At 41.5% G+C, this 106,685-nt stretch carries 89 protein-coding genes, 4 tRNA genes, 1 other RNA gene and 1 pseudogene (1 of these 95 running past the window's edge); 37 read left to right on the plus strand and 58 right to left on the minus strand.

What is annotated here, in order from left to right; translation table 11 throughout:
• Positions 1–54 (plus strand) — tRNA-OTHER (locus AN395_RS19485); it begins 76 nt to the left of the window's first position.
• Between the two features lie 536 nt (positions 55–590).
• A complete protein-coding gene (locus tag AN395_RS14710) occupies positions 591–2,231 on the plus strand; it encodes a response regulator (protein ID WP_054983431.1) in 1,641 nt (546 codons plus the stop codon).
• Between the two features lie 56 nt (positions 2,232–2,287).
• Here the strand turns inward: AN395_RS14710 and msrB are convergent, their stop codons facing one another.
• The 7 genes from msrB to AN395_RS14745 form a co-directional block, all read right to left on the minus strand.
• On the minus strand, positions 2,288–2,728 hold the full coding sequence (msrB, locus tag AN395_RS14715; protein ID WP_004588868.1) for a peptide-methionine (R)-S-oxide reductase MsrB: 441 nt from the start codon (positions 2,726–2,728) through the stop codon (positions 2,288–2,290).
• Positions 2,729–3,043: 315 nt separating this feature from the next.
• Positions 3,044–3,484, minus strand: a complete 441-nt coding sequence (locus tag AN395_RS14720) for a hypothetical protein (RefSeq protein WP_054983432.1) — start codon at positions 3,482–3,484, stop codon at positions 3,044–3,046.
• Positions 3,485–3,495: 11 nt separating this feature from the next.
• A complete protein-coding gene (locus AN395_RS14725; RefSeq protein ID WP_054983433.1) occupies positions 3,496–4,002 on the minus strand; it encodes a DUF2919 domain-containing protein in 507 nt (168 codons plus the stop codon).
• A gap of 9 nt (positions 4,003–4,011) precedes the next feature.
• Positions 4,012–6,030 (minus strand): NAD-dependent DNA ligase LigA, encoded by a 2,019-nt coding sequence (gene ligA, locus AN395_RS14730; RefSeq protein WP_054983434.1) that lies wholly within the window; start codon positions 6,028–6,030, stop codon positions 4,012–4,014.
• Positions 6,031–6,102: 72 nt separating this feature from the next.
• Positions 6,103–6,858: a cell division protein ZipA gene (gene zipA, locus AN395_RS14735; RefSeq protein WP_004588864.1), complete on the minus strand. Its 756-nt coding sequence runs from the start codon at positions 6,856–6,858 to the stop codon at positions 6,103–6,105.
• Positions 6,859–6,930: 72 nt separating this feature from the next.
• Positions 6,931–10,326: a chromosome segregation SMC family protein gene (locus AN395_RS14740; protein ID WP_054983435.1), complete on the minus strand. Its 3,396-nt coding sequence runs from the start codon at positions 10,324–10,326 to the stop codon at positions 6,931–6,933.
• Between the two features lie 67 nt (positions 10,327–10,393).
• Positions 10,394–11,125, minus strand: a complete 732-nt coding sequence (locus AN395_RS14745; RefSeq protein WP_054983436.1) for an RNA methyltransferase — start codon at positions 11,123–11,125, stop codon at positions 10,394–10,396.
• 162 nt (positions 11,126–11,287) lie between these two features.
• On the opposite strand from AN395_RS14745, the gene AN395_RS14750 reads away from it, so the two are divergent.
• The 3 genes from AN395_RS14750 to AN395_RS14760 all read left to right on the plus strand — a co-directional run bounded on the left by AN395_RS14750 (position 11,288) and on the right by AN395_RS14760 (position 13,976).
• Positions 11,288–12,397, plus strand: coding sequence for a YjgN family protein (locus AN395_RS14750; RefSeq protein WP_054983478.1), 1,110 nt, complete (start codon positions 11,288–11,290; stop codon positions 12,395–12,397).
• 9 nt (positions 12,398–12,406) lie between these two features.
• Positions 12,407–13,429: a M48 family metallopeptidase gene (locus AN395_RS14755; RefSeq protein ID WP_054983437.1), complete on the plus strand. Its 1,023-nt coding sequence runs from the start codon at positions 12,407–12,409 to the stop codon at positions 13,427–13,429.
• A 181-nt stretch (positions 13,430–13,610) separates the two neighbouring features.
• Positions 13,611–13,976: a DoxX-like family protein gene (locus AN395_RS14760; protein WP_054983438.1), complete on the plus strand. Its 366-nt coding sequence runs from the start codon at positions 13,611–13,613 to the stop codon at positions 13,974–13,976.
• A 52-nt stretch (positions 13,977–14,028) separates the two neighbouring features.
• Here AN395_RS14760 and speB read toward each other — a convergent pair whose 3' ends face one another.
• Entirely contained in the window at positions 14,029–14,952 is a 924-nt protein-coding gene (speB, locus tag AN395_RS14765; protein ID WP_029772730.1) for an agmatinase, read from the minus strand.
• Between the two features lie 3 nt (positions 14,953–14,955).
• Positions 14,956–16,869 (minus strand): biosynthetic arginine decarboxylase, encoded by a 1,914-nt coding sequence (gene speA / locus AN395_RS14770; RefSeq protein ID WP_054983439.1) that lies wholly within the window; start codon positions 16,867–16,869, stop codon positions 14,956–14,958.
• Between the two features lie 253 nt (positions 16,870–17,122).
• Here speA and AN395_RS14775 point away from each other — a divergent pair, with 253 nt between their 5' ends.
• Together AN395_RS14775 and AN395_RS14780 are read left to right on the plus strand one after the other, a co-directional pair.
• Positions 17,123–17,986: an alpha/beta hydrolase gene (locus AN395_RS14775; protein WP_004588856.1), complete on the plus strand. Its 864-nt coding sequence runs from the start codon at positions 17,123–17,125 to the stop codon at positions 17,984–17,986.
• A 2-nt stretch (positions 17,987–17,988) separates the two neighbouring features.
• On the plus strand, positions 17,989–18,594 hold the full coding sequence (locus AN395_RS14780) for a TetR/AcrR family transcriptional regulator (protein WP_029772734.1): 606 nt from the start codon (positions 17,989–17,991) through the stop codon (positions 18,592–18,594).
• Between the two features lie 44 nt (positions 18,595–18,638).
• On the opposite strand, the gene AN395_RS14785 is transcribed toward AN395_RS14780, so the two are convergent.
• The 4 genes from AN395_RS14785 to AN395_RS14805 form a co-directional block, all read right to left on the minus strand.
• A complete protein-coding gene (locus tag AN395_RS14785) occupies positions 18,639–18,971 on the minus strand; it encodes a YnfA family protein (protein WP_029772735.1) in 333 nt (110 codons plus the stop codon).
• A gap of 122 nt (positions 18,972–19,093) precedes the next feature.
• On the minus strand, positions 19,094–19,963 hold the full coding sequence (locus AN395_RS14790) for an MYG1 family protein (protein WP_054983440.1): 870 nt from the start codon (positions 19,961–19,963) through the stop codon (positions 19,094–19,096).
• A gap of 268 nt (positions 19,964–20,231) precedes the next feature.
• Positions 20,232–20,702, minus strand: coding sequence for a GNAT family N-acetyltransferase (locus tag AN395_RS14800; RefSeq protein WP_004588851.1), 471 nt, complete (start codon positions 20,700–20,702; stop codon positions 20,232–20,234).
• Between the two features lie 158 nt (positions 20,703–20,860).
• A complete protein-coding gene (locus AN395_RS14805; protein ID WP_054983442.1) occupies positions 20,861–23,125 on the minus strand; it encodes an EAL domain-containing protein in 2,265 nt (754 codons plus the stop codon).
• Positions 23,126–23,511: 386 nt separating this feature from the next.
• On the opposite strand from AN395_RS14805, the gene cysZ reads away from it, so the two are divergent.
• Positions 23,512–24,225, plus strand: coding sequence for a sulfate transporter CysZ (gene cysZ / locus AN395_RS14810; RefSeq protein WP_200910452.1), 714 nt, complete (start codon positions 23,512–23,514; stop codon positions 24,223–24,225).
• 49 nt (positions 24,226–24,274) lie between these two features.
• On the opposite strand, the gene AN395_RS14815 is transcribed toward cysZ, so the two are convergent.
• From AN395_RS14815 to hemA, 14 genes and pseudogenes are all read right to left on the minus strand, one after another.
• Positions 24,275–24,814: a hypothetical protein gene (locus AN395_RS14815; RefSeq protein WP_024034180.1), complete on the minus strand. Its 540-nt coding sequence runs from the start codon at positions 24,812–24,814 to the stop codon at positions 24,275–24,277.
• A complete protein-coding gene (locus tag AN395_RS14820) occupies positions 24,815–28,129 on the minus strand; it encodes a PKD domain-containing protein (RefSeq protein WP_054983444.1) in 3,315 nt (1,104 codons plus the stop codon).
• Positions 28,130–28,146: 17 nt separating this feature from the next.
• Entirely contained in the window at positions 28,147–29,232 is a 1,086-nt protein-coding gene (gene rlmM, locus AN395_RS14825; RefSeq protein ID WP_004588846.1) for a 23S rRNA (cytidine(2498)-2'-O)-methyltransferase RlmM, read from the minus strand.
• 17 nt (positions 29,233–29,249) lie between these two features.
• Positions 29,250–29,618, minus strand: coding sequence for a DUF423 domain-containing protein (locus AN395_RS14830; RefSeq protein WP_024034182.1), 369 nt, complete (start codon positions 29,616–29,618; stop codon positions 29,250–29,252).
• A complete protein-coding gene (locus tag AN395_RS14835; RefSeq protein ID WP_054983445.1) occupies positions 29,615–30,250 on the minus strand; it encodes an alpha/beta family hydrolase in 636 nt (211 codons plus the stop codon). Before AN395_RS14835 ends, AN395_RS14830 begins: the two co-directional genes overlap by 4 nt.
• Before the next feature lie 2 nt (positions 30,251–30,252).
• Positions 30,253–31,149, minus strand: a complete 897-nt coding sequence (locus tag AN395_RS14840) for a transcriptional regulator GcvA (RefSeq protein ID WP_004588843.1) — start codon at positions 31,147–31,149, stop codon at positions 30,253–30,255.
• A gap of 128 nt (positions 31,150–31,277) precedes the next feature.
• Positions 31,278–32,132 (minus strand): 3-deoxy-8-phosphooctulonate synthase, encoded by an 855-nt coding sequence (kdsA, locus tag AN395_RS14845; protein ID WP_054983446.1) that lies wholly within the window; start codon positions 32,130–32,132, stop codon positions 31,278–31,280.
• A gap of 9 nt (positions 32,133–32,141) precedes the next feature.
• Complete coding sequence (locus tag AN395_RS14850) at positions 32,142–33,395, minus strand: DUF819 domain-containing protein (protein WP_054983447.1); 1,254 nt, start codon at positions 33,393–33,395, stop codon at positions 32,142–32,144.
• 14 nt (positions 33,396–33,409) lie between these two features.
• Positions 33,410–34,237: a tetratricopeptide repeat protein gene (locus AN395_RS14855; protein WP_004588840.1), complete on the minus strand. Its 828-nt coding sequence runs from the start codon at positions 34,235–34,237 to the stop codon at positions 33,410–33,412.
• Between the two features lie 341 nt (positions 34,238–34,578).
• The gene (locus AN395_RS14860) at positions 34,579–34,953 is read right to left on the minus strand and encodes a SirB2 family protein (protein WP_024034187.1); all 375 of its coding nucleotides are present in this window, start codon (positions 34,951–34,953) and stop codon (positions 34,579–34,581) included.
• A 297-nt stretch (positions 34,954–35,250) separates the two neighbouring features.
• Positions 35,251–36,192: pseudogene (locus tag AN395_RS14865) on the minus strand (DUF3369 domain-containing protein); the annotation flags it as partial.
• Between the two features lie 57 nt (positions 36,193–36,249).
• Positions 36,250–37,089, minus strand: coding sequence for a peptide chain release factor N(5)-glutamine methyltransferase (prmC, locus tag AN395_RS14870; protein WP_004588837.1), 840 nt, complete (start codon positions 37,087–37,089; stop codon positions 36,250–36,252).
• A 2-nt stretch (positions 37,090–37,091) separates the two neighbouring features.
• Positions 37,092–38,177, minus strand: a complete 1,086-nt coding sequence (gene prfA / locus AN395_RS14875; RefSeq protein ID WP_004588836.1) for a peptide chain release factor 1 — start codon at positions 38,175–38,177, stop codon at positions 37,092–37,094.
• A 7-nt stretch (positions 38,178–38,184) separates the two neighbouring features.
• Entirely contained in the window at positions 38,185–39,441 is a 1,257-nt protein-coding gene (gene hemA, locus AN395_RS14880; protein WP_054983448.1) for a glutamyl-tRNA reductase, read from the minus strand.
• Positions 39,442–39,524: 83 nt separating this feature from the next.
• On the opposite strand from hemA, the gene lolB reads away from it, so the two are divergent.
• From lolB to AN395_RS14925, 9 genes are all read left to right on the plus strand, one after another.
• Positions 39,525–40,112, plus strand: coding sequence for a lipoprotein insertase outer membrane protein LolB (gene lolB / locus AN395_RS14885; RefSeq protein WP_004588834.1), 588 nt, complete (start codon positions 39,525–39,527; stop codon positions 40,110–40,112).
• Positions 40,113–40,114: 2 nt separating this feature from the next.
• Positions 40,115–40,972, plus strand: a complete 858-nt coding sequence (gene ispE / locus AN395_RS14890; protein ID WP_054983449.1) for a 4-(cytidine 5'-diphospho)-2-C-methyl-D-erythritol kinase — start codon at positions 40,115–40,117, stop codon at positions 40,970–40,972.
• A gap of 90 nt (positions 40,973–41,062) precedes the next feature.
• On the plus strand, positions 41,063–42,010 hold the full coding sequence (locus AN395_RS14895) for a ribose-phosphate pyrophosphokinase (protein WP_004588832.1): 948 nt from the start codon (positions 41,063–41,065) through the stop codon (positions 42,008–42,010).
• Between the two features lie 151 nt (positions 42,011–42,161).
• Positions 42,162–42,776 (plus strand): 50S ribosomal protein L25/general stress protein Ctc, encoded by a 615-nt coding sequence (locus AN395_RS14900; RefSeq protein ID WP_004588831.1) that lies wholly within the window; start codon positions 42,162–42,164, stop codon positions 42,774–42,776.
• 18 nt (positions 42,777–42,794) lie between these two features.
• A complete protein-coding gene (gene pth, locus AN395_RS14905) occupies positions 42,795–43,379 on the plus strand; it encodes an aminoacyl-tRNA hydrolase (RefSeq protein WP_024033868.1) in 585 nt (194 codons plus the stop codon).
• A gap of 33 nt (positions 43,380–43,412) precedes the next feature.
• Positions 43,413–44,504, plus strand: a complete 1,092-nt coding sequence (gene ychF / locus AN395_RS14910) for a redox-regulated ATPase YchF (RefSeq protein WP_004588829.1) — start codon at positions 43,413–43,415, stop codon at positions 44,502–44,504.
• Between the two features lie 763 nt (positions 44,505–45,267).
• Positions 45,268–45,344, plus strand: a tRNA-Met gene (locus AN395_RS14915).
• 67 nt (positions 45,345–45,411) lie between these two features.
• Positions 45,412–45,496 (plus strand) — tRNA-Leu (locus tag AN395_RS14920).
• A gap of 39 nt (positions 45,497–45,535) precedes the next feature.
• Positions 45,536–45,610: transfer RNA gene (locus tag AN395_RS14925), tRNA-Gln, on the plus strand.
• A 4-nt stretch (positions 45,611–45,614) separates the two neighbouring features.
• Here the strand turns inward: AN395_RS14925 and AN395_RS14930 are convergent.
• Both AN395_RS14930 and AN395_RS14935 read right to left on the minus strand, forming a co-directional pair.
• A complete protein-coding gene (locus tag AN395_RS14930) occupies positions 45,615–47,204 on the minus strand; it encodes a bifunctional diguanylate cyclase/phosphodiesterase (protein WP_054983450.1) in 1,590 nt (529 codons plus the stop codon).
• Positions 47,205–47,360: 156 nt separating this feature from the next.
• Entirely contained in the window at positions 47,361–48,530 is a 1,170-nt protein-coding gene (locus AN395_RS14935; RefSeq protein WP_235576584.1) for an FAD-dependent monooxygenase, read from the minus strand.
• Positions 48,531–48,786: 256 nt separating this feature from the next.
• Here AN395_RS14935 and miaB point away from each other — a divergent pair, with 256 nt between their 5' ends.
• The 7 genes from miaB to AN395_RS14970 all read left to right on the plus strand — a co-directional run bounded on the left by miaB (position 48,787) and on the right by AN395_RS14970 (position 55,197).
• Entirely contained in the window at positions 48,787–50,235 is a 1,449-nt protein-coding gene (gene miaB / locus AN395_RS14940) for a tRNA (N6-isopentenyl adenosine(37)-C2)-methylthiotransferase MiaB (RefSeq protein ID WP_029774570.1), read from the plus strand.
• Positions 50,236–50,292: 57 nt separating this feature from the next.
• On the plus strand, positions 50,293–51,351 hold the full coding sequence (locus tag AN395_RS14945) for a PhoH family protein (protein ID WP_004589461.1): 1,059 nt from the start codon (positions 50,293–50,295) through the stop codon (positions 51,349–51,351).
• Positions 51,352–51,355: 4 nt separating this feature from the next.
• On the plus strand, positions 51,356–51,814 hold the full coding sequence (gene ybeY / locus AN395_RS14950; RefSeq protein ID WP_024033864.1) for an rRNA maturation RNase YbeY: 459 nt from the start codon (positions 51,356–51,358) through the stop codon (positions 51,812–51,814).
• A 22-nt stretch (positions 51,815–51,836) separates the two neighbouring features.
• On the plus strand, positions 51,837–52,721 hold the full coding sequence (gene corC, locus AN395_RS14955; protein WP_004589463.1) for a CNNM family magnesium/cobalt transport protein CorC: 885 nt from the start codon (positions 51,837–51,839) through the stop codon (positions 52,719–52,721).
• Positions 52,702–54,252: an apolipoprotein N-acyltransferase gene (gene lnt / locus AN395_RS14960; protein ID WP_095206669.1), complete on the plus strand. Its 1,551-nt coding sequence runs from the start codon at positions 52,702–52,704 to the stop codon at positions 54,250–54,252. Before corC ends, lnt begins: the two co-directional genes overlap by 20 nt.
• Positions 54,253–54,358: 106 nt before the next feature.
• A complete protein-coding gene (locus AN395_RS14965; protein WP_054983453.1) occupies positions 54,359–54,706 on the plus strand; it encodes a hypothetical protein in 348 nt (115 codons plus the stop codon).
• Complete coding sequence (locus AN395_RS14970) at positions 54,703–55,197, plus strand: hypothetical protein (protein WP_054983454.1); 495 nt, start codon at positions 54,703–54,705, stop codon at positions 55,195–55,197. Before AN395_RS14965 ends, AN395_RS14970 begins: the two co-directional genes overlap by 4 nt.
• Before the next feature lie 49 nt (positions 55,198–55,246).
• Here the strand turns inward: AN395_RS14970 and AN395_RS14975 are convergent, their stop codons facing one another.
• The 4 genes from AN395_RS14975 to AN395_RS14990 form a co-directional block, all read right to left on the minus strand.
• Entirely contained in the window at positions 55,247–55,534 is a 288-nt protein-coding gene (locus AN395_RS14975) for a type II toxin-antitoxin system RelE/ParE family toxin (protein ID WP_054983455.1), read from the minus strand.
• Positions 55,524–55,775 carry a type II toxin-antitoxin system Phd/YefM family antitoxin gene (locus tag AN395_RS14980; protein WP_054983456.1) on the minus strand — a complete coding sequence of 84 codons (252 nt, stop codon included), beginning with the start codon at positions 55,773–55,775 and terminating at the stop codon, positions 55,524–55,526. The genes AN395_RS14975 and AN395_RS14980 overlap by 11 nt, the downstream gene beginning before the upstream one ends.
• A gap of 83 nt (positions 55,776–55,858) precedes the next feature.
• A complete protein-coding gene (locus AN395_RS14985) occupies positions 55,859–56,941 on the minus strand; it encodes an RDD family protein (RefSeq protein WP_054983457.1) in 1,083 nt (360 codons plus the stop codon).
• A 185-nt stretch (positions 56,942–57,126) separates the two neighbouring features.
• Positions 57,127–58,212 carry an alkene reductase gene (locus AN395_RS14990; protein ID WP_054983458.1) on the minus strand — a complete coding sequence of 362 codons (1,086 nt, stop codon included), beginning with the start codon at positions 58,210–58,212 and terminating at the stop codon, positions 57,127–57,129.
• Between the two features lie 216 nt (positions 58,213–58,428).
• On the opposite strand from AN395_RS14990, the gene zigA reads away from it, so the two are divergent.
• Both zigA and AN395_RS15000 read left to right on the plus strand, forming a co-directional pair.
• Positions 58,429–59,628, plus strand: coding sequence for a zinc metallochaperone GTPase ZigA (zigA, locus tag AN395_RS14995; protein WP_054983459.1), 1,200 nt, complete (start codon positions 58,429–58,431; stop codon positions 59,626–59,628).
• Positions 59,628–60,317, plus strand: a complete 690-nt coding sequence (locus AN395_RS15000; protein ID WP_054983460.1) for a DUF1826 domain-containing protein — start codon at positions 59,628–59,630, stop codon at positions 60,315–60,317. Before zigA ends, AN395_RS15000 begins: the two co-directional genes overlap by 1 nt.
• 26 nt (positions 60,318–60,343) lie before the next feature.
• Here the strand turns inward: AN395_RS15000 and AN395_RS15005 are convergent, their stop codons facing one another.
• The 3 genes from AN395_RS15005 to AN395_RS15020 form a co-directional block, all read right to left on the minus strand.
• Positions 60,344–63,103, minus strand: coding sequence for a response regulator (locus AN395_RS15005; protein ID WP_054983461.1), 2,760 nt, complete (start codon positions 63,101–63,103; stop codon positions 60,344–60,346).
• Positions 63,104–63,664: 561 nt separating this feature from the next.
• Positions 63,665–63,761: signal recognition particle sRNA small type (gene ffs, locus AN395_RS19425), an RNA gene on the minus strand.
• A gap of 138 nt (positions 63,762–63,899) precedes the next feature.
• Positions 63,900–64,775, minus strand: coding sequence for a DUF3014 domain-containing protein (locus AN395_RS15020; RefSeq protein ID WP_004586946.1), 876 nt, complete (start codon positions 64,773–64,775; stop codon positions 63,900–63,902).
• Positions 64,776–64,997: 222 nt separating this feature from the next.
• Here AN395_RS15020 and AN395_RS15025 point away from each other — a divergent pair, with 222 nt between their 5' ends.
• On the plus strand, positions 64,998–66,143 hold the full coding sequence (locus AN395_RS15025) for a patatin-like phospholipase family protein (RefSeq protein WP_004586945.1): 1,146 nt from the start codon (positions 64,998–65,000) through the stop codon (positions 66,141–66,143).
• A 128-nt stretch (positions 66,144–66,271) separates the two neighbouring features.
• On the opposite strand, the gene AN395_RS15030 is transcribed toward AN395_RS15025, so the two are convergent.
• Positions 66,272–68,245, minus strand: a complete 1,974-nt coding sequence (locus tag AN395_RS15030; RefSeq protein WP_054983463.1) for a monovalent cation:proton antiporter-2 (CPA2) family protein — start codon at positions 68,243–68,245, stop codon at positions 66,272–66,274.
• A gap of 133 nt (positions 68,246–68,378) precedes the next feature.
• On the opposite strand from AN395_RS15030, the gene AN395_RS15035 reads away from it, so the two are divergent.
• A complete protein-coding gene (locus AN395_RS15035) occupies positions 68,379–69,275 on the plus strand; it encodes a GGDEF domain-containing protein (protein ID WP_054983464.1) in 897 nt (298 codons plus the stop codon).
• Between the two features lie 67 nt (positions 69,276–69,342).
• Here AN395_RS15035 and AN395_RS15040 read toward each other — a convergent pair whose 3' ends face one another.
• The 6 genes from AN395_RS15040 to lpxB form a co-directional block, all read right to left on the minus strand.
• The gene (locus tag AN395_RS15040; RefSeq protein ID WP_004586942.1) at positions 69,343–69,681 is read right to left on the minus strand and encodes a hypothetical protein; all 339 of its coding nucleotides are present in this window, start codon (positions 69,679–69,681) and stop codon (positions 69,343–69,345) included.
• Entirely contained in the window at positions 69,682–70,986 is a 1,305-nt protein-coding gene (tilS, locus tag AN395_RS15045) for a tRNA lysidine(34) synthetase TilS (protein ID WP_054983465.1), read from the minus strand.
• Between the two features lie 91 nt (positions 70,987–71,077).
• Positions 71,078–72,034 (minus strand): acetyl-CoA carboxylase carboxyl transferase subunit alpha, encoded by a 957-nt coding sequence (gene accA, locus AN395_RS15050; RefSeq protein ID WP_004586940.1) that lies wholly within the window; start codon positions 72,032–72,034, stop codon positions 71,078–71,080.
• Between the two features lie 16 nt (positions 72,035–72,050).
• Complete coding sequence (gene dnaE / locus AN395_RS15055; RefSeq protein ID WP_054983466.1) at positions 72,051–75,542, minus strand: DNA polymerase III subunit alpha; 3,492 nt, start codon at positions 75,540–75,542, stop codon at positions 72,051–72,053.
• A 3-nt stretch (positions 75,543–75,545) separates the two neighbouring features.
• Positions 75,546–76,148 (minus strand): ribonuclease HII, encoded by a 603-nt coding sequence (gene rnhB, locus AN395_RS15060; protein ID WP_054983467.1) that lies wholly within the window; start codon positions 76,146–76,148, stop codon positions 75,546–75,548.
• Positions 76,138–77,295 (minus strand): lipid-A-disaccharide synthase, encoded by a 1,158-nt coding sequence (gene lpxB / locus AN395_RS15065; protein ID WP_054983468.1) that lies wholly within the window; start codon positions 77,293–77,295, stop codon positions 76,138–76,140. The genes rnhB and lpxB overlap by 11 nt, the downstream gene beginning before the upstream one ends.
• Before the next feature lie 291 nt (positions 77,296–77,586).
• Between lpxB and AN395_RS15070 the strand changes: the two genes are divergently transcribed.
• Genes AN395_RS15070 through cydC form a run of 5 tightly spaced genes read left to right on the plus strand, consistent with a single transcriptional unit; the run spans position 77,587 to position 83,980 of the window.
• Positions 77,587–79,170 carry a cytochrome ubiquinol oxidase subunit I gene (locus AN395_RS15070; protein ID WP_054983469.1) on the plus strand — a complete coding sequence of 528 codons (1,584 nt, stop codon included), beginning with the start codon at positions 77,587–77,589 and terminating at the stop codon, positions 79,168–79,170.
• Positions 79,167–80,306 (plus strand): cytochrome d ubiquinol oxidase subunit II, encoded by a 1,140-nt coding sequence (gene cydB / locus AN395_RS15075; RefSeq protein ID WP_024033821.1) that lies wholly within the window; start codon positions 79,167–79,169, stop codon positions 80,304–80,306. Before AN395_RS15070 ends, cydB begins: the two co-directional genes overlap by 4 nt.
• Positions 80,307–80,318: 12 nt before the next feature.
• Entirely contained in the window at positions 80,319–80,483 is a 165-nt protein-coding gene (gene cydX / locus AN395_RS15080) for a cytochrome bd-I oxidase subunit CydX (protein ID WP_004586934.1), read from the plus strand.
• A complete protein-coding gene (gene cydD / locus AN395_RS15085) occupies positions 80,473–82,245 on the plus strand; it encodes a thiol reductant ABC exporter subunit CydD (RefSeq protein WP_054983470.1) in 1,773 nt (590 codons plus the stop codon). Before cydX ends, cydD begins: the two co-directional genes overlap by 11 nt.
• The gene (cydC, locus tag AN395_RS15090) at positions 82,238–83,980 is read left to right on the plus strand and encodes a thiol reductant ABC exporter subunit CydC (RefSeq protein ID WP_054983471.1); all 1,743 of its coding nucleotides are present in this window, start codon (positions 82,238–82,240) and stop codon (positions 83,978–83,980) included. Before cydD ends, cydC begins: the two co-directional genes overlap by 8 nt.
• Here the strand turns inward: cydC and AN395_RS15095 are convergent.
• The 14 genes from AN395_RS15095 to rpsB form a co-directional block, all read right to left on the minus strand.
• Positions 83,963–84,355, minus strand: coding sequence for a septal ring lytic transglycosylase RlpA family protein (locus tag AN395_RS15095; RefSeq protein WP_054983472.1), 393 nt, complete (start codon positions 84,353–84,355; stop codon positions 83,963–83,965). The genes cydC and AN395_RS15095 overlap by 18 nt on opposite strands.
• Positions 84,356–84,493: 138 nt before the next feature.
• The gene (gene lpxA / locus AN395_RS15100) at positions 84,494–85,264 is read right to left on the minus strand and encodes an acyl-ACP--UDP-N-acetylglucosamine O-acyltransferase (RefSeq protein ID WP_024033817.1); all 771 of its coding nucleotides are present in this window, start codon (positions 85,262–85,264) and stop codon (positions 84,494–84,496) included.
• Positions 85,265–85,266: 2 nt separating this feature from the next.
• A complete protein-coding gene (fabZ, locus tag AN395_RS15105) occupies positions 85,267–85,719 on the minus strand; it encodes a 3-hydroxyacyl-ACP dehydratase FabZ (RefSeq protein WP_004586929.1) in 453 nt (150 codons plus the stop codon).
• 26 nt (positions 85,720–85,745) lie between these two features.
• The gene (gene lpxD, locus AN395_RS15110; RefSeq protein ID WP_054983473.1) at positions 85,746–86,768 is read right to left on the minus strand and encodes a UDP-3-O-(3-hydroxymyristoyl)glucosamine N-acyltransferase; all 1,023 of its coding nucleotides are present in this window, start codon (positions 86,766–86,768) and stop codon (positions 85,746–85,748) included.
• A gap of 7 nt (positions 86,769–86,775) precedes the next feature.
• Positions 86,776–87,294, minus strand: a complete 519-nt coding sequence (locus AN395_RS15115; RefSeq protein WP_004586927.1) for an OmpH family outer membrane protein — start codon at positions 87,292–87,294, stop codon at positions 86,776–86,778.
• 11 nt (positions 87,295–87,305) lie between these two features.
• Positions 87,306–89,777, minus strand: coding sequence for an outer membrane protein assembly factor BamA (bamA, locus tag AN395_RS15120; RefSeq protein ID WP_054983479.1), 2,472 nt, complete (start codon positions 89,775–89,777; stop codon positions 87,306–87,308).
• Between the two features lie 102 nt (positions 89,778–89,879).
• Positions 89,880–91,232 carry a sigma E protease regulator RseP gene (rseP, locus tag AN395_RS15125; protein WP_004586925.1) on the minus strand — a complete coding sequence of 451 codons (1,353 nt, stop codon included), beginning with the start codon at positions 91,230–91,232 and terminating at the stop codon, positions 89,880–89,882.
• Between the two features lies 1 nt (position 91,233).
• Positions 91,234–92,439 carry a 1-deoxy-D-xylulose-5-phosphate reductoisomerase gene (gene ispC / locus AN395_RS15130; RefSeq protein ID WP_029773686.1) on the minus strand — a complete coding sequence of 402 codons (1,206 nt, stop codon included), beginning with the start codon at positions 92,437–92,439 and terminating at the stop codon, positions 91,234–91,236.
• Positions 92,436–93,302 (minus strand): phosphatidate cytidylyltransferase, encoded by an 867-nt coding sequence (locus AN395_RS15135; protein ID WP_004586923.1) that lies wholly within the window; start codon positions 93,300–93,302, stop codon positions 92,436–92,438. Before AN395_RS15135 ends, ispC begins: the two co-directional genes overlap by 4 nt.
• A 21-nt stretch (positions 93,303–93,323) precedes the next feature.
• On the minus strand, positions 93,324–94,103 hold the full coding sequence (locus AN395_RS15140; RefSeq protein WP_004586922.1) for an isoprenyl transferase: 780 nt from the start codon (positions 94,101–94,103) through the stop codon (positions 93,324–93,326).
• 81 nt (positions 94,104–94,184) lie between these two features.
• Entirely contained in the window at positions 94,185–94,742 is a 558-nt protein-coding gene (gene frr, locus AN395_RS15145; RefSeq protein ID WP_004586921.1) for a ribosome recycling factor, read from the minus strand.
• 13 nt (positions 94,743–94,755) lie between these two features.
• Positions 94,756–95,505: a UMP kinase gene (gene pyrH, locus AN395_RS15150; RefSeq protein ID WP_039972186.1), complete on the minus strand. Its 750-nt coding sequence runs from the start codon at positions 95,503–95,505 to the stop codon at positions 94,756–94,758.
• Between the two features lie 159 nt (positions 95,506–95,664).
• Positions 95,665–96,516 (minus strand): translation elongation factor Ts, encoded by an 852-nt coding sequence (tsf, locus tag AN395_RS15155; protein WP_004586919.1) that lies wholly within the window; start codon positions 96,514–96,516, stop codon positions 95,665–95,667.
• Positions 96,517–96,621: 105 nt separating this feature from the next.
• Complete coding sequence (gene rpsB, locus AN395_RS15160) at positions 96,622–97,350, minus strand: 30S ribosomal protein S2 (RefSeq protein WP_004586918.1); 729 nt, start codon at positions 97,348–97,350, stop codon at positions 96,622–96,624.
• A gap of 238 nt (positions 97,351–97,588) precedes the next feature.
• Here rpsB and map point away from each other — a divergent pair, with 238 nt between their 5' ends.
• The 3 genes from map (at position 97,589) to dapD (ending at position 102,130) form a co-directional block, all read left to right on the plus strand.
• Positions 97,589–98,407 (plus strand): type I methionyl aminopeptidase, encoded by an 819-nt coding sequence (gene map, locus AN395_RS15165; RefSeq protein ID WP_223230592.1) that lies wholly within the window; start codon positions 97,589–97,591, stop codon positions 98,405–98,407.
• Positions 98,408–98,674: 267 nt separating this feature from the next.
• Positions 98,675–101,293 (plus strand): [protein-PII] uridylyltransferase, encoded by a 2,619-nt coding sequence (glnD, locus tag AN395_RS15170; RefSeq protein WP_024033810.1) that lies wholly within the window; start codon positions 98,675–98,677, stop codon positions 101,291–101,293.
• Positions 101,294–101,302: 9 nt separating this feature from the next.
• Positions 101,303–102,130, plus strand: a complete 828-nt coding sequence (gene dapD, locus AN395_RS15175; protein ID WP_024033809.1) for a 2,3,4,5-tetrahydropyridine-2,6-dicarboxylate N-succinyltransferase — start codon at positions 101,303–101,305, stop codon at positions 102,128–102,130.
• A 168-nt stretch (positions 102,131–102,298) separates the two neighbouring features.
• Here dapD and AN395_RS15180 read toward each other — a convergent pair whose 3' ends face one another.
• Positions 102,299–103,939, minus strand: coding sequence for a methyl-accepting chemotaxis protein (locus AN395_RS15180; protein ID WP_054983474.1), 1,641 nt, complete (start codon positions 103,937–103,939; stop codon positions 102,299–102,301).
• A 640-nt stretch (positions 103,940–104,579) separates the two neighbouring features.
• Between AN395_RS15180 and AN395_RS15185 the strand changes: the two genes are divergently transcribed.
• Positions 104,580–106,610: a BCCT family transporter gene (locus AN395_RS15185; RefSeq protein ID WP_054983475.1), complete on the plus strand. Its 2,031-nt coding sequence runs from the start codon at positions 104,580–104,582 to the stop codon at positions 106,608–106,610.
• Positions 106,611–106,685 lie beyond the last annotated feature (75 nt).

Here is a 106,685-nt window from a genome sequence, read left to right on the forward strand (position 1 = left end):
AGCATCGCCCTTACAAGGCGAGGGTCACTGGTTCAAGTCCAGTATCACCCACCACATATAAACACTTATAAAGCATCTAAACTCTTCTTAATAATTATTATAAAATCCTATTTGGGTAATTAATCCAGTTGTAACAAAAAAGAAAGCATCGCCGCCTTTTACAAATAATGGCGAGGGTCACTGGTTTAAGCCAAGTAATCACCTACCACATATAAACACTTCTAAAGCATCAAAACTCTTCTGAATAATTATTATAAAAATCCTATTTGGGTAATTAATCCAGTTGTAAGAAAAAGAGAGCATCGCCGTCCTTTACAAATAAAGGCGAGTGCCACTGGTTCAAGTCCAATATCACCCACCACGTATAAACACTCCACAAAAACCTAGATTATTTTAACTATTATTTAGAGCTGCTTTTTACCTATTAATTAAGCAATGGTTTTAAATCGCTAAGGCTAAGACAAAATGAAGCCATCTAAACGTATGAAAATAATTTAATCTTCTAATAACCTCGGCTAATAGTTAAATTCCCTTGTAAGCAGCTAAACTGTTGATTATAGTCTGTGATAAATCAAACAACATGTAAGCCAATGCCAACTAAGATCTACGCCAAAGCCAAAATACTGATAGTGGAAGAGCAGCCCCTCGCTCAAAGCTATATGAAACAGTCGCTAGAAAGGCTTGGCTTTCGGCAGTTGCACTTTGCCGATCATGCAATTGCAGCAAAAGAACAATGTTTGGCTGAGCAATTTGATTTAATTGTATGTTCGTTTAATTTAAGCAAACACCAAGACGGCTACCAACTCTACGAAGAACTCCGTGTTAAGCAACTGATAAAAAACTCCACCGCGTTTATTTTTATTTCTGCAGAAACCAGTGGTGCGCTAGTGCATAGCGTTTTAGAGCTTCAGCCCGACGACTTTTTGGTAAAGCCGTTTACGGTACAAGAGTTAAAAACGCGGATTGAGCGTATTCTAAAACGTAAAAATGAGCTTCAGAGCATTTATACCTTAGTAGATGATGGCAACGACTCTAAAGCAATAAAAGTAATCGATGCCGCTTTAAATAAAAAAAACAATTTATACAGCCCTATCCTCCTTCGCTTAAAAGGAGATGCATTGCTTAGGCTAAACCGCAGTGAAGAAGCTAAAGACTTTTTTACCTCGGTGCTAGACATACAAAAATTTGCCTGGGCCAAAGTTGGTTTAGTAGAAGCGCTGATCGCTAATAATGAGCATATTCTTGCTCAACGCATGTTAAAAACCATGCTTGAACGCCATGAAACACGTTTAGTTGCACTGGATTTACTCGGCCGATTAGAAATAAAACTAAACCAATTTGAATTGGCACAAGATTTTTTAAGCCAAGCAGTCGATATCGCGCCACGTAATATCCAAAGACAAAAATCGTTAAGCAATGTTTCGTTAATAAACCACGATTACGAAAAAAGCTACTTAACCCAAAAAGACATAGCCAGCTATGCGCGTCATTCTATTCATGACAGCCCCGACATCTATCTCAATGCAGCCCGTGCCGGTATAGACTTTGCTCTAACCACAGATCAAACAGACCAAATACAACGTATTTCGCGTCAAACTAATAAATACATAAATGATTTAAAAAAGCAGTTTCCTAACAACGCAAACCAATCTCAAATTGATGTACTTAATGCGCGTTTGCACTATTTAAAAGACGAGCACCAAAAAGCCAAGCGCTTGATAGAGCAACTTGATGACGACGATACGTTAATACGCTCTGTAGATGGGGCGCTTGATAAAGCAAAAGCGTTTCACGAGCTGGGTTTTCATCAAAAAGCACAAACATTATTTAGCCAAATAATTAGCCATTGTGAGCGCCACCCCAATATGAGTGATACAACTTACCTGCGTTACATTCAACAGCAGCAAAGTGAGCGCCGCGACATTAAAATGGGCCCTAAAGAGCTTAACAATCATGCAGTAACTCAATTTAATAGAGGGCAATTAAATACGGCGTTAGAGGCGTTTACACAAGCATTTAGAGTTATGCCGCGTAACCCAAGCATTGCGCTTAATTTATTACAGTGTTTGTTTGATTCGACAAAACAAAAAGGCGGCACTTTTAACTTGGTTATTGCTAAAAAGTGTTACGCCCTTTTGAGTAATTCTACACTGCAGCCAGATCAGTCGCAGCGATTAGATAAAATTTTGCATATGGCAAAAGAAATGAAACTCGATATTCAATCCCCCTAGCGCTAACTAGCGGCTAAAAATAGCTGTTTTATCTAGATTGGAAGCTAACTATATAATTAAAGCTTTTTCATTGCAGCGGCATTTACACAATAGCGCAAACCCGACGGTGCTGGCCCATCAGGAAAAATATGCCCTAAGTGTGCATCACACACATTACACACCACTTCAACGCGCTGCATACCATGGCTTAAATCGTTCACATAACCAATTGCATCGACAGTTGCAGGCTGCGTGAATGATGGCCAGCCTGTGCCGCTATCAAACTTTTCATCGGCATCAAAAAGTAAATTATCGCAGCATACACACGCGTATTTACCCGGTTCTAGTAATGTGCAACTTTGTGAGCTGTGAGGGCGTTCTGTGCCCTTTTTACGTGTCACATAGTATTGCTCATCACTTAGCATTGCCTGCCATTGCGCGTCTGTTTTTACAACCTTTTCGCGTGGCGTAGGGTTGCCATTATTGGCAAAATTTATAACATCATTCCAAGTAAGCATAATAGCCTCCTTCGGTATTAATAAGTGATTAGGGTCTGTTGATCTTTTAAGGTTAAATTTGCAGCAGTCTGTTTGGTATTTAGGCAAGGCAGAGCCTATGCAGTGTGGTTATTCCCCATAATTGGGCGATAACGTAGCATTAATGCCAAACAGGCGCTGCCCAACGGGTTCTTCCTAGGGGCTATTTACTCTTTGTTGCCTACATGGATGTAGGCTTTGCTCAGCTTTTACTTAGCCCACTAGGTTACAAACTTCGCGCCGCGATTAAATAGCCCCTAGTTTGAACAAACTTTAATCCGCAAAGTTCAACAGCCCCTAACTAAAGCGAATAGTTTGCTTTTCGTGATCTGAAAGTATGCGCTTCATGTAGGCGTCTATGTCATTTTTTTGTGCGGGTAAACTTACACTAAATTGTCGCTCGTTATTGCTATGAATAATAAGCTCATCGTTCTTACTTTCTATATGTTCAATGTTGCCAATAACAAGCCATTGCGGGCCAAATTTTTTATCAAAAAAACCTGCCAAGCTAAATAACATTAAGTGCTGTGCATCGCGCTGAATAAAATTATCAAGCGTATTGCGCTTTTTAAAGGCGGGTGTCAGCCTGTAACAACACGAACAAAACACAAATAACCATAATCCTATTACGGCAGAAAACCAAATATGATCAGTTAACGATGTAAACAACATCAAAGCGCCTAAAATAATGCCAATACCAAGCACTACAATGGCAATTTTTTTATTAATGTTATCCATTTAGCTCCCTTTTATTTAGCGTTTTTATCATCTGCTTTTTCGGTAGGCTCTGGCCAATCGTTAAAAAACACCTGCAAATAACGACTCTTTGCCAAGTACCATATTACCCAAAACACAATCACCATTTGCACAGCTAAAAAAAGTGAAAACCTGTAATGACTATGTGCAGCTTGTATTGTTAACCAGCTTAAGTCGGTTATTGCGCATACCAGTAACGGCCAGCGCATGTAGCGCCACACCATCGCTAAACGCGCACTTTGTTGATGAGAGTCGCGCGGGCGTCTTAAGCAAAATAAAAAAGTGGGCACTATCGCAATAGCGCCAATCGAAATTGCGATAAAAAAATCGTTTTTAGATTTAAAAAATAACGACATTAAATCAAGCTCAGGGCGACGACTCAGCGCCGCTATAACCCAAATAAAATACGCACGTAGTAACACCAATAAACTTAGATGAAATGCAATTGGCGTACGGTAGCTTCCGTATTTATCCCAGTACTCGGGTCCATATCGGCTCATTTTATTACCCTAAGCATTGTACTTATCAAACAGTGCAATTAAGTCATCTTCGCTAAGTATGTCTATGCCTAAATCTTGTGCTTTAGTTAATTTAGAGCCGGCTTTTTCGCCCGCCACCAATGCATCTGTTTTAGCCGACACACTACCGGCTACTTTTGCACCTAACTGTTGTAAGCGTGCTTTAGCATCGTTTCGGTTTAAAGTATTAAGAGTGCCAGTTAATACATAGGTTAGCCCAGCTAAGGGTTGCTCATCCTCTGAAGGCGGCGTTAGCGCTGGCCAATTAATGCCTTGTTCAATTAAAGAATTAACCACATCTACATTATGTTGCTCATCAAAAAAGCCACGAACATGAGTTGCTACAATAACCCCTACATCACTCACTTGTGTAAGGCTTTCAATACTGGCTTGGGTTACCTTTTCAAGTGTTAAAAAATGATTTGCTAAGTTTTGCGCTGTGGCCTCGCCAACCTCACGAATACCCAGCGAATATAAAAACTTTGCAAGCGTAGTTGTTTTGGCAACTTCAAGCGCATCCACTAAGTTTTTAGCCGACTTAGGGCCCATACGCTCAAGTGACTCAAAGTGACCTTGTTTTAATATAAATAAATCTGCGGGGGTTTTTACCAGCTCTCTATCAACCAGTTGATCAACTATTTTGTCGCCTAAGCCATCTATATCAAGCGCTTTGCGTGATGCAAAATGCTTAATCGCTTGTTTACGCTGAGCTTGGCACACTAAGCCACCGGTACAACGAGCCACGGCCTCGCCTTCTACTTTTTCAACGTGTGAGTCACAAATGGGGCAACTGGCAGGAAATACAATGTCGCGAGCATCATCTGGGCGACGCTCAAGTACTACTTGTGTAATTTGCGGAATAACATCGCCGGCGCGGCGTATAATTACTGTATCGCCTACCTTTACGCCTAAACGGGCTATTTCATCGCCATTGTGCAGCGTTGCGTTTGATACCGTAACACCGCCTACAAACACAGGCTCTAAACGCGCTACCGGCGTTATAGCGCCTGTGCGGCCAACCTGAAATTCTACATCAAGTAACTGGGTTATTTCTTCTTGCGCAGGAAACTTATAAGCAATTGCCCAGCGCGGTGCACGTGCAACAAACCCTAAACGCTCTTGTAAGGCTTTTTGGTTTATTTTAATTACTACGCCATCAATTTCATATTTAAGCTCGCTTCTGCGCGTTAAAATATCACTGTAGTAATCTAAAGCCGCTTGCGTACCTTCAACTAACTTTGTTTCTGGGCACAGCGGTAAACCCCAATCGGTTAATTTTGCCAATTGTTGGTAGTGATCCTCAGGGATTGTGCCATCGGCCACCAGCCCTGTGCTATACGCATAAAACATTAGCGGGCGCTTAGCGGTAATTTTTGAATCAAGCTGGCGTAGACTACCTGCGGCTGCATTTCGAGGATTTACAAATACTTTTTCGCCACGTTTTTCGGCTTCGCTGTTTAGTTTTTCGAACCCAGCGCTATCCATAAATACTTCGCCACGTACTTCAAGTTCTGCGGGGTAATCGCCACGCAGCTTAAGGGGCACGTTGCGGATTGTTTTTACATTTTGTGTAATATTCTCGCCAGTAAAACCATCGCCGCGAGTTGCGGCCTGCACAAGCACGCCGTCACGGTAAATAATCGACACAGCCAAGCCATCTAACTTAGGCTCACAACAAAAAGTAAGCTCATCTTGGCTCATTAAACGCTCTTTAATACGGCGGTTAAAGGCGCTAAATTCTTCTTCACTAAAGGCGTTATCAAGCGATAACATAGGCACTTGGTGAGCAACTTGTTCAAATTTACTCAGCGCAGCGCCTCCGACCTTTTGAGTGGGTGAGTCAGGCGTTAAAAATTCTGGGTTTTCTCTTTCAAGGGCGCTTAACTCGCGCAATAGTCTGTCGTATTCTGCATCAGGAATACTGGGTGTATCAAGGACATAATAATTGTAGTTGTGTTGCTCTAACGTACTACGAAGATGATTAATTTGCTCACTAATGCTGCTAGACATTTAAACCTCAAAAAACATAAAAAAAGCCACTTTTAGGTAAGTGGCTTAATAAAAATAATGTGTGCGTATAAATTACGCAGAAAATGCACGAACCTGCTCAACATATTGACGAACGCGCTCAACGGTCATTTCTTCACGCTCGGCATCTAAAATTTGTGCACCAAATTCATCGGCAATTTTCTTAGCTGCGCTATGTAACATATTAAAAGCAGCTAGCCCGTCGCCTTCACAAGGTAAAGTCATAAATAAGCTAACCCCTGCGGTGCTAAACTGTTCCATATTATCAATATCAAACGTACCTGGGTTATACATATTTACTAATCTAAATAACACTGGACCTTGCCCTGCAGGGTCTATGTGGCGATTAAAAAAGCCTTCTTCTGAATATTTAAATCCTAAGGTATTTACTGCAGGCAATAACTTACTGCCTTGCATGCTTAGCCCCTCAGGCATTTGAATATGCACAATAACAAAGTCAGACACATCTGCTGGCGCTTCTTTTTCGCTCTCTGGCTCTGGTTCTAGCTCTGGCTCTTGAACTACTTGCAGGTCGTCTTCAATGGGTGTTTGCGCCACGCTAGTATCTATTTGCGGCTCGTTTGCATCAAAGTTTAGCTCACCAAATTGCGGCTCATCTCGCTGGGCAACAACCGGCTCTTTAGGTTCAACTGGTGTATGCGAAGGTGTATCTTGCATTGGTTCAACCCGCTCTGAAGGCGCTACCTCTGGGCTGTCTTTTTTTCTAACTGACCATAAACCATGCACTAATAAGCCACCTATGACAAGTACACTGATCACAATTAAAACCAATCTTAGTTCTTCGGCCATCCCCTCACCTTTTATTATTTGTTATGCCTAAACCCGTGTATTAATTAACACTAATACGCTTAAAATAAACTGTTATGTGTGTGCAAGTTGCACTGCTTGTTCTATATCTACTGCTACCATGCGTGATACGCCTGGCTCTGCCATAGTAACGCCAGTTAAACGCCCTGCCATTTCCATTGCAATTTTATTATGACTAATATAAATAAACTGCACCGATTGTGACATTTCTTCAACCAAACGGCAAAAGCGTACCACGTTAGCATCATCAAGCGGCGCATCTACTTCATCCAGCATACAGAATGGAGCTGGATTGAGCCTGAATATAGAAAACACCAATGATAATGCGCTCAGCGCTTTTTCTCCACCACTTAACAGGTGAATTGTCGAATTTTTCTTGCCTGGCGGCTGTGCCATTATACTAACACCACTTTCGAGTAAATCGTCACTGGTTAATTCTAAATACGCGCTACCACCGCCAAATACTTTTGGAAATAGCTCGGCAAAGTCGTTGTTCACTTGATCGAAGGTAGCTTTAAAGCGTGTTTTGGTTTCGCTGTCAATTTTACGAATCGCCCCTTCAAGCGTATTTAGCGCTTTGGTTAAATCTTCAAGTTGATTATTCAGATAATCACTGCGCTCTTTAGCTTGTTCAAACTCATCTATTGCGGCTAAATTAACTGGACCTAGCTTATCTAATTGATGCACAAGCCCACTGATCTGATTTTGCGCTGCATTTAAACTCAGTGAATCAGGTAGTGTATCTAAAACACTTTTTAAACTTTGCTTTAATTCTTCAAGCGGCTCAAGTGCTGCCTGCGCTTTTATAATTAGGCTTTGCTCTTCAATGCTTAGCTTTTGATGTTGTTCTTGCAAACCTGTCAGCTCACCTTGAGAGTGCTTAAGGCTGGCTTGTTTACTTATAAGTGTTTGCTTTGCCTCGTTAAGCTTTTTTTGTAACGCGACCAAGCTAGCTTCGCCCTGCTGATGTTTTATTAAAAGCTGTGCTATTTGCTCAGTGAGCTCTTGCTCGGGTATTAGCAACGCTTCCATTTGCGATTGCAGCTCTTGCGCTTCTTCTTGCGCACTCATGAGTTCTTGCTCAGCATGATTAAGCTTTGTTTGACTAAGCTGCCACTCACTGTGTGCTTTTTGCTCTTTTAACGTGGCTTGATGCGCTTGTGTTTTATATTGCTCAAGTGTAGCTGCAGCTTGGCTGTATGCAGTATTACTGCGTGTGCAAGCAGCGTCGGCGCTTGCCAGTTCGTCAGCTAAATTACGTTGCTGTTGCTGTAACACTTCAAGCGCACTGTTGTGCTCATCGCGCGTTTTTAATAATTGTGATTGCTCAGTGGTTAATGCACGCTTTTGTTGCTGGTACTTTTCTAGTTGCTGTAAAAATTGTGCTACTTGCTCTTTTAACATGTCGCTGCGCGTAGTGGCCACGGCAATGTTTTGTGCTAATTGATGAATTGCATTTTTAAGTACTGCTAATTCATCACTCAGCTTTTGCTGCTGTGTTTTTAGCGCATTAAGATTCTCAAAATTCCTTGCAAGGGTACTTTCGGCCTCTACTAAGCTCGCTGTTTTTTGCTTTAACTGTGTGTGTTTTAAAAGTTGTGAGTTTTCGGCGTTTTTGTCTGCGCTACGGTGCCAGTTTCGAGCATGTAAAGCACCGCTTTTATCCATAACCGCAATATAAAACGTATCATTTAACGCAGCGAGTTCAGCGTTTTCGCTGTACGCAATACGGGTCAGTAAATCGGGATAAACACCCTCAGTAATCAACGCCGCAACGCTATTTACTGGTATTTCACTTTTGTGAGGCCACACACTATTGTTGCTTTGCACATCAGCTACGTTTAGGTGCTCAAGCGTTTGCAGTGCCTGTTCAACTATATGTTCAAACCCTGGCTTTACTTGTAATTGATTAAATAAAGTGTGCTGCTTATTGTCATCTTCAATCCCTAAACTGCTTTTAAGCCCAGCAATGCGAGCTTTTAGCTCATTAACGTGCTGTAAGCTATGCTGATGTTGCTGCTCAGCGTTATTTACTAAATCGGTTTGCTCTTTAAGCGCTGCGGTGCATTGTGTTTGCGCCGTTTGCTTACTGGCAAGCTCTTGAGTTAGGGTTTGTTTGTATTTTTGTTGCTCGGCTAGTTGCTGTTCTAATTGGCTACTTTTAATATCGTCAATTTGGCTATTTAGTTGGCTAAGCTGTGCGTTTACATGGGCTAAGGCTTGCTCTGTTTGCTTAACACTACTTTGCTGGGCCTGTACTTTATTATTAAGCGCGTGCTGTTGTTGATTAAGACTTTGCCACACGGCTGTGTGCTTATTTTTTTCATCAGCTAAATCTGCAAGTTTAAGGGTAAGCTCTTCAACTTGTTCGCTGCACTCTAAACTGTACTCGCTTATCTCTTGGTGGCTCACAGATAACTGCTCACACACATTTTGTTGCTGTGTTTTTAGCGCTTCACTTTGCAGCTTTCGCTGCTCAAGCTTAACCACACTTTGTTTAAGGGTTTGCGTTTGCTGTTTAATATTAATGTGTTGTTGTTCGGCGCGGGTCAACTCTGTGTGGGTAACGTGTTGCTGATGCTGCGCATCGTTAAGCGCATCTTGCTCTGCATTTACTTGAGCCTCTAGGCTTGCAAGCACATCGTCGTGGCCTGAGTGAGCCGTTTTAAAAAAGGCGATTTGCTCATTAAGCTTTTTGATTTGCTCACTTTTTTCAAGCTGTTGTTGATGCAGCTTTTGCCATCTTAATACAGCTACTTGGCCTTTTAAGGTACGCTCTTGCGCTTTTAAATCGCGGTATTTTTTCGCATCAACCGACTGCACAGCCAGTTTATCTAGTTGCGCTTGTAACTCTTTACGCACATCAAGTAAACGCTCAAGGTTTTCGCGGGTACTTTTAATTCGGGTTTGCGTTTCGCGGCGGCGTTCTTTGTATTTAGACACACCCGCGGCTTCTTCTAAAAATACTCGCAGCTCTTGAGGTTTGCTCTCGATTAAACGCGAGATCATCCCTTGCTCTATAATTGCGTAACTACGCGGGCCAAGCCCGGTGCCTAAAAATATATCGGTAATATCGCGCTTACGACATTTGCTCCCATTTAAAAAGTACAACGATTGGCCATCGCGTGTAACTAAACGCTTAATCGCTATTTGGTTTCTGTCGGCAAATGTATTAGGTAAATCACCTTGGGTATTATCAAAAATAAGCTCTACTGAAGCTTGCGAGATGGGTTTACGATTAGTTGAGCCATTAAAAATAACATCGGTCATGGCATCGCCACGTAAGTTTTTAGCTGAGCTTTCACCAAGCACCCATCGCACAGCGTCAATCACGTTTGATTTGCCACAGCCGTTAGGCCCAACAACACACGTCATTTGATCAGGAAATGGAATTTTAGTGGGCTCTACAAACGATTTAAAGCCCGCTAATTTAATAGTGCTTAAGCGCATCTTATTGTTATTACCGATTATTATTGTTATTACTTACAAACAATTTAACTCATAAACAGTTAAAAAGTTAAGCTTGGCGTTTAAAGTTATCTAAAATAATACCTGTGGCCATTGCCACATTAAGTGACTCTGCCTCACCAAAAGCCGGTATGGTTATTTTGTCGCTTACTAATTTTGCACACTGCTCGCGTATGCCATGCGACTCACTGCCCATAAGCAATACACCCTTTGCGCTAAAATCAGTTGTATGTACGCTTTGCCCATCTAAAAATGCCCCATAAATAGGCATATTTAATGTTTGTAAGTATTCAGGTAGCTCTACTTGGCTTACCGACACTCTGACAAACGAACCCATGGTAGCGCTAATTGTTTTAGGGTTGTAAGCATCGGCGCTGTCGGTACTTGTTACTATATGTTTAATGCCATACCAGTCGGCAACTCTGATAATAGTGCCTAAATTGCCCGGATCAGAAACTCCATCAAGCGCCAATATTAAGCCGGTATTATTAGGTAAATCAGCCTTTGGCATATCAACCACTGCAATGGCCGCGTTATTACTCACTAAGGTACTGACTTTAGTCAGCGACTCTTCTTCTGCTGGCGTAAAATCTACTTCTGGAAACTGGTTTTGGTGAGTATTTATAAACGCCTGTGTTGCAAATATATCAACCGCCTTTAATGGGCTGTTTAACAACTCAAGTACGTTTTTTTCACCTTGTACAAGGTATTGATTATATTGCTTTCGGTACTTTTTTTGGCCAAGTTGGCGAATAAGCTTGAGTTGGTTTTTTGAAATCATAACAGCCCCATAAAATTATCGCCCTAGTATACCAGAGATGATTTAAAGTGCAGCACCACATATATTAAAAGCAGCGCCATTGTAGGCTGTAAGGCTATTAAAGATTGAGCTTTGCACCAAATTTAGGTAAATTAACAAAAAAACAACATGGATATAATTTTAATGGAATCAATACACCCTACTCCCCCAGAAACCACCCCTGCAGTAAGTGAACCTGCTGCCCCTATTTTTAGCGGCAAAGTACAGTTTAGCGGTAAAGGCGGTGAGTTTTTTGGTATTTGGATAGTCAATATTTTACTGAGCGTACTTACTTTAGGTATTTACTCGGCTTGGGCAAAAGTGCGCACAATGCGATACTTTTATGGCCACACCCGCATTGACGGACACAGCTTTGACTACTTAGCCACCCCTATGCAAATTTTAAAAGGCCGTATTTTAGCGGTTATTGTATTTTTAATTTACTCCTTTGGTAGCAGCTTTTTTCCTCTTGTAGGCTTACTATTTGCGGTTGCTTTTATCTTTTTAATGCCGTGGATTATTAACCAAGGCCTGCGCTTTAATATGCGTATGACCCGTCATCGAAATGTACGCTTTGCATTTAAAGGCGATTACGGCGAAGCCTTCATTAACTTTATTCTTTTACCTATTGCCAGTATTTTTACCCTTTATTTATTAATGCCGTATGTTTTAAAACGTATCGACACGTACATACATAGCAATATTAGCTACGGTGACACGCCATTAACCGTAAACCTTAAAGGTGAAACCTACTACTTAACCGCCCTTATTTGCTTTGTGGTGAGCTCTATCACTATGGTGATATTTATGGCTGTATTAGGCTTATTTGGGCTTGATTTAATGAATGTAGAAAACCAACAAGCTGCACAAGATCCAGCCAAAATGGGCATTATGTTTGGTGGATTAATGATTGCTTACGTATTTATGATTGCGATAGTAACCGCTGTGTGGGCTGCGGCTATTCGTAACCATATTTTTGATAACAGTCAATTTGAAGACGTAGCATCATTTAAATCAGAGCTTAAGCCTATTCCTTTTGCCATATTACTATTAACCAATATGCTGGCAATCGTGTTTTCTTTAGGGCTTGCCTACCCGTGGACCAAAGTGCGTACATCGAGAATGCTTGCCGAGGTTACAACCGTTAATATTTACCCTAGTGCGCTAAATTTAGTGGATACCGCGCAACAAGAGCAGTCATCGTTTGCTGAAGAAGCAGCCAATGTATTTGATATTGACCTATCGCTAACCTAAGAGCTTATTATGCACGTACAGGGACATTACTTCCCCAAGGCATCAAGCAATTACCAGCAAGGTGTTGCTAGCATTAGCGACACCTGTGTTGAGATTAGCTACGATGACCAGCTTATTTCAAGCCATGCAATAAGCGATATAACACTCACCTCCGGCCTAGCTGGGCTTGCTGATGAACTAAATTTTAATGATGGCAGCCGCTTTATTCCTACTGATGTAAATTATCGCTGGCCTTTTAAAGCAAATAAGCATGACCTACTAGAGCGCCTTGAAAAAAGTAAATGGGCTATTATCGCGGCCGTTATTTTTACACCGCTTTTTATGTGGTTAATGCTGTATAAAGTTGTGCCCGCTATTGCTGTTTACAGTGTTGATACTCTGCCGCGAAGTGTAGTAGAGCAAATGGGTGAACAAAGCTTTACCCTAATTGAAAAGCTCGCGCTTGATGACAGTGAGCTGCCTAATGAGCAACAAACTAAAGTACAACAACACTTTAATACCATGCTTAATGCGCTCTCGCTTGAGCCATCGGTTTATAGGTTATCGTTTTATAAATCAGAGGCCTTTGGAGCGAATGCGTTTGCAATGCCCCACGGGCGTATTGTCATAACCGATGAGTTAGCAAATTTATTAGCCGATAAACCCAACGCACTAAAAGCCGTATTACTTCACGAAATTGGCCACGTAGTCCACCAGCATAGCGTACGCATGACTGCTCAATCGGTAGCCAGTACCATTGTACTTGCAGTTATATTTGGTGATTTAGAAGGCATAGCAGAAGTGGTACTAGGTACGGGGGCATCTTTTGCACAGCAAGGGTTTTCTCGTGATATGGAGCGCGAGGCAGACAGCTATGCGCTCATTCAACTTGAACATTTAGGGTATTCAAGCAACGACTTTGCCGATGCCATTGAAGCATTACAAGGTGCGCACACCAGCGAAAACGAACACCTTGAAAAGGTAAATAATTTGCTCGAATATTTATCTAGCCACCCAAGTGCACAAGAGCGGATTGATAATGCCAGAAAGTAACACGTTTTATATTCAAATTGCTCGCTACATAGTGAGTCTAAGTTGGGTATACTAATTCGATTAACTATAGGAGCTATTTTAACGATAAATAAATCATTTATTAACTAGGCAAAAAATTTTTTGTTTAGTGGTTCTAAATAGAGATTTTTTAACGACGTTAGTAATTGATTTAGTAGGTTAAATTGTTCAAATAGTTATTTGGGTTAGTATCATTCACGGCTTTTTTCCAAAGCTTTATCATATTGCCCCGCTTGAAAAACTAATGACTGGTAGTGCGGGTTTTTCAGCAGAAGTGTCTGACTTAATTACACGTTCGGCGGGTATTGGCGAAATTATATTTGGATTATGCTTATTAGTGTTTTATAAAAATAAGCACATCGTTATTTTAAATATTTTAGCGCTTGTAGGGCTTTTGTTAGCGGTTGTAATAATGCAGCCACCATTACTCATTGAAGCATTTAACCCGGTAACCACTAACCTGCCGCTTATTGGGTTAAGTTTTATTTGGTTAAAAGAAATTAAGCTGCAAAATAATCGACACCTCTAAAATAAAAAAGGTATGCCAGTACATACCTTTTTGTAGTACTTAACTTATGGCGTTAATACTTATTTTTATGTGTCCACAGATGCAATAATTCACTGGCAATTGTTGCTGCAGCAATTGCGGTAAGCTCACTTTGGTCGTACGACGGTGAAACCTCTACCACATCCATTCCGACCATATTTATGCCTTTGAGTGCGCGCAGTATTTTAAGCACTTTATCAGATGTTAAACCACCGCATACAGGTGTGCCTGTACCTGGTGCAAATGCTGGGTCTAAACAATCTATATCAAACGTTAAGTAAACGGGTAAGTCGCCTACTCGCTCACGTATTTGCGCCGCTATTTCATTAGCATGCAAATCGTTAGCTTGCATTGCATCAATCACTGCAAACTCATGCTTTGATTGGTCAAAGTCGGTACGAATACCTATTTGGATACTATGCTCTACATCAATCAGCCCTTCCATGGGTGCATGATAAAACATAGTGCCGTGATCAAAGCGCGAGCCATTGCTGTATGTATCAGTGTGCGCATCAAAATGAACCAGTGCCATTTTGCCATGTATCTTTGCATGCGCGCGCAATAGCGGAAGCGTTACAAAGTGATCGCCACCAAGGCCTAACAGCGTTGCCCCTTGGCGAAGTATTTGCTCTGCAGCCATTTCTAGCTGTGCCGTAAAATACTCAGGATCGCCTACCGGATAAGTAAAGTCCCCCGCATCAGCAACCGTTAAACGCTCAAACAAAGGAAATGTCCACGGGTATTTAGTGTCTTCCCAGGCTAAATGTACCGACGCTCTGCGAATAGCATCGGGCCCTAAGCGTGCACCGGGGCGGCCCGATGTTGCTAAGTCAAAGGGTAAGCCTAGTACAACGACATCTGCATCAATGGCATTAATGTTTTGCACCATAGGACGACGTAAAAACGTCATCCCGTTTGAATACAATGAGTGGTCAACATGACCAAACAAGCTAGACATTGCTTATAACTCTTCTAAATAAGTGTAGCCATTAAGGCCGCTTTGCAACTCGTCTAAAACGCTTTGCTGTTCATTTTTATCTATTTTTGCAGACACTAACTGCGCGTACGAGTGTTGAAAACTCTCAACATCTAAATGTACATAGCGCATCATATCGGCTACCGTATCACCTTGGTTTATCTCACTAATACTGGCAACGCCTTGCTCATCCATATTGATAATAGCGCTGTGCGTATCGCCAAATAAATTGTGCATATCACCTAAAATTTCTTGGTACGCACCCACTAAGAAAAAGCCCATTAAGTAAGGCTTATCTGCACTGTACTCAGGCACGGGTAATGTGCTTTCAATGCCTTGGCCATCAACATAGTGCTCAAGCGCGCCGTCTGAATCACAGGTAATATCAAGTAATACAGCACGTTTTTTTGGTGCTTCGGTTAAACCACTTAATGGCAATACCGGAAACACTTGATCAATCCCCCACGCATCAGGAAGCGATTGAAAAAGCGAAAAGTTTACAAAAAACTTATCAGCTAAACGTGCGTTCAACTCGTCAATAATTGGGCGATGGAAACGGTTTTTGTTATCCATGTGTTTGTTAAGCTCATAACAAATACGTAAGTTAACTTGCTCTGCCCACGCACGCTGCGTTAAATCTAAAAGCCCAAGTGCAAACTGGTTATGCGCCTCCGCTAAATCCCCTTGGCTGTCGTGGTAAATTTCAATCAGTGCGCGATCATCCGTTAAATCGGTTAACTGCACAAACGATGCCCACATATTATTTAATAAAAGCGGTGCATCTGCTGCTGGCGCTACTAACTCTTCTGGCGTGTAGCTTTCTGTGCCTATAACATTTGATATAAGCACCGCATGGTGCGCCGTTAGTGCACGCCCCGACTCAGAAATAATCGTCGGCATGGGCTGCGCGTACTGCTTACAGGTATCGCCTATGGTGTACACAATATTATTTGCATACTCAGCTAAGCTGTAGTTCATTGAGTTATGCGATTGGCTGCGGGTACCATCGTAATCAATAGCTAAACCGCCCCCTACATCTAAGCACTCAATGTTTGCACCTAATTTGCGTAGCTCACAGTAAAAACGCGCGGCCTCACTTACACCTAAACGCACATCACGAATGTTTGCCATTTGCGAGCCTAAGTGAAAATGCACAAGTTGCATTAAATCAAGTTGGCCTGCCTCTTTTAAACGATTCACTACATGCAAAACTTGCGACGCTGATAAACCAAATTTTGATTTTTCGCCGCCACTTGCTTGCCACTTACCTTTGCCTTGCGATGCTAAACGAACGCGAATACCAATACGTGGTTTAACATTTAGCGCTTTTGCTTGGCTAAGTACCATGTCGAGCTCAGAAAGTTTTTCAAGCACTATGTATACTTTGTGGCCTAGCTTTTCACCAATCAGTGCTAAACGCACATATTCTTTGTCTTTGTAGCCATTACATACAATCACTGCACTGGTTTTTTCTGCCATTGCCAAAACAGTTAATAGCTCTGGTTTGCTGCCCGCCTCAAGGCCTAGTTGTTTTTTTTCTAATTCGGCTTGGCTTGCTACTATTTCTTCAACCACTTCGCGTTGTTGGTTTACTTTAATTGGGTAAACTAATAGGTAATCTTTTGGATAACCATAGTTTTCAATCGCGGTATTAAACGCGCCACATAAACTGTGCACACGATGATGTAAAATTTGTGGAAAGCGCACTAAAGCCGGTAAGCTTAAGCCTTTTTCTTGAAGTTGTTTTGCAATATCTGTAAGTGCAATAGTTTGCTCTGGGGCGTGAGCCTTTGGCGCAACATACACATCACCTTGATCATTAATTCCAAAAAAACCTTGGCTCCAATGACGAACATTGTAACTCGTGCGAGCTTGTTCTAGTGATGTTGTCTCTTTCATTTATCTTTCTCTTGTATTTAATGAATGCCGGTTCGGCTAGTTGCCGCGCATTAAAAGAAAAATAGACTTTTAAGTCCAACAAGTATTTTTACTCGTAACGAGTGATTTTTAGTGTTGAGAGAAAAAACACCTACACCTTAGCTTTTACAGCTAACCGCCTTTAGTAAAGCAAGCTGGTTATGCGGCTAAAAAAATAAGTACAGCTGTACTTTTTTAAGATAAAATAGAACAACTGTACTTATTTGGTATAAACATGAAACAAATTTATTTTAATCAAAACAAGCCACCTAAATTTTCTAAAATAACAAAGGCTGCCACTTTTGGTCTGACCAAAACATTTCCTAAACTCAGTGCCCGCCTTGCCATGAAGGTATTTTGTAACCCGCATAGCCGACGCCAATACGAATTTAGAACATGTATACAGCCAATTAATATTAAACTTACTACCGAGCTTGGCGCTGTAAACCTGTACTATTTTAGCCAAGCCGAAAACACTAAAACGGTATTTTTATCTCATGGCTGGGCCGATAGCACTAATCGGTTTACTGCTTTAATAGATGAATTGCTTGAAAAAGGCTTTAATGTTTACTCAATTGATCACATAGGCCATGGCTATTCGCACGGCAATACCTCGCACTTATACGGGTATATGCAGGGGCTAACAGCGGCTTTTGAGTACTTTAATGGGCAAAATATTACAATTAATAGAGTCGTTACACACTCTATGGGCGGTGTTGCTTTGTTAAACTTAGCGCCTCATTATTTAGAGAATAAAAAAATTGTGATGATCTCTGCCCCTGCACAAATATTTGAAGCCATGTTTGCTAAGGTCAGGCAAGTGGGTATTTCTGAGCTCATGCTAGAAAATATGCTTAATAAAGTGTCGGATAAATATGGTATTAGCTGGCAAAACCTTCACCCTGATCATTCTAAAAATAAAATTAACGAAAACATGCTGTTTATTCATGATAAAAATGACTCAGTGGCAAGCTTTGAGGCAATAAAATTATTAACTGAGAACACACCCGCAACACTTGTCGCCACACAAGAGCTGGGACACGTGCGCATTTTAAAAAGCCAATACGTGTACGACCAAATAACACGCTTTATGGATTAACGATGAAAAAAAGTGAGAGCACAAAACGCAATATTTTGCACAAAGGAATGGCCTATGCGGCTGCACATGGTTTATATAGCTTGTCGATAGGAAAAATAGCGGCAGTGACTAACATGTCGCGTACTGGGGTGATCTCACACTTTGCCAATAAAGAAGATATGCAAGTGGCTATTTTGGCCTACACCGAAGAAGAGTTTAGAAAACAGGTTGTTGATATATCTGCTGATGAAGATGCGTTAATTCATTTAAATAATTTTCAGCAACGCTGGCTTGAGTGGCTCAATTTTTTAGATACGGTATCGCCTGGTAAGCAGGCAAGTTGCCCGCTCATTAAAGCGTCGGTAGAGTTTAAAGCAAGCCCCAACTGTTTGGTAAGGCAGTTTATGCAAGACCAACACTTAAAAATGATTAACTACCTCACTAAACTTGCAGTTAACTGCCAAGCACAAGGCTACTTTAGCCAAGACAAAGAGCCGAGCATTTTTGCGTATGAGTTTTATGGCTTATATACCGGGCATGTTGTACAAACAAGCTTAATAGATAATCCAGCTTTAACGCTTACTTATAAAAAAGTAGTTGGCAATTTAATTGCGCGATATATGCGTTAACAGTGGCCTGCAAGGCGTTTTTCACCTTTAATATGGCGTACTTTTTAAGCGCTTTTAGGTGCAAAAATAATAATAGCCATGCCCAGTAAGGCAACCGCCCCGCCCACTACATCCCACATTGTAAGCTTTACGCCATCAACTGCCCATAACCACAATAAAGCCACGCATATGTACACACCGCCATACGCGGCATACACCCGTCCAGCGGCTGCGGGGTGTAACGTAAGCAACCACGCGAATAGCGCTAAACTGATTGCTGCAGGTATTAAAAGGAATATGGATTTATCTTCTTTAAGCCAAAGATAAGGTAAGTAACAGCCAATAATTTCTGCCAGTGCGGTAATAATAAATAGCGCGATAGTTTTTACTTCAAACATAAAACCTCACGTGATTTAAATAACGAGAGCATAATAAAGCTAAGTAACTGCAAACTAGTTACTTAGCTAAAATAGTGCGAATTCTGGGTAAAAAATTTTTACCCATATTTAAGTAAAACAGGTTACTCAGCTAAGGCCGCGTCGGCCAGCTTCATTGTACTTTCGAACGATTTAGTACCGGCTATAAATAAACCATTGTGGCAAAATACAGCGTCGTCTAAGCCTGTTTCAGCTTGAAACTCTTCGTCAGATAAACCAGCCCACGCTTTAGGCAGTGACTTTCTGTCTTCAAACGAGCCGGGCTCTACTGGTACAGTTTGAATAATCCATTGGCCGTTCTGCGAAGGGTAAACCATAAATAAAGCGTCGCTTGATAAATGGTGTACTGTTTTTTTCCATGGTGTGTATTTTTCTAAAATAATCACGCGGGGATCTTTTGCCTCTTCTATTGCTTTTGCAACAATATCTTTGGCGTTAATGCTTCCTTTTGCTGAGGCAATAAAACGGGTTAATAAACGCGCTGCAAACTCAACGGCTTCATCAAAGCATTCATCAAAGTTGCCTTCCTCTTCCCATGTTGGATTAAACATAGAAAGCGTTTGGCTAAGCGTTATGCCCTCAACCACACCTTTAACGTAACCACAATCTATGGCATCAATTGTAGAGACTAAACCAGCGTCTACTCTATCAGCCACCGCTTGGTTATTATCACACAGCGCTAAACCATACTTTTTCCAAATTAAGCCAAATGACGAGTATGGCGTGCCATTTTCGCGCTCGCCTGCGCCGCCGCGTTGGTGGTGATCAAAGCGTCCTGTGTCAGGGTTGTATTCACCACCTACATCAACAACAATATCGGCACTTTCTATTACTGCTTTATCGCGGGTTCGTACCAAGTTAAAGGCAGGCAATACATGCTTAAGTACCGCAATACTAAACACGTCATCGGCATGGAAATTACCACTGTGGGTTACTACTGTTAAATCGCTCATTGGTTTTGGGCTACTTTTAAAAAAGATAAAATTCTCACTTATGAAGTGCTAAATAAAGGTTTATACCCGTTTGCTTAATCAAGTAATTTATTTTGAAGCAAAAAAGCTTGTTTATAGCCAGGTTTTGCCTCTTAAAATCATTAAGTATTACTGTGCACAGGTATTAAATATACGTGGCGAATTTTATACGAAGATAGCAGTGAAAAACAGTGAAGTATTTTTTGCGCCTACAGAGTCAACTATAGGCACACAGTAGTAAATAGCTTATTTATTCTGGCTCAGGGCTCAGGGCAAGCTCCATAAATACACTTTGTGGGTTATCTTGATACGAGCCAAAGCTTGCACAGCGCGCAAAACCTAAATCTTCATATAAACTAATTGATTCGGTTTGCTTTGGGCCTGTTTCTAATCGGATAAGTGGAATTTTTGTTTCGCCGGCGTAATGCAGTAGGTTTTGCATTATGCGTCTTGAAAAGCCTCTACCACGGTAACTTGGTTTTACGTATAAACGCCTTATTTCGCCATATAGCGCGCCGTCATTTTGCTTAACAATAGCGCCACAGGCAATAATGCCATCTTCGTTTTTTAAACCAATTGCGTAAACGTTGTCTTTGCTTAATTCTTCTAATTTGAGAGATTGGGCTGTAGCCACGGGGTATAAGGAGTTTATCAGTCTATCTATATCTGCAAACACATTAACTACATCAGGATCCTTAGGGGTTAATTCGACTAACTGCATCTCTTGTCGTCCATTTTATTATTTTGAATCGTTATAGTGACTTCATAATATATACTTAATACGCGTGTTCCTAGTGTTGTTTAAACAAAATGTTTTAATAAGGTAAAAATAGCTTTATTAAAACGTTAGCTTAATTTACAAAAACGACGCACATCCTGCTAAGCACTTAGGCTTTGCTTTTTTAATTGATGGGCATGCCACTTAATATAATTACTGGCATTCATAGGTTTTGCGACTAAATAGCCTTGTATACAATCTGCATTGAGCAAGTTTAGTAACTCAAATTGCGCCTCTTGCTCTACACCTTCAGCAACAACAGTAATGTATAAACTTTTGCCCAGGCTTATAATCGTATTAACAATATTAAAGCCTTTGCCTTTATCTAAAATCTTATCGATAAAGCTTTTATCAATTTTTATTTCCTGTACGGGGAACGCATTTAAATGGGCTAAACAGGAATACCCTGTACCAAAGTCGTCAATAGAAAACACAAAACCTTGTTCTTGTAGCTCCGTCATTTGCTTTATTGTGCTGTCAATATCGCCCGATAGCATGGTTTCGGTGATCTCAAGTTTAATATGCTGCGGTTTTATGTTGAACTCTTTAATTGTAGAGCAGAGCTCACGGGTAAGCTGCGCAGAATTAAACTGTATATGACTAATATTTATAGATACGCTAAAGTGCTCATCTATCATGTTTTTTTCATTAAGTTGATTAATAAGGCTGCATATATTACGAAGCACTATGTTTTGCAGTTTTTGAATCAGGCCATATTGCTCTGCAATAGGAATAAACTGATTAGGCGCAATAACCCCTTTATTAGGGTGTATCCACCTTATCAGTGCTTCTGCACCTACTATCTTCCCTTGCATACTAATTTGCGGCTGAAAATACGCACAAAATTCGTTATTTGCGATTGCTCTTACAATATCCGTTTCTAATTCGGCTTGATTTTCGAGTAAAGTTTGCAGTTTAGGGTCATAAAAGCTGCAGCTATTGCCACCTTTTGCCTTAGAGCGGTACATGGCGGTATCTGCAAATTTTAATATGTTATCGGTGGCTGTGTGCTCTTCGTTAATTAAGCAAATACCTATACTGCAGCTAACTTGAAATGCCAGCTCCCCTATTGCAAACTTATCATTAAACACGCCTTGTACTTTTTTAGCGACTATTTCAGATTCAATACAGGCTTGGTGATTATGCTCGCCAATGTATTCGAGTAAAATAATAAATTCATCACCGCCCACTCTAGCTAAAGTATCAGATGATCGTATTACGCCACCTAAGCGTTTTGCTAATTCTATTAATACTTGATCTCCGGCGCCGTGGCCTAATGAATCGTTTATTCTTTTAAAGTTATCAACATCTAAAAACAGCAATGCGCCCGTTTTTTTGGTGCGTTTAATACGCTCCACACACTTTGCTAGGCTGTCGCTGAGCATTCGTCTATTAGGGAGCCCTGTTAGTGGATCAAAAAACGCAAGCCGTTGAACTTCTTGCTCGGCTTTTTTGCGAAGGGTTACATCTCTTGCCATCCACACTACGTGCTTAAGTTCTGGTTTTTCTGGCTGGTAGTTAGTAAGTGCAGCCGCTCTTCCTTCAAAGGTTATGTGGCCTTTGGGAACGGCTAAATCGTACTCAAATATTTGCATTTCATTGGTGCGAATGGTTTTTTTAATAATCCCCATGATCATGTCGGCATCTTTAACTGGGAACAAGTCTTGCACATTTTGACCAATTAAATCGGTGGGCGATTCAAGTAATAAGTCACTCGAGGTACCGTAAATATCGGTATAGACGCCCTCTTCGTTCAAAATCAAAATAAGATCGGGCATCACTTGCGTAAATGCTTTAAATTTTTCATTACTTTTTTGCAGGTCTGCCACTAGCTGCCTAGCTTTGAGCGACTCTGAGTTTTTTTCTAATGCTATGCTAGAAAAGTGTACAAAATAATCAATGAGTTCTAAATCTTGCTGTGTAGGTGCTTTAGGGGTGCCGTGGTAAATAGCAAAAGTGCCTAATATTTCATTGGTGGTTGAAATAACCGGGGTTGACCAACAAGAATATAAACCGTACCTGTGCGCTAAATCTTTGTAATCTTCCCACAAGGGCGATAGGTCAATATTTTGCGCAATAACTCGCTCATTTTTATAGGCTGCGGTGCCACAAGACCCTACATTAGGGCCTATAAACACACCATTAATTGCCTTTAAATATTCATCGTCAATATTTGGGGCAGCACGATGAAATAACTGATTACCTGTTAAAGACAGTATTGAGCATCTTGCAGAGCTGTCTTCAATAACTTGCTCTATAGCTAAACAAATATCTTGTAAAATATCGTCTAAGGCAATGCCTAACGCGATTTTAGATAATATATCCTGCTGGTGAGATAACAATTGTTTTAGTTTTGCAGTATTCATACTTCACCATGCATCTAGGTACTTTTATGTTGCTACGCACTTTAAAAAAGTGCAGTGCATCAACAAATTCCTGCTCTTAGTTCATATATTTAAAATGAGTATAGTTAATAAACTTACAGCGCGAGTTTTATTATTACGATTATAGAAATTGTTTTTTAATAAAATAGGTAAAAAACAACTTTAGTATGCGTTAAGCCTACATTATTTTGCAACAAAAAATAAACATCCATAACAAAAACAATCCAGCCAACACACTCTAAAACTTTTTAAAAATTTTGCAGGTTTAACACTTTGTTACTTAAAAAGGCTGTTCAAAATTATCAGTCTAATTATACTGCATTCAGATATGAGTCTTTTTTGAGGTTACTGTGCAGATCATACAAGGTATGGAATATTTTTTTTCAGGCTTTAAATTAATTAGCCAAAAAGGCCTTAAGCGCTTTGTGCTTATTCCACTTTTACTTAATATTTTATTGTTTGGTAGTTCATTATTCTTTTTATTTGGTTGGTTAAGCGACAGCTTTAATTATATAAACAACATGTTACCTGAGTGGCTAAGCTGGCTTGAATGGTTAATGTGGCCCATTGCCGTGCTTGTGGTGCTATTTAGTTACAGCATGCTATTTACGGTAATAACCAACTTTATTGCGGCCCCTTTTAACGGACTACTCAGCGAAAAAGTAGAGCTTTATTTAACGGGTCAAAAAATAAATGACGACGGTTTTGCTGATTTAGTAAAAGACATTCCACGCATGGTAGGCAGAGAGTGGACAAAGCTTTGCTATTACTTACCCCGCGCTATTGGCTTTTTTATTTTGCTGTGGATTTTACCCGTTATTGGACAAGTGTTATGGGTTTTATTTACATGTTGGATGTATGCTGTGCAATACAAAGATTTTGCCTTCGATAACCATAAAGTAGGCTTTAAGCAAATGAAAGACGATTTAAAGTCTAAACAAGGTTTATCTTATGGTTTTGGCTTTGCTGTTTTGCTGCTCACTGCAATCCCATTTATTAACCTAATTGTTATGCCCGTTGCTGTGTGTGGCGCTACTCGTTTGTGGGTAGATAATTATCGCTCTAAATACCGAGCGGGCTAACAAACACTATAGCAAATAATAAAAGCACCTTTTGGTGCTTTTATTTTATCTATATCAACTTAAGTGCAGTGTAATTTAGTCTTGCGCGCCTTGGCAGTGCTGCATTTTTTTCATCTTGTAAAGTAAACGCTGTGATCACTATCGAGAATAACTGCTTTTTAAAAGTAATATTAATGACTTCGCCTATTTTAGTTTTATAAGTGTGTTGCTGATTAAACAGTTTAAGTTCACCGTTTGCTAATTGCTCAACATACAAATAGGGGGTGTGCAAAGGCAGTTTTAACCTTATAACATTTAAACTGCTTTGCTCCTGTACTGCAACCCACTCCCCATCTTTATAAAGCGTATTAAAACGCGTTATGCCCTCGGGCTGAAGTACAGAGTCGTTTTGTATTAAACACGTGCTACACCCGTTTACTCGCCTTTGCTGCCAATTTACTGGCTTGTTATTATAATAAAGCGCATCAGTTAGTAACCATTCACTACTATGGCTACTACTGGCTTTATTAATAGCGCCTTGGCTACAGGCAGCAACTAAACAAATAATAGCTCCTTGTAAAAGTGCAGCTTTTATAAATCGGTAGCTCATTTAGCGCTCTTTAATTGCTTTAATTTGGTTAATTATAGCCTCGCTTGGCGCTGCTTCTTTTATATAGCTAGGCAATGAAACAGAAACAGCTTGAACACGCTGCTGTTGATACAGCTTATGGCTCATCGTATTTGCCACACCAAATCGGTTACCTGCACTTTGTGAGTAAAACTGTAAGTTAATCATGCTCCACTCATCGGTATCCGTTAATACAGTAATTTGCGAGTCTTGGTTTGCATCAAAGCTAGTTAATGTATCGCCTAAAATTGCATTACAATTATAATCGACCGCCTCAGAGCCAGGCCTGTTTAATCCTGCGCTTTCATCAATAGCACTTTCATTTATATTTGCAGCACTGCCGTTTGAATAATCAATGATAAAATCATCCGTTGATCCTGTTTGATTATTGGTATTTGGCACAAGGTCGCAGTTAATGTTGTTGGTATAAAACCGGTCGTAATAACGGTCACCTTCGTTATTGCCTATGCTTGCAAGCCCCGTTAATTGATATAGATAATTCATAGAGCTTAAATGATTTGGCTTAAAGTTCACTTCTTCGTCGCCGCCATGATAAAGCCCTAAATTATGCCCCAACTCATGAAAAATAGTAGACGCTTGGTAATTATTCGTCACATTTTGTGATGTTTGATCATCAACCGATAACCCCCATCCGCCCATAGTCAGCATTAGGTCATTACCATTTATTTCGGCAATACCCGAGCCACTAATGCTGCCATCTTCGTTACCACTGTTTGCCATTAATAAATAATGAAAAATTGGGCGGCGCGTTGTATCGGCATATTCCATCTTATAGGCAAATAAATTAGCGGTACCTTGGTCATATTCAAAGGGCGTGTAACTGTTAAACGGTACGGTTGTACCGCCTCCTAAATCAAAGTTAGCGGTGGAAATACCAGTGCTTTGGTCAAACAAATCGCCTACATCAAAATGCACTGTGTAACCGTTACTTGCAAATACGCTTACTACTTTTTCTAATGCTGTACGCTGTGGCGTAATACCTATATCGGTACTGTCCATATAATCAATTTCTATAAATATATCTTTTTGATTTTCCCGTGCGCCCCATTCGTATAAAGGCAGCCCGCCAAACGTGGCGCCTTCTTGCTCACTGCAATCAGGGATCCCATCTAAATCTGTATCGGTATCACAGCTAATATCATTTTGCCCTGCCGGCGTATTAAACACTGAGTAAACCCAATCACTTGCTTGATTAGTATCTGTTGCATTAAGCGCACGTTTTAAGCTTGACCCTTGTTCGGCCTGCATTTGTGGTGCGTTATCGCCTTGCCATTGCGTGGCACTAACCGGTTGCTGGGTAGAATTACCAAATTTAACAAAGTCGATTGTTTGTGTGGCGGCGCTATTTAATAACTCTGCAAAGCCATTTATATACCAGTAAGGACGTAGCGCATCACTTTGGTTACCCACCAGCACAATTTTAGGGTTATTAAGTGCCGCACTTGCTAAAAACTCATCACCAAAACGACTTTGCAGTAAAATATAACTGCCGTTTTCTAATACTTTGTTGGGTAATGTAAATACTTGCTCTGCGCTCACTGAGCTATCAAGCATATTAATTGCGCGCGTTTTTAATGAATAGTTTTGTAAATTAACAGCCTCTCCAGTGCCGTTATAAATCTCTACCCAGGGCGTATCATTAGTAAATTGCACCGATATGAGTTCGGTTATTTTTAAATCTTGAGTTGAGGTGGTAAATTCACTCACTTGGCCTGCTGTCGCAGCAGTACCAGAAAAATTAACTAATTGGTCATTTACACGCACTTTGTAAAGCGTGTTTTCTGAAAAATCAGCGCTTAAGTTAACATTTTTAAAATAGTCACTCGTCTCATCAGGCGCACCAGATACGCTCTCTACATTAAGTGCAACGCAGCTTGCAAAATCATCACTTGATACCTGAACACTGCCTTCACAGCTCCCCGCGCTACTATTTACGGTTAACGAACTGCTCAGCATCACATCTGAAAACGTAATACTAATGGGGGTGTCAACCAATACCGGTTCATCTGCTCCATTAGGCGTTATTTCTGTCACCGTTGCAGCGCTGGTATCAATAATTGTCGTATTAAGTAAAAAGTTGGTGCTGTCTTCACCATCACTGGCGGTCAGTGTATAGCTTTTTGCAGAAATACTATTTACAGGCGGTGTGTAGCTAAAGCGCAGCGCTTGGGCATCAATAACGCTCACCTGCGCCCCTTCTAAGTCATCTGGAAAAGTAATTTGTACCGTATCGCCATCGACATCATTTACCGTCAAATTAAATTCAGCACTTAAGTTATATTGCACCTCAACGGTTACATCGTCTGCCACAGGCGGATTGTTAGGCGGCACCACAATCACCGTTTTTTGGGCACTATTAGTTGCATCGTCGTTATCTCTAACGGTGGCTAAAAAGGTAATATTGGTATTTTGAGCAACCGTTGGAGCATTAAACGTAATGCTGGAGTCGGTTTGCGTAAATTCGACCACGGGGCCGTTTGTTTGCTGCCAGCTTAGCTCGCTAATGGTGCCATCGCTGTCCTGCGCTGTAGCTGTTATTGTCACTGACTCATTTTGCATTGCCTCGTCAGGCCCAGCTAAGGTAACACTAGGTGCGCTATTTAATTGCGTAATAAGTACCGTGGCACTGCTTTGTACAGTGCCCCCGGCATTGTCGGTTACAGTAACACTAAAACCAAGCGTTTCACTTTCACTTACATTTGGGGCGGTAAAGCTTAATTCACCTTCAGTTTGGCTAAATTCGATGGAGGAGCCAGCAGATTGTACCCACACTATGGTGCTAATTGTGCCATCTATGTCTTGTGCATTAGCAATTAAACTAACTTGGGTATTAGCCAGTGCACTACTTGGGCCTGTAATATTAACTGTGGGAGGCGTATTTTGAACCGTGATAGTCCCAGAGAACACTTGCTCTGTAGTGGCGCCGTCATTATCGGTTACTAGCACCGAAAAGCTAAAATCAGTGTCGCTTTCTACACTGGGGGCCGTTACTGTGAGTATATTGCCATTAGCTGTAAAGGTAAATTCAGGCCCCGACAGCTGCTGCCATTGATAACTAGAGACTTGCCCGTCGCTATCGCTTGCCTGAGCCGTAATAGTAAAGGTTTGGTTAGCAACAATAACGCTGCTGCTTACATCAACACTTACAGTAGGGGCGGTATTGCCAGTTGAGCCACTATCGGTGGCGTCACTATCGCTGCCACCGTCGCCGCAACCGGCTATTAAAAGTGATAAAAAAAGTAATCCTAGCCATTTATAAACATTATTTAATACCACTTTTATGCCTCTATGATTTAGCTATACAAATTTTGGGGCACCTTAACAACGTTTAAATGAACGGTAATTTCCTCACGATCATGATACAAATGCTTAGCTTGCAACTCATAGGTTATACCGTACTTAGTAAGCTCTTCTTTGATCATCGTTAGGCATTCATAAACACTATCAAAGCGTTTTTTCATAGGCAGCTTTAAATTAAATATAAGCTCTTTGGCGTATGCGTTTACTGCCCAGTCAATCATTAGATTAGTCACTTTGGTTGGTTTTTCCACCATATCGCACACTAACCAGTTAATATTTCTTTTTTCTGGGCGGTATTTAAAACCATCGGCTCTAAAGTGTTTAACTTGGCCTGTTTCCATCAAACTATCATTCATTGGGCCATTATCTATTGCGCTAACAAACATGCCTCTGCGTACTAATTGATAGGTCCAACCGCCTGGGCAAGCGCCTAAATCAACCCCTCGCATGCCTGGTTGTACTCGCGCTTCTCGCTCTTTTTCAGGGATAAAAACATTAAAGGCTTCGTCAAGTTTTAACGTTGAGCGGCTCGGTCCGTCACTTGGCATACGTAAACGTAAAATGCCCATAAAAAACGGCGAATTATTATAACTATACGAATACCCTACATACGCGGCATTGTTTGCTAAAAATAGTACATGCATTACCGGGCGGTTTGCCTTTGGCTCACGTAATACCGTGTTTTGCTTTTCGAGTGCTTTTTTTAACGGCGTTGATATTTTTTTACAAAAGGTCAGTAGCTCTTTGCCTTCGTTAGTATCGGGGGTTTCTACGCGCAATTCACTACACAAAGGAAAATCCTTTGCGGCTTCTTTTAATGCAGTGACCCTATCTTCTACCGGCATATTTTCGATTAACGTGCCAGCAAACCACTGGCGCGCAAATACCATATTTTTAAAGTCGACCTTTTTGATTATTTCGTCGCTGTGTTGCGCTTCAAAACATTCATAAATCACGTAGCCGGTATTTGGTTTGGCTTTTACATAGCCGGCAAAACCTTGCTCGGCAGCATGAAACGTTATTTCAGCAGCCGCATCGTTTTCAAAACCACTACGACAATAAATCACAACACTAGACATATTAACCCTTAAACTCTTTAAAACTTAAATCGTGCAACTTGCACTAAAATAACAACCCAACCAATTATAAAACATAACCCACCTAATGGGGTTATTGGGCCTAACCACTTCATGCCGCTTAGGGCTAATAAATATAAACTGCCACTAAAAAGCAGTGTACCGGCAATAAAAAAACCTCCCGCCACGGTTAAATTAATACCCCACTTAATAAGAATCGCCACGGCTATAAGCGCTAAACCATGCACCATTTGATACTCAGCTGCGGTTTTAAATACCCCGAGTGAATACTCAGTTAAACGGCTTTTTAAACCATGCGCGGCAAACGCCCCTAACATAACCGACAGCATGCAAAAAAAGCTGCCCGTGAGTAAAAATAATTTAATCATAATTGCTCCACTCTATTGGCTATAAATTTACCTGCTTCAAGCGCTGCAGTTTCACGATTTTGCAGCTCGCTCACACCACTTTTTTTGCGTGGCTTGAGTGAATGGTCCCCATCGCTAAGCCAAACATAGCTTGGCTGCTTTGGCATAGAAAGCGTTTTAAGCTCTTCACGGGTGCCAAAGGTATCTCGCTCGCCTTGTAAGACTAAAAACGGGCAAGGTATGTCTGCAAAATGATCGGTGCGCAGCTTATCTGGCTTACCGGGCGGATGAAACGGATAGCCAAACGCTAATACACCTACAATCGGTTGTGTAGAGCTACAGGCAAGCATAGACGCCATACGCCCGCCCATCGACTTGCCGCCAATAAATAACGGTAAATTAGGCTGCGCATTTGTTAGTACTTGCTCGTAATAAGCTAACAGTTTAGGGGCTCGCTCTGGGGGTCTACGTTTTTGTGTTTGTTTAGCAATTTGCATGTATTCAAAATCAAATAAACCTACATCAATACCCTGCGCACTGATGAGTTTAGCCATATGCTGCATAAAATCAGAATCTGATCCAGCTCCGGCACCATGCGCAAATATAAACTGTGCAATAGCAGGCTGCGTTGCGCTTTTAAACCATTCAATCATTATTAATACTCTTGTTCTTGTTCAACTAAGCTCAGCATCCAATCTTTGAACGAGACTATTTTACCCAGCTCAGTTTGCGACTCTCTAATCACTAAGTAATACGCGTTTTTACTCTCTAAGCTGTGGCTAAATGGGATCACTAAACGGCCCGCGTCAATATCGGGTTTGGCAAGCACACTATTGCCTATTGCTACGCCTTGGCCATGCACCGCGGCTTGGAGCACCATCGATGAGTGGCTAAATATAGGGCCTTGATTCACTTGTACATTACGTACACCCGCCGTTTTCATCCAGGTTTTCCAGTTACGGCGCGTGGTATCGTGCAACAAAGTGTGCTGAGCTAAGTCACTCGGTTGATTAAGCGGTTTATGCCCGCTTAATAACAGTGGGCTACATAAAGGCACTAAATACTCGGTGTGCAATTTGTAAGTTTGAACCCCACTCCAGTGCCCTCGGCCGTAGTAAATGGCAATATCTACATCATCGGTTAACGAGTTTTCGTCTTGGTCTTGCGCTTTTATACGCACATCTATTTCGGGGTGGAGTTCGTTAAATAAACTTAATCGAGGTACCAACCACTGAATTGCAAAACTCGGGGTTAAACTTACGGTAAGCGAGCCTTTTGCACCGCGAGCAAGTAGCTTTTCGGTGGCATCTATCAGCTGGGTAAAAATCTCTTTAATATCTAAAAAGTAGCCTTGGCCTTCTTCGGTTAATAATAACGAGCGATTTTTACGTAAAAACAATTTTAAGCCTAAATGCTCTTCAAGTGTTTTAATTTGATGGCTCACTGCCGCTTGCGTTACATACAGCTCTTCTGCTGCTTTAGTAAAGCTTAAATGGCGTGCCGCGGCTTCAAAAGCTTTAAGTGCGTTTAATGGGGGGACTCGTCTTGACATAGTAACCAAGCTTAGAATTAGTTTTTCTTATGCGTAAGATTATATACAGCATCGTTGTGTGTGTATATTAATGGAATAAAAAAAGCGACCTAAGTCGCTTTTTAAACATTACCTAAATAGGTGTTAAATTATAAATCGCTTGCGCTTGTATCAAGTGGTGCAAAGCTTTTAATTAAATCATCTACCGCTTTCATTTGCGATAAGTACCCTTCAAGCTTGCTAAGTGCCAATGCACATGGACCATCACACTTTGCTTCATTAGGGTTAGGGTGCGCTTCAATAAATAAGCCCGCAATGCCCAGTGCCATGCCGCTGCGAGCAAGCTCGGCAGCTTGTGCACGGCGTCCATCAGCAGAGTCAGCTCGCCCGCCTGGGCGCTGTAGTGCATGGGTGGCATCAAAAATAACCGGTGCCATGGCTTTCATGTCATCCATACCTAGCATATCAACAACTAAGTTGTTGTAGCCAAAGCTTGAGCCGCGCTCACACAGTGCAACATTATCATTACCTGCTTCATTAAATTTAGTAATGATATGACGCATTTCGTGCGGTGCTAAAAACTGTGGTTTTTTCACATTAATAATGGCACCCGTTTTTGCCATAGCTACCACTAAATCGGTTTGGCGTGCTAAAAATGCAGGTAACTGAATTACATCAACCACTTCAGCAACAGGCGCTGCTTGGTGTGGTTCGTGCACATCAGTTATAAGCGGAATATTAAAGGTATTTTTAATCTCTTCAAATATTTTTAAGCCTTCTTCCATACCAGGGCCGCGGTATGAATTTATTGATGAGCGATTCGCTTTATCAAACGAGGCTTTAAATACATAAGGAATATTTAATTTAGAGGTTACTTCTACATAGTGCTCTGCAATGCGCATTGCTAAATCGCGCGACTCTAAAACATTCATACCACCAAATAATACAAATGGTTTGTCGTTTGCCAGCTCAATATTATTAATATTAATTACTTGGTTGTTCATTTAAATTCCTTAAGGTGCAACTGCTTGCATCATTAATCCACAAATGTAGGCCATATATGTACCTACACCATACCCTAGTACAGCTAATAAAACGCCCACTGGCGCGAGCGAAGGGTGAAACGCAGAAGCCACCACAGGCGCCGACGCAGCGCCGCCAACGTTAGCTTGCGAGCCCACCGCCATATAAAATAACGGGGCTTTTATTACTTTGGCTACAATCAGCATTAAACTTGCGTGTGTTAGCATCCAAATAGCCCCAATTAAAAATAACCCAGGGTTACTAAATATAGCGGTTACGTTCATATGTAAGCCAATTGATGCCACTAAAATATATAAAAAGCTTGAAGCAACTTTTGATGCGCCAAACGTTTCTATTTGCCTTACTTTAGTAAATGATAAACTAATACCAATAGTGGTTGAAATAACAATTAGCCAAAAGAATTTACTGTTTAAGCTGTACTCTTTAGCCCACGCATAATTGTTTGCAAAATACGGCCCTAAAAAGTCGGCACAAAAATGAGCAAGCCCCGTTATACCAAATGCTATGGCAATAATGGTCATGTAGTCATTGAGTGTCGGCATGCGGGCATGCTCTGCATGGTATTGCTCAACACGGTTTTTTAAATCTTCTATGGCGGTTGTATCAGCCCCTGTTGCGGCATCAATTTTTTTATGGTTTGCAGCCATTAGTAATAAAACAGCCATCCAAATATTCGCCACAATCACATCAACGGTCACCATAACCGAGAATATATCGCCGCCCACTTCAAACATTTCTTTCATTGAAGCTTGGTTAGCGCCGCCGCCAATCCAGCTGCCGGCAACCGTTGTCATACCACGCCAAACAGCATCTGGGCCGTGGCCGCCTACTAAATCAGGGCTAAATACACTAACCACTAAAATAGATAAAGGCCCACCAATCACAATACCCAGCGTGCCCACTAAAAACATAATTAGCGCTTTGGGGCCTAAATTAATAATCGCTTTTAAATCAATACTAATGGTAAGTAAGATTAAACATGCTGGCAGCAAATAGCGCGAAGCAACATAGTAAATATTTGAACTATGTCCATCTACAATGCCAAACGTATTGAGTAAAGAAGGTAAAAAGTAACACAGCAATAATGCTGGTACATATTTATAAAATGCTTTTAGTTTGGGGTTTTCGCTGCTAGAGGTTTTAAAAATGAACCCTAAAATTACAGCAAGCAAACCCAGTACAACAGCATCATTAGTAATTAATGCAGTGTGAGTATCAGCCATATTTGTTCCTATTATTAATGGTGTGTTTTATTATTATCTTCAAGTTCTTCTAGTTGATGCTGAATAATTTCAATTGCCGGATCGTCCGGGCACTCATCAATAAAAAACTGTAAATCATCGCGTGCCATTTTAGGACAATCTAACTGATTGAGTAAGTAACCTCTGTCGCGTCTCTCGTACGGGTCATCGCCTAATAGCTCCATTAGCAACTCAACACATACCAACGCGTGGCCAAATTTATTTTCGCTAATAAACGACCATTTTTGCTGCGCTAAAAACAATTTATAAACTTCATCGTTATAAATAAGCTCAAGTGGCTCTTGCTCTTGGCCATTTTCTTCATCCGCATTTTCAGGAATGATGTACCAGCTTTGTTGCCCACTGCTAGGCTCAATAATGTAGCCTTCTTCATCACTTATTGCGACATGCACGCTAATATCACCCTGGTTAATACACACACTGGCATCTAATTGCGCTTGCTCAAGCAAATGGCTCAATAAAATACCTAATGTGGTTATAGAGCCGCTGCGCATAGTGAGTGTATAGCTTAAGCTATTTATTTTATGCTCTGGCACCTTTAGCCCAGAGGCGCTAAATAGCCATTTGCTATAAAAAATATCAAGAAGGGCTTCTAATCTATCGTGTGGGTCTTTTTGCTTTGCGCACATCGCAGTGATCTGCTGCTCAAAGTCAGTTAATACAGAAAAAGTTGGCGCTAAATCTATTTGAGGGTCCCATTTCGACTCTGCATTAATACACCGATAAAGTGGCGGTGGAGTAAACTCATCATATGCATCATCTAAATAAGATTCGTCGTGTTCGTCATACCCGAGGGTGGTCATCAATACTACAACATTTATTAAAAAACGAAGACGTAGTTTACCTAATTTTACGGATAGTTACCAATACAGCGAAGCTCCCACCCGTAATTATACCCCAGAGGTGTGCTTTATAGTAAAAGGAGTAGGCCAGCCTGGCTGAAAAATGGTGAAGGCTATGAGACGGGCAAAGGTGTATTAACTGTGTTAACTGTTACTTAAGTTCCTTGGGGGTTTAAGTTCCTTAAGAGTATTAGCTCCTTACGTTTAAGCCCCTTGCGTATTTAAGTCCCTTGCCTTTAAGTATCGTGCGTGTTTAAAAAGTATATACACGCACCGACACTTAACTTGCAACAAAGTAGGTATTATAAAAGTAGCGGCGATTTTGCCGTTGCCAAATACCCTATCGCTAAAATCACAATCGTGTTAACTACCACATACATAATTTTTGGCAGCGTATTAGTTTGTTTAGCACTAATAATACCTATCGCAATATAAATCACTACAAGCACTATTTTTTCTAATAACCATAGTTGCTCAAAGGGGTTTATTTTTGCCATGAACACCAATGTTATTGCAGAAATAAGTAATAAAGTGTCAATGCTGTGACTGCCAATAAAAACCAGTTTATTTTTGGCAAGCTTGCCACTACCCATACGCGAAAAAGAGCGGATGTAAAATAAGATAACGCTTAGCATAGCAATTGCCATGTGTGAGTGTTTTACTGCTAAATAATCCATAAGCCTCAGTACTTTTTGTTTTGTTAAAATTAGTTAAGTGCGTTTAATACCAACCCGCTTAATTAAGTGATCTATTTTGAGGATGGAAAAACGTGTTAATAGCTAGGCAAAAAATTTGCTATTTAGTTGTTCTAAATGAGAATTTTTTATTTAGCCCCCTCAAAATGATTAAGTATTATTGCTGCTTGGTATAATACCAAGTACTACGCACTGCTTTGGCTATTATGCCTCACAAACTAAAAAGCACATAGTCGCAAGGCTATGTGCTTTTTAAATTTATAGTAACGATTAACGTTGTTGTCGTTGCACGTTCTCAAATGCTAGTTGTACATTTTGCGAAAAAATCTCAATTAAATTACGTTGCGTATCGGTTATATTTTTAGGGATCCCCGATATAAATAACATCGAATTGTGATTGTACTCGCTGCTACAATAAGCAAATAAATAGTTATCTTTATAAATTATGCTTTTATCTTTAAGTGCTTGATGACACGCCTCTAGTTGCTCGTTTTGCAGCACAGCATCTAATTCTTTCCCCTCGCTTTGCTCAAACTCACCGGTACCAGAGCGTACTATTAGCTTATCGTTACTATTTTCTTGCGTATTTTGCGCCACTAACGTAGTGGCATACACCGCTTGATCAGCAATGCCTAATAACGAGGTAAGTTGCTGCATCACCCCTTCAATAAACTGCTCTATTGAACGTGTGGCAAATATATCGCGCGAGGCAACAATAATTTTTTCAAGCCCTTCGCGAGATTGCTCTATAGAAATAATATCGCGATACGAGCGTAAGCTCGACATAATCACAGTAAACAGCTTTTGCGCTGTCAGCTCTGTTTTCGATTTATAGTCGTTAATATCGTAATTAATAATAACTTGGCGTTCAGGCGCCTGCCCAGGCTGACCGGTTCTTAAAATAATGCGAATATGATTATTATTAGCTTCTTCGCGAATAAATTTAGCAACCTGTAACCCAGCGTCATCTGTTTCCATTACCACATCTAGCAGTACAATAGCGGCATCTGGGTGCGCATTTATTAATTCTTTTGCTTCAGCGCCCGAGTATGCGCTTAAAAATTCTAAACGTTTGTTCTGAAATTCAAAATCACTCAACGCAAGCTTTGTAACAGCATGAACTTCAGGTTCGTCATCAACGATTAATACTTTCCAAGTGCCAAGCTCTACTTCATTTTCTAACTCATCTGGCTCATCTGAAAATAAAAAATCACCCATCATATTAAAGGTTCCTTAATGCATTTATAGAACACACAATCATGGCTGTTTATTATCAAATTAAGGCCACTGTGCGAGCGTTACACGATCGTTATTTCCCAAGTCTTTTACTGTTTTAATATTTATATACGCCATTTGCTTAAACAAATGCCGAACAGCTTCACCCTGTTCAAAACCATGTTCTATTAAAAGATAGCCACTAGGGAGCAAATAGTCACGTGATTGTGTAATTATTTGTTTTATATCAGCCATTCCTGCATCATCGGCCACTAACGCAGAAAGAGGTTCAAAGCGCACATCTCCTTCTTTTAAATGTTTATCGTCGTGTTCAATGTACGGGGGGTTAGTCACAATTAAATTAAACTGCTCATTTTTCAGCGCGCTAAACCAGTTACTTTGCTTAACTTGCACATTATCAATGGCTAAACGCTGCTGATTACGAGTCGCTAAGGCCACCGCATCTGCTACTTTGTCGACTGCTGTAATTTGCCATGTTGGCATTTCACTGCCAAGTGCAAGTGCTATAGCGCCGGTGCCAGTGCCTAAATCAAGCACTTTTGCTTGCTCAGGCACGGTAAGTGCTAAAGCTTGCTCAACGAGTGTTTCGGTATCAGGCCTAGGAATAAGCGTCGTGGCATTCACCTCGAGCGCTAAGCTCCAAAATTCGCGCTGGCCAATAATATGCGCTACGGGTTCACCATTTAAACGCCGTTCACAAAATTCATCATATTGGCGCTGTTCGTCGCTGCTAAGTAGGTTATCTGGCCAGGTAAATAAGTAACTGCGGGGTTTTTGAAGTATATGTAATAGCAGTACTTGTGCGTCTAATTTAGCGCTGTCGCTAGTTGGTGCAAGTTTAGTTGCACCAACCGCTATTGCCTGCTCAAGCGTGTGGCTCACAATTACTCATCGCCCATTGCGGCAAGTAAATCAGCCTGATGCTCTTGCATTAATGGATCGATAATTGCGCCTAAATCACCAGTTACCACTTCGTTTAAGCGATAAAGCGTTAAATTAATACGGTGATCGGTAATACGCCCTTGCGGGTAGTTGTAAGTACGAATACGCTCAGAGCGATCGCCGCTGCCCACTAAGTTACGACGCTCAGAGGCCTCAGCCGCATGGCGTTTTTCATCTTCGGCTTGCTGTAAACGCGCGGCAAGTACCGACATCGCTTTAGCACGGTTTTTATGTTGCGAACGCTCATCCTGACACTCAACCACAACACCCGTTGGAATATGAGTAATACGAATTGCCGAGTCGGTTTTATTTACGTGCTGACCACCGGCGCCAGAGGCTCTAAAGGTATCTACTTTTATATCGGCGGTGTTTATTTCAATGGCTTCAGCTTCAGGAATTTCGGCCATTACTGCAACCGTACACGCAGAGGTATGTACACGCCCTTGCGACTCAGTCTCTGGTACACGTTGTACACGGTGAGCACCCGATTCAAACTTAAGCTTACCGTACACACCTTCACCGCTAATGTTTGCTATAACTTCTTTGTAGCCGCCGTGTTCACCTTCGTTGGTGCTCACCACTTCAACTTTCCATTTTTGTGTTTCGGCGTAACGGCTGTACATTCTAAATAAATCGCCTGCAAAAATAGCCGCTTCGTCACCACCGGTACCCGCACGTACTTCTAAAAATACATTGTTGTTATCTTTAGGATCTTTAGGAAGCATAAGCACTTGTAGCTCATCTTCTAATGATAAAATTTGCGCTTTAGCTTCTTTGTATTCTTCTTGCGCCATTTCACGCATATCTGGGTCTGAATCTTTTAGCATTTCTTCAGCAGTCGCTACATCGTCTTGCGCTTGTTGGTATGCTAAAAATGTTTTTACAATTTCTTCAAGCTCAGAGTATTCTTTTGAAAGAGCACGAAAGCGGTTTTGATCACTAATGACCGACGGATCGCTCAGTAGCGCTTGTACTTCTTCGTAGCGCTCTACTAAGGTTTCTAATTTACGATATACAGACTCTTTCATTTAACTGTTATTCCTGATCAATACCTAACATTTTTTTCAACTGAGTTAGTTGTGCCACTTCACCTTTTTTAGCCGCATCTTGAATTGCACGGGTAGGCGCGTGCATTAAGCGGTTGGTTAATTTATTGGCCAACTCTAATATAATTTTTTCTGCGTCTTTACCTGTATTTAGCTGACTAACCGCCCGCTCAACAAGTTCTGACTTAATGGTTTGTACGTCGTTTCGGTAGTGGCGAATTAAATCAACCGAATCGAGAGAGCGAACCCACATTTCAAATTCTTTTACGCGCTCGCTTATTATTAATTGTGCTTGTTCTGCCGCCTGTTCACGCGCGGCCATATTCTCGCTTACAATGGCTTGTAAGTCATCAACGGAATATAAATAGGCTGCGTCAAGCTCGCCTACTTGGCTTTCTATATCGCGCGGTACGGCAATATCAATAAACAGCATAGGTTTATGGCGGCGCTGTTTTAATGCTTGCTCCACCACCCCTTTACCTATTATTGGTAACGTACTGGCGGTTGAGCTAATAACAATATCGGCTTTGTTTAAACGCTCAGGTAGTTGTGCCAGCGCTATCACATCGGCCGACACTTCCTGCGCTAAACCGCGTGCACGCTCAATGGTTCTGTTGGCAACCGTAATTTGTTGCGGCTCATTTTGATATAAATGTTTAGCTACAAGCTCTATTGTTTCGCCGGCACCAATTAATAACACATTGGTTTTATCAAGCTTGCCATAAATATGTTTTGCTAAATTAACCGCTGCAAACGCCACTGACACAGCACTGGCACCAATATCGGTGTCGGTACGGACCTGCTTAGCTACCGAAAAGGTTTTTTGAAACAACCTATCAAACTTAACGCCTACGGCATCGTGTGTTTTGGCGCTATGATAAGCTTGCTTAATTTGCCCTAAAATTTGCGGCTCGCCCAATACCAACGAATCTAAGCCGCACGCAACACGCATTAAATGATTAATGGCTGCATCACCTTGGTGGCAATATATATTTTTGCTCAGTTCGTGTTCATCCAAACCATGGAAACTGGCAAGCCAGGCTAGCAGTGCTTGGGAATTTGACTGCTCAAGGCTACAATAGATTTCGGTACGGTTACAGGTAGATACAATAACGGCTTCGTTAAAGTCGGCATGACCGCTTAATTGCTGGAGCGCCTCAGACATTTGCTCAGGCGAAAAAGCCACTTTTTCACGTAATTCTACGGATGCGGTTTTGTGATTTATACCAAGTGCTATGATGGTCATATTTGCCAAATATTGCTGCGCCCTACTTTAAAGGCGGCAATTTTACCAAAAATCAGCGGAATATGGAAAGTAAGGAACAACATTTGATTCGACATTATTTAATTTTATTCACTCTTTTTTTGTTTTTAGCGGGCTGCGCCCACCAAATTGATACAAAAACAACGCTTTACGATGATTGGAAACCACGCTTAGCAGCGCAAAAAACCTGGCAAGCACAAGGTAAATTAGCGTTTATAAGCCCTGATGAGCGCCAATCTGCAAACTTAAATTGGCAACAAGACGAAAAACAAAACAACTTAGTGCTCACTACGTTTATTGGTACTCGTATATTGTCGCTTAAACAAACCCGCACAGGTGCGGTGCTTGATTACGACGATAAAACATACACAGATACTAACGCCGCGTTATTATTAAAACGCTTAACCGGTTTTGACCTGCCAGTTGATAACGCCGATAACTGGTTAAAAGGCACATTAACGTCGCAAACATTAAAAGTAGACGAACTTGGCCGTGCACAACAAGTTATTTGGTACGATAACAGCAATAAAAAGTGGCAAATAACGTATTCAAACTATAAACAGCAAGGTGGCTTTTGGGTTCCTGGCAATGTCACGCTAAAACATCAGCAAATTAAAATCAAAATTCAACTCTACAATTGGCAATTTAATTAAGTATGAATACTAAAACAGCTTTTTCGGTCATTGCACCGGCAAAACTTAACTTATTTTTACACATCAATGCGCGCCGTGATGACGGTTATCACGAACTAGAAACCTTATTTACCTTTTTAAATTTTGGCGACACACTCGACTATTCAGTTAACGAAGCGCCCACTATTTTAATAACGGGTGATACGAAAGGCATAGCAGATTGCGATAATCTCATCTATAAAGCCGCGTTATTGCTTAAAAATCACTGTGGCATTTCATCAGGTGTAAAAATAAATCTCACTAAACGTTTACCTATGGGTGGCGGCGTGGGAGGCGGTTCATCTGATGCAGCCACCACGTTACTTGCACTTAATAAAATGTGGAATACACAACTAAATATTGATGAATTAGCAAACTTAGGCCTGCAATTAGGCGCCGACGTGCCGGTATTTATTCGTGGTAAAAGCGCCATAGCACACGGTATTGGCGAACAATTGGTTGACGTAGAGCTTGAACAAAAATGGTATTGCGTTGTGCACCCTAATCAGCATGTCAGTACCGCTAAAATATTCACTCACCCAGATTTAAAACGCGATACACCAAAAATTTCAGGTGATTGGCGAACCCATAAATTAACCAACGATTGTGAGCCTTTAGTTAAAAAGCTCTGCCCCGAGGTTGAAAAAACCCTGCAGTGGTTGCTAAAATACGCCCCGTCGAAGATGACCGGAACAGGTTCATGTTGTTTTGTCGAATTTGCTAGCCAAGTTCAAGCACAAGATGTACTTGATAACCTCCCCCATACTTGGCAGGGTTTTGTTGCTTCTAGCGCAAATGTCTCACCTGCTCATACGGAGCTTGCCGCCATATTCGATCAATGAAGTAACGTACAAGTAATCATAAGTTAACGCGTAGTGGGTTTTACCTATTTACCCGTTAGTCCAAAAATTCAGTGCCTGAGGAACCCTACCGTGCCTGACATGAAGCTCTTCGCTGGTAACGCAACACCTGAGTTAGCTCAAAAAGTTGCAAAACGTTTGTATATTGAATTAGGCGATGCTGTTGTTGGCCGTTTTAGCGACGGTGAGATCAGTGTTCAAATAAATGAAAATGTTCGTGGCTCGGATGTTTTTATCTTGCAATCAACCTGTGCCCCTACTAACGATAACCTAATGGAACTTATCGTTATGGTTGATGCTCTACGTCGTGCATCAGCAGGTCGTATTACTGCCGTCATTCCTTATTTTGGTTATGCACGTCAAGACCGTCGAGTACGTTCTGCGCGCGTTCCAATTACCGCTAAAGTTGTTGCCGATTTCTTATCAAGTGTAGGTGTTGACCGCGTTCTTACGGTTGATTTACACGCTGAGCAAATACAAGGTTTCTTTGACGTACCAGTAGATAACGTATTTGGTAGCCCTGTATTACTTGAAGATATGGAAGAGCGTGAGTTTGAAGACGTTGTTGTAGTATCGCCAGATATTGGTGGTGTAGTACGTGCCCGTGCTATTGCAAAACTACTTCACGACACAGACCTTGCTATCATTGATAAACGTCGCCCTCAAGCTAACGTTTCTCAAGTAATGCATATTATTGGTGATGTTGAAGGCCGCGACTGTATTATCGTAGATGATATGATTGATACCGGTGGTACTTTATGTAAAGCCGCAGAAGCACTTAAAGAACACGGTGCTAAACGCGTATTTGCCTATGCAACGCACCCTATTTTATCTGGCAAAGCTGCAGAGAACATTCGTAACTCAGTAATTGATGAAGTAATTGTAACTGACTCAATTCCGTTATCTGATGAATTAAAAGCGCTTGATAAAGTAAAAGTACTGACTCTTGCTGACATGTTAGCCGAAACAATTCGTCGCATCAGCAATGAAGAATCTATTTCAGCGATGTTTGAACACTAAAATCACACATTCGTTGGAACATATAAGCGCCTTTTGGCGCTTTTTTTGTATGTGTTGTTTATTTTATCGGGGGGCGGTGTTATGATAGCGCGCCTTTTGGGTAGGGACCTTGGTCGCAAAGGCCCTAACACTTTTAATTATTGGAGACATTATGTCTAACGAAACTTATACTTACAACGCTGAACTTCGCGTAGAAACTGGTACTGGTGCGAGCCGCCGCCTACGTCGCGAAGACAAAGTACCTGCTATCCTTTACGGTGCAGATAAAGAAGCGGTATCGCTTACTCTTGCTCATAAAGACATGATCAAAGCACAAGAAAGCGAAGGTTTTTACACGCACATTCTTACGCTAAATGTTGGCGGCGAGTCTGTTGAAGCTATCTTAAAAGATATTCAACGTCACCCATTCAAGCCAAAAATCACTCACCTTGATTTCCAACGTGTAGATGCAACTCACAAATTAGTAACTAAAGTTCCTCTTCACTTCATCGGTGAAGAAGCAGTTACTAAAGCTGGCGCAACTGTTGTTCACCAGTTAACTGAAGTTGAGATTTCTTGTCTTCCTAAAGCACTTCCAGAATTCGTTGAAGTTAACGTTTCTAATTTAGTAGTTGGTGATTCAGTTCACATTTCTGACCTTGAACTTCCTTCAGGTGTTCAGTCTGTTGAACTAGGTAAAGGCGAAGGCCACGACCTGTCAGTAGTTACAATCAAAGCTAACAAAGCAGCTCCTACTGAAGAAGAAGCTTCAGACGCTGCTGAATAATATTTAAGGTCTTGCACCTTGAATTCTATTCAAATGCTTGTGGGCCTGGCTAATCCAGGCCCCGAATACGCAAACACACGCCACAATGCAGGTGCTTGGTTCATTGAAGAACTCGCAGCACGCTACAACTGCACGCTCAAACACGATCCTAAATATCACGGCCTAACAGGCAAAGTGATCATCCAAGGCCAAGAATTCAAATTATTGATCCCCACCACCTACATGAACTTAAGTGGTAAAGCGGTCGGTAGTTTAGCCAATTTTTTCAAAATCCCCGTGGAAAACATACTTGTTGCCCATGACGAAATGGATTTAGACCCAGGCGTTGCCAAACTTAAAAAAGGTGGCGGTCATGGCGGTCATAATGGCTTAAAAGACATTATTGCAAAAATGGCAAACCAAAAAGATTTTATGCGTTTACGCATAGGTATCGGTCATCCAGGGCATCGTGAAATGGTTACCGGTTGGGTGCTTGGAAAAGCAGCCAAAGAAGACCAAGAAAAAATGGATGCAGCGGTTGATGAAGCAGTTCGCTGTATGGAAATACTTGCAAAAGATGGTGTGTTAAAAGCACAAAACAGACTACATTCTTTTAAACCATAATCGTTTAAACGAATCTTAACAAGGTATCTTACTATGGGTTTTAAATGTGGCATCGTTGGCTTGCCTAATGTTGGTAAATCAACGCTTTTTAATGCACTAACTAAAGCGGGTATTGAAGCCGCTAACTTTCCTTTTTGTACCATCGAACCTAACACAGGTGTAGTACCGGTACCCGATCCTCGCTTAGACGAGCTAGCAAAAATTGTAAATCCTCAACGTATTCTACCTACCAGTATGGAATTTGTTGATATTGCTGGTTTAGTAAAAGGCGCATCAAAAGGTGAAGGTTTAGGAAACCAATTTTTAGCAAACATTCGTGAAACGGATGCAATTGGCCATGTAGTTCGCTGTTTTGAAGACGAAAACGTAATTCACGTTGCAGGTACTATTGACCCTGCTGACGATATTGACGTTATCAATACCGAATTAGTACTTGCCGATATGGACAGCGCTGATAAAGCAATTTTCCGTAACGCTAAAAAAGCGAAAGGCGGCGATAAAGACGCTAAAGAGCAAAATGCAGTACTTGAAAAAGTTAAAGTACACTTAGACGAAGGGTTAACACTTCGCTCTTTAGAGCTTACTAAAGAAGAAAAAGCAGCAATTAGCTCAATTAACTTCTTAACTATTAAGCCTACTATGTACATTGCTAACGTAGCTGAAGATGGCTTTGAAAATAACCCACACCTTGACCGTGTACGTGCTATTGCAGAGTCTGAAGATGCTGTAGTAATTCCGGTGTGTGCTGCAATCGAATCTGAGCTTTCTGAACTAGATGAAGAAGACAAGCTTGAATTTATGGCAGACCTAGGTTTAGAAGAACCAGGCCTAAACCGTGTTATTCGCGGTGGTTACGAGCTATTGCATTTACAAACCTACTTCACTGCAGGTGTAAAAGAAGTACGCGCGTGGACTATTCCAGTAGGTGCAACTGCGCCGCAAGCGGCTGGTAAAATTCACACCGACTTTGAACGTGGCTTTATTCGCGCACAAACCATTGCTTATGACGACTACATTGCCTTTAATGGCGAAGGTGGCGCTAAAGAAGCCGGTAAAATGCGTCAAGAAGGTAAAGAGTACATTGTTAAAGATGGCGATGTAATGAACTTCTTGTTCAACGTATAATTACGCCTAAACAATCTGTTTATAAAAGCCCGCTTAATGCGGGTTTTTTTATGCCTTTATCTAAATAAGTTTTATCCCAAAAGACAAATGGCCTTAATTACTTTTGGCTTTTTATAGCAATTAGCATAATTAAGTGATTTATTTTGTTGATGGAAAAACCTGTTGATAGCTAGGAAAATTCGCTATTTAGTTGTTCTGAATGAGAATTTTTTAACACAGATAGCGACACGTTTAGTCCCACAAAATGATATAAGTATTATTACGGATTGGTATTATTACGGATTGGTATGATACTAACGAGCTAAGCTAAATACTTTATTTAACGTAAGAAATACGCATCAGTAATAAGCAAATTGCCCTACCAACTGCCTCCACGCGGTGATTAATATGTAATTTTTAACGCAACTAGCGCAAGTTATGCCTACTTAAAATGACTGCATAACCTGGTTGTTAAGTATCATAACTTCATTCAATAGCTAAAATACTCAATAAACTCGGTTTTAATACAACTTGATCGCAAAGCGACTGCTGAAATACTCAGCAGTTTTTATATTAACGGTTTTAAGTTGTTATTACTTAGTGTACTTTGACAGTTGATTTACAGTTAAAAAAACAGCAAATTTATTAAAATTTAGCCTCTTAGCTTAATTTTCCTGCAAACAAACCCTGTTAAGTGTTTTTTTGCAAAAAAGGTGTTGACGGATTTGGGTCATATCAGCATAATACGCCCCGCACTCAGCGATGAAGTGATAACAAAAGAGATGGCTAAGTAGCTCAGCTGGTTAGAGCACATCACTCATAATGATGGGGTCACAGGTTCAAATCCCGTCTTAGCCACCATTTTTCTTTTGTTGCTCAATGAAGAGTTTAAAATAACTACCTTCCTTTGATTATTCAAAGTGAAAATGCGGGAGTGGCGGAATTGGTAGACGCGCTGGATTTAGGTTCCAGTATCTTAGGATGTGAGAGTTCAAGTCTCTCCTTCCGCACCATGTTCTTACCTAGAACTAAAACTATTCCAAATTTAGCGTTGGGATATCGCCAAGCGGTAAGGCACCAGGTTTTGATCCTGGCATTCCCAGGTTCAAATCCTGGTATCCCAGCCAATTTCTATATTATCCTGTACTCTTCCTCATTTGCATATTTGTGTATAAACTCATTAATGTTTACTGGCTTGCTAAAATAATACCCTTGCAAATAATCACAATCCATTAGCGTTAATGTTTGTTTAAGATCGTTATCTTCTATTCCCTCTGCCACCACTTTACAATTAAGTCGCGTCGCTAAAAACAATGTCGATTCAACAATCGCGTAATCTGCTATTTGAGTCAGCATGTCTTTTATAAATGATTGATCTATTTTTATTTGGCTTATTGGTAATTCTCGCAGTAATACCAAAGAAGAAAAACCAGTACCAAAATCATCTACACTAAATTCAAACCCTCTGCTATTTAGTTTTTGCATCATTGTGCGGGCGGCTTCTAGGTTTGTCATCATGGCACATTCGGTTATTTCAAAAATAATTGCGTCGCTTAGCGTTGGGTCATGCTTTACTAGTTCTTCAACAAACTCATAAAACTCCGGGCTTTCTAAATCTTTAGTAGAAAGGTTTACATGCAACGAACCTATAAACCCAGCTGCTTTTAACTCCTTTAAGTGCTTTATTGTTTCTAGTAGCACCCATTTAGAAATATTTAATATCAACCCACTTTGCTCAGCAATGCCAATAAATACCTCTGGACTAATAAATGAGCCATCACTTTGCGGCCAGCGTATTAATGCCTCTGCACCATGGACTTCATCGGCTCTGGCATCAAAAATAGGCTGTAAATAAAGCTCAAATTCGTGGTTTTTAATAGCGTGCTTAATACGTGAGGTCATATTTGAAAGCTCATTTGCTCGAGTGCTCAGCGCCTCAAAGTAATGTACATACAGTTGCTGTGTGTCTTTAGCCTCATGCAGTGCTAAGTCTGCTTGCTTTAATAGCTCATTAGCGTGCGACGAGTGATTCGCAAAGGTTGTTATTCCCACAGTCACGTGTACACGTAAGCTATGCTCGTAAATATGAAATGGGTGTTTAGTTGATTTTTTTATGGCTTCAATACATAAATTAATTGCCTCATTGGCTGAGTTATCAACAATAAGTGCAAATTCATCGCCGCCTAAACGGTACAGCTTGGCTATTCCCACAATATTATGGCTGAGTGTTTTTGAAAAAATGCTTAACAGCATATCCCCTACTTTATTGCCGTATGAGTCATTAATCGATTTAAAGCGGTTTAAATCTATAAGCATTAAATAAAACGAAGGCTCGTACTTAACTTGTTTGTTAAGCACCTGAAAAAACTTTTTTCGATTAGGGAGGCCGGTTAAGCTGTCGTTTTCGGCAAGGGTTCGTTGACGTTTTGCAAAGCGGTCTATTTTTAAAATACTTTTATAACTAAGCTGAATAACTAAATAAACAAAAGCGCCCCCGCCAAATAAAATTAGCGATACGCTCATAGCAATAAATCCGGCAATATCGTTATTTACAAAATAATAAAGTACATACCAATAACCCACTATAAAGCTAAAAATAAGCGCCAGTAGCAAAATCCACGAAACACGGTTAGTTTTTTTACAAATTTTTATTGTTGGCACAATGCTCAGCGTTAATAGCAAAGCGCCGACAATGAGTATAAAAATAAAAAAATTATCCACAAACACACAACTTTTAATTGGTTAGTAGTTTGAGTATGGCAAAAAAACGCAATAACGGAATAAATTAATAGTGACAACTATGCAGTTGCCCAAGTGGCATAAGAAAGGGAGTGACTGGCTGTGCATTTATTAATTTAGCCAATCACTTAAGTAGATTTAATTAAGCTCCCCACTAATGGCGTATTTTAATACCCAGTTTTTTAAAGGACCGGTATTGTTAGCCATTTTTAAAAACTGGCTGCGTGCCCATTTTAGTGGCGTAATTTGGTTAGAAAAACCAAAGTAACACGCATCCATCATGCTCATCATTAATAGGTTGGCTTTACGGCGGCTTCGCTCGTATTCTTTTAGTTTTAGCGGACAACCAATATCATCAGCGTCTTCAAGTGCCTGTGCGAGTGCTACCACATCTTGAAAGCCTAAATTAACACCCTGCCCAGCCAGTGGGTTAATTGTATGAGCCGCATCGCCCACTAACACCAAACGCCCATTAGAATAATTATTTGCATGCTGACGAGTAAGCGGAAATACCGCATGGCTTTGCACCTCAAAATCCCCTGCAAGAAGCGGAAACTTATTTAAAACATGCGCTTTAATTTGCTCAGCCGTTAACCCTTTAAAGTTTTGTAAGGTATTGGCACTGTCGTACCAAATTAAATTAGCGTATGGCGCCTGCATAGGTAAAAAGGCTAACGGGCCTGTAGGGGTAAATTGTTGCCACGTTTTTACTTGCTGCGGCGCATCTAGCTTTATTAGTACGCCCATGCAGTGCTGCTGATACTGCCACCCTGTTACACCAATATTTGCCTTTGCACGTAGCTGCGATTGCCCGCCATCGGCTGCAATAACTAAATCAGCAGTGTAACGGGTATCGCCATAAATGAGGGTGATTGACGTTGTGTCTTGCTCAATAGCACTTAAAGGTGCTGATTGTTCAATAACCTCAATATTATAATGTGCAAACTGCTGCCAAAGGCTTGCTTGTATTAAATTGTTTTCGATTAAATGACCTAAGTGCGAAGTATTAATATCGGCGCAATCAAATAATAGGTTGTCGCCACCGCGCTCAAATGCTTCTAACTGCGTGTAAGGCGCTAATCGATTTTTCCTTAAAATAGGCATAGCCCCTAGCTCGTCCAGCAGGTTTTCTGAAAAACGGTTAATAGCCGATACCCGTATATCTACCTGATCACTTGCTAAAATGGCGTCGGCGTTAATCAGTTTTTTTTCTATTATTTGTACTGACTTTCCTTGCTGTGCAAGCTTTATGGCCATGGCCGCACCGACCATCCCAGCGCCTACAACAATCACTTTGTTTTGAGTCATGTTTTTCATCATTTGGTTAATACGTGAAACTGTTTTGATTGTACCGTAACTCGCCGCATTAGTGCGAGAGTATATAACTATCACGCTATTAAACTGCCTGTGTATTGATTTGAGATCACAAACATGAAAACTATACTTGGATCTGGGCGGGTATCCAGCTAAAATACGCGTCCTTTAAGTGAGCAACCTTGCTCCTTAATCCCGTTTTAAGCACATTTTTGTGCCACTACCGAATTGAACACGAGGCTATATTTCAATGAGCAAAAAGCTGCATATCAAAACTTGGGGTTGTCAGATGAACGAGTACGACTCTCAGAAGATGGCTGATCTTTTAGATGCAACCAACGGCTACCAGCTAACGGAAGAAGCAGCAGACGCCGACGTTATTTTACTTAACACCTGTTCAATTCGTGAAAAAGCGCAAGAAAAAGTATTTCACCAATTAGGTCGCTGGAAGTTATTAAAAGACGACAAGCCAGATTTAATTATTGGTGTAGGTGGTTGTGTTGCCTCACAAGAAGGTGACTCTATTCGCCAGCGCGCACCGTTTGTTGATGTTATTTTTGGCCCACAAACATTGCACCGTTTACCTGAAATGATTAAACAAGTGCAAGGCGACAAAGGCTCATCGGTGGTTGATATTTCGTTCCCAGAAATTGAAAAGTTTGACCGTTTACCAGAGCCAAAAGCAGAAGGCCCGTCTGCATTTGTATCAATAATGGAAGGTTGTTCTAAGTACTGTACTTTTTGTGTTGTACCTTATACCCGTGGTGAAGAAGTTAGCCGCCCATTAGATGACGTATTATTAGAAGTTGCGCAACTTGCCGAGCAAGGCGTACGTGAAGTAAACCTGCTTGGTCAAAACGTAAATGCATACCGCGGTGAAACACACGATGGCGAAATTTGTTACTTCTCAGATTTAATCCGTTATGTAGCAGCGATTGATGGCATTGACCGTATTCGTTACACCACCTCGCACCCGGTAGAGTTTACGCCAGATATTATTGATGCGTACGCTGATGTACCAGAGCTTGTTGATCACTTACACCTACCTGTGCAAAGTGGTTCAGACCGTATTCTTAATTTAATGAAACGCGGCCATACAGCGCTTGAGTACAAATCAACAATACGTAAGCTGCGTAAAATTCGCCCTAACTTAAGCATGTCGTCAGACTTCATTATTGGTTTCCCAGGTGAAAGCAAAACAGACTTTGAAGCCACAATGAACCTAATTAACGACATTGGCTTTGATATGAGTTTTAGCTTTATTTACAGTGCGCGTCCAGGTACGCCTGCCGCCGACTTACCTGATGACGTATCAGAGCAAGAGAAAAAAGAGCGCTTATACTTACTACAAAACCGTATTACACAAATGGCACAACAAATTAGCCGCCAAATGTTTGATACAGAGCAACGTATTTTAGTTGAGGGGCCTTCTAAAAAGAACCCAATGGAATTACGTGGCCGCACCGAAAACAACCGTGTAGTTAACTTTGTTGGCCCACACACAGTGATCGGCCAGTTTGTTGATGTACGTATTACCGAAGCGTTACCAAACTCTTTACGTGGCGATTTAATTCGTACAGAATCAGAAATGAACTTACGTCGTGATATTGCTCCTTCAGCTATTTTAACAAAAGCTGCAAGCGTTGAGCCAAAAATCGATACAACCAACGAAATTGGCGTAGCTACTTTCGTACCGTAGTTGTATAAATTCATTGCGCCAGTAACCCTTACTGGCGCACCCGAATAGGAAGTAATTTTGAGTAATCAGTTAAAAACATTAGAGATTTATTTAGAACCTGCCGACAACAAACGCCTTTCTTCTTTATGTGGCCCGTTTGACGAAAACATCAAACAAATTGAACGCCGCCTAGGTGTTGAAATAATCCACCGCGACAACTTTTTTAAAGTAACAGGTAAACTGCACTCAAGTGCCGCGGCCGTAGACATTTTAAAAAACCTTTATGTTGATACTCAACCTGTTCGTGGCGAAATTGGTGAAATAGAGCCCGACAACGTACATTTAGCCATTACCGAATCAAAAGCCCTAGAACAAGAAGTGCCGCAAAGTGCGTACGGCAAAGAAATGTTTATTAAAACCCGCCGTGGCGTAATTAAACCGCGTAACGACAACCAAGGTTTGTATGTTGCTAATATTTTGCATCACGACATTACCTTTGGGATTGGCCCTGCCGGTACAGGTAAAACATACCTAGCAGTTGCAGCCGCAGTAGATGCCTTAGAGCGCCAAGAAATACGTCGTATATTACTTACCCGCCCAGCGGTAGAAGCCGGTGAAAAACTGGGCTTTTTACCAGGCGATTTAAGCCAAAAGGTAGACCCATACCTACGCCCTCTTTACGATGCGCTATTTGAAATGCTTGGCTTTGAAAAAGTAGAAAAACTTATTGAAAAACACATTATTGAAATTGCCCCACTTGCTTACATGCGTGGCCGTACACTAAATGATGCGTTTATTATTTTAGATGAAAGCCAAAATACCACCGCCGAGCAAATGAAAATGTTTTTAACCCGTATAGGCTTTAACTCTAAAGCAGTAATAACGGGCGATATAACACAAGTCGATTTACCACGCGGTGCGCGCTCAGGCCTTCGTCATGCAATAGAAGTACTTAGCGATGTTGAAGAAATTAGCTTTAACTTTTTCCAATCGCACGACATTGTTCGCCACCCTGTTGTTGGCCGTATTGTCGAAGCCTACGAGCGCAATGACGAAAGCGAGCGACTAAAGCGTATAGAAAAACAAAAAGCCAAAGAGCAACTTGCCGCTCAACAGCCGCCTTCTACTAAAGAGTAATACCGTGAGCACCGAATTAGATTTACAAATAGCGTGTGAGTTTGACAACCTCCCAAGCGAAGAACAATTTGCACTGTGGGCCGATAAAGCCCTGAGCAAGTTTCGTGATGAATCTGAGCTGAGCATCGTTATAAGCGATGAAGCCCAATCACAACAATTAAACAACGACTACCGTGGTAAAAATAAACCAACCAACGTGTTGTCGTTCGAATTTGAAGCACCGCCAGGCATTGATTTGCCATTAGTAGGTGATTTAATAATTTGCCCAGCCATTGTATTGGCCGAGGCAATCGAGCAAGAAAAGTCATTTCATGACCACTTTGCCCATATGGTTATTCATGGATGCTTGCATTTACTTGGATTTGACCATATAAAGAGTGAAGACGCTTTTGAGATGGAAAGCATAGAAAAGCAATTACTTGCAGAGCTAAACATAGCTGACCCATACCGGGACGAAATTTAATTTAACGGAGCATTTAGACGCAATGAGCGACGATAACTCGCAATCTAGCCAGGGTTCTTCTGGCAAAACGTGGATGGGCCGCATAGCCCAAATGTTGCAAGGGGAACCCCAGAATAGAGAAGAGCTGGTTGAAGTAATTGCCGACGCGCAAGAGCGTGACGTAATCGACCCAGAAACCAAAGAAATGATTGAAGGTGTGCTTGGTGTATCCAAGCTTAAAGTGCGCGATATAATGATCCCGCGCTCACAAATGGTCACACTTGAGGTCGACAGCCCCCTTGAAGATTTGATCCCCATGATGGTCGACTCCACCCACTCGCGTTTTCCGGTGGTGTGTGAAGACAAAGACCACGTTGAAGGTATTTTGCTCGCAAAAGACTTGCTGCCGCTTATTTTAAATAAAGATGAGCACCTACCCTCACTGCGCGAATATTTACGCCCAGCCATGGTAGTGCCAGAAAGCAAGCGCGTAGACACCCTACTAAATGAATTTCGTCAGCAACGCTACCACATGGCTATTGTCATTGACGAATACGGCGGTGTATCGGGCCTTGTCACCATTGAAGATATTCTTGAAATAATTGTCGGCGAAATCGAAGATGAACACGACGAAGAAGAAGATCAACAAGATATTCGCCAACTTGCTAAGCATGTATACGTAGTACAAGCGCTCACTCCTGTAGATGACTTTAACGAGTACTTTAAAACAGGTTACAGCACCGATGAAGCCGATACCATTGGCGGCACGGTACTACACGCATTTGGCCATATGCCAAGTCGCGGCGAAACAATTGAAATAGACGACTATCAGTTTAAAGTAACTAATTCTGATAACCGTCGTATTTTACAACTGCAAGTCACCGTTCCTAAGGTTGATGAAAACGACAGTGAAGAAACTACTAACTAAACTCACCCTGTTAGTAAAAGATAAAAAAGCATGGCTCGCACTGGTTGCGGGCCTTATTTTAACTTTTGGCTACGCCCCTTACCAAATTTGGCCCATCGCATTTTTTAGCATTGCCGCCATTATTTTTTGTATTAACCCAAACAACACAGGCAAAGCGCACGCAAAAAGCGCTGCTAAATATGGCTTTATATTTGGCTTAGGTTGGTTTGGCGCGGGTATTAGCTGGGTGCATGTATCTATTGCCACCTTTGGCGGCATGCCGCTTATAGCATCGCTCTCGTTAATGGCTTTACTGTGCTCATATTTAGCCCTGTTTCCGGCGCTGGCGTTTTGGGCTGCAACTCGCTTTGCAAGTGGCCCTAAAAGCATGGGGGCACTTCTAATTGCCACCATAGCCATTAGTGAATACTTACGTGGACACTTACTGACCGGCTTTCCGTGGCTAAGTTTTGGCTATACACAAACAGATGGCCCGCTTAGGCTGCTTGCCCCTTATATTGGCGAATTTGGCTTAACGCTTACCTGTGTTGGCATTGGTTTTGCCCTTTACAGGCTCACCCAAAAAGATTTTAAAACCCCATTAATAAGCGCAGCCGCTTTAGCGTTACTTATTATTGGCGCATTAAATACCGGTAATAATCACTACTCTGGCAAAGAAATGTCGACCTTATTGGTGCAAGGTAATATTAAACAACACCTGCGCTTTGAACCCAGTGAGTTTTGGACCACTATGAGCAAGTACCAAGACCTAACACGCCCACATTGGGATGCCGACCTAGTGGTATGGCCCGAAGCCGCAGTGCCCGAAATAGAAGCCCTTGCCGACACTTACTTAGCCAATTTAGACAGCGCGGCCTCGTTTAATAAAACCGCGTTAGTTACCGGTATTGTTGACTACCAGCTCGACACCAAAACCATTTACAACACCCTTATTGTGGTAGGTAATAAAGAGCACAACGACGAGCACGGCCATTATCGCTACCTAGACAAAAATCGCTACCGTAAGCACCAGTTGTTACCTATCGGCGAATTTGTACCATTTCAGGATATACTGCGCCCTATAGCGCCATTATTTGATTTACCTATGTCATCGTTTACCCGTGGCGATAGAGTGCAAAATAACCTACGCGCCAATGGATTTAATCTGCTACCTGCGATTTGCTACGAAATAGTATTTGCCGATTTAGTGCGCGGTAATTACCAAAGCAACTCTGACTTGCTGTTTACCGTAAGTAACGATGCCTGGTTTGGCGATTCCATTGGGCCATTGCAACACATGCAAATAGCCCGTATGCGCGCATTAGAGTTACAACGCCCGCTGGTACGTGTTACCAACAATGGCGTAAGCGCCGTATACGACCCACTAAGCCACACTCAACAAACCATGCCACAGTTTGAAGCTGCAACCATGAAAGCCGATATAAAGCTTATACAAGGCGACAGCGTGTACAGCCAATATGGTAATTTTCCAGCGTGGGTAGTTGTGGTGTTAATGGGAGTTATGGGTATTGCTAGAAGCCGTAAGCCGTAAGCCGTAAGCCGTAAGCCGTAAGCCGTAATTATTCGTAGGTTGGGTTGAGTGCAACGAAACCCAACAACTTAATGGATAATAATCATCGTTTTCAAGGATAGAAGAAGTGCCGTATTTTAAATCAATTGCTCAAAACTCTAATACCATTTCACTGATGATGTGCTGTGCGCTGATGTTGGTGTTTATTGCTGCATTTTTCCCAAGTGCCTTAATTGTGGATAATGAACTTGGACTTAAACCTGAGCATATTCTTTCAGCAATTATTAGCGTATTAATGTTTTTAACGGCTGTGATTTCGATATTGATTGCGAATAAATCTTACTTAATTTCAAAACAAGCAAATGAGTTAAGTGAAAAAGCCATTCAATCGCAAGCTGAGCAACTTCAATCTCAGGAGTTCTATCAGTTATATGAAAGGTTTGAAAAAAGAATAAAAAAATTGAAGAAGAAATGAAGGTCAACATTTACACTGAAGGTTTAATACTTGAGTATTTGTCAGCCGGCAGATTTATCAGGGGGAAATATCAACCAAGTAATCAGGAAGTTGAAGAAATAAAATCGCATAATCAAATACTTCAAGTCTTTTATAAAGACATAATTCAAAGAGGCCATGATGTTATAAATGAAACTAAAGGAAAACAATTAACAGAAGGCTGGATAAACCAAACCTTTAGTGCTCTCTCTATATTGGGACCTAATGATCCTGTATTTGATTCATTTCTGAAAATCCCTGAAGAAGACTTAATATCTATTCAAGGTGGGGCAAGAATCTGTACTAAAAAAGATAACCCTCTATATTATGCCAAGGTACATCGACAGATAATTACATCATTACTAATTACAATGAATCGTGAGGATCTAGTCTCGCAAAGCGAGGATTTTCGTATTTCTAATGAATTTTTAAGTGATATTAGCAAGCTGATTTGGAAAAATAGTAACGTTTAAATTAAGCGCACGAAATATCCAATGCGATTTCCGTCCATCCTTGAGGCATTTATTTGCTACGTTTCATCAGTTTTTTATGTATTGCATCTTTATCGCGTTTACCAATTGCGAGTACATACACCACAACTTCGTCATCAATAACTTCGTAAGCAAGGCGGTACCCTGCCGTACGCAATTTTATTTTATAAACATTATCAAAGCCGCGTAATTTAGAGGTTGGGACATGTGGATTATCTAAGCGCTCAGCAAGTTTCTTTTTAAACTGGCTTTTAAGTGGTGGTGCAAGTTTTTCCCACTCTTTTAAGGCTGCTGGTAAAAACTTTAACCTATAAGTCATCTATACTAACTTCAACCGCTTGAGATAAATCGCCTCTGCGGCTCTCAACAACTTTAGTTAGTTCATAATCACCCAATTGTTCCATAAGTTGCTCATACATTTGTGCAGGCACCAAGTAAGCTGCAGGCTTATTATGATTTAATATGGCTATTGCAGCGCCATCAGCTTCATTTAAAAGCGCGGTTGGGTTTTTTTTAAGTTCTGAAATACTTGCCGAACAATCAGCTAAAACCTGTCTCATATAACACCTATAAAGAACTAAATTAAGACCTTATTTTAGCCCTTTTTTTATCTAAAGCTATATATTTTATAATTGCTTATTTTCTAAGTAGTTTTTAAATTCTCTTCTACCGTTTTCACATTTACAACTTGATTCACACTGCCTTGGATAACCACAGTCGCTGATATTTTATCTTGAATGGCTTGCCTGTTTGGGTCCCAGTACACTTGTAAGAAGCCTAATAAACCTGTTGCAAAACCGGCGCCGTATCCGCCGTATCTGCCAAAACAATCAAGCATACCTAGTGGCTCGCCATTTAGTGAGACCACCCGAATATTACATACTTTTTTACCTGGAGTTTGTCCGCGCCATAATAATGAGAACAACGTAAAGTATACGGCCGCCCAACCAAAACCAAGGCCTAGGTCTTGAATAATGCCTTTACCCCACTGCAAAATGCTGGTGACAGGTTTGGTTTGCTCGCTTTTAGTTTCAGCTTTTTCTGTGATATTGCTTTTATGAGTTATTTCGCCCGAAATGCTTTCTCGCTCTGTCTCATTATTTTTAAAATCATCTGCCGCAACGGGTTCATCATCAGATATGGCCATTAAGTGCAATAATGTGCGCGTAACTTCAATTCCTCCTACGTTTTGCATTTCAGCAAGCGCTGGTAATTGGCCAACTAAATTAGCTCGAGCAACGCTTTGGCAAGCATCATCACAGTTTTTATCGTCGTCTGTTTGCGCTAAATAGGTGCGTATTATTGATTTGTCATGCTCGCTTAGCTCATCGTTTTGCTGTGTTTTTTCTATTTGAGGTGTTTGTATAGCGGTATCGCCTTCAAAAAAATCAATCGCTAACGAGAGTACAGTTAGTGAACTTACAAATAAAAAGCTCGCGGCAAAAAGCTTTAAGGCTCTACGCCAAAACGACGACATTTTTGGAAGATATTGCTGCGCAGTGCCTTTATAAAAAGCCATGGCAGCCACAAAGGCAATTAAAGTGGCGCTTAGCTTAGCGGCCATAAATATTAAAGTAACATCAATAGTCATCGCCATTGCACGTTTAATTGGGCTAGCTAATGGAAGACCTAATAACGCTTGGTCAATTTTAAAGGCATACGGGGTGATCACGTCTTTGGTTTCAGAGTCTGATAACGCGAGTTGCTCTATCTCTTTGGTTTTCATTTTTATTTTTATGTTTTTAAAATGGGTAAGCTATTTAACTTACGCGCTTTTTATTTTTATATCAATCCGCTTAATTAAGTGATCTATTTTGAGAATTGGTATTAGCTCAAGTTAAAAGTATTGATTTACCAGCATAAAAAAGGGCTACATACATGCAGCCCTTAAAATACTTTATTTATAAATAATTAAGCGGCTGGGTAATCGGTATAGCCTTGTTCTGCACCACCAAATAAGGTGTCGGGGTTGTGGCTATTTAGCGGTTTACCTTGCTCTAAACGTGCTGGTAAATCTGGGTTAGACACAAACGGGCGACCAAAGCCAATCATGTCGGCCCAGCCTTGTGCTAGGGCTTCATCGGCACGTTCTTTAGTGTACTTACCTGCATAAATTAATACGCCGCTGTACGCTTTACGAATAGCCTGTTTAAATTCAACGCTCATTAAAGGGGCATCATCCCAGTCGGCTTCAGCAATGTGCATGTAGCCCACGCCAGCGTCGTTTAGTGCTTGAGCAACGGCTAAATATGTTTGCTCTGGGTTATCATCAACCGTGCCGTTAAGCGTGGTAAGTGGTGCAAGCCTTACACCTACTTTTTGACTACCAATTTCATCGCTTACTGCATTTACAACCTCTATTAAAAAACGCAAACGATTTTGCACACTGCCGCCATATTCATCAGTACGGGCATTTGATTGCGAGTCTAAAAATTGGTTAATTAAATACCCATTAGCGGCGTGTAGCTCTATGCCATCAAAGCCCGCGTCTACTGCATTTTTAGCCGCTTGGCGAAATTCGCCTAGTACATTTTCAATATCTTGCTTGCTCATTTCGCGCGGTAACTGAGTCTCAACAAAGCCAGGCTCGCCGTTTGTATCTACAAATACTTTTACGTCTTTTGCAGCAATGGCCGATGCGGATATAGGCTGCACACCGCCTGTGTTATAGCTGTGAGTTACGCGCCCTACATGCCAAAGCTGCGCAAACATAACGCCACCAGCATCGTGCACTTTGTTGGTCACCGTGCGCCAACCTGCTACTTGCTCGTTTGTGTAAATACCTGGTGTCCAGGCATAGCCTTTACCCAGCTCACTTATTTGTGTGCCTTCGCTTACTATTAACCCAGCACTTGCTCGCTGCGCATAATAAGTGGCCATTAAATCATTGGCAATGTCGCCAGGCTGCGTTGAGCGCGAGCGAGTCATTGGTGGCATAACAATACGGTTTTTTAAAGTTTTACCTGCAAGTTCTATGGGTGAGAAAAGTAACGTCATAATGCCTCCTAAGTTTGATGGCGCTCATAATAGCGCAGCTATATAAATTCAAAAATAGCAAAAAACACAAAATAGCTTTGTTGTATTTGCAAAAGTGTCTACTTATTCTTCTGCTAAGCATTACATACAAACCATTTAAAAAGTCATGCTAGTGCTAGAAAATTTAATTGATACAATATAACATACCAATAAATACCTATTAGTAAGTAAAATTAAATGATCAATAAACTGCCCGTCACAGTGTTATCAGGCTTTTTAGGCGCTGGTAAAACAACCGTACTTAGCCATATTCTTAATAACCGACAAGGAAAAAAAGTGGCTGTTATTGTCAACGATATGAGCGACATAAACATAGATGCAGCCACAATTAAAAACGATGTGTCGCTCAATCACAGCAACGAAAAACTCGTCGAAATGAGCAACGGCTGTATTTGCTGCACACTACGAGAAGATTTACTTGTTGAAGTGGGTAAACTTGCCAAAGATGGCCGTTTTGATTATCTCGTCATTGAATCAACAGGTATTTCAGAGCCTCTACCGGTTGCCGAAACATTTACCATTGCCGACGAAAACGGTATTTCTCTTGGTGATGTTGCCACCCTCGATACCATGGTAACCGTGGTTGATGCGGTTAACTTTTTAACCGACTACGAACAAGCAAACGATTTACAAGATACTGGCGAATCGTTAGGAGAAGACGACGAGCGAAGCGTGGCTGACCTACTTGTTGATCAAGTTGAATTTGCCGACGTTATTTTAATTAGCAAAACTGATTTAGTCACCAATGAACAGCTCAATAAGCTTATTGCCATTTTAAATACGCTTAATACTCAAGCTAAAATGATTCCTATATCAAACGGCAATATTAATATTAACGAAGTGCTCAACACGGGCTTATTTAATTTTGCACGCGCCCAACAAGCGCCGGGTTGGCTTAAAGAAATGCGTGGTGAACACATCCCCGAGACCGAAGAGTATGGTATTAGCAGCTTTAATTATACGGCGCGCCGCCCATTTAACCCTGAAAAGTTTTATCACTTTTTGCACAACACCGAGCAATTTGGCAAGCTCATTCGCTCTAAAGGGTATTTTTGGCTCGCAACGCGCCCTTTATTTTGCGCGCAGTGGAGCCAAGCCGGCGGTATAGCTCATTACGGGTTTGCTGGCATGTTTTATAAAGCAATTCCTAAAAAAGACTGGCCTACAGATCCCGAGCTACTTGCTGATATAAACAGTAAATGGATAGAGCCCTTTGGTGATATGCGTCAAGAACTTGTATTTATTGGTCAGTCGTTAAATAAACAAGCCATGATTGAGGCGCTTGATGATTGCCTACTGCCAGAAGAAGCCGTGCTTAAAGGTAAGGATTTTTGGAAAACCTATAACGACCCGTTTCCTATTTGGGAGGAAGTGTAATGAATGCCCTAGCTCCAATAACGGCGCAAATAAAACCCACTGAGCAACTCCACCGAAGAGCAGCTAAAGACAATAACGCCAATATATTGCCACACATTTATGACCAAAACACTAACATCGTTATTTGGCAAAGAGACCTTGAACAAGCATTAACAAATGCCGTTAATACACTCATTAGCACTAATGCCATAAAACCACTTGAGCTTGCGGTATCACACGATGATGCGTTTGATAAGTTAGTTACTGCACTTAAACCAAATGATAATAACCGCGATGAAACTGATGCGCTGTGTAAAGACATAACATTATTAGTTGAAATGTTTTGCTGCCTATTTGATTTAAAACGTGCCGGTTTAAGGCTAAAAATATTAGATAAACCTATGTGCCCGCGTTTTCATGTAGACAAAATTCCGTGCCGATTAGTGACTACTTACCAAGGCGTTGCAACGCAGTGGTTAAATCACAGCGATGTAGAGCGCTCAAAGCTTGGAACTGGTAATTTAGGTAAGCCCGATGAAGAGTCTGGCTTATTTAAAAGCCTAAATAATATTAATCAGCTAAATCAAGGGGATGTTGCGCTACTTAAAGGTGAGTACTGGAATGGAAACGAAGGCGCAGGGCTTGTGCACCGCTCTCCACCGGTGGCTGCAAACGAGCAACGCTTGTTGCTCACCCTCGATTTTATTTAAAATTTGTTATGGTGATAAACGCTGCACTAATGGGCGTTTATCACCCTCGCGATTACTTCGTACAACCCTTGTGTATTTACCGGTTTAGAAACAAAATCATCCATGCCTACACTTAAACAGCGCTGCTTGTCATCTTCATAGGCGTTTGCGGTAATAGCAACAATGGGCACATGTGCCTTTGTGTTTACCTCGTTAGCCCGTATTGTTTGGGTGCACTCGTAGCCGTCCATATTAGGCATTTGGCAATCCATTAAAATTAAATCAAAGCGATTACCTTCAAGTACTTTTAGCGCTTCTATGCCATCGGTTGCCATCACTAAGTTTACCTTTGTAGGCTCTAGCATTTTTGCAATTACTTGGCGGTTAATGGGGTTATCTTCAACCAGTAAAAGTGTTTTATCACTTAAATTAGGCAACGACTTCGGCTGTTTAACGGGCTCTGGTTTGTTGGACTGTGCTTTAGGTGCACTTACGTAAAATTTAAGTACGCTGCCTTTGCCTGGTTCGCTGTTGAGGGTAATTTCACCCTGCATTTTTTTAATTAACCCTTGGCTAATTGCTAAACCTAACCCTGTACCACCATACTTACGTGCCACACCTACATCAGCTTGTGTAAACTCACTAAATAACAACGACTGCTGATCTTTTTCAATACCAATGCCGCTATCGGCTACGCTTATTAAAAGTTGCTCGTTTTCATAATCAAACGATAAGCGCACAAAACCACGCTCAGTAAACTTATACGCATTAGAGAGCAAGTTAATAATGACTTGGTTTAAACGTAGGTCGTCTACTTTTACGCAATCTGGCAGCCTGTCGCTTTGACTAACAATAAACTCGACGTGATCAGAACTTACAATGGGAGAAAACAACGACTTTATATTGGCAATAAACGGCGCAAGGTTAGTCGCCCGAGGGCTAATTTCCATGGCGTTGGCTTCTATTTTAGAAAAATCTAAAATATCGTTTAAAATTTTCAGTAAGTTTTGTGCGCTTTTTTGCTGCGTATTTAACAGCTCCCGCTGCTCATCGGTTAATGAATTATCGCGCAATAAAACCTCTCCCATGCCTAAAATACCGTTCATAGGGGTGCGTAGCTCGTGGCTCATATTGGCTAAAAATTGCGACTTAGCAACATTGGCTAAATTAGCCCTATTTACCGCTTTTTTAAGCTCTGTGGTTTGTTCTGCTACTTTGCCCTCTAGCTGCTGATTAAATTCGCTCAGCTGGGTATTTAACCCTTGGTTTCTGATATTAGAGGCTTGTAGGTTTTCTATTGAACGCTGCAGCGCATTAGCCAGTAATTCAAATTGCTGTTGTAGTTGCAATACCTCATGCCAGCTTGAGTCTGTATTAAACTTATGTGTTTTGGTTTTACCAAAGCTTTGCATTAGCGTAGTTAGGCTAGTAATTGGCTGCACTAATAAATTAGCAAGTTGGTGTATAAAAATAACCACCATAAGCATCAATAGCGCACTTAACAAAATAGTGGGTAGCCAAGCTTTTGCCACCGCCATACTTAAATGCTTACGATTATAAAAGGTAATAACTTGCCAGTGGTTTTGTGGATCAATGTACCTAGAGCTGTGGTACACCTCGTTTTTGCTTGAACGAAATAGGTTTTTATCACCTAAATTACTGGTATTAAAGCCCTCACCGTTAAAATGGCTCAGTATTTTAAATTCATCAAGGGAGCTAAATACCACTTTTTGCTGTGCATCTAGCACCACTAAATCGCCCGTGTACTCAAATAAGTTAGGTATAAAGCGCTCTAAGCGGTCTAACTTTAACGAGCCCTCTACCACACCATAAAACGTATTGTTACGGTATATAGGTGCCGACAGCGCCACTATGGCTTCGTTACCTAGGCCGCGACCTTGAAACACGCCACTGGTATAGCCCAGAGGGAACTGCTGAGCTTGAGTAAAGTATGCTCTGTCTTTAACACTTCGCTGCGCAAGGCTAAGCCCCTCTATTAAATCGCTGGGCGAGCTAAGCTCTACAAAGCCATCTGGGTTTGCATACAAGCTGGTTGTAAAGCCTGGAAATAACGACATTAATCGTTTGAGCTGCACATCGCTTGCAGTGCCCGCACTTATTGCGTCGCTACTCATAACAATGGCGTTTTTATGAAATGCTAAATAATCATTTAATTGCGTGCTAATAGACTCGGCTTTTTCTTTTAGTTGAGCGTTTACTTCATACTCTAAGCGCGCATGATGATCGTTTACTAAAATTACACTGGTTAGCAATACCACTAAAATAATAATGACACTAACCACATAGCTTAAAATTTTTGCCAGTGGCCTACCCTGATACGCACGGCTAGCGTAAGGTACAAATACACTAACTAAATCAACCACCGCCAAGCTTATTAGCGCGTTAATTAAGTACTTTGATATCGCTACTATTAGCGTTAACCAGGCCAAGCCAATAACAAATTGGCCTATAACCCATACAAAGGGTAAACCAATACATAGCCAAAATACGCTACCCAGAGGAAGAATAGGTTTAGAGCGGCGTAAGCAAAAAGCATAAAGCCAACAAAGCTCGAGTAAATACACAATACTCGGCCAACAATGGCCCCACCTATAAAGTAAAAAACCAGAAACAATGGCAAGGCTTAGGCACGCGTAACGCAGCCCAGTAAATACTAAGCTGCATAAAACAAACAATTGCCCAAACAAAAATTCGGAGCTGTCGAAAAAATACAATGGCGAGAGATTTACTAACCCGCCTAATAACCCTAATAAAACAGCGAGTGTCCACTTACTTCTTTGCGGCATTAATCAACCTTGGGGCACTTTGTTAACACTTTATATGTTAAAATTAATGTAATTTTTACATTATTACGTACAAGGCAAGGGTTGTCTAGCAGCAATAAAACAGGAACAGATACACATTACCCCCTGTCAAAAAGCGTGTTATGTGTTTTTACACTTACTCTTTTTATGACTGCCGCTTAAATTTAAATTGATATCCTTAAGCATAGACTTAGCATTTACGTTTACTAAATAGGCATTAGCTAACGCTTCTGGAGCTGCGCAATAATCTACAATAAGTATTACTGTTGAAACATTGAGTGACTGTAATTTATTGCCAAGCTCAGCAGATGTGAGTTTTGCTTTGGCGTTGCTAATTAAGTAATTTGATTTTTTTACATAAATAGTAAATGTTTCATCTGCTAGTGCAGTAAACGGCAATAATAAAAACAGTGTGAATGTAAAAATGAGGTAGAGCGATAATAGTGGAAAATCGACACTCGTGATACTAAATATCTAACGGTGTTACTAAGGAATAATTTAAAAGGAATGTATTTTCACCCAAATGAGGAATTTGGGTGGCAGTCTTACCAGCCACATCTCGGCACACACGTCACAAACTGTGGCTGCTCCCTTCCGGGCCTGACCAGGTTCGCCTGCTAGTGTTGCGAGAGGACCAATAAGACTACCATTGAGGGCCTTGGTTGGCGCGGGAAGGATTATCTCTACTTTTGGTGTGTTATTCAAGGGATAATCAAAAAAGAAAGTGCGATTGCATACTTCATATACAATCGCAGCTAAAAACAGCCTTTAATGCCTATTAATTACGCTCTAACTCGGCTTTAATTTTACGCAGTGCTGCTTTTACTTTTTTCATGTTTTCTGGGCCCATACGTAACAGCTGCTTTTGTGCAGCCGGTAATTGCTCCCATTCAGAAAACGCATACTGATAAGTAACCGAGTCTCGCAGTAGCGGTAATTCGCCTTCTGGCTCCGGTGTATCAAGTAATAACTCAATAGCATCTTCTAGCGTTTGATTAAATTCATCATCGCCGTAACCAATTTCACTGTACGCGTTGTTAATTAATGGCTTGTATTGCTCGTACATACGCACAGCTTGGGCGGCGCTCATGCTCGTAAATACTTTTACATACGGTGTATAGCGCTCGTAGCTGTTAGGGTCAATTGTTAAAATGTCTCCTTCGTTTACGCTAAATTCTTCTTCGGGTTTAACCACTGGCGTATGCTTTTTAGCAATTTTGCCTTTGGCTATATTGTCTATAAATACGACGCCACGGCGAATTACATCGTCGGTTACCATTAGGCTCATTACCGAGTCGCTTAGGTATTCATCCATTTTGGCAACCACTACGGTGTCGCTTTCATCAAGCGTTGGTAATGGCTCTACAACCGGCTCTGGCTCAGCTGGGCGCTGAGCAGGCACGCTTAGCTCTGCTGGCTTTTCAGGCTTAACTGATGGCGCATCTACCACAGGGTCGTTTTCTGGCTTTAACTCCATCACTGGCTGTTCTTTTGGTGTTTGCTCTACCTCTGTGCGAGTTTCTGGCTCGTCAGTGGGCGATAGCAGGACGAACGCAGCGGCACACACTAAAATAATTAAAATAATAACGGCGAATAAAAAATTGTTTTTAGGCGGACGTTTTTGAACATCTGACGCTTCTGGTTTATCTGACATACAAACTCCATAAATTTAAATGCATATTACTCAGAGTACGCTGAGTGGAAAAAATTCACTATCGGTAATCACTACTACTTTAAATATAGGCTTTACAACATAAACCTACACTTACTAATTAGAACAACGAGCCATAGTAACTCAGTTATTCTTTGATTCTTCTAGCTTAAAGACTTAAAGTTGATAAATAAAGAAAAGACGTTAAGCAGTTCAAAAACCACTATGAAAATCCAGCAAGTTGACCCACATAAACCTAAAATAGCCCTATTACTGACAGGTGGTGGCGCTCGCGCTGCTTATCAAGTGGGCGTGCTTAAAGCGCTTGCTCATAGTATGCCCCGCACCGCGCCTTTACCATTTAGAATTATTAACGGCACTTCTGCAGGCGCGATTAATTCTGCAGCTTTGGCCTGTTATGCCTCGTGTGCGCATTTGGCCGTGCGTAAGCTTGAGTCTGTTTGGAAAAACTTTTCAACATCTATGGTTTACAAAAGCGACTTTTTAAGTGTGTTTGGCCATATTGCGCGTAATATTTTAACCAGTTTTCAGTCTGAACACATAAACCACCCACCAGGCAGTTTGCTAAATAACCGCCCTTTGCGCGGTTTATTAAACGAAATTTTAGACCTGCACCGCATTGAGCGTAATTTACACCGTAATTATTTAGAAGCGATTTCTATTACCGCTTCAAGCTATACAACCGGTGACTCTGTTGCGTTTTTTCAGTCAAACACACAAACACCTTGGCAACGTGCCAAACGCGAAGGTCGCCCTATGCGCATTAACGTTGAGCATTTAATGGCCTCAAGCGCCATTCCTATGGTGTTTCCAAGTGTTAATGTATTTAACCACTATTTTGGCGATGGTTCTATTCACCAGCTTTCACCGCTTAGCCCGTCCATTCATTTAGGCGCCGAAAAAATATTTATTATAGGGGTAGACCAACCAAAAGAGTCGCACCCAGCGGGTTACTCGCCCCACTACCCTGGGCTTTCTGCGGTTGCTGGGCATTTACTCGATAGTGTATTTAGCGACACCATGCAAGCCGACCTTGAGCGCCTTGAGCGTGTAAATCGCACCTTAGGGCTGCTTCCGGCGCGCGACAAACATCAAGAGCTGAAACAAATAGAAACCTGTATTATTAATCCATCAAAAAACTTTAACGATATTGCCGCGCAATACTACAGCGATATGCCATGGGCAATTAAGCTGCTACTACGCACAATTGGGGTAAAAAAGCACTCGCAATCGAGTTTAACCAGCTATTTATTGTTTGAAAAACGCTACACTCAGCACCTAATTCAAATTGGCTATGAAGATGGCATGAAAAAACTACCCGAAATACGCCAATTTTTAGAGCTCGACTAGCTAATTTTGGCCTTGAAACCTGCTATTTAATCGCAGAGTAAGCTTTGAAACCAACTGAGCTCGATAACTACCTCTGTGTTATTTTACTAACTTGCATCTATGTCAGTAAAAAACATCAAATGCATTTTTTATTCAAGCCCATCGAGTAGGTAATGCTCTACTCGCTCTACCCGCCTAGGCTTACCTTGCAATACCAGTACATCGTTTGCGCACAATGTGGTGCTGGTTGATGGGTCGTCTATTTCTTGCCCCTCTCGGCGCAAAGCTTTTACAGTCACGCGGCGTTTAGATAAGTTAAGCTCATCTATTGTTTTATCCACCGCATAGGCTTGATCTGGCAACGCAACTACGTGCAAATATTCTAAGCGCTCAGAGGAGGTTTCTTCATTATCTTTAAAGTAACCGGCGTAAAAACTTTGCATAAGCGGGTAGCGATTACGGCGCTCTTTACTAACACGGCGCACAATACGTGTCATCGGTACACCCGACATCGACAACACATGCGAAACCAACATTAAGCTTGCCTCTAACGACTCAGGCACCACCTCAGTAACACCCAACTCTTTTAAGTTGTTTAATTGGCTGTCGTCGCGGGTTCTTATTAGTATTTTAACGTTGGGTGCAAGTTGCTTTATTGCGTCTATTACAACGTGGGCATGCTCAAGCTCTGTAAAGGTAATAATCACTAACCGTGCTCGCTCTACCCCTGCGCACTTTAAAATATCTTTTTGTTTTACATAGCCAAATATTACTGGCTCGCCTGCGGCTTTGCCCTCTTGTACTAAAATAGGGTTACTTTCTATGGCAACGTAATCTATGGCTTCGGGTTTTAAAAATCGCGCTATAGTTTGTCCTACGCGTGAAAAGCCACAAATAACCACGTGATCGTTATATAAGATGCTACTTTTAGGCTCGCTCTCCCTCGCCATACTGGGGTGATCTAAAATACCTAATTGCTTTAAAATTAGTGGGGTTTTATCAATTAAAAACGGGGTTAGCGCCATCGAAAGCACCCCTAAGGCAATTAAAAACGACGCTTGCTCTGAATTGAGCAACTCATGCTGACCTGCCAAAGCAATAAGCACAAACCCAAATTCTCCCATTTGCCACAGCATAACGCCGCAGGCTAGCGAGTCTTGATTGCGCTCATGCATTAATCTGGCACTTAATGCCAGCACGGTAATTTTTAATATTAACAAGCCAAATAACGCGCCAATAATTACAAAACCATGCGAAAGCACAAATAAAATATCGAGCTGCATCCCCACAGTTACAAAAAACAGCCCCATTAAAATATCGCGAAATGGCCTAATATCAGCCTCGAGTTGATGGCGGTAATGGCTCTCTCCTAGCATCATGCCGGCTAAAAATGCCCCAAGCGCCATTGATAAACCAAACATGTAAGTTAAAAAGCCGGCAAATAACGCCACCAAAATTGTGGTAAGCACAAACAGCTCATCGGTTCGTACCTGCGCTATTTCTTTAAATACTTTAGGCAGCACCCATTTACCAATCGCCCACAGTAATAAGCACACAAACGCGCCTTTTGTAAGCGCAAATGCCAGCGCCCAACTAATACTTTGCGAATCGCTTGAGGCAAACAATGGCAAAATAATAAGTAGGGGCACAACGGCAATATCTTGAAACAGTAATACGCCCACCGCCAGCTGCCCACGGCGCTGGTTTAGTTCGCCAGTTTCTTTTAATAGCTTAACCACCACCGCGGTTGAAGAAAGCGCCATAATTGTGCCAATGGTAAAACTAGTGAGTAAGCTAAAATTTAAACAATATAAAATAATAATGAAGAGCAAGCTGGTAACACCAACTTGTAACGAGCCCAGTCCAAACACAATATTGCGCATGGCCATTAGCCGCGATATAGAAAATTCGAGCCCTAAACTAAACAATAAAAACACGATGCCCAGCTCAGCAATAAACTCTATTTCGTGAGATTGCGCAAGCCAACCAATGCCATGGCTGCCCGCTAAAACGCCTGTTGCTAAATACGCCAAAATAGGCGGCAAGCCAATGCGCTTAAAAAACCATACAAAAAGCACCGCCGCCACTAACAAGCCAAAAATTTGAGCGTTTATACTTTGCAAATTCGGCCTCCAGCGTCAATTAAACTACGGAATGAACTTTAAATATAGCAACCATATGTTTATCAAGCAATTTTAAAATATGGCATAAAAATAGCTTAGTTATTGCAAAGTAACACCCTGGGGGAAGATTTTAATGGAAAATGTCCATATTTTGACACAACGCGTGTCTGGGCGCGGCGATTTTTTGCCGTTTTCGGCAGAGCAAACACACACAAACGAAACAGCGGCAACGCACGATTTAGTTACCGAGCTACAAACAAGCCTAGTAATAGAAGATGTATTGGCTATTTATGCAAAATTTGCCAAACAGCTACTTAACTTTTCAGGGCTGCAGTTTCAATCAACGCTCGGCACAGCACAAACCTCAGATAGCAACACGAACACTAGCCCGTACTCTTACGATTTAGCTATTGGTCGCGAGCACTTAGGACAGCTAATTTACTTTAGCCAATACCCTATTAGTAAAGCGATTGAAAACAAATTACGTGCCTTGCACAGCGCCCTTGTGTACCCACTGCGTAACGCAATGATGTACAGCCGAGTGTTAAAACTTGCCACAAAAGATGCGCTTACCGGGTTAAATAACCGTAGCCAATTTAATGACATGTTATCGCAAAAGCTCGAAAACTGCCGCCGTTACCAGCGCCCTTTTAGTTTAATGCTGCTTGATTTAGATAACTTTAAGCAAGTAAACGATAACTATGGCCATAAAGTAGGTGACGATGTTTTAAAAGAGTTTTCGCAGGTACTTTGCAGCAGTATACGCGGCACCGACTCCGTGTTTAGGTTTGGTGGCGATGAGTTTTCGCTGATTATTGAAGACCCCGAGTTTACAACAAACAAAGTGGTTGCTGAGCGCATTATGCACTTAGTCAGAAACTCAAGTTTAATGTCTAAGTACAAAGTAACCACCAGCATTGGCTTTACCCTAGCCAATAGCCAAGATTGCGAAACAGCAATATTTGCAAGAGCCGATAAAGGCTTATATAAGGCAAAAGCCTCTGGGCGCAACTGTGCAAAAGCATATTAGTATTTATATAACTCTATTATTTATAAAAGCTTAGCTTCCCCCGCTAGGCTTTTTTATTACAAATTAATTATTTATTAGCCAGTAATTTATAAACAAACAAGGCCGCACAAAAGCCAAAAAAGAAGCCGCTCACTAAATTAAGCAATGCTGTTATGCTTGCAAGCGGGGTAAATAACACTAAAACCAATGGTAAACTTACGCCTAAAATAAAAAATAACCCGCCTTTACCTAACCAGTAGGCAAGCAGTAATACCGCCGATACCACCCCGCCCACAACGGCATAACCTAATGTAATAATATTAAGCTCTAGTAATACATTGGCTATAACAGCAACTAACGCTGTTATTAACATACCCATTGGCGCTTTGCTAACTAGCGATAAGCCTACATGTGGCTGATCTTTCATTTATTTACACTCCCAAAAAATGCCGTTTTCGTCTTGGTGTTTTTCACTTACAAAATAACCAACAACTTGCACAAGCTCGTCGTTATAAAATATTAAAGGCACACGCTCCCTTAGCCACGGGGCTACTTTTGCATCTTTAAACCAGTGTTTAAGCGTATTGCTGCCTGGCTTTTTTAACGGCTTTATACGCGCACTATTACAATTAAAGCGCACGGTGACTTGCTCGTTTGGTAAAGGGGCACGTAGGCCTTTACCTTGTTGCTTTATTAAAACGCGCCCATCATCAAGCGCTAGCTCATTGCTCGTTAGCGCTTCATCGGCTAATAATATGTGTGGTGTAACAAAATACAAATACCCTTGATGGCGTCGTATTTGTCCCTCGCTTAAATCAACTTGCATTTGCGCATCAGCCTGCGCATTTATGGCTTGGTTAATTATTTGCAAAAGTTGCTTTTGTGAGGGCATTACTTGGGTAAATAAGCTAAGCCACGCACGAACCACATTGGTTATGCGCACGTCGCTGTAGGTGGTTAGTTGGTTAACGCTCAGTGCTTGATGGGCGTTTACGCTTTGTTTTAAATCAAGTTCAGTGTACTCATCAAGTAGCGCTTGTTGTTGCTGTAGTAACTCAATGCTGCGCCCAGTACAGTGCTCAAAACCTTTAAAACGCTTTGCAAGTAAAGGCACTACACGTGCACGTAAAAAGTTACGATCAAAACGCTCATCGGTATTTGAGTCATCAGTAATGTGCGTAATATTAAACTCTGTGGCAAAGTGCTCTATATCACTGCGCGTTATGTTTAAAAGCGGCCTGTAGCATATTCGCCCGCTTTGTAATTCACGCATTTTTTGCATTGCGCCTAACCCTTTTAAGCCAGAGCCACGCTTTAACCGCAGTAAAAACGTTTCTATTTGATCGTTTAAATGCTGACCCAGCAAAATAACACTGCCCGCGGGGCTTAGCTCATCAAGTGCTTTGTAACGCGCCTCACGTGCCTGCGCTTCAAGGCTTGTTCGTGTTTTTGGGTTTATTGTTACCTGCGCGGCATTAAACGGTACATTTAGCTCAGCGCACAAGTTTTGGCAAAAGCGCTGCCAGTCATTCGCGTATTGGCTTAAACCATGATTAACATAAATCGCGTTTACGTTTAGCTTTGGTTGCGCTTGTTTTAAAAAGTGCATTACATGAAGCAATACCACCGAATCCACGCCACCCGAAAGCGCCACCGTAAAGTTATATTGCTGGTGCCTAAAAAAGTGCTCAAGGGCGTGTTTAACGTGCTGATAAATAGGTGATGCTTGCATGGATACGCTATAAATTTAATGTTTGCAGTATTTTAAAACAAAAAAGCCGCATAAGCGGCCTTTTTTAACAATAAATGCGTTGGTTAGCTAATTAGCAGTAACCAAACGACATTAAACGTTTGTAGCGTTGATCAAGCATGTCTTCAAGCGATAGCGCTTGTAAGTCAGCAAGGTCACGTTTTAAACGTGTTTTTAAGTTACGTGCCATTGCATCGTAATTGCGGTGTGCACCGCCTAAAGGCTCTTCAACTAAGTTATTAATTAAATCGAGCTCTTTAACGCGCTCTGCAGTTACACCCATTGCCTCTGCGGCAAGTGGTGCTTTATCGGCGCTTTTCCATAAAATTGAAGCACAGCCTTCTGGCGAAATTACTGAGTACGTGCTGTATTGCAACATGTTAACTCTGTCGCCAACACCAATGGCTAATGCACCACCAGAGCCGCCTTCGCCAATAACCGTACAAATTGTGGGTACTTTAAGTGCCGCCATTACTTTTAGGTTACGTGCAATTGCCTCAGACTGACCGCGCTCTTCAGCGCCCACACCTGGGTATGCCCCTGGGGTGTCGATAAAGGTCATAATTGGCATTTTAAAACGCTCGGCCATTTCCATTAAACGTAGCGCTTTGCGGTAGCCTTCTGGTTTTGGCATACCAAAGTTACGTTTAATTTTTTCAGCTGTATCACGCCCTTTTTGCTGGCCAATCACCATTACTGGTTCGCCATCTAAACGTGCAACACCGCCTAAAATAGCCGGATCGTTAGCAAAAGTACGATCGCCTGCAAACTCGTCAAATTCCGTGAAAATGCGCTCGATATAATCTCGAGTGTAAGGACGCAACGGATGACGCGCTAACTGCGATACTTGCCAAGCGCCTAAATTTGAGAATATTTCCTCTTTTTGCTTAGCGCTTTTTTCTTTTAATTTGCTGACTTCCTCTTCTAACTCAAGGTCTAATTCGCCAGCGCGGCTTATGCTTTGTAATTCTTCAATTTTTGCTTCTAATTCTGCAATCGGAAGCTCAAAATCAAGATAATTGAGGCTCATGCTCTAAACTACCTAATCAGTTAAATTCTAGTTCTACATCTTGTGCCGCCATGAGTGATAACTTATGAATTAAGTCGTCGCTCGGCGTAACACACCATTCGATCCCTAGGGTTAATTGAGCCAACGCATCGGGGCGCTGGTAATAAACCTTGATCGGACACGTTCCCATTTTATAAGGTTCGAGTACTTTTTGTAATTTATCGAAGAAACCTGCCTCGATTTGCACCATGTTCAGCGTCATTTTAATCGCTTTAATGCGTTTTTCACGCGCTTGAGCAATGGTGTTTATTTCTCTGGCGGTCATTGTAATGCCACCGGAGAAGTTATCAAAGCTGACCTGTCCAGATATTACCAAGATATTGTTTACTTGAAGCATTTCTTGGTACATTTCGAACTGTTCAGGAAACAAGCGTACATCAATACGGGCGCTCTTGTCATCTAAAGTTATTAAGCCCCAACGATTTCCTTTTTTATTAATTAATGTCCGCGCTGAAATAACTAAACCCGCCGCCGTAGAGAGTACATCACGATTTGTTGGCTGTAAATCCACCAGCTTGCCGCTTGTGTAATGTCTAAGTTCACGGCGATACTGATTTATAGGATGCCCTGTTAAATAAAGGCCTAGCGTGTCTTTTTCGCCATCAAGCCATTGGTTATCGGTAAGCGGCGTGGCTTTAATAAAGGCTTGCTCAACTTCATCAGGCTCGGTGGCCAGTAAGCCAAATAAATCGCTTTGCCCAAGTTGCTCAGCTTTGTTGTGCTGATCGGCAGCGCGCATGGCATCTTTTAAACTTGCCAGTAATGTAGCACGCCCTGCTTGGGTTTTCTCTGGCCCGAGTTGATCAAGTGCACCGGCGTAAATTAATTTTTCGGTTACACGTTTATTTAAGCGTTTTAAATCTACACGGGCACAAAAATCAAATAAATCTTTAAATGGGCCGCCTTTTGCGCGCGCTTCTAAAATGGCCTCTACCGGCGCTTCACCTACGCCTTTAATAGCACCAATACCGTAAACAATTTCACCTTGCAGGTTTACCGTAAACTTAAATTCTCCGGCGTTTACATCAGGCGGTAATAAGGTGAGCTTCATGTTTTCACATTCATCCACCAAGATTACTATTTTGTCGGTGTTATCCATATCGGCCGACATTACCGCAGCCATAAATTCTGCCGGATGGTGCGTTTTCATCCACAGCGTTTGGTACGAAACCAGTGCATACGCTGCCGAGTGAGATTTATTAAAACCATAACCTGCGAATTTTTCTACCAGGTCGAAAATTTTAATTGCCAGTTCGCCGTCTATACCATTATTGCGTGCGCCTTCTTCAAAGGTTGAACGCTGCTTGGCCATTTCTTCAGGTTTTTTCTTACCCATTGCACGACGAAGCATGTCGGCGCCACCAAGCGTATAGCCTGCTAGTACTTGGGCAATTTGCATTACTTGTTCTTGGTACAAAATAATGCCGTAAGTAGGCTCAAGTATGGGCTTTAAGCTTTCGTGTTGGTATTGGGCATCTGGGTAAGAAATTTCTTCTCGGCCAAGCTTACGGTCGATGAAGTTATCTACCATGCCTGATTGCAGTGGGCCTGGGCGGAACAAGGCTACCAATGCAATCATATCTTCAAAGCAATCGGGCTTTAATCGGCGTACGAGGTCTTTCATGCCGCGCGATTCTAGCTGGAATACCGCGGTTGTTTCGGCGCGCAGTAATAGCTCTATACTTTTTTTATCATCCAGTGGAATGGTATTTATATCAACGGGCGCTTTGCCTTCGCGCTTCATGCGCTCGTTGGTCATATCCACAGCCCACTGCAAAATGGTCAAGGTACGTAAGCCCAAGAAATCGAACTTAACAAGGCCTGCGGTTTCTACATCGTTTTTATCAAACTGTGTTACCGGAAACTTACCTTCGTCATCGCAATAAAGTGCAGCAAAGTCGGTAATGGTCGTCGGCGATATTACAACACCACCGGCATGTTTACCGGCATTACGTGTACACCCTTCTAGGATGCGACACATATCGATTAAATCTTTTACCTCTGAGTCGCCATCGTAGGCTTCTTGTAAACGCGGCTCTACCTCAAACGCTTTGGCAAGCGTCATGCCGGGATCCCCTGGGATCAGCTTAGAAATACGATCAACAAAACCATAAGGGTGGCCAAGTACACGGCCTACATCGCGTATAACCGCTTTTGCAGCCATGGTACCAAAGGTAATAATTTGTGATACCGCATCACGGCCATACAATGCCGATACATGGTCAATTACCTCATCACGCCTGTCCATACAAAAATCGACATCGAAATCGGGCATTGATACACGTTCAGGGTTTAAGAATCGCTCAAAGAGTAAATCAAATTCAAGCGGGTCGAGGTCGGTAATTTTTAGGGCATATGCCACTAATGAACCCGCACCCGAACCACGCCCCGGCCCCACTGGAATATTGTTATCTTTACTCCACTGAATAAACTCCATTACGATTAAGAAGTAGCCTGGGAAACCCATTTGGTTAATTACACCAAGCTCTACTTTTAACCGCTCGTCGTATTCGCCTCGTTTTTCTTGTCGCTCTTGTTCATCAGGGAATAAAAACTGCAGGCGCTCTTCAAGGCCGTCTTCTGAAACTTTAACTAAAAAGTCTTCAATTTTTAACGAGCCGGTTGGGTAATCAGGCAAAAAGTAAGTGCCTAGTTGCACCGTTACGTTACAGCGTTTGGCTATTTCTACCGTATTTTGCAGCGCTTCAGGAATATCGCTAAATAGCTCTGCCATTTGCTCAGGCGTTTTTAGGTATTGCTCTTGTGAAAATCGTTTAGGGCGGCGTTTATCATCAAGGGTGTAACCGTCAAAAATAGCCACACGAATTTCGTGCGCTTCAAAGTTTTCGGGCTTTAAAAAAACCACTTCGTTTGTGGCAACAACGGGCAGCTGCTCTTTTGCTGCAAGCTCTACTGCCATATGCAGGTAGTCTTCTTCAAGCGGGCGGTCGGTGCGAATAAGCTCTAAATAGTAATGATCGCTAAAATGCTGCTTATAAAAGCTCACTACAGATTCAATAACGCCTGGGTTATTTTTTAATAAGGCTTTACCTAAGTCACCATCTTTTGCGCCTGAGAGAATAATAAGCCCTTCTTTGTGCTTAACTAGCCATTCTCGGTCAATCACTGGGCGATGAAATATATGCCCGCGTTGGTAAGCTTCAGATATTAATAAGGTAATGTTTTTATAACCGTCGTTGTTTTTAGCTAGCAACGTAATACGGCTTGGCTCATCTGGAAACTCTGGGCTGCGCAACCAAAAATCGGCTCCCACTATGGGTTTAATACCGGCACTGTGGGTTGCGCCATAAAAACGCACTAAACCACAAAAGTTCATTTGATCGGTAATTGCCAGCGCGGGCATTTCAAGCTCTTGCGCTTTAGCAACAATAGGCTTGGTTTTAGCTAAGCCATCAACCATTGAAAAGTCTGAGTGAACCCGTAAATGTACAAAATCTGGAGCGGCCATTATTTATGCCTCGCCCTTTGCTTGCATTAGCACACGTTGTACCGGCTTAAAACTTTTACGGTGCTCTTCAATAGCGCCGTATTGCTCAAGCGCTGCAAAATGTGCTTTAGTTGGATACCCTTTGTGCCCTGCAAACCCGTATTGCGGGTAGCGTGTATCAAGCTCAAGCATTTCATCATCACGCGCTACTTTGGCTAAAATAGAGGCTGCTGAAATTTCAGCCACTAAACTATCGCCTTTAACAACTGCTTGAGCCGGCATAGCTAATTTAGGTAAGCGGTTACCATCTACAAATACAAACTCTGGTTGCGTACTTAACCCCTCAACTGCACGTGTCATTGCAAGCATAGTTGCATGCAAAATGTTTAACTCGTCAATTTCTGATGGGCTACAACGACCAATGGCATAACACAGCGCTTTTTGTTTTATTTCTATAGCCAGTGCTTGGCGCTTTTTATCGGTTAGCTTTTTAGAATCAGCTAAACCTGCAATAGGATTCGCTGGGTCAAGTATTACCGCAGCGGTAACAACATCGCCGACAAGCGGGCCACGCCCTACTTCATCTACACCGGCAATTAAGGTTACGTTGGGTCGTTCAATTTGCATTTATTAACTCCGCCACAGCATTAGCTGCTTGTTTGCTGGCATTTAATCTAATTTTTTCGTGGATGGCTAAAAAGCGTGCTTTTAGTTCTTTATTATCGGTATTTAGCATAGGCGTAAGTGCGCCCGTTAAATTAGCCACGTTACATTCACTTTGTAAAAACTCCGGCACGAGTTCTTCATCGGCTAATAAGTTTGGCAGTGAAAAATATTTAATGTTAAAGGTAAACAAGGTTTTAAAAATCCAATAGCTCATTGGCTTAATTTTATAACCCACCACCATAGGCTTTTTATACAGCATGCCTTCGAGCGTTGCTGTGCCTGATGCCAGTAAAATGGCATCGGCTGCTTGCATGGCTAGTTTTGACTGACCATCGAGTAGGTTTACATTTAAATTTGGTGCAGTGGCATTTAAAATTTCACTAAATTGCGCTTTGCGTTTTTCGTTAACCAGCGGTACCACTATTTTAAGATCTGGGTTTTGCGCTTGTAACTGCGCAGCTGTATTTATATAGGTTTCGCTGAGCAAGCCTACTTCTGAGCCACGGCTACCTGGCAGTAAAGCCAGTACTTTGTCGTCGGTATTTAGGCCAAGTTCTTGGCGAGCTTGGCTATCGTCGTGCTCAAGCGCTATATCGTCAGCTAAGGTGTGCCCTACAAATGTACACGGTACTTGGTGCTTATCGTAAAATTCTTTTTCAAACGGCAGCAAAGCAAGCACTAAATTTGTGGCAGCACTAATGGTATGAATGCGTTTTTCGCGCCATGCCCAAACCGACGGGCTTACGTATTGAATGGTTTTAATACCGGCATCTTTTAAAGGCTTTTCTACCCGTAGGTTAAAATCGGGCGCATCAATACCGATAAATACATCGGGTGGGTTATCTTTAAAGTGCTGCACCAGCTGCTTACGTATTTTAAGTAAACGCGGTAAACGCCCTAATACTTCAACCAGCCCCATTACCGAGAGCTCGTCCATGTCGTAAAGCGTTTTACAGCCTTGCGCCTGCATTTTTGGCCCTGCAATGCCTTCAAATATGGCATCTGGAAAGTGCGTTTTAAGTGCTTTAATTAAGCCTTCGCCTAAAATATCGCCCGACAGCTCACCTGCCACAATACCAATACGTAGTTGTTTTTTCTCTTTATTCATTCGACTTTATTTATCAGGCGTTCATAGCGGTTAGTTTACCGTGTTTTAATGTTTGGTTAAACGCTTTAAATTAACGATTATTTGTAACTAATTTAGTACCAAACGATTGTTTGTATTTCATACTGATGTAGCATGGTGAATATATATTAACTTTTTCTAATATGTTTATTGACAAAAATTGTGCAAACGTAAATAATATTCCAAACTTTCAGTAATTACTGAAAGTTCATTAATTTTAACTTTGCCAATTATTAATTGCCTTGTTAACCCGTCACCCTCAAGGAGCCAAAAATGATAGATGAAACCTTTGTGGATCTATCGCGATTGCAGTTTGCTGTTACCGCACTCTTCCATTTCTTATTCGTACCTTTAACCATAGGTATGACCTGGATTTTAGTTATTATGGAATCGGTTTATGTTATGACCGGTCGCGAAATTTATCGTGATATGACTAAGTTTTGGGGAAAATTGTTTGGTATTAACTTTGCTATTGGGGTGGCAACGGGCCTGACCATGGAGTTTGAGTTTGGTACTAACTGGTCTTATTACTCGCATTACGTAGGCGATGTATTTGGCGCCCCGCTCGCTATTGAAGGCTTAATGGCGTTCTTTTTAGAGTCGACCTTTGTGGGTATGTTCTTTTTAGGCTGGGATAGGTTAACTAAGCGCCAACATTTGGGCGCTACATTTTTAATGGCGCTAGGTACTAATATGTCGGCGCTGTGGATTTTGATTGCTAATGGTTGGATGCAAAATCCGGTAGGGGCAGAGTTTAATTATCAAACCATGCGCATGGAAATGACCAGCTTTGCAGAGCTTGTATTTAACCCTGTGGCGCAGGTTAAGTTTATTCATACTGTATCGGCAGGTTACGTAGCCGCTTCTATGTTTGTACTGGGCATTAGTAGTTGGTACATATTAAAAGGTCGCGATTTAGCCTTTGCTAAGCGCTCGTTCTCGGTGGCATCGGGCTTTGGTTTAGCATCTATATTGTGTGTCATTTTATTAGGTGACGAATCAGGCTACGAGGTAGGCGAAGTTCAAAAAGTAAAACTTGCCACCATAGAAGCTGAATGGCACACCGAAGAAGCACCTGCTGCGTTTACCGCGCTTGGTTTTCCTGATTCAGATGAGCAGGTAACGCATGCAGCAGTAAAAATACCCTACGCACTAGGTATTATTGCTACCCGCTCTTTAGATGAACAAGTTATTGGTATTTCTGATTTAGAGAAAAAACACGAGGTACGCATTCGTAACGGCATGATAGCGTACGAATACCTCCAAAAGCTAAGAAATGGCGATGACAGCGAAGAAAACATAGCTAAATTTGACTCTCTTAAAGCCGATTTAGGTTATGGCTTGCTGCTAAAACGCTATACCCCCAATGTAGTAGATGCCACAGAAGAGCACATTCAAATGGCAGTTAAAGACTCGTTCCCTAAAGTGGGGCCTATGTTTTGGTCATTTAGGATTATGGTGGCCTGTGGTGTAGCTATGCTGGCCGTGTTTGTATTGGCATTTTATTACAACGCACACCGTATTATTGAGCAAAAACGTTGGCTACTGTGGGCTGCAGTATTAAGTATTCCACTACCATGGATTGCAATAGAATTTGGTTGGATCGTTGCTGAATATGGTCGCCAGCCTTGGGCTATATCAGAAATATTACCGACCTTTTTAGCGACCTCGTCACTGACGGTAAACGATATTTTAATTAGCTTAACTGGGTTTATTATTTTTTACACTGGCCTTGCCATTGTAGAAGGTTGGTTAATGGTGCGCTTTATTAAACAAGGCCCAAGCTCGTTATATACAGGTAAGTATCACTTTGAGTTACCAAACAAAGCAGATAAAGACGCAGGAGAGCAATTATGATTTTTGATTATGAAACATTAAAAATGCTGTGGTGGTTGCTCATTGGCGTACTGCTAATAGGCTTTGCAATTACCGATGGCATGGATATGGGCGTAGCGATGCTGCTTCGCCTAGTTGGTAAAACAGACTCAGAGCGCCGCACGGTAATCAACACCATTGGCGCCCACTGGGACGGTAACCAAGTATGGTTTATTACCGCAGGCGGCGCTTTATTTGCAGCGTGGCCTATGGTGTATGCCGCCGCATTTTCGGGCTTTTACTTTGCTATGATGCTGGTCTTATTTGCGCTATTTTTTAGACCTTTAGGTTTTGATTACCGCTCAAAAATAGACTCTAAACGCTGGCGTAATAACTGGGATTGGGGCTTATTTGCAGGCAGCGCCATTCCGGCTTTAGTATTTGGTGTGGCATTTGGTAACTTATTTTTAGGTGTACCGTTTAATATTGATAACTTACTGCGTGTAAGTTACCAAGGCTCGTTTTTTGGCTTACTCAACCCATTTGGCCTACTGGCAGGTTTAATTAGTATCACTATGTTAATTGCCCATGCAGGCATGTGGCTACAACTGCGCACAGCAGATGCCGTTGCAGAGCGCTCAGCGCAATATGGCCGCTACGCATTAGTGGTATTTATTGTACTGTTTGCGGCTGCGGGTTTTTGGGTGGCAAACATAAATGGCTACCAAATTGTTTCTATGCCTGATACGCAAAGCCATGCAGATCCGTTGGCAAAAGTTGTAAGCACAGCGCAAGGTGCGTGGCTTAATAATTATAGCGAGCGCCCATGGACAATGACTTTCCCTATTTTAGGCTTTGTTATGGCACTCAGTGCTTTACTGTTCTCTAAACTAAACAAGCCAGCGCTTGGGCTTATTTCAACCAGCATTATGTTAATTGGCGTTATTATGACGGCGGGTGTGTCGCTGTTCCCATTTATTATGCCATCTGTTAATAACCCAGATATTAGCTTAACTATTTGGGATGCGGTGTCGAGCCACAGAACGCTTAATATTATGTTTGTTGCTGTTGTTATATTTATTCCGTTAATTTTGGCCTACACCACCTGGTGTTACGTAAAAATGTGGCGCAGAGTAACGGTAGACGAAATTGAAAACAACACGCACGGTAGCTACTAAGGAGACTAAATTATGTGGTATTTCGCTTGGATTTTAGGTGTACTTTTAGCCTGTACCTTAGGTGTTATAAATGTAATGTGGTACGAGTTTCATCAAAATAAAAACAGCATAGCTGATGATGAACAACCGATGCACGATTTACTAAACGAAGCTAACAACACTAAAGATGACGACTAATCCCCGACCAAATCGCGCGCAGCAGCAATCTCTGCGCGCTTTTTTAAAACGGCAAAGTAAGCCTGCGGGTGCATGGTTAAAGTTAAGTATTGCACTGGGCACATTTAACGCTATTTTAATGATTGCAGGCGCCTATTTACTGGCACAAACTATTCATAACGTAATGTTTGAAGGTGCAAGCCTTAGCCAAGTAACCCACTTTCTTTGGCCACTTGCGGGTATTATTTTACTCAGAGCCCTGTTTTTAGCTATCAGTGAAAGGCTCAGTGCTTATGCGGCACTTAAAATAAAGTCGGCTATGCGCCAAACCTTATTAACCAAATTAACGCAACTTGGCCCAAGTTATATTGAACAACACGGCCAAGGAGCCACGCTCAACACCGTGCACGATGGCGTTGAAGCACTGCACGACTACTACGCTAAATACTTGCCTGGCGTTGCTTATAGCGCGCTTATTCCGCTGGCAATATTGGTGGTTATTTTTCCAACCGACTATAAAGCAGGCTTAATATTTTTATTAACCGCTCCGCTTATTCCGTTTTTTATGATTTTGGTGGGCTCAAAGGCCGAGGCGTTAAATCAAAAAAGATGGCAGCAACTGGCCGTACTAGGTAATTACTTTTTTGACCGCGTACAAGGTTTAACACAACTTAAATTATTTAACGCAACGCAAAAAGAGCTTAAACAAATAGCCAAAATTTCTGATGACTTTAGGCACGCTACACTCGGTGTTTTAAAAATTGCCTTTTTATCATCATTTGCGCTGGAATTTTTAGCCACAATTAGTGTGGCACTGGTAGCGGTAATCATTGGTTTTAGACTGTTTTTTGGCACGCTTGATTTTGCAACCGGCTTTGTTGTTTTACTACTTGCCCCAGAATTTTACTTACCACTGCGCCAATTAGGCAGCCACTACCATGCCCGTTTGCAAGGTATAAGCGCAGCGGCCGATATGGTCACTATTTTAAATGCCCCACTTCCTGAGCAATCACAGCAACATGAAACAAAGTTTGAGGAGCATATAAGCTCAATAAACATACACAACTTAAACTTTACCTACCCAAACAGTAACGAAGGCATAAAAAATATAAACCTTACGCTACCCGCTAAAGGGCTGGTGGCAGTAGTAGGTGCAAGTGGCTCAGGTAAAAGTACTTTATTTGATTGTTTATTAGGGTTTCATCCGCAGGTGATTGAACAAATAAGCATTAATAATAAACCACTTGATGCTACAAGCATAAGTACATTACAAAACGCAATTGCGTGGATCCCGCAAACCCCAACGCTTTTTTATCAAAGCATTAGCGACAACATAAAAATAGCCAAGCCAGCCGCTACGCAACTAGAGCTTGAGCAAGCGGCACACCAAGCGGGCGCCTTAGATTTTATAAACACGTTAGAGAATGGGTTCGACACCCTGATAGGTGAGCAAGGTGAAGGACTCTCTGGCGGTCAAAAGCAGCGTATAGCCCTTGCACGGGCGTTTTTAAAACAAGCGCCTATTTTAGTGCTTGACGAACCGACAGCCCACCTTGATAGCCAAACCGAGCAGCTTATTCAGCAGGCTATAAATAATTACGCTAAAAACCACTTAGTGTTGGTCATTGCCCACCGGCTAAATACAGTGAAAAACGCAAGCAGTATCCTTGTTATGAAAAATGGCGAAATAGCACAGCAAGGTACTTACAGCCAACTTGAGCAACAACAAGGCGCATTTAAATCACTCCTTAATTTACAAGCGCAAGGAGCAAACAATGACTAATTTTATTAGGCTATTAAAGCTTTGCCGACCGCATTATAAAGCCATGCTACTGGGTACTTTTTTAGCGACGTTAACGGTACTTGCAAACGTGGGCTTACTCGCTATATCGGGGTGGTTTTTAGCTTCAATGGCGGCAGCGGGTATCGCAGGCATACAAATGAATTACTTTACACCTGCAGGAACCATTCGATTTTTAGCGATTGTACGAACTGCATCACGCTATGGTGAGCGCTTAGTAACACATAACGCGACGTTTTTATTGCTTAGTGAAATACGCGTTAATATGTTTGCCACGCTAAGTAAGCTAAACAATGTAGATTTAGCAATGAGCCGCAGCGCCGATTTAGTTAACCGCTTACAAAATGATGTGGATGCGCTTGATAAGTTTTACTTAAACATATTACTACCTATGCTGGTAGCGCTGTTGAGTGTGCCCATAATTATGGTGTTTATGGCGGCCTATAACGCCAATGTTGCGCTTATTTGCTTTATAGGCATTTTATTAATTGGTGTTGTTTTACCTGCGCTGTTAAGTGCTAAATTAAATAAAAATAGCCATAAAGAAACACAGCTCAGTGCACAACTTAGAGCAGAGCTTTCTGACACCCTAACCGGCCTTAGAGAGCTGAGTATTTATCAGGCACGTGCTGGGCAAATTTCAAAATGTAATGAACTAAACGAGCAGTATAATCAACAACTTTATAGTCGCCATAAAGCACTCGCAAATAGCGACGGTTTAAGTTTGCTGGTTGTGCAGCTAGCTATGCTTGGCGCCATAGTCACTATTGTGCCTTTGGTTTACAGCGGCGCTATGGTAAATGTTGAGCTTGCTATGTTAAGCCTATTTATATTAGCAAGCTTTGAAACTGTATTACTGTTGCCCAATGCATTTATAGAGCTGCCCACTGTACTCAAAGCCGCTGAGCGACTATTTACACTGGAAGATAAAGTCACAGCGCAAGAAGCTAATAGCGCTGAGTTAATTGAGATGCAGTTTGATAAAAACAATACAACTTTGGCGCTTAATAACATTGGCTATAAATACCAGGAGCACAGTGCTTTAACTAATATCAGCTTTACCCTTAAGGCACAGCAAAAAGTGGCGATTGTAGGCAGAAGCGGCAGTGGTAAAAGCACCTTGGTTAATCTACTCACCGGTTTATGGCCAGTGCAGCAAGGCAGTATTAGGCTAAGCGATGAAAATAACGCAGAAGAACTCCACGCACTAAGCAGCAACACCCGCGCAAGCGTTATTAATATACTCGCGCAGCAGCATCATATTTTTGATGGCACATTAAGTGAAAACTTACGCTATGCAAAGCCAAGCGCCACAAAAGAAGAAATGCTTAAAGCCATTAACCTTGCACAGCTCAAACCTTGGTTTAATGAGCTACAAGATGGTTTAAAAACCCGTTTAGGCACAGGGGGGAGAAGTGTTTCTCAAGGCCAATCAAGACGCATCGCCATTGCGCAAGCTTTATTACAAAACCCTGCCATTTTAGTACTTGATGAGCCTACAGAAGGGCTTGATAACCAGTCTAAGCAAACGGTAATGAACGCTATTATGCAGGTAATGAGTAACGCAAGCGTACTTACCATTACCCACGACCCTGCTCTTTTAGCACGAATGGATAACATTATCTGGCTAGAAAATGGCAGCCTTGTAGCGCAAGGCACTCATAAAGAGCTTAGCGAAACATATTCCGATTATGTTGCCTTAACTACTCGGTTTTAATACGCTGATTGATACATCTATAACGCCGACTTTAGGGTCGGCAATTTTTTTAAACATACCTAACGATAAATCAATAACCCGCCCTCTAACGTACGGGCCTCTATCGTTTATTCGCACGATCACCGATTTGTTATTTGCCAAGTTTGTAACCTTCACTTTTGTACCAAAGGGTAATTCTAAATGCGCAGCAGTGAATGCATTTTGGCTAAATGTTTCGCCGTTTGCTGTTGTGCGACCATGGTATTTATTAGCGTAATAAGAGGCTTTACCTAACTGAGTAAGCTCGCCATTAGCAGAGGTAACTATAGGTTGGCTGCTACACGCAGCTAAAATTGATAAAAAACTGAGGGTAAAAATTAACTTAGTAAAAGACATAGATGCGCTTTAATTATAAAAATTCGCGCAAAGGTTAACCTTACGTGGCTGAGTGTGTACTGAATTAAAATATTTTATAGGCAATAAAAAACCACCGTCGATTACTCTTAGGTGGTTTTTTTAAAAAGCATAAGGCGCTTATCTTACGATACCGCGCTCAGAGCTTTTCACAAAATCAATCATGGTTTGTACTGCAGGATACTTAGCAGCATCTTCACTAAGTGAGTCAATCGCTTCGTCCACGCTTAAGCTCTTACGATAAAACGCTTTATAAGCACGGCGTACGGCCATAATTTCGTCGCTTTCAAAGCCACGACGCTTCATACCTTCTTTATTGGTCGCAGCAGGGCCTGCTGGCATACCAATGGTGGTTACAAATGGCGGTACGTCTTTATTAACGCCTGAGTACATGCCAATAAATGCGTGATCACCAATTTTACAAAATTGATGCACACCTGAGTTACCACCTAAAATAACCCAATCGCCTACATGCACGTGGCCTGCAACGCTTGCGTTATTAGCAAATATAACGTTATTACCAATTACGGCATCGTGAGCAACGTGGGTATACGCCATAAATAAGTTATTGCTACCAATTTTAGTAACACCTTGGTCTTGAATAGTACCACGGTGAATGGTTGCACACTCACGTATAACGTTGTTATCGCCCATAATAAGAGTGGTTGGTTCGTTGTTGTATTTTTTGTCTTGGCAGGCTTCGCCTACTGACGCAAATTGAAAAATATGATTGCCAGAACCAATAGTAGATGGCCCTTTAATAACAACGTGAGACTCAATAATACAGTCATCACCGATCACAACATCATTGCCAATATAGCTATATGGACCAACTGAGACATTGTTGCCTAGTTTAGCGCCAGGTTCGATTATTGCTGTAGAATGGATCACTATTAAAACTCTCTTCTCGCACACATAATTTCGGCACTACATACAACCTTGCCGTCGACTCTTGCTTCAGCGGCAAATTTCCATATATTGCGACGCTCTTTTAAAAACTCTACATGCAAATGCATTGTATCGCCCGGTATAACTGGCTGTTTAAAACGTGCGTTATCGACTGCAGCAAATAAGTAAAGCTCGTTATCGCTACGGTTTTCTACTGTTTTAAATCCTAATAAACCGGTGGCTTGCGCCATGGCTTCTAATATTAGCACACCAGGGAAAATTGGCTGATTTGGAAAGTGGCCAGTAAAAATAGGCTCGTTAACCGATACATTTTTAATCGCATGCAGTGACTCGCCAGGCGTAAAGTCAATTACACGATCAATTAAAAGCATCGGGTAGCGGTGTGGTAATAAACTTAAAATTTCTTGAATATCAAGGCTATTTAATTCGTTTGCCAAAATAGCATCCTTATTAGTGTTCAACGTTATGACTTAGCCAATGCTTCAAGCGCTTTGAGACGTGATTTCATGTCTGAAAGATTACGCAAGTGGGCAATTGATTTACGCCATTCTTTATTAGTTGTATGGGGCATACCAGATGAGTAAATACCCGGCTCGGTGATCGATTTAGTCACCATACTCATGCCGGTAATTATAACACCATCACATACTGACATGTGACCATTAATTGCGGTCATGCCACCTATTTGGCAGTTTTTACCAATGGTTACACTACCTGCTAGTACAGTACAGCCTGCAATTGCAGTACCCGAGTTAACTTCAACGTTGTGTGCTATTTGACATTGGTTATCGATGATCACATTACTATGAATAATCGTGTTATCGAGTGCGCCACGGTCAATTGTTGTGCTTGCGCCCACTTCAACCTTGTCGCCGATAATCACAGAGCCTAGCTGAGGAATTTTAACCCACTGTCCGCGCTCGTTTGCATAGCCAAATCCATCACTGCCAACCACACTGTTTGCTTGAAATAAACAATCAGCGCCAATTTCAACATCGTGATAAATAGTCACACTCGGCCAAAGCTTTGTGCCAGAACCTATTTTAACACGTTCACCGATGAAACTGTTCGGACCAATTTGTGCGTTATCACCAATTACAGCACCGGCTTCTATAACTACATTTGCGCCAATAGCAGCACTTGAACTTACCGTTGCACTTGGGTGAATAGTCGCACTAGCGTGTATACCTTGCTGCGCCGCTTGCGGGGTTGTATCCATAAATTGTGCAAGCTTTGCGTAGCTCACATACGGATTTCCAACAATGATTTTTGCGCCACTAAAATACGGGGCATCGGCTTCGCTAAGAATAACAGCGCTGGCTTGTGTGGTTTCAAGCTGCGTACGATATTTTGAGTTCGCTAAAAATGCAATATGCCCAGAACGGGCATTTGCAAGTGTAGCTATTTTTGTAATTTCTAAAGCGCCATCACCTTGAAGCTCGGCGCCTAGAAGTTCCGCAATGTGCGAAAGCGTATAATTTTGCATAGAGTGATTATTTCTTACTAACTGCTGATACAACTTTGCTTGAAAGATCAGTTACTTCTTTAGGGTTAAAGTAAATAGTAGTGTCTTTAACTTTAACTTCATCGAAGTCGCCATCTTTAGCAATTTCTTCAATTGTTTTAATAATTAAACCCTGAACTTTAGCAAGCTCTTGGTTTTGACGTGCTTTGATTTCTTGCTCTAAAGGACGACCTTTTTCAGCAAGGTTTTGTTGCATGCCTTGGATTTTATCACGTAGTGCATCTTTTTGAGCTTGGCTCATTGTAGTGCTTTCACGCTTAAATTTTTCTGCTTCAAAGCGAATGTCGCCTTGTAGTTTTTCAAGCTCTTGACGACGCTCAGCAAACTCAGTTTGTAAAGACTGCTCAATTTTAGCCATTTGAGGAATTTGCTTGTAGATCTCTTGCATATCAACAATGCCTACTTTGTGGGCAAATGCACTTGCAGAGGTGCCCATCATCAATGTTGCTAACACGGCTACTGCTGTTGATTTAAATAATTTTTTCACAAAAAACTCCTTTAGAAAGTGTTACTAATATTAAAGCTGATGGTCTTTGTATCGTCATCTTCTTCTTTTTGCAATGGATACGCAAAACTAATCAGCATTGGACCCATTGGAGAGATCCATTGTAAAGATAAACCGGTTGATACCCTAAAGCGCATTGGATCAGAGTAATCATCTAACTTAGCACGCTCATCTGGCGCTAAGTTTTGGAAACGGTCAACGTTAAATTCAGTATCCCATACGTTGGCAGCATCTACAAAGAAACTGGTACGTACAGAACTGGTGTTTTCTTCATCTAAGAACGGCGTAGGTACAATTAGCTCCATACCTGCAACCGCTTTTGCATTACCACCAATACGCCCTTGCGGTACTAAAATATCAAACTCATCAGAGCCACCAATGCTACCTGTTGTAGTACCATCAGCACCTGGCGTACCAGGGATTGATAAAGGAACACGTGATACCGCACGCGGTAATATAGTATTACGGTCAAAGCCACGTAGTTCCATTTCTGTTATACGGAAGTACTCTTGGAATGGCAGTGTTTGCTCATAACCGTTTGTTGAGCCATAACCATTACCGTAACCTAGCGCTGCACGTGTTGAGAACACCCAACGGTGGTCATTCGATATTGGCCAGTAAAAACGCGAATCGTAGTTCAGTTTAAAATACTGAAGATCAGAGTTAGGCGTTGTGGCTGTTAAATTTAATGTTTGGCGCGAACCCGCTGTTGGGAATAAACCACGGTTAACTGTGATACGCGACCAACCAACACTTAGCTCATATTTAGTAAAGTCAAAGCCAGCATCTGGGTTTTCTTCATCTAAGAAGGTTTCGCGTAGTACACGTGTTTGTTCGTACTCGGCAATTTCTGAAAGTTCTTCTTGAATCCAACGTACGCCAAAGTTAACACGGTTTACCGCATCAATTGGGAAGCCAATATTGGTACCAATACCGTAACTTGTTGATTTATAATCTACCAAGCTAAACTTACTGGCATCGTAGTTGTTGTAAAAAATACTGCTGCCTTGCGATACACCATCTGGCGTAAAGTAAGGGTCGGTGTACGACAAGCTAATGCTTTCAGAACCAGTAGAGGTATTTAAGTTTAAGCCAATTTGATTACCCGTACCTAAAAAGTTAGATTCGGTCACACCAATATTAAACTGAAGGCCTGCGTATGAGCCATACGCTAAGCCCGCGTTAAAGCTACCGGCCGATTGCTCTTTTACTGTAAAGTCTACGTCTACTTGGTCATCTACACCCGGTACTGGTACTACGTTAAAATCAACAGTTTCCATGTACGGTAAACGTTGAATTTGCAGCTTTGAGCGCTCAAGATTTTGATTAGATAACCACGCACCTTCAAGTTGTGTCATTTCGCGGCGAAGTACTTCATCAGCAGTATTTTGGTTACCACCAACGATGATACGACGTACGTACACACGCTTGCCCGGATTTACCGACAGCGTAAGTTGCACTTCTTGTTTTTCATCATCAATTTCTGGAATTGTGCGTACTTCGGCATTGGCATAACCAAAGCGCGCTAAGTAGCTTTTGATAAACTCTTCAGATGAGGTCACCACTGAGCCATTGTAGAGCTCGCCGGCGCGAAGTGGGATAACGCTTTTGATTAGCTCTTCTCGGCCAAGTAAGTCACCGATAAAGTCAAAACCTTTAACTGTGTACTTAACACCTTCTGTTAAGTTAGCAGTTACATACACAGATTCACGCTCAGGACTTACTGATACTTGCGTAGAGTCGATATTAAAACGTAAGTAACCGCGGTCTAAGTAAAAGCTGCGAATTTTTTCTAAATCGCCTTCAATGGTTTGTTTTTGGTAACGGTCGCTACCCATAAACTGCCACCACGGTAAATCTTGTTGCGATTCAGCAAGCTTTAAAAGCTCTTCGTTAGAGAATAATTCGTTACCCACTAAGTTGATTTGACGAATAGAGGCGGCTTCGCCTTCGTCAAATTCTAGCTTAAGCTTTACACGGTTACGTGGCAGCTTAGTTACGCTAATATCAACGGTGGCATTGTATTTACCAATACTGTGGAAAAACTCAACCAACCCCTTTTCGATATTATCGATAACGGTTTTATCAAGCGGTTCACCTTGGCGAATATCTTGCTGATCGAGTGATTCGTTAAGCTGCTCGTCTTTTATATCTTTATTGCCTTCAAACTCAATAAAGCTAATAGTAGGACGCTCAGTCACTTTAAAAATAACGTTATTACCATCGCGTAACGCTTTGATGTTGTCAAAGTGACCTGAACGATAAAGTGACTTTATTGTTTTTGAAATCGTATAGTCATCAACGTTATCGCCCACATTGATAGGAACATGCGTTAGTGCTGCACCAAGTGCTACACGTTGCAAACCTTCAATTTTTAAATCTTCAACAATAAAGGAGTTTTGGCCCAGGGCTGCAAAACTTGCACCCAATAAACTTGAAACTGCCAAATGTTTTTTTATAGCCATTTTATTATCTTTATCCTTTACAACTGTATTACCGCTTAACATCAAAACTAATAATTAGTGATGCTTACAATCGTGTTCTAATTAGTAATTGTCACGCTGTAACTACAAACGCGATACATCATTGAACAAAGCGAAACATGTTAAAAATATGAGCAGCAAGGCGCCCACTTTAAAACCAAATTCTTGTGTCTTTTCAGAGACCGGCTTTTTACGGAAAAGTTCAATTATGTAATACATTAAGTGTCCACCATCAAGCACTGGCAGAGGTAATAAATTAAATACTCCCAAGTTAACGCTTATTAGCGCTAAAAAGCTTAAAAAGGCGACTAGCCCGTAGCTTACGCTAGTTCCTGCACCAACTGCAATGCCCACAGGGCCACTTAAATTTTTAACCGAAACCTGACCTGTAATTAAATTACCAATCATGTCAAAGCTAAGCGTTATAAGGCGCCAGGTCTCTTGGGTACCACGAGCAATACTATCAAGCGGACCAAAGCTTCGGGTTTCAACATAGCCCTCAGGCCAAGGTTGAACAACCGGCGCAACACCTAAAAACCCTTGTTCAATACCGTGCTCATTAATGCGCGATTTAGGCGTTACTGTTACGCTATTTATACTATCTTGTCTTTTTACACTAAATTGTAAAGATTTGTTAGCCGATTGCGTAATAAGATTAACTAATTGCTGCCAATCGCTTATTGTTTCACCATTTACAGCGATAATCGTATCGTTAACCTGCAAATTAGCCAGTTCGGCTGCTGAATTTTTAGTAATAGCCGCAATGGTTAATGTGGCTTGCGGTCTAAACGGTACAATACCCAACGAACTCAGTGGCGGCACGTCTTGTTGATCGAGCTTCCAACCCTCTACGTTAAGCATTTTTGTTTGCTCTTGGTAGTTTTCGTTACGCACTACTACGGGCACGCTTTGCTCACCTAAGCTCGACATAAGTGCAAAGGTTGCATCTTGCCAAGTGGCAATTGTGTCATCACCAATTTTAATAATTTGTTCAGAGGGCATAATGCCCGCTTGCTCTGCTCTGCTACCTTCGGTAATACTACCCACTACAGGTTTTACCGATTGCACGCCCACCATGTACATAGCCGCCAACGCCACAATAGCAAATAAAAAATTAGCCAGCGGGCCGGCTGCCACTATGGCTATACGGGCCTGAACCGATTTAGCGTTAAATGACAAATGGCGCTCATTTTCTGGCACTTCATCCACGCGTTCATCAAGCATTTTAACGTAGCCACCCAGCGGAATAGCGGCAATTACGTATTCTGTATTGTATTTATCGTGCCACTTTAAAAGCGGTTTACCAAAACCAATCGAAAAGCGCAGCACTTTAACACCCATTTTACGGGCCACCCAAAAGTGCCCATATTCATGAATAGCAACTAAAATGCCCAGCGCTAAAATAAACGAGCCAAGATTCCAAAAAAAATCTAACATATTAATGAGTCACTTTTGTTATTAGGTCCGCTGCACGTTGGCGGGCTTGTTGGTCACACGCTAATATTTCATCTAGGCTTTGTACGTTAGTGAATGTGGCCGCATCAAGCGTTTGTGCATTAATTTTATAAATGTCAGTAAAGCCAATTTGGCCTTTTAAAAATGCCGCAACCGCTATTTCGTTTGCTGCATTTACCGTTGTGGTTGCGCCTTGCCCTGCGCTGCACGCATCAATAGCGAGTTGTAAATTTGGATAACGCGCAAAATCAGGCTTTGTGAACGAAAAATCACAAATATCCGAAAAGTTGAGTGGTTTTACACCCGCGTTAATTCTATCTGGGTAAGCGAGTGCATGTGCAATAGGTGTGCGCATATCGGGGTTACCCATTTGCGCTAAAATGGAGCCATCGTGGTATTGCACCATAGAATGAATAATACTTTGTGGGTGGATCACCACATCAATATCGCTGGTGTCACAATTAAACAGCCATTTAGCTTCAATAAATTCAAGCCCTTTGTTCATCATGGTGGCTGAATCTACCGATATTTTTTGCCCCATAGACCAATTAGGGTGAGCGACGGCTTCACTTACTGTTACTTCTTTTAAGGTATTTATATCGCGCGTTAAAAATGGCCCACCAGAGCCGGTAAGCAATATTTTACTTACGCCATGCTCTTGTAAATTTTGATCTGCATTTGCGTTTTGAAGTGAATGAGGTAAACACTGAAAAATAGCATTGTGTTCGCTATCAATAGGTAACAACGTGGCTTTATGCTGTTTTACTTTATCAATAAACAACTGCCCTGACATAACCAACGATTCTTTATTGGCAAGCAGTACTTTTTTACCTGCTTCAACGGCGCTTAGTGTGGGCAGTAAGCCGGCAGCGCCAACAATAGCTGACATGACGGTATCGACATCGGGATGCGCACATAAATCGCTCATAGCCTGCTGTGAATGCATTACTAAGGTTTGGCATGGCGTATTATTTAAATACGATGATAATTGCTCTGCAGCGCTTTGTGTGGCCATAACCGCATATAACGGTTCGTGCTCAATACATAGCTCAGCCATTTTTTTTGCATTGTGGCCTGCAGTGAGGGCAAATACGTTAAATAGCGCTTTGTTTCGCGCTATAACATCTAATGTACTTAACCCAATTGAACCTGTAGCGCCTAAAATAACAAGTTGTTGCTGTTGGCTCATAAACTCAAGGTCCATGCATAGCACATTACAAACATTGGGGCTGCTGCGGTTAAGCTGTCAATTCTATCTAAAATACCGCCGTGGCCGGGTAAACAGCGACCACTGTCTTTTAGGCCGGCTTCACGTTTAAACATGCTTTCGAGTAAATCACCGACAGCCGAAAACAAAGCTATAAAGGCGGTCATTACGGCATAAATAGGCCATACAGCAAAATCCACACCGGTAAAGTGACAAAAAGCTAAAACAAATATAATCGATGCAACCACACCGCCTGCTAGGCCTTCGATGGTTTTATTTGGGCTCACCTTTGGCATAAGCTTGTGCTTACCAAAACTTTTGCCTGTAAAATAAGCCCCTACATCGGCGCTCCACACAATACCAAGTACCACTAAAATCAGTACCGAGCCAAAGTGCGTAGATTCAGCGTATTGCGCGCTACGTAAGGTATTAAGTGCAAGCCAAAGTGGGATTAAAGTAAGCAACCCGGCAATGCCGCGCATTACCAAGCCTTCGTTCCATGCTTTGGCCATGGCTGGGTAGCGCCAAATTAAATAACTGGCCACAATCCACCAAGCAAACGAGAGCGTAAATAAGTAATTTGCATCCCCGACCAGCTGGCCGTTTTGCCACAGTGATTCAATCGGCCAATGTAAATTTAGCAGCGCCAATAACGCGCCAATTAACACCACAAACGCACCACGTTTTAATTTTGTGCATAGGCCCATAAAAGCAGACCACTCCCACGCGCCAAGTAAAACAATAATACCGGCAAAATAACTAAACAATGTTAGTGGAGTATAAAAAACCAAGGCTAGCGCTAACGGCGCTAATACAACCGAGGTTAAAATTCGTTGTTTTAACAAAATAGTGACCCTTATTCTATTTTAGGTTTGAGCGAGTAATTGTTTTATTTGTTCGCCCGTACAACCAAAACGTCGCTCTCTGGCAACGTAACACGCAATGGCCTCAGCAAATGCTGCTTCATTAAAATCAGGCCAAAGAGTTTCGGTAAAGTAAAGTTCCGCATAAGCAGCTTGCCATAGTAAAAAGTTACTAATACGAACATCACCACCCGTGCGAATTAGTAAATCCGGCTCCGCTTGGTCTGCCATGCTCATATGCTGTGCTAAGCGCTCTTCTGTAACATCCTCTGCCTTGAGTTGTCCGTTTGCAACTTGAAGTGCTAGTTGCTTTGCTGCATTTGCCATATCCCATCTACCGCCATAATTAGCGGCCACGTTTAAATGCAAACCGGTGTTATCTGCTGTTAGCTCATGCGCAGCGTTTACTTTGCTACGTAAACTTTCAGAGAATCGTGATAAATCTCCAATAATGGTCAGTTTTACATTATTTTTATGAAGCTTTTTTACTTCCTTTGTTAAAACAAACAAAAAAAGCTCCATTAAAGTGTTTACTTCGTCTTCGGGGCGGCGCCAGTTTTCACTACTAAAAGCAAATAAGGTTAACGATTGTATCCCTAATTTAGTACAAAACTGAACAGATTGACGAACTGCGTCCACGCCTTTTTTATGCCCGAACACACGAGGTCTATTTCTAGCTTGCGCCCAACGCCCGTTACCATCCATGATGATGGCAACATGTTTAGGTAAACATTGCTGTGAAATTGTATCAGCGTCTAGAACCATAAATATTGAGTATTCCATAAAAAAACGCCGCCTAGTATACCCTAGACGGCGTTTCAAAACTAATATATTTCATAACCTGCATTGAGGTTATTTAGCTGTTTAGATTTCCATCAACTCAGCTTCTTTCGCTGTTAGTTGTGCATCCATTTCTTTGATAAATTTATCTGTAAGCTTTTGAATTGTATCTTCTGCTTGACGCGCTTCATCTTCAGAAATTTCTTTATCTTTTAATAAAGATTTTACATCGCCATTAGCATCACGACGAATGTTACGCACAGCAACACGGCCGCTTTCTACTTCGCCACGTACAATTTTAATTAAATCTTTACGACGCTCTTCTGTAAGCGGAGGAAGTGGTACGCGAATTACTGTACCAGCAGACATAGGGTTTAAACCTAAGTCAGACGCCATAATTGCTTTTTCTACAGCTTGCGCTAAAGACTTATCGAATACGCCGATAGCCAGCGTACGCGAGTCTTCAATCGTTACATTAGCCACTTGGTTAAGCGGTGTATCAGCACCGTAGTACGATACCATAATGCCGTCTAAAATTGCTGGGTGAGCACGACCTGTACGAATTTTTGATAGTTGACTACCTAGTGCTGCTACACTTTTTTGCATGCGCTCTTGCGCATCTTTTTGAATATCGTTAATCACGGTTTAATCCTAATTATTTGATTACTTCATCTGAGGCTTGTGAAGAGATAAGTGTGCCTTCTTCTTCACCCATAATTACGCGTTTTAAGGCGCCTGATTTATTCATGTTAAATACGCTCAATGGCATATTATGATCGCGAGCGAGTGTAAACGCCGCTAAATCCATTACTTTTAGTTCTTTATCAATAATTTCATTGTAGCTTAAGTGACGGTAAAGCGTGGCTTCTGGGTTTTTAACCGGATCATCACTAAATACGCCATCAACCTTAGTCGCTTTAATTACAGTGTCGGCTTCAATTTCAATACCGCGTAAACACGCAGCAGAATCGGTAGTGAAGAACGGGTTACCCGTACCTGCTGCAAAAATAACAACGCGGCCAGATTTTAATAAGCTAATTGCCTCAGCCCAGTTGTATGCATCACATACACCGTTTAGAGGGATTGCCGACATTAAACGACAATTAACAAATGCACGGTGTAGTGCATCACGCATTGCAAGGCCGTTCATTACGGTTGCAAGCATACCCATGTGGTCACCAACTACGCGGTTCATGCCAGCTTCTGCTAGTGATCCGCCACGTAAAAAGTTACCACCGCCGATAACCAAACCCACTTCTACGTCGAGTTCTACCAGCTCTTTAATTTCTTGGGCCATACGATCTAGCACTTTTGGGTCGATGCCGAAGCCTTCGTCTCCCATTAAAGCTTCACCACTTAATTTGAGAAGAACACGTCTAAAAATAGGTTTACGATTGATAGTCATAGTATTGGGGCCAACTTTTTATTAAATTATGGGTAAAAAATAACCGCGCTTATGATAAACATAAAAGCGCGGTTATTTTAAAGAATTTCTAAGCGTGACGCAAAAGCAAATAGTACTTTAATGGCATCTAATTTCCTTATGCATCACAAATAGTTAATCTTACTCGCCTTTTGCAGCTGCAATTTGAGCAGCAACTTCAGCAGCAAAATCTTCTTCTTTCTTCTCGATACCTTCACCAACTTCTACACGTGCGAAGCTAGTAACTGTTGCGTTTTTCTCTTTAAGAATTTCGCCAACAGATTTTTTAGGCTCCATGATGAAAGCTTGACCAGTAAGAGAAACCTCACCAGTAAATTTCTTCATGCGGCCAACAACCATTTTTTCAGCGATTTCAGCAGGCTTGCCTTCGTTCATCGCGATGTCGATTTGAACTTGCTTTTCTTTTTCTACAACGTCAGCAGGTACATCTTCAGGCGTTAAGTACTCTGGGTTTGAAGCAGCAACGTGCATTGCAATGTGCTTAAGTGTTTCTTCATCAGCAACACCTGCAACAACAACACCAATACGCTCACCGTGACGGTATTCAACAAGTGTTTCACCAGTGATGTACTGAAGACGACGTACGTTGATGTTTTCACCAATTTTAGTTACTAGCTCAACACGGTCTTCTTCAAACTTAGCTTGTAAGTCTTCGATAGTGATTGTTTCAGCGATAGCAGCGTCAGCAACTTTGTTAGCAAACGCTAAGAAGCTTTCGTCTTTTGCTACGAAGTCAGTTTGACAGTTAACTTCTACTAGTACTGCAACACCATCGTTTTGCTTGATGATGATAGTACCTTCAGCAGCAATGTTACCTGCTTTCTTAGCAGCCTTTGCAGCACCGCTCTTACGCATGTTTTCAATCGCTAACTCGATGTCGCCATCAGTTTCAGTTAACGCTTTTTTACAATCCATCATGCCAGCGCCGGTACGCTCGCGTAATTCTTTAACTAGGGCAGTAGTTACAGCCATTAGTAAATCCTCAAATCTGAAATCAGGTATTAGATAAGCGGGTAAACCGCTCTACAAGAATAGCAAGTCTTCACCTTAAAAAGATGAAGACTTGATGACAGCTAATTACTCAGCTTCTACAAAGTCGTCTTTCTCAGCTTGAGCAACGATGTTGTTCTCACGACCTTCAGTGATAGCAGCTGCAACAGAGCTAGTGTAAAGGTTGATTGCACGGATAGCATCATCGTTACCAGGTACGATGTAATCAACACCGTCTGGGTTAGAGTTAGTATCAACGATTGCAACAACTGGAATACCTAGGTTGTTTGCTTCACGGATAGCAATGTGCTCGTGATCAGCATCGATAACGAAGATAGCGTCTGGAAGGCCACCCATGTTTTTGATACCGCCAAGGCTCTTTTCAAGCTTTTCCATTTCGCGAGTAAGCATTAACGCTTCTTTCTTAGTTAACTTCTCGAAAGTACCGTCTTGGCTTTGAGCTTCAAGGTCTTTAAGACGCTTGATTGACTGACGAACTGTTTTCCAGTTAGTTAACATACCACCTAACCAGCGGTGGTTAACGAAGAACTGGTCGCTTTGTAAAGCAGCTTCTTTAACTGCTTCGCTTGCTGCGCGCTTAGTACCAACGAAAAGAACTTTACCTTTGTTTGCAGCAGCACTTGATAAAAACTTAAGTGCGTCGTTGAACATTGGTACTGTTTGCTCAAGGTTGATGATATGTACACGGTTACGTGCGCCGAAGATGAAAGGCTTCATCTTAGGGTTCCAGTAACGTGCTTGGTGACCAAAGTGAACACCAGCTTGAAGCATATCGCGCATTGAAACGTTTGCCATTTTGTAAATCCTCTATGTAGTTTAGGGTTAGGCCTCCACATATCCCATAGCACCAACACCGAAGTATTTAAACTTCAAATGCACCCAAGTGTATGTGACGATACGTGTGTGTGTTAAAATAAAATTGTGTTTGCCTTAAATACAAAAAATCATTTAAGAATTTATTTGTAAAAAGACGGCGCGCTTTATACCATATTAAAATTAAATACTCAACGTCGCGTGCAAAATTTGTGCGACGATAAATGTTAAAAAACGCAACTTTGGAGCCTCAATGAGCGCTGTGATCAAGACCCCTGAAGAAATTGAAAAAATGCGTGTAGCCGGGCGTTTAGCGGCAGACGTACTTGAAATGATTGAACCACATGTAGTGCCAGGTGTGACTACTGATGAGCTAAATACAATTTGTCATGATTATATTGTAAATGTGCAAGATGCTATCCCTGCGCCACTAAATTACCACGGTTTTCCTAAGTCGGTATGTACCTCTGTAAATCATGTAATTTGCCACGGTATTCCAAATGACAAACCGCTAAAAGATGGCGATAGTGTCAACATTGATGTAACCGTAATTAAAGACGGTTACCACGGCGACACCTCAAAGATGTTTCATGTAGGTACGCCTAACATTCAAGGTAAACGCCTTGCACAAGTAACGCAAGAAAGCCTATACCTTGCCATTAAAATGGTAAAACCAGGTGTGCGTTTAGGCGATATTGGTGAAGCAATTCAAAAATACGCAGAGAGCTTTAACTACTCAATTGTACGTGAATACTGCGGCCACGGTATTGGTAGCGAATTTCATGAAGAGCCTCAAGTAATGCACTACGGTAAAGCAGGTACTGGCGAAACACTTAAAGCCGGTATGTGTTTAACAATAGAGCCAATGGTTAACGCAGGTAAGCGCCAGTGTAAACTTTTAAAAGATGAGTGGACTGTAGTTACACGCGACCGTAGTTTGTCTGCACAGTGGGAACACACCCTATTAGTGACTGAAAATGGTGTTGAAATTTTAACGCTGCGATCAGATGATACTATCGACAGGATTATCGAACACTAATAAAAACCGAGCCACTTGATAAAAGTATTTAACCTCTAATCTGGTTAATATATTTAATAACATACTGAATTATATGTAATATTTAATTTATTTTCCCCAAGCCGGAGATTTTCAGTGAAAACAAATCGAATTGACGTGCCAAATAGCGAGCCTATTTGCAAGTGGATTCAACACTGTTAACACTGAAAATAGCCGCTGGGAGTAGACTTATTACTTAACGTTCAGGTTGTTTATCAATGCTAACGGTTCAATAAGGAGCCAGCCCACGTGGCATTACCCAACAAAGTAAAAAAGTTGCTTAGCGATGCTGAGCAACTGAGCGATTATCGCGATTGTTCTAGCTATTTTTATAAGTGGTTACATAACGAATTTTCTAAGCAACCAGTTGGTAATTTAATTAATGCCCGGGCTGAGTTTATAGACCGCCTGCTAATTAAACTGTTTCATGTTTACGATTTAGCTCACGAGCCTGATCTTGCCCTTATTGCCGTGGGCGGGTATGGCCGTGGCGAACTACACCCCTACTCCGACATTGACTTTTTACTGCTTGTTACGCAGCCGCCTAGCGAGCAAATATGCGAAAAAATAGGCCAGTTTGTTACCATGCTATGGGATCTCAATTTAGAGATAGGCCACAGTGTGCGTACCATTGAACAAGCCATTGAGCAAAAACGTGAAGACGTTACCTTTGCCACCAGCTTGCTCGAAAGCAGGCTCATTTTTGGTAATCACATTGAGTTTGAAAAACTCAAAACGCATATTATAGAAACCCCCGTTTGGCGCTCAGGCGAATTTTTTGTAGCCAAAGTGCAAGAGCAAAACCTACGCCATAAAAAGTGCCACGGTACTGCTTACAACCTAGAGCCAAACATAAAAGAAAACCCCGGTGGCCTTCGCGATTTACAAACCATTATTTGGGTTGCTAAAAAGCACTTTAGAGCCGAAACCCTACAAGAGCTAATTAGCCACGGCTACTTAACGCATGAAGAGTTTCAGGAGCTTTCGGAGTGCCTAGAGAACCTTTGGAATATTCGCTTTGCACTGCATTTAGCCGCTGGGCGCTCAGAAAACCGTTTGTTGTTTGACCATCAACCACACACAGCTGAAATACTTGGCTTTGGTAGCGATGGTAAAGCTTCGGTTGAGCGTATGATGAAACGCTTATTTAGAATAATGAGCCGCGTACGCGAGCTTAATCAAATGCTGCTATCGTACTTTGAAGAAAGTATTATGCCAGAGAGCAGCGAAGCGCCAGTGATTGAGTTAGACAAAGACTTTGAACGCGTTGGGCACCAAATTAGGGTTAAAAACCCATCGGTATTTTTTAGACGCGATCAACTTTTTGTTTTGTTTGAGCATATTGCCGACAACCCCGAAATTACCCATATTTACCCAAGTACTATTCGTACCATTAGGCAAGTACGCAGGCGCCTATTAGGTGACTTACAAGATTACGCAGCGTGTCGCGAGGCATTTATGCGTATTGTAAAACACCCTAACGGCATGGGCCGCGCATTCACGCTCATGCACAAACACGGCATGTTGGCCGCGTATTTACCACAATGGCGTAATATATTTGGGCAAATGCAATTTGACTTATTTCATGCCTACACAGTAGATGAGCACACCCATAAATTAATCAATAATATTTACCAATATTTTGATAAATCTAAAGTGAGCGAGTTTCCTATTTGTAGTGAAATAGTAACCCGAATGGATAAGCCTGAGCTGCTTTATTTAGCGGGTATTTTTCATGATATTGCTAAAGGGCGTGGCGGCGATCACTCAGAGCTAGGCTCAGTGGATGCCATTGCTTTTTCTAAATTACATGGCTTCCCATCATCTGATGGCAAGCTTATATCGTGGCTAGTTGGTAACCATTTACTTATGTCGGTTACTGCGCAGCGTAAAGACATAAATGACCCAGGTGTTATTAAAGACTTTGCCTCACGCGTAAAAACAGAGCGCCAACTCGATTACCTCTATTGTTTAACCGTTGCCGATATACGCGCAACCAACGACAACTTATGGAATGATTGGAAAAACACTCTACTACGCGAGTTATACTTGCATACTCAGCGCGCATTACGCCTAGGGCTTGAAAACCCAATGGATCAACGCGACCAAATACGCGATAAAAAACACCAAGCTAAACAGCGCTTACTTAATTTGGGCTACCTAGAAAACCAAATTGATTTAATTTGGAGCCGCTTTAAAGCCAATTACTTTACTGCCTTTAGCGAGCAGCAAATATCATGGCAAACCGAGCACTTATTAAAATGCGCAGACTTAAGCCTACCCAGTGTCATTGTTTCTGATAAAGCAATGCATGGTGGCACACAAGTGTTTGCTTACAGCCCATATTCTGGGCCGTTATTCGCTCGTTTAGTTAGCGTAATTGGTTCTAAAAAGGCGCAAATACAACACGCTCAAGTGCTTACTACCAAAGATGGCTACGCCCTATTTAACTTTGTAATACTTGAAGTGAGCGGCGACCCTATTGCAAGTAGCCGTGCTCAGTCAATTAAACGTGGGCTTGAGCAAGCACTTAGCGAACCACGTAAAAAAATACGCTTTAAAAAAAATCGCTCGCAACGATTTAAAGACTTTAATATTAAACCTAAAATAGTGCTGCGCCCTCATGCACGTAAAGATCGCAGCCTAATAGAAATTCAAGCTGTTGATATACCCGGTTTACTTACTAAAATTGCCGAAGTTTTCCAAGCGCATTTACTACACATTCACGCAGCCCGTATTACAACGGTAGGTGAACGTGCAGAGGATTTCTTTGTCGTATCAAATAACGAATACCAAGCGCTGACTGATGAAGAGCAAGCCAAAATTCATCAGGCATTACGTAAAAAATTCAACGCCGAAACAGAATAAGGACACACCATGTCAGATTTAAAAACCATGATAGAAAACGCCTGGGACAACCGCGATAGCATTAGCCCAAGCAGTGTATCTAGCGATGTAAAACAAGCGATTATTGACGCACTAGAGCTTCTTGATAGCGGTGCAGCCCGTGTTGCTGAAAAAATATCAGGCGAATGGGTCGTACACCAATGGCTTAAAAAAGCCGTTTTATTATCATTTCGTATTCGCGATAACCAACCAATGAACGACGGCGTAAACCAGTTTTACGATAAAGTACCGCTTAAATTTAGCGACTACACACCGGAGCAGTTTCAGCAAGGTGGCATGCGCGTAGTTCCTAACGCGGTAGCACGTAAAGGCAGCTTTGTAGGTAAAAACGTCGTACTTATGCCATCGTATGTGAACATTGGCGCCTACGTTGATGAAGGCACCATGGTTGATACATGGGCAACTGTTGGCTCGTGTGCACAAATTGGTAAGAACGTACACTTATCGGGCGGCGTGGGCATAGGCGGCGTTTTAGAGCCACTACAAGCTAATCCTACCATCATTGAAGACAACTGCTTTATTGGCGCACGCTCTGAAATTGTTGAAGGTGTAGTAGTAGAGGAAGGCGCTGTTATTTCAATGGGCGTTTACATTAGCCAAAGCACTCGTATTTATGACCGTGAAACCGGCGAAATTCACTACGGCCGAGTACCAGCAGGCGCTGTAGTTGTGCCAGGCGCACTACCATCAAAAGATGGCACTCACAGCCTATACGCTGCAATCATCGTGAAAAAAGTTGATCAACAAACACGCGAAAAAGTAGGCATCAACGCCCTACTACGCTCAATTGATGATTAACCGTAGGTTGGGTTGAGTGAAACGAAACCCAACGATACTTAAGTTAACTGCTAAAATTTAACTTTAATTAAATATAAAAAAGCTCTAGACTTTTGGTTTAGAGCTTTTATGTTTAGATACTATGTTCGATAATTAATTGAATTATAACTTAATCACTTTATTTATCAGTTAAACTGTAAAGTAATCTAGCTTTGACTTTTGATCTTCAGCTAATTTAGACAATTCATGACTCGCTGCAGCGGCTTGAGTAATGCCCGTTACATTTTGGCTCACTAAATCATAAATATTTGTCAAGTTCACATTTATATCTTTAGTGACTTGGCTTTGCTCTTCCGAGGCTGTTGCCACTTGCGTATTGGTATCCGTCAACGATTCTATAGCTTTAGTTATATCACTTAATGAGTCACTTAGCTGGCTAGATAATGCTTGGTTACCTTTGAGCATTTCAATACTTGTATGCATGCTATTATTAGCCTGACCTGATTGAGTTTGTAACTCTTCTATTATTATTTGAATCTCTTTCGTTGACTCTTGGGTTCTGGCAGCTAGCATTCTCACTTCATCAGCAACAACAGCAAAACCACGCCCGCTCTCTCCAGCTCGAGCAGCTTCAATAGCAGCATTCAGCGCTAACAAATTAGTTTGATCTGATATTTCCTCAATGACCTGGATCACTTGCCCTATTTTATCAGATTGCTCTTTGAGTGAATTAACTACATTTGCAGCATCTTCTAACTGTATAAACATTTTCCCGCTTGCTTCACTACTTTGTTTAAACATAACCATACTTTGTGAAGCCAATTTATTTGCCTCTTGAGATGCACTATCAGCAACTACTGCATTATTAGCGACTTCCGCTGAGGTCCCTTCAAGTTCATTTACTGCTGAGGCAACTTGCTCAACTTCATACTTTTCTCGATCTGAGTTACTACTTGACTGAGTCATCACCGTAGCAAGCTCAATTGCGGAAGACGAAACCTCAATACTTATTCTGCTAAGGGATTTTACCGTTTGATGCAACTGATGAACGGTTAAGTTTACATCGCGGGCTAGTGCCGAAATCTCATTCTTACCTTGCTCATCTGCATTAACTAGTAAGTTACCTTGTGCCACTTGCCTCATTGTTTCCTGTAGTGCTTGTATTGGCTTTACAATAAGGTTTGCAAGAACCCAACTAATATAAACAGCAGCAATTAAAATCACCAATAACCCACCTAAAGACCAGTTAAGGACGTAAGTATGGGCCGCTTCACTGTGCTGAATGTTAGTTACTGTTACTGTGTTTAACTTCTCAGATAGTGCATCTATCGCAGATAGCATTTTTTGCCCCAGCTCACGATATTGACTACTTGCAGAATTATATTGTGATTGTTGAGCTGAGCTTAACCCTTGGCTTAGCTTAGTGTTTAGAAGAGGAAACATTGTGCTTTGTGAAAACCCTACATATTGGTTAACTGCACTCTTTAAACTGTTGACTTCACTCTCTAGCCCCTCCATTTGATTAATAACGTCTAAGCTTTTATTAATATTAGATTTTTTTTGCTGCAAAACACTAGCATAGGTTTTCAAATCATCCGCTGTAAACAAACTATAAATAGCTTTGATACGCATGTCATAGGTATTATTAACTATTTGATTTAAAGATGATTTATATGTAATGAGATCACTAGTTGCGCGGCTCACCTTAGAAAAAGCATTGCCTAACTGACTTGAGCTATAGAGTAAGCCTATTAAAATTAACGTAATACTGAATAATACCGGTACTAAAATTTGCATTTTTACCGACAAAGAATTAAAAAATCTGCGCATTAAACCACTCCTGAGTATTTGTCCGTTGTTTACAGAGCCTGCAAAGCTCAAATGATTAAAAAATAAGAAGATCAATAAAATAAGCGCAGGATTATCGATTACAAATGTTACAATTGCAAAAAAATAAACAAGTAAAATCTCACTAGGAAAGAAAAAAGTAGAGCAAAGCAGATTTGTCTTATATTAATAGTCATACAGTTCAATCAAGAACGCAGCAAAATGAAGTTTTTTAGAGTTACACTCTATGACATTACCCAAAATGGAAAATTGCATAATTTAGAATGAAATATTTTAAATATATCTGCTGAAATTTAAAAAAGCTGTTTTCACATGAATTAAAAGTATAAAAAACAAACACAACTCGATGTAAATGATCAAACGTTTTTATCGGTAATATCAATAACAACAATCAGCTCTTAAAATAATTGAAATAAAGAACGTTGTTACGCACGGCTGCTCGCCACAAACAGATATAACTCACGCAACGTTAAATAAAATAGCGACCACAGAAGAGGACGCTCCCTTTGTGTGTCAAAGCAATATACGTATACAAACAAATGACTGAATTAGCCAACACACCCAAGATATAATAAGGTAGTAAAGCATACTTGAAAGTTAGCAATTAATATTAAGGATTAATATGACAAAAACTGCTTTACGCTCAACTATTTTGCTACCGGTATTTTTGCCCGCGGTATTTATTATTCTGCTTTTGGTCATTGGTACAAGTAGTAACCCTGAACTGGCAGGGCAAGCATTCAGTGTCGCCCTCAAGTGGATAACAGAAACCTTTGGCTGGTTTTATATGTTATCAGTTGCCATCTTCTTAGTTTTCATCGTTTGTGTTGCCGCCTCCAGCTGGGGAAATATCAAGCTAGGCCCTGATCATGCGCAACCGCAATACAGCTTTGGCGAATGGTTCGCCATGCTATTTTCAGCCGGTTACGGAGTCGCATTACTTTATTTTGGTGTAGCAGAACCCGTCCTCCATTATGCATCTCCACCTGCGGGCGCTGCAGAAACCGTTGATGCCGCTAAACAGGCTATGCAAATTGCATTTTTTCATTGGGGTTTTCATATATGGGCAATTTATGGGATTGTTGGTTTAGTGCTTGCTTACTTTGCATTTCGCCACGGCCTTCCGCTGTCTATTCGCTCAGCCTTGTATCCACTTATTGGTGATAAAATATATGGCCCTATTGGGCACACTGTTGATGTGTTTGCCATATTAGGCACGTTATTTGGTATTGCCACAACGTTAGGGCTTTCGGTTACTCAAATTAATGCCGGGCTGCACTACTTATGGCCAAGCATCCCTATTAATACCACGGTACAAATTACCGCTATTGTTATTATTACCGCAGCGGCAACGTTTTCTGTGGTGGCAGGTATGGATAAAGGTGTGAAGCGTTTATCTATAATAAACATGACTCTTGCCGTATCATTAATGGCCTTTGTGTTTTTTATTGGCCCGACTATTCATATTCTTGAATCGTTTTTACAAAATACCGGCAGCTACCTCAGTGGTATTGTTGAGCGTACTTTTAATTTACAAGCCTATAGCCGTAGTGATTGGATTGGTAACTGGACCCTATTTATATTTGGCTGGACTATAGCGTGGGCACCCTTTGTTGGTATGTTTATCGCTAAAATTAGCCGTGGCAGAACCATTAGGCAATTTGTTGTGGGCGTGATGCTAGTTCCGACTATTTTTACCTTTTTATGGTTTTCTGTATTTGGCGATACCGCGCTAAATTTAATAATGAATGAAGGGTTTAATACTTTAATAACCGATGTTCAAGCAAACCATGCCGTTGCGCTATTTCAATTATTTGAAGTGCTACCGTTATCGTTTATTATTTCGCTACTAACGGTTATATTAATCATTACCTTTTTTGTAACCTCATCTGACTCGGGCTCGTTAGTTATTGACTCCCTCGCCTCTGGCGGGAGTATTGATACGCCGGCATGGCAACGGGTATTTTGGGCTGTGCTTGAGGGCGCTGTGGCTGCTGTTTTATTAGTAGCAGGTGGGCTAAGTGCACTGCAAACCATGACAATAGCCAGTGCCCTACCCTTTGCTATTATTATGCTTATTGCAACCGCGGGACTTTGGCGCGCACTTACCATTGAAGGCCATCGCGATACGAGCTTACAAGCACATGCGCTCAATAGCCGTAATGTTAACCTATCTCATTGGAAGCGCCGGTTAGCCGCTATGGTTAATTATCCGCATAAGGAAAAAGTGCATACCTTCATTAGTAGTGTAGTGGTAAAAGCAATGCAAGCTGTTCAAGCAGAATTAAAAGCGCGCCAGTGGCATGCCGAGGTAGATTTTGATACTGACTTAGGCCGCGCCCATTTAACCGTACTACGCCATGAACATGTTGATTTTGTGTATGACATTCGTCTTACTGAACACCCTATGCCAAGCTTTGCCTATACAGAGCTAAAACCGGATGCTGATAACTCCGAGATGTATTACAAGGCAGATGTTTTCTTACGCCGCGGTGGGTTATCTTACGATGTATATGGCTACAGTGAAGATGATATTGTGAAGGACATTCTTGATCAATTTGAGAATTACTTGCACTTTTTAGGTAACAGCCCAGGGGAACTTCCGTGGGATATGGCCGAACACGATGACATGTTAAATAGCGACAAACCTTAAATAAAGGTATTAATTAACAGCGCAATTTTTGTCCCGTCCTGAAATAGGTTGACGGTTTTAATGAAAGACTTGGTG

The organism is Pseudoalteromonas sp. P1-30 (assembly GCF_001400005.1).
GTDB lineage: Bacteria > Pseudomonadota > Gammaproteobacteria > Enterobacterales > Alteromonadaceae > Pseudoalteromonas > Pseudoalteromonas atlantica.

Coding starts and splice junctions, on each gene's coding strand:
- AN395_RS14710 (WP_054983431.1), top strand. CDS start 591: ATGCCAACTAAGATCTACGCCAAAGCCAAAATACTGATAGTGGAAGAG.
- msrB (WP_004588868.1), bottom strand. CDS start 2,728: ATGCTTACTTGGAATGATGTTATAAATTTTGCCAATAATGGCAACCCT.
- AN395_RS14720 (WP_054983432.1), bottom strand. CDS start 3,484: ATGGATAACATTAATAAAAAAATTGCCATTGTAGTGCTTGGTATTGGC.
- AN395_RS14725 (WP_054983433.1), bottom strand. CDS start 4,002: ATGAGCCGATATGGACCCGAGTACTGGGATAAATACGGAAGCTACCGT.
- ligA (WP_054983434.1), bottom strand. CDS start 6,030: ATGTCTAGCAGCATTAGTGAGCAAATTAATCATCTTCGTAGTACGTTA.
- zipA (WP_004588864.1), bottom strand. CDS start 6,858: ATGGCCGAAGAACTAAGATTGGTTTTAATTGTGATCAGTGTACTTGTC.
- AN395_RS14740 (WP_054983435.1), bottom strand. CDS start 10,326: ATGCGCTTAAGCACTATTAAATTAGCGGGCTTTAAATCGTTTGTAGAG.
- AN395_RS14745 (WP_054983436.1), bottom strand. CDS start 11,125: ATGATTTCAAAAAACCAACTCAAGCTTATTCGCCAACTTGGCCAAAAA.
- AN395_RS14750 (WP_054983478.1), top strand. CDS start 11,288: ATGGAATCAATACACCCTACTCCCCCAGAAACCACCCCTGCAGTAAGT.
- AN395_RS14755 (WP_054983437.1), top strand. CDS start 12,407: ATGCACGTACAGGGACATTACTTCCCCAAGGCATCAAGCAATTACCAG.
- speB (WP_029772730.1), bottom strand. CDS start 14,952: ATGTCTAGCTTGTTTGGTCATGTTGACCACTCATTGTATTCAAACGGG.
- speA (WP_054983439.1), bottom strand. CDS start 16,869: ATGAAAGAGACAACATCACTAGAACAAGCTCGCACGAGTTACAATGTT.
- AN395_RS14775 (WP_004588856.1), top strand. CDS start 17,123: ATGAAACAAATTTATTTTAATCAAAACAAGCCACCTAAATTTTCTAAA.
- AN395_RS14780 (WP_029772734.1), top strand. CDS start 17,989: ATGAAAAAAAGTGAGAGCACAAAACGCAATATTTTGCACAAAGGAATG.
- AN395_RS14785 (WP_029772735.1), bottom strand. CDS start 18,971: ATGTTTGAAGTAAAAACTATCGCGCTATTTATTATTACCGCACTGGCA.
- AN395_RS14790 (WP_054983440.1), bottom strand. CDS start 19,963: ATGAGCGATTTAACAGTAGTAACCCACAGTGGTAATTTCCATGCCGAT.
- AN395_RS14800 (WP_004588851.1), bottom strand. CDS start 20,702: ATGCAGTTAGTCGAATTAACCCCTAAGGATCCTGATGTAGTTAATGTG.
- AN395_RS14805 (WP_054983442.1), bottom strand. CDS start 23,125: ATGAATACTGCAAAACTAAAACAATTGTTATCTCACCAGCAGGATATA.
- cysZ (WP_200910452.1), top strand. CDS start 23,512: ATGGAATATTTTTTTTCAGGCTTTAAATTAATTAGCCAAAAAGGCCTT.
- AN395_RS14815 (WP_024034180.1), bottom strand. CDS start 24,814: ATGAGCTACCGATTTATAAAAGCTGCACTTTTACAAGGAGCTATTATT.
- rlmM (WP_004588846.1), bottom strand. CDS start 29,232: ATGTCTAGTGTTGTGATTTATTGTCGTAGTGGTTTTGAAAACGATGCG.
- AN395_RS14830 (WP_024034182.1), bottom strand. CDS start 29,618: ATGATTAAATTATTTTTACTCACGGGCAGCTTTTTTTGCATGCTGTCG.
- AN395_RS14835 (WP_054983445.1), bottom strand. CDS start 30,250: ATGATTGAATGGTTTAAAAGCGCAACGCAGCCTGCTATTGCACAGTTT.
- AN395_RS14840 (WP_004588843.1), bottom strand. CDS start 31,149: ATGTCAAGACGAGTCCCCCCATTAAACGCACTTAAAGCTTTTGAAGCC.
- kdsA (WP_054983446.1), bottom strand. CDS start 32,132: ATGAACAACCAAGTAATTAATATTAATAATATTGAGCTGGCAAACGAC.
- AN395_RS14850 (WP_054983447.1), bottom strand. CDS start 33,395: ATGGCTGATACTCACACTGCATTAATTACTAATGATGCTGTTGTACTG.
- AN395_RS14855 (WP_004588840.1), bottom strand. CDS start 34,237: ATGACCACCCTCGGGTATGACGAACACGACGAATCTTATTTAGATGAT.
- AN395_RS14860 (WP_024034187.1), bottom strand. CDS start 34,953: ATGGATTATTTAGCAGTAAAACACTCACACATGGCAATTGCTATGCTA.
- prfA (WP_004588836.1), bottom strand. CDS start 38,177: ATGAAAGAGTCTGTATATCGTAAATTAGAAACCTTAGTAGAGCGCTAC.
- hemA (WP_054983448.1), bottom strand. CDS start 39,441: ATGACCATCATAGCACTTGGTATAAATCACAAAACCGCATCCGTAGAA.
- ispE (WP_054983449.1), top strand. CDS start 40,115: ATGAATACTAAAACAGCTTTTTCGGTCATTGCACCGGCAAAACTTAAC.
- AN395_RS14900 (WP_004588831.1), top strand. CDS start 42,162: ATGTCTAACGAAACTTATACTTACAACGCTGAACTTCGCGTAGAAACT.
- ychF (WP_004588829.1), top strand. CDS start 43,413: ATGGGTTTTAAATGTGGCATCGTTGGCTTGCCTAATGTTGGTAAATCA.
- AN395_RS14935 (WP_235576584.1), bottom strand. CDS start 48,530: ATGACTCAAAACAAAGTGATTGTTGTAGGCGCTGGGATGGTCGGTGCG.
- miaB (WP_029774570.1), top strand. CDS start 48,787: ATGAGCAAAAAGCTGCATATCAAAACTTGGGGTTGTCAGATGAACGAG.
- corC (WP_004589463.1), top strand. CDS start 51,837: ATGAGCGACGATAACTCGCAATCTAGCCAGGGTTCTTCTGGCAAAACG.
- AN395_RS14970 (WP_054983454.1), top strand. CDS start 54,703: ATGAAGGTCAACATTTACACTGAAGGTTTAATACTTGAGTATTTGTCA.
- AN395_RS14975 (WP_054983455.1), bottom strand. CDS start 55,534: ATGACTTATAGGTTAAAGTTTTTACCAGCAGCCTTAAAAGAGTGGGAA.
- AN395_RS14980 (WP_054983456.1), bottom strand. CDS start 55,775: ATGAGACAGGTTTTAGCTGATTGTTCGGCAAGTATTTCAGAACTTAAA.
- AN395_RS14985 (WP_054983457.1), bottom strand. CDS start 56,941: ATGAAAACCAAAGAGATAGAGCAACTCGCGTTATCAGACTCTGAAACC.
- AN395_RS14990 (WP_054983458.1), bottom strand. CDS start 58,212: ATGACGTTACTTTTCTCACCCATAGAACTTGCAGGTAAAACTTTAAAA.
- zigA (WP_054983459.1), top strand. CDS start 58,429: ATGATCAATAAACTGCCCGTCACAGTGTTATCAGGCTTTTTAGGCGCT.
- AN395_RS15000 (WP_054983460.1), top strand. CDS start 59,628: ATGAATGCCCTAGCTCCAATAACGGCGCAAATAAAACCCACTGAGCAA.
- AN395_RS15005 (WP_054983461.1), bottom strand. CDS start 63,103: ATGCCGCAAAGAAGTAAGTGGACACTCGCTGTTTTATTAGGGTTATTA.
- AN395_RS15020 (WP_004586946.1), bottom strand. CDS start 64,775: ATGTCAGATAAACCAGAAGCGTCAGATGTTCAAAAACGTCCGCCTAAA.
- AN395_RS15025 (WP_004586945.1), top strand. CDS start 64,998: ATGAAAATCCAGCAAGTTGACCCACATAAACCTAAAATAGCCCTATTA.
- AN395_RS15035 (WP_054983464.1), top strand. CDS start 68,379: ATGGAAAATGTCCATATTTTGACACAACGCGTGTCTGGGCGCGGCGAT.
- AN395_RS15040 (WP_004586942.1), bottom strand. CDS start 69,681: ATGAAAGATCAGCCACATGTAGGCTTATCGCTAGTTAGCAAAGCGCCA.
- tilS (WP_054983465.1), bottom strand. CDS start 70,986: ATGCAAGCATCACCTATTTATCAGCACGTTAAACACGCCCTTGAGCAC.
- accA (WP_004586940.1), bottom strand. CDS start 72,034: ATGAGCCTCAATTATCTTGATTTTGAGCTTCCGATTGCAGAATTAGAA.
- dnaE (WP_054983466.1), bottom strand. CDS start 75,542: ATGGCCGCTCCAGATTTTGTACATTTACGGGTTCACTCAGACTTTTCA.
- rnhB (WP_054983467.1), bottom strand. CDS start 76,148: ATGCAAATTGAACGACCCAACGTAACCTTAATTGCCGGTGTAGATGAA.
- lpxB (WP_054983468.1), bottom strand. CDS start 77,295: ATGAATAAAGAGAAAAAACAACTACGTATTGGTATTGTGGCAGGTGAG.
- AN395_RS15070 (WP_054983469.1), top strand. CDS start 77,587: ATGATAGATGAAACCTTTGTGGATCTATCGCGATTGCAGTTTGCTGTT.
- cydB (WP_024033821.1), top strand. CDS start 79,167: ATGATTTTTGATTATGAAACATTAAAAATGCTGTGGTGGTTGCTCATT.
- cydX (WP_004586934.1), top strand. CDS start 80,319: ATGTGGTATTTCGCTTGGATTTTAGGTGTACTTTTAGCCTGTACCTTA.
- cydD (WP_054983470.1), top strand. CDS start 80,473: ATGACGACTAATCCCCGACCAAATCGCGCGCAGCAGCAATCTCTGCGC.
- cydC (WP_054983471.1), top strand. CDS start 82,238: ATGACTAATTTTATTAGGCTATTAAAGCTTTGCCGACCGCATTATAAA.
- AN395_RS15095 (WP_054983472.1), bottom strand. CDS start 84,355: ATGTCTTTTACTAAGTTAATTTTTACCCTCAGTTTTTTATCAATTTTA.
- lpxD (WP_054983473.1), bottom strand. CDS start 86,768: ATGCAAAATTATACGCTTTCGCACATTGCGGAACTTCTAGGCGCCGAG.
- bamA (WP_054983479.1), bottom strand. CDS start 89,777: ATGGCTATAAAAAAACATTTGGCAGTTTCAAGTTTATTGGGTGCAAGT.
- rseP (WP_004586925.1), bottom strand. CDS start 91,232: ATGTTAGATTTTTTTTGGAATCTTGGCTCGTTTATTTTAGCGCTGGGC.
- ispC (WP_029773686.1), bottom strand. CDS start 92,439: ATGAGCCAACAGCAACAACTTGTTATTTTAGGCGCTACAGGTTCAATT.
- AN395_RS15140 (WP_004586922.1), bottom strand. CDS start 94,103: ATGGAATACTCAATATTTATGGTTCTAGACGCTGATACAATTTCACAG.
- pyrH (WP_039972186.1), bottom strand. CDS start 95,505: ATGACTATCAATCGTAAACCTATTTTTAGACGTGTTCTTCTCAAATTA.
- tsf (WP_004586919.1), bottom strand. CDS start 96,516: ATGGCTGTAACTACTGCCCTAGTTAAAGAATTACGCGAGCGTACCGGC.
- rpsB (WP_004586918.1), bottom strand. CDS start 97,350: ATGGCAAACGTTTCAATGCGCGATATGCTTCAAGCTGGTGTTCACTTT.
- dapD (WP_024033809.1), top strand. CDS start 101,303: ATGTCAGATTTAAAAACCATGATAGAAAACGCCTGGGACAACCGCGAT.
- AN395_RS15180 (WP_054983474.1), bottom strand. CDS start 103,939: ATGCGCAGATTTTTTAATTCTTTGTCGGTAAAAATGCAAATTTTAGTA.
- AN395_RS15185 (WP_054983475.1), top strand. CDS start 104,580: ATGACAAAAACTGCTTTACGCTCAACTATTTTGCTACCGGTATTTTTG.